General features: G+C 51.3%; 95 protein-coding genes and 4 tRNA genes (1 of these 99 only partly in view). 34 read left to right on the top strand and 65 right to left on the bottom strand.

From position 1 onward, the window contains the following. Nucleotides 1-233: 233 nt before the first annotated feature. The gene (locus KIS29_02740; protein ID MBX8639239.1) at nucleotides 234-1,307 is read left to right on the top strand and encodes a transposase; all 1,074 of its coding nucleotides are present in this window, start codon (nucleotides 234-236) and stop codon (nucleotides 1,305-1,307) included. 149 nt (nucleotides 1,308-1,456) lie between these two features. On the opposite strand, the gene KIS29_02735 is transcribed toward KIS29_02740, so the two are convergent. From KIS29_02735 to KIS29_02720, 4 genes are all read right to left on the bottom strand, one after another. Continuing rightward, entirely contained in the window at nucleotides 1,457-1,888 is a 432-nt protein-coding gene (locus KIS29_02735) for a hypothetical protein (GenBank protein MBX8639238.1), read from the bottom strand. Nucleotides 1,889-2,332: 444 nt separating this feature from the next. Then, entirely contained in the window at nucleotides 2,333-4,669 is a 2,337-nt protein-coding gene (locus tag KIS29_02730; GenBank protein MBX8639237.1) for a glycoside hydrolase family 31 protein, read from the bottom strand. Then, the gene (locus KIS29_02725) at nucleotides 4,642-4,854 is read right to left on the bottom strand and encodes a hypothetical protein (GenBank protein ID MBX8639236.1); all 213 of its coding nucleotides are present in this window, start codon (nucleotides 4,852-4,854) and stop codon (nucleotides 4,642-4,644) included. Before KIS29_02725 ends, KIS29_02730 begins: the two co-directional genes overlap by 28 nt. Nucleotides 4,855-4,972: 118 nt before the next feature. Next, nucleotides 4,973-5,116 carry a hypothetical protein gene (locus KIS29_02720; protein ID MBX8639235.1) on the bottom strand — a complete coding sequence of 48 codons (144 nt, stop codon included), beginning with the start codon at nucleotides 5,114-5,116 and terminating at the stop codon, nucleotides 4,973-4,975. Nucleotides 5,117-5,373: 257 nt separating this feature from the next. Here KIS29_02720 and KIS29_02715 point away from each other — a divergent pair. After that, nucleotides 5,374-5,446 (top strand) — tRNA-Gln (locus KIS29_02715). Nucleotides 5,447-5,743: 297 nt separating this feature from the next. Continuing rightward, complete coding sequence (locus KIS29_02710) at nucleotides 5,744-6,274, top strand: hypothetical protein (protein ID MBX8639234.1); 531 nt, start codon at nucleotides 5,744-5,746, stop codon at nucleotides 6,272-6,274. A 171-nt stretch (nucleotides 6,275-6,445) separates the two neighbouring features. On the opposite strand, the gene KIS29_02705 is transcribed toward KIS29_02710, so the two are convergent. Further along, nucleotides 6,446-6,835 (bottom strand): hypothetical protein, encoded by a 390-nt coding sequence (locus KIS29_02705; protein MBX8639233.1) that lies wholly within the window; start codon nucleotides 6,833-6,835, stop codon nucleotides 6,446-6,448. 330 nt (nucleotides 6,836-7,165) lie between these two features. On the opposite strand from KIS29_02705, the gene KIS29_02700 reads away from it, so the two are divergent. The 4 genes from KIS29_02700 (at nucleotide 7,166) to KIS29_02685 (ending at nucleotide 15,436) form a co-directional block, all read left to right on the top strand. Next, a complete protein-coding gene (locus KIS29_02700; GenBank protein MBX8639232.1) occupies nucleotides 7,166-8,824 on the top strand; it encodes an MFS transporter in 1,659 nt (552 codons plus the stop codon). A 51-nt stretch (nucleotides 8,825-8,875) separates the two neighbouring features. Next, nucleotides 8,876-10,033: a formate--phosphoribosylaminoimidazolecarboxamide ligase family protein gene (locus KIS29_02695; GenBank protein ID MBX8639231.1), complete on the top strand. Its 1,158-nt coding sequence runs from the start codon at nucleotides 8,876-8,878 to the stop codon at nucleotides 10,031-10,033. Between the two features lie 182 nt (nucleotides 10,034-10,215). Continuing rightward, entirely contained in the window at nucleotides 10,216-11,880 is a 1,665-nt protein-coding gene (locus tag KIS29_02690; GenBank protein MBX8639230.1) for a glycosyltransferase, read from the top strand. Between the two features lie 256 nt (nucleotides 11,881-12,136). Then, nucleotides 12,137-15,436: a PKD domain-containing protein gene (locus KIS29_02685; protein MBX8639229.1), complete on the top strand. Its 3,300-nt coding sequence runs from the start codon at nucleotides 12,137-12,139 to the stop codon at nucleotides 15,434-15,436. Between the two features lie 124 nt (nucleotides 15,437-15,560). Here KIS29_02685 and KIS29_02680 read toward each other — a convergent pair whose 3' ends face one another. After that, on the bottom strand, nucleotides 15,561-17,255 hold the full coding sequence (locus KIS29_02680; GenBank protein ID MBX8639228.1) for an arginine--tRNA ligase: 1,695 nt from the start codon (nucleotides 17,253-17,255) through the stop codon (nucleotides 15,561-15,563). After that, complete coding sequence (gene prf1 / locus KIS29_02675) at nucleotides 17,252-18,484, bottom strand: peptide chain release factor aRF-1 (GenBank protein ID MBX8639227.1); 1,233 nt, start codon at nucleotides 18,482-18,484, stop codon at nucleotides 17,252-17,254. The genes KIS29_02680 and prf1 overlap by 4 nt, the downstream gene beginning before the upstream one ends. Before the next feature lie 79 nt (nucleotides 18,485-18,563). On the opposite strand from prf1, the gene pyrH reads away from it, so the two are divergent. Further along, nucleotides 18,564-19,256 (top strand): UMP kinase, encoded by a 693-nt coding sequence (gene pyrH / locus KIS29_02670; protein MBX8639226.1) that lies wholly within the window; start codon nucleotides 18,564-18,566, stop codon nucleotides 19,254-19,256. Here the strand turns inward: pyrH and KIS29_02665 are convergent. The 8 genes from KIS29_02665 to KIS29_02630 form a co-directional block, all read right to left on the bottom strand. Further along, nucleotides 19,253-20,101: a hypothetical protein gene (locus tag KIS29_02665; GenBank protein MBX8639225.1), complete on the bottom strand. Its 849-nt coding sequence runs from the start codon at nucleotides 20,099-20,101 to the stop codon at nucleotides 19,253-19,255. The genes pyrH and KIS29_02665 overlap by 4 nt on opposite strands. Then, nucleotides 20,101-20,880 (bottom strand): ABC transporter permease, encoded by a 780-nt coding sequence (locus tag KIS29_02660; protein ID MBX8639224.1) that lies wholly within the window; start codon nucleotides 20,878-20,880, stop codon nucleotides 20,101-20,103. The genes KIS29_02665 and KIS29_02660 overlap by 1 nt, the downstream gene beginning before the upstream one ends. Beyond that, nucleotides 20,877-21,824, bottom strand: a complete 948-nt coding sequence (locus KIS29_02655) for an ABC transporter ATP-binding protein (GenBank protein ID MBX8639223.1) — start codon at nucleotides 21,822-21,824, stop codon at nucleotides 20,877-20,879. The genes KIS29_02660 and KIS29_02655 overlap by 4 nt, the downstream gene beginning before the upstream one ends. A gap of 17 nt (nucleotides 21,825-21,841) precedes the next feature. After that, nucleotides 21,842-22,585 carry a polymer-forming cytoskeletal protein gene (locus KIS29_02650; GenBank protein MBX8639222.1) on the bottom strand — a complete coding sequence of 248 codons (744 nt, stop codon included), beginning with the start codon at nucleotides 22,583-22,585 and terminating at the stop codon, nucleotides 21,842-21,844. 136 nt (nucleotides 22,586-22,721) lie between these two features. Beyond that, nucleotides 22,722-23,051 (bottom strand): hypothetical protein, encoded by a 330-nt coding sequence (locus KIS29_02645; GenBank protein ID MBX8639221.1) that lies wholly within the window; start codon nucleotides 23,049-23,051, stop codon nucleotides 22,722-22,724. Next, the gene (locus tag KIS29_02640) at nucleotides 23,052-23,357 is read right to left on the bottom strand and encodes a winged helix-turn-helix domain-containing protein (protein MBX8639220.1); all 306 of its coding nucleotides are present in this window, start codon (nucleotides 23,355-23,357) and stop codon (nucleotides 23,052-23,054) included. It abuts the gene before it with no gap. A gap of 195 nt (nucleotides 23,358-23,552) precedes the next feature. Continuing rightward, nucleotides 23,553-24,293, bottom strand: coding sequence for an ABC transporter ATP-binding protein (locus KIS29_02635; GenBank protein MBX8639219.1), 741 nt, complete (start codon nucleotides 24,291-24,293; stop codon nucleotides 23,553-23,555). A 97-nt stretch (nucleotides 24,294-24,390) separates the two neighbouring features. Further along, nucleotides 24,391-26,103: an ABC transporter permease subunit gene (locus KIS29_02630; protein MBX8639218.1), complete on the bottom strand. Its 1,713-nt coding sequence runs from the start codon at nucleotides 26,101-26,103 to the stop codon at nucleotides 24,391-24,393. Nucleotides 26,104-26,494: 391 nt separating this feature from the next. Here KIS29_02630 and cca point away from each other — a divergent pair, with 391 nt between their 5' ends. Beyond that, nucleotides 26,495-27,853, top strand: coding sequence for a CCA tRNA nucleotidyltransferase (gene cca / locus KIS29_02625; GenBank protein MBX8639217.1), 1,359 nt, complete (start codon nucleotides 26,495-26,497; stop codon nucleotides 27,851-27,853). On the opposite strand, the gene KIS29_02620 is transcribed toward cca, so the two are convergent. The 5 genes from KIS29_02620 to KIS29_02600 form a co-directional block, all read right to left on the bottom strand. Further along, nucleotides 27,848-28,525, bottom strand: a complete 678-nt coding sequence (locus KIS29_02620) for a hypothetical protein (GenBank protein MBX8639216.1) — start codon at nucleotides 28,523-28,525, stop codon at nucleotides 27,848-27,850. The genes cca and KIS29_02620 overlap by 6 nt on opposite strands. Nucleotides 28,526-28,966: 441 nt before the next feature. Next, nucleotides 28,967-29,950, bottom strand: coding sequence for a sugar kinase (locus tag KIS29_02615; GenBank protein ID MBX8639215.1), 984 nt, complete (start codon nucleotides 29,948-29,950; stop codon nucleotides 28,967-28,969). A gap of 139 nt (nucleotides 29,951-30,089) precedes the next feature. Beyond that, entirely contained in the window at nucleotides 30,090-30,677 is a 588-nt protein-coding gene (locus KIS29_02610; GenBank protein ID MBX8639214.1) for a molybdopterin-dependent oxidoreductase, read from the bottom strand. Between the two features lie 83 nt (nucleotides 30,678-30,760). Beyond that, nucleotides 30,761-31,459: a KaiC domain-containing protein gene (locus KIS29_02605; GenBank protein ID MBX8639213.1), complete on the bottom strand. Its 699-nt coding sequence runs from the start codon at nucleotides 31,457-31,459 to the stop codon at nucleotides 30,761-30,763. Continuing rightward, on the bottom strand, nucleotides 31,459-32,298 hold the full coding sequence (locus tag KIS29_02600) for a recombinase RecA (GenBank protein ID MBX8639212.1): 840 nt from the start codon (nucleotides 32,296-32,298) through the stop codon (nucleotides 31,459-31,461). The genes KIS29_02605 and KIS29_02600 overlap by 1 nt, the downstream gene beginning before the upstream one ends. Before the next feature lie 263 nt (nucleotides 32,299-32,561). Between KIS29_02600 and KIS29_02595 the strand changes: the two genes are divergently transcribed. Continuing rightward, nucleotides 32,562-36,962 (top strand): hypothetical protein, encoded by a 4,401-nt coding sequence (locus KIS29_02595; GenBank protein MBX8639211.1) that lies wholly within the window; start codon nucleotides 32,562-32,564, stop codon nucleotides 36,960-36,962. Between the two features lie 55 nt (nucleotides 36,963-37,017). On the opposite strand, the gene KIS29_02590 is transcribed toward KIS29_02595, so the two are convergent. The 6 genes from KIS29_02590 to KIS29_02565 form a co-directional block, all read right to left on the bottom strand. After that, nucleotides 37,018-37,575: a YdcF family protein gene (locus tag KIS29_02590; protein MBX8639210.1), complete on the bottom strand. Its 558-nt coding sequence runs from the start codon at nucleotides 37,573-37,575 to the stop codon at nucleotides 37,018-37,020. An 88-nt stretch (nucleotides 37,576-37,663) separates the two neighbouring features. Then, a complete protein-coding gene (locus tag KIS29_02585; GenBank protein MBX8639209.1) occupies nucleotides 37,664-38,260 on the bottom strand; it encodes a cyclodeaminase/cyclohydrolase family protein in 597 nt (198 codons plus the stop codon). 2 nt (nucleotides 38,261-38,262) lie between these two features. Beyond that, on the bottom strand, nucleotides 38,263-39,183 hold the full coding sequence (ftcD, locus tag KIS29_02580; protein MBX8639208.1) for a glutamate formimidoyltransferase: 921 nt from the start codon (nucleotides 39,181-39,183) through the stop codon (nucleotides 38,263-38,265). 48 nt (nucleotides 39,184-39,231) lie between these two features. After that, nucleotides 39,232-40,383, bottom strand: a complete 1,152-nt coding sequence (locus tag KIS29_02575; GenBank protein MBX8639207.1) for a P-loop NTPase — start codon at nucleotides 40,381-40,383, stop codon at nucleotides 39,232-39,234. A gap of 310 nt (nucleotides 40,384-40,693) precedes the next feature. Next, a complete protein-coding gene (locus KIS29_02570; GenBank protein MBX8639206.1) occupies nucleotides 40,694-41,200 on the bottom strand; it encodes a hypothetical protein in 507 nt (168 codons plus the stop codon). Beyond that, nucleotides 41,193-43,376: a DEAD/DEAH box helicase gene (locus tag KIS29_02565; GenBank protein MBX8639205.1), complete on the bottom strand. Its 2,184-nt coding sequence runs from the start codon at nucleotides 43,374-43,376 to the stop codon at nucleotides 41,193-41,195. The genes KIS29_02570 and KIS29_02565 overlap by 8 nt, the downstream gene beginning before the upstream one ends. A 275-nt stretch (nucleotides 43,377-43,651) precedes the next feature. Between KIS29_02565 and lonB the strand changes: the two genes are divergently transcribed. Genes lonB through KIS29_02545 form a run of 4 tightly spaced genes read left to right on the top strand, consistent with a single transcriptional unit; the run spans nucleotide 43,652 to nucleotide 47,338 of the window. Continuing rightward, on the top strand, nucleotides 43,652-45,631 hold the full coding sequence (gene lonB / locus KIS29_02560; protein MBX8639204.1) for an ATP-dependent protease LonB: 1,980 nt from the start codon (nucleotides 43,652-43,654) through the stop codon (nucleotides 45,629-45,631). 12 nt (nucleotides 45,632-45,643) lie between these two features. Then, the gene (locus tag KIS29_02555; GenBank protein MBX8639203.1) at nucleotides 45,644-46,174 is read left to right on the top strand and encodes a nicotinamide-nucleotide adenylyltransferase; all 531 of its coding nucleotides are present in this window, start codon (nucleotides 45,644-45,646) and stop codon (nucleotides 46,172-46,174) included. Beyond that, nucleotides 46,158-46,667: a CinA family protein gene (locus KIS29_02550; GenBank protein ID MBX8639202.1), complete on the top strand. Its 510-nt coding sequence runs from the start codon at nucleotides 46,158-46,160 to the stop codon at nucleotides 46,665-46,667. Before KIS29_02555 ends, KIS29_02550 begins: the two co-directional genes overlap by 17 nt. Before the next feature lie 32 nt (nucleotides 46,668-46,699). Beyond that, nucleotides 46,700-47,338 carry an alpha/beta hydrolase gene (locus KIS29_02545; protein MBX8639201.1) on the top strand — a complete coding sequence of 213 codons (639 nt, stop codon included), beginning with the start codon at nucleotides 46,700-46,702 and terminating at the stop codon, nucleotides 47,336-47,338. Between the two features lie 34 nt (nucleotides 47,339-47,372). Here the strand turns inward: KIS29_02545 and KIS29_02540 are convergent, their stop codons facing one another. Next, nucleotides 47,373-49,211, bottom strand: coding sequence for a chloride channel protein (locus KIS29_02540; GenBank protein MBX8639200.1), 1,839 nt, complete (start codon nucleotides 49,209-49,211; stop codon nucleotides 47,373-47,375). Nucleotides 49,212-49,376: 165 nt separating this feature from the next. Here KIS29_02540 and KIS29_02535 point away from each other — a divergent pair, with 165 nt between their 5' ends. Beyond that, nucleotides 49,377-50,351 (top strand): acetamidase/formamidase family protein, encoded by a 975-nt coding sequence (locus KIS29_02535; protein MBX8639199.1) that lies wholly within the window; start codon nucleotides 49,377-49,379, stop codon nucleotides 50,349-50,351. 83 nt (nucleotides 50,352-50,434) lie between these two features. Here KIS29_02535 and hutH read toward each other — a convergent pair whose 3' ends face one another. The 7 genes from hutH to msrA form a co-directional block, all read right to left on the bottom strand. Continuing rightward, nucleotides 50,435-51,931, bottom strand: a complete 1,497-nt coding sequence (hutH, locus tag KIS29_02530) for a histidine ammonia-lyase (protein MBX8639198.1) — start codon at nucleotides 51,929-51,931, stop codon at nucleotides 50,435-50,437. 103 nt (nucleotides 51,932-52,034) lie between these two features. Next, the gene (locus KIS29_02525; protein ID MBX8639197.1) at nucleotides 52,035-52,814 is read right to left on the bottom strand and encodes a methyltransferase domain-containing protein; all 780 of its coding nucleotides are present in this window, start codon (nucleotides 52,812-52,814) and stop codon (nucleotides 52,035-52,037) included. A gap of 231 nt (nucleotides 52,815-53,045) precedes the next feature. Then, complete coding sequence (locus tag KIS29_02520; protein ID MBX8639196.1) at nucleotides 53,046-53,447, bottom strand: Zn-ribbon domain-containing OB-fold protein; 402 nt, start codon at nucleotides 53,445-53,447, stop codon at nucleotides 53,046-53,048. Between the two features lie 2 nt (nucleotides 53,448-53,449). Next, nucleotides 53,450-54,616 carry a thiolase domain-containing protein gene (locus tag KIS29_02515; protein ID MBX8639195.1) on the bottom strand — a complete coding sequence of 389 codons (1,167 nt, stop codon included), beginning with the start codon at nucleotides 54,614-54,616 and terminating at the stop codon, nucleotides 53,450-53,452. A gap of 2 nt (nucleotides 54,617-54,618) precedes the next feature. Then, nucleotides 54,619-55,686, bottom strand: a complete 1,068-nt coding sequence (locus tag KIS29_02510; GenBank protein MBX8639194.1) for a hydroxymethylglutaryl-CoA synthase — start codon at nucleotides 55,684-55,686, stop codon at nucleotides 54,619-54,621. Then, nucleotides 55,670-56,380, bottom strand: a complete 711-nt coding sequence (locus KIS29_02505; GenBank protein MBX8639193.1) for a helix-turn-helix domain-containing protein — start codon at nucleotides 56,378-56,380, stop codon at nucleotides 55,670-55,672. Before KIS29_02505 ends, KIS29_02510 begins: the two co-directional genes overlap by 17 nt. Before the next feature lie 82 nt (nucleotides 56,381-56,462). After that, nucleotides 56,463-57,023, bottom strand: a complete 561-nt coding sequence (gene msrA / locus KIS29_02500; protein MBX8639192.1) for a peptide-methionine (S)-S-oxide reductase MsrA — start codon at nucleotides 57,021-57,023, stop codon at nucleotides 56,463-56,465. 176 nt (nucleotides 57,024-57,199) lie between these two features. Between msrA and KIS29_02495 the strand changes: the two genes are divergently transcribed. Continuing rightward, nucleotides 57,200-57,273, top strand: a tRNA-Pro gene (locus KIS29_02495). A 74-nt stretch (nucleotides 57,274-57,347) separates the two neighbouring features. Here KIS29_02495 and KIS29_02490 read toward each other — a convergent pair. The 13 genes from KIS29_02490 to KIS29_02430 all read right to left on the bottom strand — a co-directional run bounded on the left by KIS29_02490 (nucleotide 57,348) and on the right by KIS29_02430 (nucleotide 68,065). Then, nucleotides 57,348-57,420 (bottom strand) — tRNA-Ala (locus tag KIS29_02490). A 70-nt stretch (nucleotides 57,421-57,490) separates the two neighbouring features. Next, nucleotides 57,491-58,927, bottom strand: coding sequence for an amidophosphoribosyltransferase (gene purF / locus KIS29_02485; protein MBX8639191.1), 1,437 nt, complete (start codon nucleotides 58,925-58,927; stop codon nucleotides 57,491-57,493). A gap of 12 nt (nucleotides 58,928-58,939) precedes the next feature. Then, nucleotides 58,940-59,104, bottom strand: coding sequence for a 50S ribosomal protein L37e (locus KIS29_02480; protein ID MBX8639190.1), 165 nt, complete (start codon nucleotides 59,102-59,104; stop codon nucleotides 58,940-58,942). A 10-nt stretch (nucleotides 59,105-59,114) separates the two neighbouring features. Next, complete coding sequence (locus KIS29_02475) at nucleotides 59,115-59,339, bottom strand: small nuclear ribonucleoprotein (protein MBX8639189.1); 225 nt, start codon at nucleotides 59,337-59,339, stop codon at nucleotides 59,115-59,117. A gap of 117 nt (nucleotides 59,340-59,456) precedes the next feature. Then, the gene (locus KIS29_02470; GenBank protein ID MBX8639188.1) at nucleotides 59,457-60,338 is read right to left on the bottom strand and encodes an ABC transporter permease; all 882 of its coding nucleotides are present in this window, start codon (nucleotides 60,336-60,338) and stop codon (nucleotides 59,457-59,459) included. Continuing rightward, nucleotides 60,338-61,288, bottom strand: coding sequence for an ABC transporter ATP-binding protein (locus tag KIS29_02465; protein ID MBX8639187.1), 951 nt, complete (start codon nucleotides 61,286-61,288; stop codon nucleotides 60,338-60,340). Before KIS29_02465 ends, KIS29_02470 begins: the two co-directional genes overlap by 1 nt. Before the next feature lie 62 nt (nucleotides 61,289-61,350). After that, nucleotides 61,351-62,130: an ABC transporter permease gene (locus tag KIS29_02460; protein ID MBX8639186.1), complete on the bottom strand. Its 780-nt coding sequence runs from the start codon at nucleotides 62,128-62,130 to the stop codon at nucleotides 61,351-61,353. Beyond that, the gene (locus tag KIS29_02455) at nucleotides 62,127-63,140 is read right to left on the bottom strand and encodes an ATP-binding cassette domain-containing protein (protein MBX8639185.1); all 1,014 of its coding nucleotides are present in this window, start codon (nucleotides 63,138-63,140) and stop codon (nucleotides 62,127-62,129) included. The genes KIS29_02460 and KIS29_02455 overlap by 4 nt, the downstream gene beginning before the upstream one ends. After that, nucleotides 63,137-63,670 carry a PadR family transcriptional regulator gene (locus tag KIS29_02450; GenBank protein ID MBX8639184.1) on the bottom strand — a complete coding sequence of 178 codons (534 nt, stop codon included), beginning with the start codon at nucleotides 63,668-63,670 and terminating at the stop codon, nucleotides 63,137-63,139. The genes KIS29_02455 and KIS29_02450 overlap by 4 nt, the downstream gene beginning before the upstream one ends. A gap of 329 nt (nucleotides 63,671-63,999) precedes the next feature. Next, entirely contained in the window at nucleotides 64,000-65,151 is a 1,152-nt protein-coding gene (locus KIS29_02445; protein ID MBX8639183.1) for a YkgJ family cysteine cluster protein, read from the bottom strand. 4 nt (nucleotides 65,152-65,155) lie between these two features. Then, entirely contained in the window at nucleotides 65,156-66,427 is a 1,272-nt protein-coding gene (gene pyrC / locus KIS29_02440) for a dihydroorotase (protein ID MBX8639182.1), read from the bottom strand. A 76-nt stretch (nucleotides 66,428-66,503) separates the two neighbouring features. Continuing rightward, complete coding sequence (locus KIS29_02435) at nucleotides 66,504-67,109, bottom strand: TIGR00296 family protein (GenBank protein ID MBX8639181.1); 606 nt, start codon at nucleotides 67,107-67,109, stop codon at nucleotides 66,504-66,506. Nucleotides 67,110-67,114: 5 nt separating this feature from the next. Continuing rightward, nucleotides 67,115-68,065, bottom strand: a complete 951-nt coding sequence (locus KIS29_02430) for a cobalamin-binding protein (GenBank protein MBX8639180.1) — start codon at nucleotides 68,063-68,065, stop codon at nucleotides 67,115-67,117. A gap of 155 nt (nucleotides 68,066-68,220) precedes the next feature. On the opposite strand from KIS29_02430, the gene KIS29_02425 reads away from it, so the two are divergent. Beyond that, nucleotides 68,221-68,628 carry a hypothetical protein gene (locus tag KIS29_02425; GenBank protein ID MBX8639179.1) on the top strand — a complete coding sequence of 136 codons (408 nt, stop codon included), beginning with the start codon at nucleotides 68,221-68,223 and terminating at the stop codon, nucleotides 68,626-68,628. A gap of 4 nt (nucleotides 68,629-68,632) precedes the next feature. Beyond that, the gene (locus KIS29_02420) at nucleotides 68,633-68,983 is read left to right on the top strand and encodes a roadblock/LC7 domain-containing protein (GenBank protein ID MBX8639178.1); all 351 of its coding nucleotides are present in this window, start codon (nucleotides 68,633-68,635) and stop codon (nucleotides 68,981-68,983) included. Between the two features lie 13 nt (nucleotides 68,984-68,996). On the opposite strand, the gene KIS29_02415 is transcribed toward KIS29_02420, so the two are convergent. From KIS29_02415 to KIS29_02395, 5 genes are all read right to left on the bottom strand, one after another. Next, nucleotides 68,997-69,938 carry a hypothetical protein gene (locus KIS29_02415; GenBank protein MBX8639177.1) on the bottom strand — a complete coding sequence of 314 codons (942 nt, stop codon included), beginning with the start codon at nucleotides 69,936-69,938 and terminating at the stop codon, nucleotides 68,997-68,999. A 75-nt stretch (nucleotides 69,939-70,013) separates the two neighbouring features. Further along, nucleotides 70,014-71,228, bottom strand: a complete 1,215-nt coding sequence (locus tag KIS29_02410; GenBank protein MBX8639176.1) for a (Fe-S)-binding protein — start codon at nucleotides 71,226-71,228, stop codon at nucleotides 70,014-70,016. Beyond that, complete coding sequence (locus KIS29_02405) at nucleotides 71,225-72,616, bottom strand: FAD-binding protein (protein ID MBX8639175.1); 1,392 nt, start codon at nucleotides 72,614-72,616, stop codon at nucleotides 71,225-71,227. Before KIS29_02405 ends, KIS29_02410 begins: the two co-directional genes overlap by 4 nt. A gap of 195 nt (nucleotides 72,617-72,811) precedes the next feature. Then, nucleotides 72,812-72,909: transfer RNA gene (locus KIS29_02400), tRNA-Met, on the bottom strand. Nucleotides 72,910-72,945: 36 nt separating this feature from the next. Next, the gene (locus KIS29_02395; protein MBX8639174.1) at nucleotides 72,946-73,743 is read right to left on the bottom strand and encodes a 30S ribosomal protein S3ae; all 798 of its coding nucleotides are present in this window, start codon (nucleotides 73,741-73,743) and stop codon (nucleotides 72,946-72,948) included. Between the two features lie 242 nt (nucleotides 73,744-73,985). On the opposite strand from KIS29_02395, the gene lipA reads away from it, so the two are divergent. The 8 genes from lipA to KIS29_02355 are packed head-to-tail and all read left to right on the top strand — an operon-like array spanning nucleotide 73,986 to nucleotide 81,320. Continuing rightward, on the top strand, nucleotides 73,986-74,879 hold the full coding sequence (gene lipA / locus KIS29_02390) for a lipoyl synthase (protein MBX8639173.1): 894 nt from the start codon (nucleotides 73,986-73,988) through the stop codon (nucleotides 74,877-74,879). A gap of 54 nt (nucleotides 74,880-74,933) precedes the next feature. After that, complete coding sequence (gene pdhA / locus KIS29_02385) at nucleotides 74,934-76,052, top strand: pyruvate dehydrogenase (acetyl-transferring) E1 component subunit alpha (protein MBX8639172.1); 1,119 nt, start codon at nucleotides 74,934-74,936, stop codon at nucleotides 76,050-76,052. Nucleotides 76,053-76,054: 2 nt separating this feature from the next. Next, a complete protein-coding gene (locus KIS29_02380) occupies nucleotides 76,055-77,029 on the top strand; it encodes an alpha-ketoacid dehydrogenase subunit beta (GenBank protein ID MBX8639171.1) in 975 nt (324 codons plus the stop codon). A gap of 9 nt (nucleotides 77,030-77,038) precedes the next feature. Continuing rightward, the gene (locus tag KIS29_02375) at nucleotides 77,039-78,250 is read left to right on the top strand and encodes a 2-oxo acid dehydrogenase subunit E2 (GenBank protein ID MBX8639170.1); all 1,212 of its coding nucleotides are present in this window, start codon (nucleotides 77,039-77,041) and stop codon (nucleotides 78,248-78,250) included. Continuing rightward, nucleotides 78,250-79,641 carry a dihydrolipoyl dehydrogenase gene (gene lpdA, locus KIS29_02370; GenBank protein ID MBX8639169.1) on the top strand — a complete coding sequence of 464 codons (1,392 nt, stop codon included), beginning with the start codon at nucleotides 78,250-78,252 and terminating at the stop codon, nucleotides 79,639-79,641. Before KIS29_02375 ends, lpdA begins: the two co-directional genes overlap by 1 nt. Before the next feature lie 5 nt (nucleotides 79,642-79,646). Then, nucleotides 79,647-80,363: a lipoyl(octanoyl) transferase LipB gene (gene lipB / locus KIS29_02365; protein MBX8639168.1), complete on the top strand. Its 717-nt coding sequence runs from the start codon at nucleotides 79,647-79,649 to the stop codon at nucleotides 80,361-80,363. A 43-nt stretch (nucleotides 80,364-80,406) separates the two neighbouring features. Then, complete coding sequence (locus KIS29_02360; protein ID MBX8639167.1) at nucleotides 80,407-80,880, top strand: pyruvoyl-dependent arginine decarboxylase; 474 nt, start codon at nucleotides 80,407-80,409, stop codon at nucleotides 80,878-80,880. An 11-nt stretch (nucleotides 80,881-80,891) separates the two neighbouring features. Then, nucleotides 80,892-81,320 (top strand): hypothetical protein, encoded by a 429-nt coding sequence (locus tag KIS29_02355; GenBank protein MBX8639166.1) that lies wholly within the window; start codon nucleotides 80,892-80,894, stop codon nucleotides 81,318-81,320. 33 nt (nucleotides 81,321-81,353) lie between these two features. On the opposite strand, the gene KIS29_02350 is transcribed toward KIS29_02355, so the two are convergent. Both KIS29_02350 and dinB read right to left on the bottom strand, forming a co-directional pair. Next, nucleotides 81,354-82,058, bottom strand: coding sequence for a hypothetical protein (locus KIS29_02350; protein MBX8639165.1), 705 nt, complete (start codon nucleotides 82,056-82,058; stop codon nucleotides 81,354-81,356). Between the two features lie 6 nt (nucleotides 82,059-82,064). Further along, complete coding sequence (gene dinB / locus KIS29_02345; protein MBX8639164.1) at nucleotides 82,065-83,147, bottom strand: DNA polymerase IV; 1,083 nt, start codon at nucleotides 83,145-83,147, stop codon at nucleotides 82,065-82,067. A gap of 119 nt (nucleotides 83,148-83,266) precedes the next feature. Between dinB and KIS29_02340 the strand changes: the two genes are divergently transcribed. From KIS29_02340 to KIS29_02330, 3 genes are read left to right on the top strand one after another with little or no spacing between them, the layout of a single operon-like run. Then, nucleotides 83,267-83,656, top strand: coding sequence for a hypothetical protein (locus tag KIS29_02340; protein ID MBX8639163.1), 390 nt, complete (start codon nucleotides 83,267-83,269; stop codon nucleotides 83,654-83,656). Nucleotides 83,657-83,706: 50 nt separating this feature from the next. Continuing rightward, nucleotides 83,707-84,390, top strand: a complete 684-nt coding sequence (locus KIS29_02335; GenBank protein MBX8639162.1) for a site-2 protease family protein — start codon at nucleotides 83,707-83,709, stop codon at nucleotides 84,388-84,390. 53 nt (nucleotides 84,391-84,443) lie between these two features. Then, complete coding sequence (locus KIS29_02330; GenBank protein ID MBX8639161.1) at nucleotides 84,444-85,073, top strand: nucleoside monophosphate kinase; 630 nt, start codon at nucleotides 84,444-84,446, stop codon at nucleotides 85,071-85,073. A 162-nt stretch (nucleotides 85,074-85,235) separates the two neighbouring features. On the opposite strand, the gene KIS29_02325 is transcribed toward KIS29_02330, so the two are convergent. Next, entirely contained in the window at nucleotides 85,236-85,463 is a 228-nt protein-coding gene (locus KIS29_02325; GenBank protein MBX8639160.1) for a hypothetical protein, read from the bottom strand. A 331-nt stretch (nucleotides 85,464-85,794) separates the two neighbouring features. Here KIS29_02325 and KIS29_02320 point away from each other — a divergent pair, with 331 nt between their 5' ends. Both KIS29_02320 and KIS29_02315 read left to right on the top strand, forming a co-directional pair. Then, a complete protein-coding gene (locus tag KIS29_02320; GenBank protein ID MBX8639159.1) occupies nucleotides 85,795-86,976 on the top strand; it encodes a hypothetical protein in 1,182 nt (393 codons plus the stop codon). 425 nt (nucleotides 86,977-87,401) lie between these two features. Then, the gene (locus KIS29_02315) at nucleotides 87,402-88,463 is read left to right on the top strand and encodes a hypothetical protein (GenBank protein MBX8639158.1); all 1,062 of its coding nucleotides are present in this window, start codon (nucleotides 87,402-87,404) and stop codon (nucleotides 88,461-88,463) included. Nucleotides 88,464-88,471: 8 nt separating this feature from the next. On the opposite strand, the gene KIS29_02310 is transcribed toward KIS29_02315, so the two are convergent. From KIS29_02310 to KIS29_02285, 6 genes are all read right to left on the bottom strand, one after another. Then, the gene (locus KIS29_02310) at nucleotides 88,472-90,334 is read right to left on the bottom strand and encodes a hypothetical protein (protein ID MBX8639157.1); all 1,863 of its coding nucleotides are present in this window, start codon (nucleotides 90,332-90,334) and stop codon (nucleotides 88,472-88,474) included. Between the two features lie 110 nt (nucleotides 90,335-90,444). Continuing rightward, nucleotides 90,445-91,563, bottom strand: a complete 1,119-nt coding sequence (locus tag KIS29_02305; GenBank protein MBX8639156.1) for an ABC transporter ATP-binding protein — start codon at nucleotides 91,561-91,563, stop codon at nucleotides 90,445-90,447. Nucleotides 91,564-91,567: 4 nt separating this feature from the next. After that, nucleotides 91,568-92,404 (bottom strand): carbohydrate ABC transporter permease, encoded by an 837-nt coding sequence (locus KIS29_02300; protein ID MBX8639155.1) that lies wholly within the window; start codon nucleotides 92,402-92,404, stop codon nucleotides 91,568-91,570. A gap of 98 nt (nucleotides 92,405-92,502) precedes the next feature. Continuing rightward, the gene (locus KIS29_02295; GenBank protein ID MBX8639154.1) at nucleotides 92,503-93,366 is read right to left on the bottom strand and encodes a sugar ABC transporter permease; all 864 of its coding nucleotides are present in this window, start codon (nucleotides 93,364-93,366) and stop codon (nucleotides 92,503-92,505) included. Between the two features lie 123 nt (nucleotides 93,367-93,489). Further along, on the bottom strand, nucleotides 93,490-94,803 hold the full coding sequence (locus tag KIS29_02290) for an extracellular solute-binding protein (GenBank protein MBX8639153.1): 1,314 nt from the start codon (nucleotides 94,801-94,803) through the stop codon (nucleotides 93,490-93,492). A gap of 595 nt (nucleotides 94,804-95,398) precedes the next feature. Further along, nucleotides 95,399-95,866 carry a chromate resistance protein gene (locus KIS29_02285; GenBank protein MBX8639152.1) on the bottom strand — a complete coding sequence of 156 codons (468 nt, stop codon included), beginning with the start codon at nucleotides 95,864-95,866 and terminating at the stop codon, nucleotides 95,399-95,401. Nucleotides 95,867-96,443: 577 nt separating this feature from the next. Here KIS29_02285 and KIS29_02280 point away from each other — a divergent pair. Next, nucleotides 96,444-97,337 carry a dihydrodipicolinate synthase family protein gene (locus KIS29_02280; protein MBX8639151.1) on the top strand — a complete coding sequence of 298 codons (894 nt, stop codon included), beginning with the start codon at nucleotides 96,444-96,446 and terminating at the stop codon, nucleotides 97,335-97,337. Nucleotides 97,338-97,362: 25 nt separating this feature from the next. Here the strand turns inward: KIS29_02280 and KIS29_02275 are convergent, their stop codons facing one another. Further along, nucleotides 97,363-98,520 carry a methylated-DNA--[protein]-cysteine S-methyltransferase gene (locus tag KIS29_02275; GenBank protein MBX8639150.1) on the bottom strand — a complete coding sequence of 386 codons (1,158 nt, stop codon included), beginning with the start codon at nucleotides 98,518-98,520 and terminating at the stop codon, nucleotides 97,363-97,365. Between the two features lie 247 nt (nucleotides 98,521-98,767). Continuing rightward, complete coding sequence (locus tag KIS29_02270) at nucleotides 98,768-99,685, bottom strand: cation diffusion facilitator family transporter (protein ID MBX8639149.1); 918 nt, start codon at nucleotides 99,683-99,685, stop codon at nucleotides 98,768-98,770. A 155-nt stretch (nucleotides 99,686-99,840) separates the two neighbouring features. Here KIS29_02270 and KIS29_02265 point away from each other — a divergent pair, with 155 nt between their 5' ends. Further along, nucleotides 99,841-101,064: a CoA transferase gene (locus KIS29_02265; protein MBX8639148.1), complete on the top strand. Its 1,224-nt coding sequence runs from the start codon at nucleotides 99,841-99,843 to the stop codon at nucleotides 101,062-101,064. A gap of 119 nt (nucleotides 101,065-101,183) precedes the next feature. Continuing rightward, entirely contained in the window at nucleotides 101,184-102,845 is a 1,662-nt protein-coding gene (locus KIS29_02260) for an NAD(P)-binding protein (protein ID MBX8639147.1), read from the top strand. A 55-nt stretch (nucleotides 102,846-102,900) separates the two neighbouring features. On the opposite strand, the gene KIS29_02255 is transcribed toward KIS29_02260, so the two are convergent. Together KIS29_02255 and KIS29_02250 are read right to left on the bottom strand one after the other, a co-directional pair. Beyond that, the gene (locus tag KIS29_02255) at nucleotides 102,901-103,125 is read right to left on the bottom strand and encodes a hypothetical protein (protein MBX8639146.1); all 225 of its coding nucleotides are present in this window, start codon (nucleotides 103,123-103,125) and stop codon (nucleotides 102,901-102,903) included. Nucleotides 103,126-103,127: 2 nt separating this feature from the next. Further along, nucleotides 103,128-103,922 carry the 3' portion of a thiolase family protein gene (locus KIS29_02250; protein MBX8639145.1) on the bottom strand. It continues 336 nt past the right edge of the window, so the window shows 795 of its 1,131 coding nt (coding positions 337-1,131); its start codon lies beyond the right edge, outside the window; the stop codon is at nucleotides 103,128-103,130.

Here is a 103,922-nt window from a genome sequence, read left to right as displayed (position 1 = left end):
GTTGTTTGAAATGCGAAGCGGATGGCGTTTACTTCGTATCCTGCAAAAGTATCCAGTCAGACATGCCTATCGGCAACATAAAAAGGATCGGAGATACTGTTAGGCAGTATCTCCGAAGACGATCGTAAAGACTGTACGGAGATCGTATAGAATTAGCCGATTTTTGGCTAATTCGGGTGCACACGGACCATTTCATCGATCCTGTTATAACGTTCTTCGCCAGATCACGCTGCGTGCTGAACAGGGAGAGAGTGTACAGGACACTGACGACACTCGACGTATGCGTGGACAGGACGCTCTGTCTCGTCTCCAAGTCAGAGACACTTTCCGGCTTCCACTATAATCGGGACTTGCTGAAATCTGCCATGGCTAACACATATCTTGAAACTGTGGGCAGCAGGGCGGACAGCATACACATGGCGATAAAGAGTGTACCCATGCCGTATGTGTACACGGAGTACATCAGGTCCGTCGGCATATTCGGCCCGAGGACAGGATTCGCCGAACATGACGCCGTCCTCGCATTCGACCACACGGACGAGGACTTCTATGGCAAACTGGAAGGCACATGGATACACACGTGGACGGGGGACCATGCAGTCACAGGCAAATTCCGTTTCCTTACATGCTCGCTGGTGAGCAGCGACATTCCGCAGCGCGTGCCTCTGCTCTCGATACCGGTGCACATGGGTTACAACATAGCGAGGGATGTGTCATTCTGTCTCGAATTCGTCAGGCCGCATTTCAAATCTGTGAGACTCTGTCTGTTCGACAGAGGATTTTACAGCAACGAACTCATGATTGCACTGGATAGAATGACTGTGCCCTATCTCATATTCGTTCCTAAGAATGATGCGGTGAAGAAGGTGCTGGCGCCGATGCGGTCCGGCGACACGATGACCGTTGAACATGAGTTCAGGCTCAACAGGGACAGGACGGTGATACGCAGCAGCACAACATACGCACTGCTGAGACAGATATATGCAAAAAGACTGGAGATGTGTCTGGACTGGTGTTTCGCAACCAATCAGCAGGAAATAGACCTGGACGGCATAATTCAGGCATACCGCGGAAGATGGGACATCGAAACGGGTTTCAGAGTCCAGGACGAGGCGACAATCAAATCGAAGTCAAAGGACGTCAGGATACGCTTCTTTCTCTTCGCATACGAACAGATGCTGCAGCTCATATGGTCTGTCTTCTACAAAGAGGAGGTGACATTCAAAGGATTCCTGATAGAACTCAGCGATACATGCAGCGAGAGACTGAATCGGGCAGAGGAGAGGGCATCGAGGCACACGTCCTGAGCACATCGCACTTACAGGACGGAAACGCTCAGGCATACAGATTCTGAAGCGAGTGCCTGCTGCACCGCTCCTTAGTGCAAATGAGCGGTGTAAGGCATATCATCTACAGAAAATTGGCTTCGGAGATACTGTTAGGCGGCTGTGGGACACTATTGCCATGGTCTTCCCATATTGAACATATTAAGCCACACGCCAGTACAGAACAGCGCATTGTCTATCCTGTCACTTCTCTTCTGCGCTATGTTCCATCCGAGCATCTTATTGTCGGCAGAGAAGCCCGATTCCGAGTTGCTTCTCTGATGATACTCTCCGAGATACTCCATAGTGTTTTCGACAAAGTCCTTCATGGTGTGTTTCCACTTCAGCGAGCCGTTCAGTGTGGCGTTGCTCTTCGGTATGATGTACACCTTCACGCTGCCGAATCTGTCCACGTATGACGGTGAAGAATAGTACCTGTCGAGCCGGACGGAAGACATCCCGGTGCCCAGGGATGAAAGCTTGGTCATGGCCCTGTCGAACGCCTCCACCTCCGATTTCATGCTCGAGCCGAATGCAACGTACATTCTTGTTTTCAGATCCATCAGTGCAAAGGAGTATGCAAAGAGGCGCCTCTTGTGCTCCTTCGGCGCAGTAGCTGCGCCGTTCTCTGCATCCTTCTCAGGATTCTCCTTTGCATTCCGCCAAGTTCAAACACTCGTTCGCTTCGCTCACTCGCTCCAACTCTCCTTCTCGACCCACTCCCTGAGTCTACAGATCTCAAGTGTACGAATCTAATCGGGCGCGACTCATTCCTGTCTCATGTGTTTGAGCATAAGTGCATCGCGCTGTATGGGCTGCAGCGTGTCATGGACGCGCCTCCTCCCCTCGCAGTAAAATTCCATGAGCTCCTTCGCGTCGCCGAATATGTGGGCCAGGCATTATAAGGGAATATATTCCCATTCTGTAACAACATCCGACGTTTTCATATTCAAATTTTCATGACTGCTCAACTATGTGCAAAGCGCAAGTAAATACTATTTTAAAAGTCAGGAACGATCAAGCAAATCGCCGATGTTTATTCTGAAAGAAACAGCATCGCCAGTTCTGGTTGTATTTACTGTGTTGCCGAGAAAACGGACGGAGTTGACAGGTTTCATGGAGTGGACTCTGACTTCAATCTTTCCATTTCTGCTGAAACCGTCGCATATCACCTCTCCATCAACATCTATGTTGTCTTTCCTTCTGACGAAGCAAAGCTTCACTTCATAAGAAAGGCTTTCTGCCAGGCTCTCCCCATCATCGTCGTAAACTCTGATACAGGCTTGAGTCTCCAGAAATACCTCAACCCTGAGTTTCCATTCTTTCTGGGTATTGTCAACCGGCCCGGCCATAACTATTCCTGTGTCCTCTTTCAGGAAATATGGTATCCTATTCAGCGGCGCATCAACAAAATGCCAGCCTGGTCCTGCAACCTCGCCAGTCCACATATTGAGCCATTTGCAAAGTGGAAGGTAGACACCCCTAGCCCTTGCGCCGGGTGAAATTACGGGAGCAACAAGAATCTCAGAACCCAGCATGAACTGATCGTCAATATCATAAGCTTCACTATCGCCGGGAAACTCATAGAACATGGGCCTCATTACCGGTATTCCTTCCCTGTGCGACTTGACCAGCAGCCAGTAAATCTGGGGCAAAATCTTGTAGCGTAATTTAATTGCGTCAGAAATGATCTTTTCATATTTCTTGCCGAATGACCAAGGTTCCTGTCTCGCGGATCCCTTGACTGTGTGGTTCCTGAAAAAAGGATAAAATGCTCCAAGCTGTGTCCATCTGGCCAGAAGCTCAGGATCGGCATCATCTGAGAATCCGCCGACATCCGCACCAACGAAAGGTACTCCCGATAGCCCAAGGCTTAACAGCTGCGGTATACTGATAGCGAGATGTCCCCAGTCAGATTGATTGTCCCCGGTCCATACAGCTGCATACTGCTGAATTCCAGCATAACCAGAACGGGAAAGTATGAACCAGCGTTTTCCGGGATTATTTACTTTGAAACTTGCAGCTGTGGCCATTACTTCCATTGTAGAATAGGCATTGTGCAACTCAAGGTCTGAGTGCTTTTCACCATTGTCTCCAGTATGGAATGACCCAAGTGGCATATGGCCAATTCCCTTGAAGATGCTGTTTGGGCTGAGGGACGCTGCCTTGTCTCTGAGCGTCATTATGAAGTTGCTGTCGGCCAGTAAACTATCGTATCCTGCGAGTGACTCACTGCGGGTAATAAATTCAATCAATTCCCTGGCGGCATCGATCATAACAAAAATCGATGGCTCGTTCATATCCAACCATACACCATCGATACCTTGTTTTACCCACTCGCCAATACAATTGCCCCACAGTTCCCTGACATCAGTCCGCAGAAAATCAGGAAAGGCGCATATTCCCGGCCAGACACTTCCCAGGAAGTCCCTGTCCTCTCCATTTTTCAGAAAACCATCAGCCTTTTTCAGCGTTTCATATCCCGAATATCCCTTTTCGACCTTTATTCCGACATCCAGTATGGTGACAAGTTTGAAACCGATCGAATGAATCTTGTCGAGCATTGCCCTAGGATTGGGAAACTTCCTTTTGTCCCAGGTGAAGTTCATGTAATCTTCCATATAATCTATGTCAAGCCAGATGGCATCGCAAGGTATTTTCTTATGCCTGAATGTCGCTGCCATGTCAAGTACTTCACTCTCCGTTTTGTAGCTATAACGGCACTGATTATATCCGACGGCCCATTTTGGAGGCAGGAGCGGTTTCCCTGTAATTTCAGAGTACCTGCTGATGATCTCTGCTGGAGTTTCACCATGAATAACATACAGCGCCGCCTCCTTCGAATTAATTGTCACCGTTATGGCATCCTTTCTCTCTACACCGGTATCGAACTTCGAAAAACCTGCATATGAGAAAAATATGCCAGTGTAACTTCCCTTTGATGCGACGATGTAGAATGGAATCGAAACATATGCGGGATCCCCTGTCGGAAGATGGTTGAACTGATCGGTATTCCACATGTTGAATGTTTTGAACCTGCGATTCAACCTCGCATATTTTTCGCCAAGTCCGTAAACTCTGTCTTCATCACCTATTGTCTGGGCAAATATCAGAGAATCGCCGTTCCCTGTCACATTGAACTTGACAATTTTCCTGCTTTGGAAAGACAGGATGGTCCCCTGTTCCGTTTCTGAAAGGCGCCAGTTACCTTGTCTGTTTACGTTTGCCACCCGCTTTGGGAAGAGCAGTTCTTCGATCATTGTAGAAGGTCTGCCGAATTCCAGTTTAACAATGTTCTCTGACCACGGTAAAAGAGTTAACCGCGCTTTGTAATCATCAGCCATGGAGGAGACTGTTTTAATTTCTCCTTTAAATAATATCTGTTCCAGAAGCGAATAAGGCATAAGCCCCCTATCAGTGTCATATTGAAGATATTGAGCCGGTCTCCCTTGCCAATTGCTGCAGTCCTTATCCTGTCTTCCCTTCTCTGCTGTGTGCGCCATCCCGCTGTTCTCTTGCCCGCAGACATCTGTGACTCCTGGTTTACCTTCTGCAATACTCACGTGGGAAGTCCGGTGACACCTCGATGAGGCTGCATATGAATTTCTTCCATAACGTTGGCCTCACATCATTGTTGCTCCATGGCATTATGAACTTCTTCGTCTCTTCTGAGAAACCGTCGAGGGTGGACTGTGAACCGTAATGCTGTTGAGACGAACGCTTTCGACATCCGTCACTGTTATGAGGAGCACCCTGATTGTATCAGGTTTTGCCTTCTTCTCAGACTTCATGCTTACGCCGCAAGCAACATAGAGGTGCGTTTCAAGGTGCAGTATGGCTAACACATAAGCTAAGAACCCACGATCCTTCTAGAAGTGGCACCTAATAAGGTTCGGCAATTCGGCGAAAGTGCATGTCACCAAGAAGTACAAGGGCAAGTGAGCCTGTGTCACAGTTCACTAGAAGTAGCTCGAAGACGACTTGCATTCCGTTCTATAAACAACAGTTAGATTTATCCATTATCCCGGTAGTCATGGCGTTGCGTCTCAGCCCCGTAGTGTAGCGGTCAATCATGCGAGACTCTGGATCTTGCGACGGCAGTTCGAATCTGCCCGGGGCTATCTTTCAGCTATTGCATCTCCTTGAACTGCGAACCGGTTGCGGGAGGCCATGTGCTGAGAAGGCACCGTCTTATTCGAAGCAGAGGCTTGACAGCCGGTGTCATCTGTTGTACAGTCTTCCTTTGCGCGGCCGGATGCTGATCGGAACCGATTGAATGACTTCATGCACGCGGAAATGTGGGATCAATTGACCTCATGACGGCACTGCAAATATGGATCATACATTCATATCCATTTAATAAGTGCAGTACTCTAATTTTTCCCAGACAGTAATTCCTGAAACTGGAGGGGCACTGTGTGAGCAATGTAATGGGTTCTGCCGATCATCCGCTGAAAATGTGTGACCGCGGCCGCAAAAAGGAAACTCTCATTTCCGGTCATTACGGGTCGTGCACTGTATCGTCCTTTGCAGCGGGAATATTCGCCGGCGTCGCCGCTGGTGTGGCAGATATATTTTTTCCAGCCAGTCTTCATAACCTTGCATTCTATTCCGCAGTATATGCGTCAATTGCGCTGTTTTCAGCCTGTATTGCGTATCTGGTGAATGCGAAACTATGGGCGCTCAGAACACTCGGAATTGCATCCCTTTCAATGGGAGTCTGGTCGATATTGTGGACAGCCTACTATGCTGTTTTCAGGTATGCGGTATGGTACCGCATCTTCATTATCTCAAAGACGCTGGGCATAGGGCTGGGGTATTCGGTTTCCATCGAAACCTACATTGTCAGTACCGTAATCCAGACACTTGGCGGTGTGATCGTGATTCTGTTTTCTCGACCCGGGTTATCCCGGGTTTTAAACGGTCATCTCAGGAAACCTTCGGACTGAATATTTGCAGCAGGGCGGGAATGAACGAAACGTCGCTGCCTGAACAGGAAATATCGAACGGAGATGAAACTGCCATTCCGGACAGCCGTTCGCCGGATTAAATAATTTCCACCAGGAAAAGTCTGCATAACTGTTCGCCGCCTGCACATGCGGCATTCGAAGCTGTATGCACTACGGTGCCGGCGGCCCGGCAACGATCTGAGTACTGTTCCTTAGTGAATCCTTTATCTTGGTATAGGCAATGATTATGAGAATGCCGGGTATGACGCCGCCGAGGATGAGCTGTATTATTCCAAGCACGAGGCCAGGTGTTTCCACATCCGCGACACGCCTTTCGGTCAGCGGCTTGTATAACAGGAAATAGTCGAGTATGAGCCAGATAAATCCGACTAGCAGAAACACGCTCAGTATGCCGACCAGTGCGATAACCAGCTGCACGACCATTGCAATTATGATAAGTGTTTTTGCACTATCGGCGTCATGGTCAAGGGGCGACTGCCCAGGATTCTGCTGTGCAATGTTTGTCTGCGGAATCGTGTCCTGAGCCGGCGAAGATGACATGAAATTCGGAACCTTCTGCACTCTTATTAAACTTACGCAGTACATGCCATATTTCCTTACAGCCTTTTTCCATGTTTGCCGTTTTCGCGGTTTCTCGGATCGCGTCTAAAGCGTTCAAAGAGATTCATAGATCGCAGCTTCATAGATCGCAGTTCTATGAATCGTATTTCCGGTACGGATAATGATCACTGAAGCGGAATCTGGTCAGGAAACGGGAAAACATCATTTTTTATCTCCGGCCACAGATGTAATTTTCCTGTAGCTGAAAAAATTTACAAGGGTTCATATATCAATTTATTCTGGAAGATATTTGTTTCGGAGCAATAGGAAATGGAAAACACGAAGGGCAGAGGAAAACTGGACTACAAGTGGGTAGTCCTTTCCAACACAACAATCGCGATTCTGATGGCTTCAATTGACACGAGCATTGTGATTATTTCCCTGCCTTACATACTCAGGAGCGTGCTCAGGCACATACCAGGAGGAACACTTCCGGCAACCAGTGTCGGATATGCAATAGCCAGCGCCGACTCCTTTGTTTACGTGATATGGTCACTTATGGGCTATATGCTCATTACTGCAACACTTCTGATATTCTTCGGAAGGCTGGCTGATCTGAAGGGCAGGGTCAGGATATACAATGCAGGGTTCGCTGTATTCACTGCAGGCTCTCTGCTGTCAGGCCTTTCCGGCATTATTATTCCCAATGCAATGATTACCGAAGGACTGCAGCTCGTTATTTTCAGGTTTGTGCAGGCGATAGGCGCTGCAATGCTCTGGTCCAACTCAGCAGCGATTCTCACAGATGCTTTCCCCCCGAATCAGCGCGGTCTCGCTCTGGGCACAAACATGGTTTCCGGCGTGGGAGGCAGCATCCTGGGACTGGTCCTGGGCGGCGTAATCACATCGGTTGCAAGCTGGCGCTACATATTTTTCATCAATGTCCCCATAGGCATTTTTGCCACCGTCTGGGCTTATCTCAGGCTGCATGAACTGTCGACTCCAAACAGCAGGGAGACGCTGGATCTGCCTGGAGCGGTTCTGTTCTCAGGTTCGATATCCGCGCTGCTGCTCGGCTCAACATTCTACACGCTGGGTGGAATGACCGCAGGCTCAGCATCAAAGGTGAACCTGCTCTATGCCACCTTCCACCCGTATCTGGCAATGAGTTACATTGCTTTTGCGATCTTTCCTGTACTGATGATACTCTTTATAGTGAATGAAGTCCGGTTTGCAAAGCATCCACTCATGAAATTCTCGCTCTTCAGAAGCAGGAGTTTTTCAGCCGGTGTTCTCTCGTCGACACTCATAGCCATCGGAAGAGGCGGCATAATGTTCCTGCTTGTCTTTTACTTTGAGGGCGTCAAGGGGCTGAGCGCTTTTAATGCCGGGCTGCAGCTCATTCCTATGAGTCTGGGTTTCCTGCTGGTCGGCCCCCTGAGCGGCATACTCTCAGACCGGATTGGTTCTCGCGGACTGACAACAGCCGGTGTTGTTCTTTCGGCCATCACGCTTCTTATATTGAGTATTCTGCCACAAAATGCCCAGCCGCTGGAGGTCTCCGGCGTGCTTGCGCTGGCAGGCGTGGGAGGCGGCCTGTTCGGCTCACCAAATATTTCGTCAATCATGAGCTCCATGAAACCGAACGAAAGGGGTGTCGGCGCAGCTACAAACTCCACAATGCTCAATGTAGCCAGCATGATAGCTCTGACAATTGCGTTTGTCTTCATAGGCACGACAGTAAACGTATCAAATTTCATCACTCTCTTCATTGGCAGTGTGAATAATCTGCCCCCTTCGGTTGTGAACAGTCCCTCCTACCAGGTGCTCTGGCATCCGTTCATGCGCTCGTTCCACCAGGTGTTCGCGATCTTCAGTGTCGCTGTGATTATTGCTATAATCCCTTCTGCGCTGAGGCCCAGGCGGCCGGAGGCAGCCCGGCAGAAACAGGTCGTATACAGGGTCAAGAGCGAAACAAGCGAAACCTGATTGGCAGTGCAACTTTTTTATCCGGCCAGCCGTTATGAGTGAAAGAACAGCATGATTGACAGAATGAATATCCAGGAGACAGCCCGCACCTTCAGGGCCGAAAACCTGACTGTGGGTGTTATAGGCTCCCATTCGGCAATCGATGTTGCCGACGGCGCAATGCAGGAAGGGATGCGCTCCATCGTGGTCGTCCAGAAAGGCAGAGATGCGACTTATTCAAAATACCTGAGGACAGTCAGGGATGGCGAAGGAAAGGTTACGAGAGGTGTCGTCGACAGGACGCTCGTGCTCTCCAGGTTCAGCGACATAATGAGCAAGCGCAGCATTGACGAGCTGCTGAAAAATTCAGTAATATTTGTGCCAAACAGATCCTTCAGTTCTTACTGCGCCGTCGATGACATTGAGAACAGGTTTGCAGTGCCTCTGTTCGGCTCCAGGAATCTTCTGAGGACTGAAGAGCGGGAGGAAAAGGACAACTATTACACGCTCCTTGAGAAGGCTCATCTGCCCTATCCAGAAACGATAGAGAAGCCGGAGAACATCGACTCCCTTTCGATGATCAAGCTTCATCACGCCGAAAAAAAGCTGGAACGCGGTTTTTTTACGGCATCAAGTTTTGAGGAGTACAGGCGCAAATCAGAGGCGATGCTCCGGGCACATGTGATAGATGCAGAGTCCCTAAGGAGGGCACGAATAGAGCGCTACATCATAGGGCCGGTGTTCAATCTAGACTTCTTCTACTCGCCCCTGGAGGAAAGAGGGGAGAAGATCGAACTGCTTGGAATTGACTGGAGATTTGAGTCCTCGCTCGACGGCCATGTGAGGCTGCCTGCAGACCAGCAGCTCGCGCTTCCGGAATCGCAGAAAATACCGGAATACACGGTTGTGGGCCACAACAGCGCAACGATCAGGGAGTCTCTTCTTGACAGTGCGTTCGAACTGGCCGAGAGGTATGTCGGTGCAACACAGAAGCACTATCCGCCCGGTATAATAGGGCCGTTCACCCTCCAGACCTGCGTTGACAAGGACATGAACTTCTACATTTACGATGTCGCACCGAGAATTGGAGGAGGTACAAACGCTCACATCTGGTCCGGGCATCCATACGGGAACATGCTCTATGGGACAAACATGAGCACAGGGAGGCGAATTGCCATGGAGATAAAGAGGGCCGCAGCCGAAGACAGGATAGCGGATGTAGTGACCTGATCTTATGGCAGACCCTGTCTGCCTTCACGCATTCAGCTTTACGTTTCTCTGTCGCGATTGGAATCCGTCCGCACGCCACGCCGGCCAAAATGCAGCGACTTCCCGGCATCCGTTCGAAAACTATCAAATAAAGCATAAATACAATCCTGAGCGGAACAGCAATCGAGCGGCACGGCCATACCATGAAAGCGACTGTTCCCGATTCTGCAAGGCGCCATTCTTATGAGACAGGCATCAGGCGCGTATTTTATTCGCTTTACGCAACAATATTTCTTGCACTTGAAGCATCGCTGGCCCTGTTCATAATCAGATGGAATCATGCGGCGTCTGTTGCTCTCTTTGCAGTCCTGACGGTTCTCTTTTCCGGAAGCTCTTACGGAATAGCAAGGCAGCTTACGGCGCTCTTTACTCATTATGTCCAGCCGCCGAGGCTTTCATCGGCTCCTCCGGGGAAGAGGGTCGCAATACTGTATGCCACCATGAACGACGTGGTTCCTGAATGCCTTGCTGCCATAAGGCAGTCATATCCGTGCGATGTCCACATCATAGACGATTCAACAAATCCTGAGGCGCGGACAATCGTGGACGGTATTTCGGCTGAACATCACTACACCGTTGTGAGGCGAAACGAGAGAAGGGGATTCAAGGCAGGAGCGATTAATGACTGGCTGCGTCAGTATGCGTCCTACGATTACATCGTACTGCTCGACTCTGACTCATATATTCCGCCCGACTGGGTGGAAGAGGCGCTAAAATTTTCCGAACACCCTTCCAACAGCGGAGTGGCGATTTTTCAGGGCATGATCAACATATGGAATCTGGATACGGGCTTCGTCAAGGCTCTTGCGGCGATGACACGCATAGGACAGTTTGTCTGGGAGCGGCAGCTTGCCAATGTTCTGGATGCAGTTTTCTGCTACGGCCACAATGTACTCATCAGGGTGTCTGCACTGAAGGAAGTGGGAGGCTTTGTGGAAGGGTATGTTTCGGAGGATTTCGCAACAGCTGTTGCCCTTGCGGAGAAAAACTGGCATTCAAGGTTTGTGCCGCTGCACACCTATGAAGCAATGCCGGAGAATGTCCGTGGCTTCATCAAGAGGCAGAACAAGTGGACCAGAGGCTCCATGGAATTTTTCGGCTTTTCGCGGAAAAGGCTCTCAAAAAGCAGGAAACTGCATCTGCTGCAGATCCCGATAGGTCATATAACGAATCTGCTGCTGCCTCTGGGCATGTTCCTGACCGTTTACGGTTTCTCTTCGACTCCTTCATCAGCCGCCGGTTTCTTCCAGCATTTCCTGTCAAATCCTGTGGCAACATACTGGTCGGTGCCCATTCTCCGCTTCATGGCAATTCTGGGCGTGTTTGTTTCCGCAGTAAGCATTGCGATCCGGTCCGTCTGCGGCATCAGCTGGTCAGCCTACCTGAAACACAGGTGGCTAAGTTCGGCAATCGCCTCAATATCCATACCTTACGAGTTCAAGAGCATGATCGTATATTTTATCGGCGGATTGCGGACAATACCGGTTACCCCGAAGAACGAAATTCCGCTGTCGCCGGGGGAGGTGCTCAGGATATCCGCTTACGCCATGGTAATGGACGGGATACTCTGGTTTGGCATAGTCACTGTCAATCCGCTGGGTGCAGTATACAACTCCATATGGCTTGTCCCCATGATGCTGTCACCTTTAATCATTATGAGATTTGGCGGCAGGAAAAGCTACCTGACCGACCTCAGCACGACCGTAGACGCAAGGGTGAATCCCTCCTGTCTCTTTCCTGATCCGGCAATGGTCAATACCTTCCTCAAAGCACAGCATCCGCGTCCGGTTTCCGGCATCCAGGCGTGATCGGACTTTATCCTGTCGAACAAGAACATCTGTTTCTGCCGGAAGCAGTTTCCTGTCAGTCAAAAATGCCTAAATGTATCATTACGCGAATGGGTTCAGGCAGAGGCATCCGGGCAGCCCGATGTTCAAACAGCATGGCTGCAGCAGATGCTTCACATGGCGGCTGATGAGGGAAGCAGCCAGCGAAATAAAATGCATCATGAATCCTCTCCGGCGTGTGTTACGCGCATTCACGATCCTCAATAACCTTTATTAAGTGGTAGCATTTAGTCCCGAAAAAGTTGTCTTCGAACTCATAGTACCCGTTTACCTTTTAAGAGGGTTGAGCGGGGAAACAATGCATTCGGAGGAAATATTAATGGAAATCAGGGCATATAAGAAGGCATTATCCGTGCTTTTGATTGCTGCATTAATCGTGTCGTCTGCAGCACTGATAATGACCGAACCAGCAAAAAACACGGCCAGAATAACGAGCTCGGTCAACAAATCGCAGGCCCCGATGGGCACAACCGGCGGCAACATTCTGCAGGTCAACGTATACGGCACCCTGACGGGCGGCGCTCCATTAATTCCTCTCACGAACGCGGTCGTGATGCTTGAAAACACACACTATCCTTCGCTGACCTACACTATCACGTTTAACAGTACCACCGGGTATTCAATAACAGGCGCACCGACTGGTCCGCTTGAACCAGGATACTACTGGATCAACGCTTCGGCTCCGGGATACTTCACCGGCCACCTCCTTTCACCCGTCCGATTCAACGACACAGCAAGCGTTTCGGCCCAGATACGCCTGATGCAGATAGCTGAGAGCAGTTCCAGCAATGTGACGGCAACAGTTATTGTGAACAACACGCAGTTCGCAAAGACAGGGCTTAAGGGTGCCTTTGTACAGTTTATGGAAACAGGATCGGTCCTGGCGGCATACGGCGAGGGCAACCAGACAATTTATACCGGTTACACCAACTCCGCGGGGACGCTTTCCATCACTGTGAGCGACAAATACAATTACACAATTTTGGCGTCCGTTGACAACCTCAATTCGAGCTATGCGTCGGCACAGGAATATTTTGCACCAAATTACACGAGTGTCACCAACGTGCAGATTAGCACCTCTCCCACAATCAAGATGTCTCTTCCGCTTGCAGCAGACATGCAGGCAAGCGTTTCCTCCTCTTCCGGGGGCATACTGTCCGGCATCCGGGCCTACATGCTCTCGTATGCCAGCACGTCAATACCGCTGTCCGAGCGCCTGTTTGAGGGCAGCGTTTCCTCGAATCTCGTTTCTTTCTTCGTGCCGGTGGGCACCTATGTTGCTGCAATAAATGCGACAGGCTACGCTTCGTATATTTCCAATGTCACCGTGACTGCCGCCGATATACCGGGCTATCTGCTTCCTTCCGTCGTTCTGAGCAGCAAGTTCACTTCGGCTTCCCCGCTGTCTACAACAGCAATTTACTATTCGCAAACTGTCGCAAACTGGAAAAACTTTACTGTAAGTTTCAACCAGTCTCTTGACGCCGGCAGTCCGGTGTACGGTGTTCCTTTCAGCTTTGTGCCAAGCGCGAGGATGCAGTTTGCCCTGGCGTTCAACAACGGCTATCCATCGATTAACAGCACTTCAGTGATACAGTCGTTTATCGCAGGACTCGGGCCCGAGTATACCACGACATACAACCTCCTGGAGGTTAACTCGTCTCCCTATCTGAGCAACGAATCCGCCTTTTCCCTGACGCTGTCCGGAATTGCAACCGGCCCAATAACATCGGGTTCCGCCTTCAGCATTGTTTCTACCGACACATATACGACAATGCTCTCCACGCTCCCGCAAAATTCATCGTCCTATTCGGCAGTGTTCGTTGCAGCATACAACACCACCGCCATGCATTATTACAATACTGTTGTCCTGCCGCCGGGATTCGAGCTGTACTCGAACTCCACGACTTCGACCGGCGTTTCTGTCTCAGGTCACACCACGGTGGTAGTGTATACCACGATAACATCCACCGGCTATGCAACCGTCTCAATGGCATTCAAGGTCGGCCAGAAACCGGTTGTCAAGGCGGCTGCTGCCTCCAGCCGGTACTCGTACGCCTACACGGTCGGCGGTGTTGTGAAATACTACATCGTCCGCGCCGGAATGGCAATAAACTACACCGCACAAGGCTCCTATGATCCTTCGGGCGGTCCGCTTTATTATTCATGGCACTGGAACACAACCAACTACAGCTCCTCTTTCACAAACACTTCAAGCTCCGTTGCCCCGCACACCTATTACAACTACACCACGCCCGGTGTTTTCATCAACATAACGCTTACCGCTACAACCGTCACGGGCGACAGGGCGAACATGACAATATCCGTCAGGGTTGCAAACGACACAACGCTTACTTCCGTGATAAGCGTGAACAACACGGCAGTTTCCGGAAAGGTTTACGCGAACCAGGATGTGCCGTTTGTCGTCAACGGCCTGAAGTCAAAGGCATCAATCAGTCCGGGAGACAACCAGGGCATCATCATCTCATACAACTTTTCATGGGGAGATGGCATACGCAACTACACTGTAATAAGCAACACGCAGTCCAACCTTAACGCATCGCATTCATATGCGAAGGCAGGCAACTTCACCCTCAACCTGACAGTGACAGACGAAGTCGGATTTACAAACACCACGAGTATAACGGTTCAGGTCAATAAGACGCTCAAGCCCATTGTATCATTTGTTGTCTATAACAGCAAGTGGAAGGCAGCGGGCGGCTCCGTTCAGGAGAATACCACGGTCCACTTCAACGCATCCGCAACAACCGATCCAGACTGGAACAATTCGGTACTCCTTTTCCAGTGGAATTTCGGTGATGCGCATAACACGACGAACGCCACACAGAAGGGCAATGTAACATACAGCCGCTATCTGAACCTCACGGGCGCACAGGGTGGAATGAACGTCACACACATCTACACCGCAATAAGTTCAACACCTCTTACCGTCAACCTGACTGTCATTGCTCCCAACGGGGTTAAAGCCTCGTCCACATATTCTCTCGTGGTCACATCGGAACCGAGGCCGGATCTCCGCGTCGTCAACATAACATTCAAGCCGAAGACCTTCACGCAGGGAACCCCCGGAACAATCACCGTCAACATCATGAACATCGGCAACGCCAATGCCTCGTCAGCCAAGGTGACCCTCTATGCCATCGCTGCCCAGAGCGGCGCAAAGACTAAAATCGGAACAATCACTGTCTTCTACAACGGTACGAACAAGACAAGTGTCAGCGTAATCAAGCCTAACCAGACTGTCTACGGAACAATCAAATGGGCACCGGCGACGTTCGGTAATTTTACACTGAAGGCTGAAACATCGGCGGCACTGCAGCTGTCATCCGTGGATAACACGGGAACGCAGCCCATCGCCGTAACACAGTCGCAGATTGCGGTGTATGCGCTCTACGCCGGCATAGTGATAATCATAGTTGCTGTCATAGCGGTAATCGCGCTGCGCAGGAGAATGCCCGCAAGAGGGCGCGACAAGGGCAAGGGCAAAGGGAAGTAGGTTTCAGGTGTGCGAGGCACATCATAAATATCTTAACAATTTCTTCCTTTTCTTCTTTTACGATTTTTAAGCTTGCCCCGTAGCAGCGCCCGCTGCCGGCAGCCCAAAGCGTGGCGCAGGCTTCTCACATCGAACGTGGTGCCTCGATTCCAAGGCAATTCAGCGCAATCTCCAGCACAATCCTCGAAGCGTCGACAAGTGCAAGCCTGCTTTCCCTCTTCTCGCCAGGCGCCTTCAGGACTGTGACAAGCCTGTAAAACTGATTGAAGAGGGATGCAAGCTGCTGCGCATACACGGCCATCCTGTGCACCGCCATCGATCTGGATATATCCCTGAGAAGGGAGGGGAATATGGCGAGCTGTCTGCAGAGTGCAATTTCGGCGTCCTCATCATATGAGAGCGCACCTGTCTCCCATTTTCCGGCCTTCTCGAGTATGCTGCACGCCCTGGCGTGGGCATACTGAATGAACGGTGCGCTGTTGCCTTCGAAATTCAGCGCGTCCTCCCACCTGAAGACAACCTTCTTTTCCGGCTGGATCCTTGCAATATTGTATCGCAGCGCCCCTGTTCCCACTGCAACGGCAATCTTTTCGGCCTCACCGTCAGAGATATCGCTTCTCCTCCTGAGAACTTCCTGTTTCGCACGCTTCCTTCCCTCCTCCACCAGGTCATCGAGGAGTACGAAGTTGCCTCCTCTTGTGGACATCCTGCCGGAGGGCAGGCTGACGAACGAGTAGAAAAGAAATTCCGGTTTCATCCGGCTGTCGATGAGATTCAGCGCGTCCGAAAGGAACCTGACTCCGAGCTTCTGATCCTCCCCAAGGACGTCTATCACCCTGTCTGACCTCGAGAATTTGTCCATGTGGTAGGCAACATCCCTTGTCGTGTAGAGGCTGGTTCCGTCCTTCCTTGTGAAATAGAATCTGTCCTCCCCGTCCTTCGTGCCTACGGGGATGTACCATGCGCCGTCCTCCTCGACAGCTACCGGCAGTCTTTTCATCGTCTCGATAACCTCACGGACCCTTCCGCTGACTATCAGATCGCTCTCATACGAGTATCTGTCAATGCTGACATTGATCGATGCAAGTGTTTTCTTTATGCCTGAGAGAACTGCATCCGCAACCTGTCTTGCAGCACTTACCGTTTCCGTATCGCCCCTGTCCAGTCTGAGCTGCAGCTCCTGGATATCGCCTGCGCACGCAGGATCGGTCTTAGCCCTGTCGCTCGCCGCGATGTAATAGCGGACGAGTCTTCTGTCCTCTTTGCTCTCCGCGGTGTCTTCCAGTACCAGATGTTTCACACCCCAGAGGAGAACGACCACCTGTCTTCCCACGTCGTCGACATAATACTCGGAGGTTATGCTGTATCCGCACTGCCTCATGCATCTCACGAGCGTGTCGCCTATTATCGCATTCCTCGCCCTGCCGATATGCACGGGACCGTTTGGGTTGATTGATGTGTGCTCGACATTTATCCGTGCCTCCGTCATGGCTGTCCTGCCGTACTCTCTGCCTGCTTTGAGAATGGTGCTGACAGTCAGCGACGCAAGTTTCTCGCCGCTCACGTTTACATTGAGGTAGCCGTTCGTCGCACTGAACTCAAGATCAATTCCCCGGTAGTCCGCCGCCAGTTCGGAGGCTATCTGCGACGGATCCCTGCCTGCCTTCTTTGCCAGTGCGAAGCAGGGATAGGAAAAGTCGGCCCTCTCCCCGGGTATTTCAAGCGAGATTGTCATGTCGGTGCCGTATCTCCTTCTTATCGCCTCCACGATATGGTGCTCCGCCTCGTCTATGAATTGCCGGAGTGGATCCATATTCATCTGCCCGCCCTGTAACGGAGTATTGCGGCCACCCCGGAAAATGCAGTGAGCAGCATCTTGCCTTCTTCGGAGTCTGCCGAAATCAGTTCCACGTCCGTATCCATCTGTTCCGCCTTTTCAAACATGACGTCCACAAGATCCCTTTCCGAGGTAAGCGCCGTTTGCCCGCCGCACTTCCCGCACTTCGGCGCAGCGGTATCGTTGTCGGACTGTATCAGTGTTACAACGTTGCCGCAGGAGCCGCATGTGTATTCCCTGCTCATCTTCTTCAGCCCCTCGCTCACGAGCAGAAGGGAGACGGCCCCCATGTTCAGCGCATCCATGACCTCCATGATGCCATAGGCGGCGAGGCCGCCGTCCGGCTTCCTGATCTCCGCCAGGAGTCTTTCAATAAGTGCCTTCTGCTTCATTATGTCAAGGTCCTTGAGCCTGTCCCTTGCCTTTTCGACGAGCTCCCTCAATCCGTACTCGTCGGTATACCCGGTGTCGAAGGTGTCTATTATCTTCTTCTGCAGTTCGTAGTGCAGATACTGTTCCTTCACGAAGAAATCCTTGGTGCTCCCCGGCCCTCCGACAAGTATGCCGGCCAGATTCTTGACGTTCAGGAAGGCGTTTGTGCACAATTCGGCGACATCCTTGTAATATTCGTTCGCGGCGATCTCTATGAGTCTCTCGTACCTGAGGGCCGACTGTCCTCCCATCCTGTGCTTGCTGGGCACAAGGGAATGCATGTTCTTCACAACCTGTATGGTCTGCCCCTTGAGAAATCCGATTGTCGCCTCCTTTCTGTCAATTACTATCAGTCCGTAGACATCCTTTACCTCAAGCATGCCGAGCAGCGGTTCCAGGTAGAATGAGGAATCGCACCTGTAAAGGAATGTTGTCACCGGCTCCGGAGGCTCAATGACATGCTGCACCATCATTGTCTGGTCGCCGCTCTTAGGCACCGTTCCGACGAAGAAAACAATCCCATGCTCCGGAGCAACCATCTTGTAACCTTTCAGTCTGGAAAGTATGGATGAAATTGCACTCTGCACGTTCTTTCTTGTTGTCGACGACTTTATATTCGACGACTGGGACTGTTCGTCCCTCAGGTAGCTGGCAATGTCCGAAATAACTTTGCCGGCAGGCACATAAACGGAAATGAGTTCTGTTCCGCGTCCCTGATACGATGCTATCTTCTCTATCTCCCGCTTGAAATCGTATCTCTGTCTTTCGCTTATTTCCATATTTTCACGTCAGTGTTTTTTAATACTGAAATATTCTCTCCCATTAATCAGAAGGGCATTCAAAAAGGCAGGTTGTCAAATGGCACAGGAAAAAATTGCAATTTCAATAGGCGGCTCAATACTCGTCCCTGACAATGAGGATACATCATACATCAAACAGCTCGCCTCTGCTCTACTTGATATGCTGCCCTCTTATAAATTTCTTGTAGTCTGCGGAGGGGGAAAGATTGCACGCTATTACATAACCATCGGGCGCTCCCTCGGCGCCGACGAATCCTCCCTTGACGAGCTGGGGATCGAAGTCACCCGGCTGAATGCAAGACTGCTCATCACCGCGCTAGGGGAAAAGGCATACTATAAACCGGCCGAAAGCATCGACGAAGCCAGGCTGGCCTCCAACAACTACCCCATAGTGGTGATGGGAGGGACTCATCCAGGACAGACGACCGATGCAGTCGCCGCGCTTGCCGCTGAGAAGATCAGGGCCGCAAGAATAATCAATGCCACATCGGTGGACGGTGTTTACACAGACGATCCGAAGATCAATCCGTCTGCAAAGAGAATTGACAGGATGACATTCAGGGAACTGATGGACAAGGTTGTCTATTCTAAGATGGAGGCGGGTTCTAGCTTCATATTCGATCCGCTCGGGGCCAAGCTGATAAGCAGGAGCAAAATACCCACCGCAGTCCTTCACGGGAGGGATATACAGCAGTTCATCAGGGCGATAAAAGGCGAGCCGTTCGTCGGAACGATGATAACATCGGCCTAAATGCCTTTCCTCGGCTCCAGCCCCGACGGCTCAATGACCTCCAGCCCTCTGTCCCTGAATAGTTTTTCAGCGGAATGAAGTTCGTCTTCGAACTTCTTTGACGAATGTACGACAACGCATTCGGCTCCGTCGCTCTTCTCCACAATTTCATCCGCAAGCGTGTCGTCCACAAGACTCAGGCTGTGATTCGGGACGAAGTGCGAAAAATTGATCTTCCTCTTCACCGCTATTTCAGCAAACCTCGGACAGTAGTGCCCTCCGCCAATGCCTATGGCTGTCATCCCGTCCGAATCCCTTCCCTCGAGCAGTGCCCTCGCGAGCCTTTTGGCAGCCTCCGCATCCTGCCAGGCTGTTTCATCGCTTCCAATTTCGGCGAACAGGGACGGTACATCCACGTAGGGACCATGGTGCGTTGCCTCAAAAGTGGCTCCGTAGCGCGTGTCTGCAAATTCGTTTTTCATCTGTATCAGCCTTCCCGTCATGAATGCTGCGCGGGAGCGCACTATTTTCCTGCTGGCCCCTCCAAGCTCGGCCCTGCCGTAGTTCCCCACGGGATGAATGGTGGCCGCAGGCATGTTGCTCTCCGATCTGTGCGTCGAGAGGAAAACAATAAGCGACGGTCTGAATCCAAAGCTTTCCCCGATTGTCCTGTCCAGATGTTCCTGATGGATGTGGATGCCTCCGATTTCAACAAGCCGGAAGCAGCCGCTTGCGAAAAGACGCATCCCCGCTTCCTCTCTCTCCCGGGTCCATCTCCCCAGCTCCATTATGTTTCTGCCGATATTGACGCTTGCAGCATCCTGGCGTGACACTATGAATGTCACTCCTTCCTGAGTTCCTGCCATTATTTCACGCCTATCCTGACGTTCCTGTAGAATATCAGGGAAATGACGAACATGACCAGTGTTTCGGCAATCAGTATGGCCTCGTCCGTTACGAATCCCATGCCGAAGTTAGCCACATATCCGTATCTTATCGCGTCCGTCAGATACGTCAGCGGGTTGAAAACCGTTATGTAGCGCAGCAGGGCAGGCGTGTTCGCGGAAACGGGATAGAACACGGTGCTTGCGAAGCTTGCGAAGAACAGGATCAGTATCTGTATGCTGTTGTACATCTGGTTGGATCTGGATTTGGCGGCGAGAGCAAGCATGAATGATCCCCAGAAAAGGCTGCCGAAGATGAGGCTGGCAACAATTGCGATTATGGCTGTCAGTGCAAGGGAAACCGTTGCCCTGAGCAGAACGGAGAGAAGAAGCATTATCAGCGCTCCGAATATGGACAGCGCCATTGTGGTGAATATGATGCCCAGAAGGTATTCGGCGCGTGTGTACGGACAGGAAAGTATCTGCTCGAACATGCCGTATCGCCTGTCGGACCACAGCATGCTGCCCGCCACGGCTCCGGCGGTCAGCGCCTGAAATGAAATTATTCCCGGGGCAAGAAAGCTGATGTAGTTTATCGTATGGCCGCCGACGCTCAGACCGCTGATCAGTGAACCGTACATGTAGCCCATGAACACCAGGTATATCGTGGGCATCATTATCAGGAAAACAAGTGTGCCCGGATCAGTGTTTACTATCAGATTCCGCCTTGCAAGTCTGTATGCGCTGATTATATCCGTCACTGCACCACCCCTGAGACAGTGTTCAGGAAGACATCCTCCAGCGTAACCGGATGAATATTGAGGAAGCTGATATGCAGCCCGCCTTTCACGGATACCTCCACAATATTCCTGAGAGTCTCTTCCGTTTCAGAACTGACTATTCTGTACGGTTCGCCCTGAGTCTGCGGTATCTCTATGCGTGCATCGGTAATTCCCTGAAGCAGCGGAGTCACGACACGCTGTTCCTCCGTAAACGCGGCTTCGACAGTTTTCATTCCCGAATATTTTCTCTTCAGCATTGAAACTGTGTCGTTTGCCAGTATGTGGCCATGGTCTATTATTGCGACACGGTCGCAGACGTAGTCGGCCTCCTCCAGATTATGCGTCGTAAAAAAAACGGTGAGCCCCTCAGACGTTCTCTTCTTCACCATGTCAAGGATCTTCCTCCTGGTGACAGTATCGAGCCCGACTGTAGGCTCATCCAGAAAGAGAAGTTCCATATCGTGCATGAATTCCCGCGCAACCTGGACTCTTCTCCGCTGTCCGCCGGAAAGATCCCACAGCCTCTTTTTCCGTTCGTCCTCCAGTTCAAAAAAGGCCACGAGTTCGTCTATTCTCCTCCTTCTCAGATCTCTCCGTACACCCCACATTGCACCGTAAAGATCCAGCGCCTTCTCGACAGTCGTGAAATCGAATGAATCGTCCTGCAGGACAACACCCATCCTCCTGCGGAGTGCCTTTCCTCCCTTCCTGACGTCAGTGCCGAGCACCCGGGCACTGCCTGAAGTCGGTGCCATGAGTGTCGTCAGCACCTTAATCGTCGTTGTCTTGCCGGCTCCGTTCCTTCCCAGGAAACCGAAAATTTCGCCCCTGCTGACACCGAATGTAATGCCGTCGACGGCATAGCGTTCCCCGCCGTACCGGTATCTGAGATTCTCTACATCGATGACATTTTCCGTATTCACTGATTCACTTCTCCATATCACTGCAGTTTTATTGTTTCCTGTACGACAGCATCTTCTTCGACTACAAAAGTGTCGCTGTAAATCAGTTTGCGGATGACACTTCCGCCGGACAGAACCGCCCGGCGGGCGGTCAGTTCATTCACTGAGCAGTACCTTATGTACACCTCCTCCCGTGCATGCAGGCTGTTTATCCTCAGTTCGCCTCTGTATCCCATCCTTCCCAGCAACCTCTTCAGTCTTCCCTTCCTTCTTTCCCTGTTGATTTCAGCTGTTACGCACTCCACCTCGCCTAATTCACCGCCTCCGTTAACACGGAATCTGCCTGCAGAAACGGAGGAAGCGCCGATCCTTCCTGCAGCGTCCAGTATGTCGCATGTAATGGAGCCGCCGCAAGCCAGGCTGCCCGCAACCTCGATTGTCCCGGATGCAAGGAAAGAGCCTCCAATCCTGCAGCTGCCGCTGATAACGGCATTTTCGCAGTGGATGTTTTTGTCCGCTGCAAACGATCCGGATACGGTGGCTGTTTCTGCGCTGATGTTGCCGCCGGCTTTTACTGAGCCGCTGCACCGGAGTTCTTCGCAGTCGACATCCGATTTGACGGCGGCTGAGCCCGAGATGATGATCTTCCTGGCGTCGGCGCGTTCGAGTTCGGCGCTGCCCGACACATTTATATTTTCTGTCTGAAAATTCTGTTTGCCGCTGAATTTGTAGCCCCTTTCCAGGCCTCCGTAGTTTCTGTCGAACCGCTCTCCGGCCTTCATTTCAATCGCTCCCTGCTGCTGATTTCAGTTCATCCCTTATCCTTGAGAGAAGCGCTTTCATTTCCTCCAGCCTCTTCTTCAGCTCCCCGGCGATTTCGCTGTCGCTCATGTCAGAATAACTGTTTCCGGCAGGCAATCAGTCATCCTCCCTCGGCGAAAGTGTTTCCTCAATTTCCTTCAGCACGGAGATGACATCGTCAAATTCCTCCAGCATTGTCCGTTCGGCGGCCCTCAGTATCTTCAGCGATTCCCTTTCGTTTCCGTATCCATCGTACGAAAACGTGGATGAGACACCAATTCCCACGACTCCAAGAACGGTGGCTCCAATGATGCCGAAGATGATTATTATTGTCCCGGCAACAAGCTCCAGACCGTGTGCCATGTAGTAGAGCGTCAGCGCCGGAACAGCGGCCGCCATCACTATTGACGGCAATATCATGAGCAGAAGGACTCCCCTTCGCTCCATTCAGGACGCCTCCTCGACTTTCCTGATCATCTCGGGCGTCAGCACTATCCTGAAAGGACTTATGCGGTAGATCTTTCTCTCCCTCTCATCCTCGACCCCGGTCTCAGTCACGGCGGTCACAAGACCTGCTTTCTCAAGGGAATTGAGGTAGAGGTGCACGAGCGGATAGGAAAGTTTCAGTTCCTTTGCAAGTGCATATATGTGCTTCGGCTCTCTCTCAAGCGACGCTATTATCCTCAGTCTGACAGGGTTCGCCATTACTTTCATTATTCTGAGCAACTCCTGAGTACTCGTGACTCTTTCCACATCAGTTCAGATATGTAAAGAAAATATGATATATTTAATATTTTTTATCTATTTGCTGTTCATGCTGCTGCGACTGAAATTTCTCTGCACCCGGCTGCTGAAAAGATCGTCACTGCGGCCTGCATGGGGCAGCCGCACTGGATTCTGAGTCAACTCTGCATGAACCTGTTCCGGGATGCATGCCCGCACGCAGGTTCATACGATCTTGGAAAATACCTGGTCGACCCAGTCAAGAAATTCAGGGCTCTTCCTGTCCCTGGGCCTTGGCATATCAACCGATAGCTCGCTTATGATTCTTCCCGGTCTGGGTGATATCACGAGTATCCTGTCTGCCATGTATACCGCCTCCTCAAGATTGTGCGTGACCATCAGGACCGCGGAGGGCGGCAGTTCATTGTTCTGCCATAAGGTGAGAACTTCATCCCTAAGTCCCTGTGCAGTGAGAACGTCGAGCGCTGAAAACGGTTCATCCATGCAGAGGAGGTCCGGTTCCACCGCCAGGCTTCTGGCGATACCCACACGCTGCTTCATTCCGCCGGAAAGCTCCTTGGGATAGGCGTCCTCAAAACCGCTGAGACCGACGATGTCTATGTATTTCTTCGCAATGCCGGTCCTCTCCTTTTTCGGCATGTTCCTGGCTTCGAGGCCTATGGCAACATTCTCTACCACTGTCAGCCATGGAAGTAGCGCGAAAGACTGGAAGACCATGGAAACAACCAGGCTCCTCCCCTCGCTGGCAAATTTCACTTCTCCCGAAGTGGGCCGTTCAAGCCCGGATATGATTCTGAGGAGAGTGCTCTTGCCGGATCCTGACGGACCGACGATGCATATGAAATCCCTTTCCTTTATGTCGAACGATATGCTGTCGAGTATCACAAACGGGTTGCCCTTGACTACGAGTCTCTTCGAAACGTTGTCGACCTGAAGAAGAGTCATAGCCATTCCCTCTGTTTAGGCAGAAATCTTCGCTCAGAGATGCGTCCCTGATATAAAACAGACACTATCGAACAGTCCCGCACCGAAGCAGGAAAGGTCAGCTGATTCCCTCCATTTTGTACTTCTTTTCAGCGAGTCTCTGCATCCTTCTCCAGAAAAGCCTGTTTATTGCGATAACAACGCAAATCATTACTATCAGGGAGAAGACAAGAAGGCCGGTGTTTTCAGGAACAGTATAGGTCGCCTTGTCTATGAGATATCCTATTCCCAGCACATAGTAGGGGCTGGCGCCGGGCGTGATCGATGGCACGTATTCCGAAACAATCAGAGCATTCCATCCGCCCCCAAAAGCTGTAATGCTTCCCGTGACAAGCGAAGGAAAAATCGCCGGAAGCATGATTCTCCTGACGTACAGCCTGCCTCTGACACCGTAGTTCCTTGCGGCCTCTATTATCTCGGAAGGTATGCTCTTCAGGCCTGCAGAAACGTTGAAAAAAATGTACCATACCATGCCGGTGACAAGGAGGAGGATGGACGGTATATTGAGTCCGTGCGTAATGTCGATCAGAAGGAAAACAATGATCGGAAAAATCGCCGTTGCAGGTACAGACGCGACTATTTCGGCAGCCATCATCAGGTGTTTTCCCCTTCCCTTTCCGGTTGCTGCAACAGCCAGCGGTATGGCAATCGCAAGTGAAATGAAATATGCGGCCACCAGCCTCAGCAGTGAAAGCCCGAGCGCCTCCGGCATTATTGCCGCATACTCCTTTCCCGGTCCGGTGATCAGCGCATAGACGGTCTCAAGCGCCCCGAACGCGGCGAATATAAAAAGCGCGAAAAACACCGCCACGGCGGACAGCATTGCAAATTTCCAGTATTTAGCCGTTCTTCCAAAGAAGTGCGCAACCCTGTGTCCGGCATTATTGAACGCATCTGCGGCCCTTCCCACTGTTTTTGAGATCAGCCTGCTCGAACCGGGGACAAGGGGAAACCATGCGTAGTACTGCCTCATAGGGAATCTGGTGTACACTGTTCCCTCCCCGTCAGTCACCGTGTATTCGTACTTGTATTTCTCAGACCATGCGCTGAGCGGTCTCCATATGAGCAAATCCATCGCGACGATTATTATGACGAGGACTGCAAATGTTGCCGCCATCAGACCGACCTCCCCCTTCAGCGCGGACAGATAGAGAATGGAGCCCAGACCGGGCAGGACAGCTCCCCCGCCCGAAGCGGATATCGAGGTCGTTATGTACTCGGCCGGTATCAGGAAATACCAGCCACCTGCCCAGGATACCATGCTGTTGTAAACAAGCTTCGGAATCATCGACGGGAAGAACAGGGCACCAAATCTTCTCCATCCTGTCAGACCGTAGATTTTAGCTGCGTCGTTGAGTTCCCTCGGGATGCTTATCAGTGAATCGTACATGCCGAATGTGATGTTCCATACCATGCTTGTGAAAATGAGAAATATGGAGGCGAACTCCCATCCAATCTCGTTGCCGCTGACGATCTCAACAAAGAAGTAAAGCGCAACAGGAAAAAATCCGAGTATGGGCACGGACTGCAGGACGTCGAGGATCGGGTGCATGATCCTCTCGGCCCGCCTGCTCGCGTACATTGCGTATGCATATACAAGCGAGAATAGGATTGAGATTATGTACGCCGCGGTCATCCTGATAAGGCTGCGGAAAGCATCATAGGGGATGGCGTAGAATGATATGGCTTCCCCTCCGCTGCTCAACAGGGCTGAAGCGGCAAGCACCGCGACCGCGGCTGTCAGAATAACAAGCCTGGCTGCCGTTTTCATCCTGTCACCTTCTTCGGGCAACACCCACGACCTAATTGTAATTTTGCGCATTTTACTGCTTTTCCGGCAATCGCGCAATGCTCATTCCACGACTGTGCCGTTCCCCCTGCAGAGAAGCTGACATTGTCTTCTATTTTTAGTAATAGTTTTGCGTAATTTATGATGAACGGAATTCAGTGCATTGTCAACTCTTTAACAGAATAGGAATTTTCATATATGATGATATGATAAATTATGATCCGTGCCAGTTCCCGGAGACTGATGGCTCAACTTTCCTCCTAAGCAAATGTTTTATCCCCACCACATTGGTTTCTGGGGCTGGTACTACGCATGCTGCGCTTCCGCCTGTCTGGTGGAAGGATTATTGAACCAGCCACCTATTCCCTTCCATATGCATCCAGATCTGGAGGAGAACGTACTTTCAAGAATAAAGCCGGACGCAGCGGAGATCCGGCGCATCAGCGAAGCAGTCCGGAACGTAATTGCCAAGGCCGCCGACTATGCCTCAAGTAACTTCCCTCCTGGAATCAGGGTGGAACCGACGCTTGTCGGTTCTGTTTCAAAGAATACCTTCCTCAGGAATCCGGATGTGGACGTATTTGTGAAATTTCCCGATAATGTTACAAGAAAGGAACTGGAAAAATACGGCATAGCCATGGGGATGGCAATACTGGATGAGCCGTTTCTGAAATACGCAGAGCATCCATATGTCAGGGGCAAAAGCAACAACGTTGCCATCGACCTTGTCCCATGCTATTCAATCCGCGACAGCTCAGCCAGGATGTCAGCCGTCGACAGGACCCCCTTCCATACGGAGTTCATCAACAGGACCATGTCCGAAAGCCAGAGGGACCATGTGAGGCTGCTGAAACAGTTCTTCAAGGGAACCGGGGTTTACGGTGCGGAAGCAAAAACACATGGTTTTTCCGGATATCTCTGCGAACTTCTGGTGCTGGCGTATCGCGATTTCCGTTCGGTCGTCGAGGCTGCCTCTGCCTGGGATTACGGGACTGTCATAATCCCTCCTGGAGCATCACTGGGCGACAGACTCAGGGATGCCGATTCATGTCTCATCGTTCCGGATCCGGTGGACCGGGAGAGGAACGTTGCGGCCGCGCTGGAAAAAGATTCATTTGCCCTTTCAGTGCTTGCATCGAGAAGTTACCTGAATAAACCGGGCCTGAATTTCTTTTTCCCGCCTCAGGAGCATCTTGCACCCCTTTCGAAGATCAGGGATGAACTGGAACGCTCAGGACATGGTATACTGATGATCAAACTGCCCAGGCCGGATATCATGGAAGACAATCTGTATCCGCAGCTTAACAAGGCAGTTAAAAATGTCTCCGTGCTTCTCAACAGCCATGGGTTCGATGTCAACAGAACGCTCGGCTATGCCGGCGCCGATATCAAGCTGCTGTTCGAAACGGTTCACAGGCAACACCCCTCAAAATGGGTCAGAGCCGGTCCGTTCGGCTGGTCTCCCAATGCGCAAAATTTCATTGCGAAACACAAATCCGGAGGAGGGGACATATTCGTCGCCGAGGGACGCCTTCATTCCGAGACGGGGAAGGAATTCAGAACGCCTGAAATGCTGCTGAGACAGAAGGCAAAATCAGTCGGTTTCGGGGCTGATCTTGACAAACTCATCCAGCGGATGGAGATCTACGCAGGCGATGATGTGATCAGTCCGGAAAACAGGGAGGCGCTTTCGAGGCTGCTGTTTCACTCGTTTCCGTGGGAGCGGTCATGAGATTGTTATCGGATAACTCTGGCTTTCGGTGTATGTTCCATTGGGCAGTTCCGCCTTTATTATGAAACTGTAGCTTCCTGAACCGAAGTGCTCTATGTACTGATATTCAGAATGTGCCGATTCGCTCATAGCGTACTTCCGTGTGCCGTTGCCGGAGGTCAGATAAATCCAGACCGAAACCTGCCCCTGGTGAAGCACCCGCGCGGAAATGTTGATTGTTCCCGCGGGTATCACGCCTGAACTGTTGAGCGGGTAGCTGATCCACCCTGCAGAAGTCTGTTCAGACAGAGACACGTTTTTTATCGCAGGCGGGCTCATCACATAGAATGGCGGATTGACAAGCAGGATCCAGATGGCAAGCGCTGTGACGATGATGGTACCTCCCTTGTAAATGAAGTCGGTTCTCTTGAATTTATCCACCTCGACCTTCATGAGCGGATAGAGAAACCTGAAAACAACGACAAGAACGACAATTATCAGTATGAAACCGAGCAGCGCACTGTTCAGGAAGATGCTTGAAGCGGCCGCTGCAATGCCGGCCACGAGTCCGAACATCGTGGTGATGATGAGCAGTTTGCTGTCCCTGAGATCCTTTTCAATATATTCCCTTTCGTCAAATTCAGGAGGAACAAATTTGAACTCCTCCTCTTCCAGTTTTTTTTTCTTCGCCACGTTTCTCCATTAAATTGGGTATGATTAAAACATTTCCATTGAATGATCTAATCAGCTTCAGAAATGCAGTCCTTGTCCAGCAAACCGCAGTCCACCATCACTTCGGCAGGATTTGCGTTTCCTGTGTCTGCCCTGCGCCATGCAGGCATTCTGAAGCAGCGCATCAGCGGCATGCCAGCCTTGGCAGTGACAACCGTTTCTGCTCCGCTTTGCTGCAGCCGAGTGGGCGCTTTCGGCGACCTCCCCCCTGTGCCGTTTAAATACCGAGAGCAGGTAGAATGCCATGTTATGACCGATAAGATTTCCTTCGAACAGGCTGAAGAAGCCGAAGAGGGCGATGATTGCAGCTGGATATCTGTCTACAGGCTTTACGGCTGCGAACCGCTCTTTGTCTGAATATTAACCCATCCCATGCGGCCTGGTCTCCTCCGGGCCGCATTTTTACTTCGTTCTACTGCTGCGGGCATTTGCGCTTGCCTGCAGGCTGCCTTTCAGTATCCTTGAAACTGCAGCATACCGCGGAAGTCCCCTTGTTCCTCCTTTCCTGGTGCATTTCAATGCCGAATTTACAGCGCCCATTTTCATAGCTTCCCCGAAACTCCTGCCCATTATTATCGCAGCAAGGAAGCCGGCGTCAAATGCGTCACCCGCACCTGTTGTGTCCACGGGCTTCACCCTGTAAATTTTCTGGCGGACTCTCTTTCCGCTGAACCATCCGTATGAACCGTTTTTCCCTGCCTTGTAGACTATATTTTCCACTCCGAGATCTCTGTAATGCTCCAGCGCCTCATCGGCTCCGGCCTTTCCAAACAGCATTTCATGATCCTCGGAGCTGACAAATATGATATCCACGTACTCCTTTATTTGCGACAGACCATTTCTGGCTTCTTTGCTGCTCCACAGTTTCTGTCTGAAATTCAGATCATACGAAACGAGACATCCGGATCTGCCGGCAATTGCCACTGCCTTCAGCGTCTCCTCGTAAGACTGCCTGCTTATCGCCTGCGTGATGCCGCTGAAATGGAAGACCGATGAACTGCGTATGACCTCCTCCTGTTCAGGCAACAGCCTGATTTTTGATGCCGCACTTCCACGCCTGAAATAAGTGAACTCGTGCTCCCCCTCCTTTCCGACGTCAATGAAATATATGCCCGTAAAGCCGCCCGTTTCCACTGTAATGCCCCCGCAGAAGATCCCCTCTCCTGTGGCATTGGCCAGGAGCGCCTTTCCGAAGTGGTCATCTCCGACAGCGGATATCACTGCCGGCTTAAGGCCGAGTCTTGCAATGGAGGTGGTCAGATTGATGGAATCTCCGCTGAAACTCAGAGCGTATCTGCTGCCGCCGTAGAACGAGAATTCAGCCATTGGCTCGCCCATGGCCGCAACTGAATACTCCCTGTCCTCATTAAATGTCAGAGAATTCATGAGGCTTGTATTGCAGACCGGATAAAAAGATATAGTTTCGTTCCTGTATTCGCAGCCGCCTGCATCATGCAGCCTGAACCGTTCCGTCTGGATGTTGCCTGCCTGATTCAACACGGAGGAAAGGAGGAACAGAGTAAAATCAGGCTACCTTCTTGTGGATAAATCTGGCTGCAGGATCCTTGTAACGTTCCTCAAGCATGAAATCTCCTCTCTCATGGTATCCCCGCTCCTCCCAGTAACCGTCCCTGTAATCCTTCAGCAGTTCAATTGCATGGACCCATTTTGCGCTTTTCCATCCGTACAGCGACGGCACCACCAGCCTTACCGGCGCACCCTGTTTGGGCGAAATGTCCTCTCCGTTCAGTCCGATGGCAAGCAATGCGTCACGCATGTTTTCGACAGGTATGACAGTCGTATAGCCGTCAAGGCAGTAGGCATACGCGAAGTTTGCCTCCGAGCGGATACCTGCCCTGGAACTGAGTTCAGAAAAAGGAACGCCCTTCCATTCACAGTCCTTTATGCTCCATTTTGTAACGCAATGGAAGTCCCTGGTGATTTTTGTGTCCGAGACGGCTCTAATCTCGTCGAGGCCCATGGCAATGGGCCTGTCAACGCTTCCGAACAGTTCAAACCTGTAGTTCTGCAGATCGACCTGCGGAACGCCGTTTATCGTGTAGATTACAAATTTCCTTCCCCAGAACTGTCCGGGCGGGATTTTATTCTCCATCACGGGGAACTAATTATTTCACCGATATAGAGTTGACTGGTCACCGCGCTTTTCAGTGAAATGTCCGGTTGGAAACGCTTACTTCAGAATATCTCCGATCCGGAATGAACAACTATCCCTTCTCTCGTAATGCTGTAAGGCTTTATCCTCCTCGAATGGGCCACACCCCTCATTTTTACGACCCTGAGCGTAAGCTGTTGCTCAGAAGCGTCCTTCGACTCCGTGCTCTGGAGAAGTATTACGCCGTCCGCCGTATATTCCACCATTCCGTCTCTGGAGGAAGAGGGGTGGTTTTCATTTACTTCCGAAGTCAGAAGAGCGCCTGCACCGGACTGCCTTATCAGGTCGCACAGGTTGAAAAGGCCTGTTCTCTTCTCCGATTCGCTCTCGTAAAGCATGGTCAGCAGCGAGATCGAGTCTATTACGACCCTGCTTGCGCCGAATTCACGGATGAACCGGGGAAATTCGCTCTTCACTCGTTCAAGCGTTGTTTTGGCATCTGACGGCTCAAGCTTGATTATCGAGAGCATTCCGTTACCGGTGTAATCGCCGAGTCTCCATCCATAGGTCAGAGCGTTCTTTACAATTGATTTCTCGTCCTCCTCAAGAGAAATGTAAATGCATTTTTCGCCCGAACTCAGTCCCTTCAGAAGATACTGGATGCTCATTGTCGTCTTGCCCGTGCCGAATGACCCCAGTATGACAACAATGGCACCTCCAGGTATGCCCCCTCCCAGCATGTCATCCAGTCCCTCTATCCCTGTGGGCTGTACGGAGGCCATCATATCCTCTCCGTATCTATTACCACGAGGCCGCTCTGGGATGTCAGAGTTGTTGCAAATCTGGCCACTCTCTGCTCGTCGAGATGCGGCATCAGGCTCACAAACTTCGATATGTAGATGTATCGCTGCCTCTTGCTGCTGCTGGTATTCTTGCTCCATTCGAAGACAAACACGCCGTCAACGCTGTCTATTATCATCTGCTCCTTCCTCTTCTCAAGTATGCCCTCAGTCAGCAGGAGGTAGATGACGCCTTTCCATTTTTTTGACATGCGCTGTATCCCGCGGAGCATCGCGACAATATCCATCAGTTCTATGCTTTCGCTCAGGAGAAGATCTGTCAGTGAATCAATGATTATGAAGCTGCCCTGCGCCTGCCTGTCAAGAAAATCGACAATCGAGTTTATGAGCGAGGAAGAGCCTTTTCTCAGCAGGCCTCCCTGCCTGTCCACCCACGATGCAGGCACCACTGACTTCTCAAAATAATACTCAGAGAAGTCAGTGAATTTCACGTTCTTTTCAAATGCCCCGTGGAACTCCTCGTTGAATGAAAACAATATTTCCTGAAGTATTTCCTCCCTGGGTTTGAAGAAAGTGACGTAATGAATGTTTTCCGGCAGCCTGCCAGCGGCAGCTCTGTCACCCATAAGATAGCTCATCGATGCAGGTCTCTCCATTGCCAGCGAAATTTTGGCGGCGGATGTGTATGCAAATTCAACGAAACCGCTTCCTACGTCTCCAAGCAGAAGAACAACGGAACCGGCAGGAAGTCCGCCGTCTATTATGGAGTCAAAATCAGACACGCCCGTAGGCATCCTCAATCCAAGTGCATCCAATCCCATAGGCTCCGGTATCACGCTTCGGTTGAATAATCTTTTCCACATGTCAGCAGCCTCTGCGGCGACGGAACATGTCTCGCTCCAGGAAGCCTGGAAGCCATACGGGATCACGCAGTTTCGGCAGTCAGCCCAGCACCTGCGTCCCGAAAGGCAGTGCTGGCTGAAAATCAGGCGGCGTAACTACGTCATTATATTTATACGGAATGAACGGAAATCCGAGCTGTTGTGCTGACTCATTATGATATATATACGCCGGTGAAGCCCAGTTGACAGGAAACTATTTCGGCAACATGAAACTCGGCAAGCAGCTTGCCGACAAGGCGAAGGAAATAGCCCAGGAGAAGGAGGACGCCGAGGCCAAGATGAGGGAGCTGTCCTCACTTGCGCTGCTCTGCGAAAAAATCGGATTTTCCTCAAAGGACTTCCAGGAGAATTCAAAGAAGGCTGAAGTCAGTTTCAACGCAAGGGAGTACAGGGAATGCATCTCTGCCGCCTCCGTTGCGATAGACGGCCTCAACGAGGAACTTCAGAAGATATTCAGTTCAAGGATAGATTCAACTGCAAGAATCCTTGAATTCCTCCGCTCGAAGGGGGTAAACATCGGCATGGTCGGCGAGAACATTGAGCAGGTGCGCATGCTCCTTGCAAGAAAGGAGTACGAGAGTGCGGACGCAGCAATTACAGAGGTATGGTCGAGGGAGGAAAAGAATTTATCCGAACTGTATTCCAATGAATTTTCTAAAGTCCAGAGAACGATAGTGGAGGCAAAGTCGCACGGCCTTGCAATTGAAGGTGTCGATAGCCTGCTTTCCAGCGCCAGGAATGAAATGAGTTCCGGGAATTATGAAAATGCGTTCCGGCTGCTCGAGGAGGCAGGCGTTTCGATAGTCTCGCAGTTCAGGAAGAACGCAGATGCGCAGATCAAGGATATATCCGCCAGAATTGAGATATCGCGTCTGTTCGGTCTTGGCACATCATCGATGAAAGACCGTCTTGCATCAATCCAGGCACTCCCCCCGGAACAGAAATTTGGTGAGTTAGAGTCTCTACTTCTGTCCCTGCGGAGGGATGTGGACCAGAGGCTGAGGAAGGCTTTCGAGGCAAACATAAAAACCATCCGGAGCGAGCTTTCAAACAGCACGCTCAACGAGGCTGTTGCATCGTCGTCGTCTCTGAAGATCAAGGAAATCGAGCGACTCCTTTCAGAAGGCAATTTTGAAAAAGCCTATTCCTCGCTGAAGTCGTTCGAAGCAGAATTCGAGAAGGCGAAATATGACTACATTGCCAGGGTCTTATTCAACAGCAGGAAGTATATTGCAGAGGCGATGAAAAGAGGAGCCGATCTCACCGGCATAAACCAGAGGCTGAATGAGGTGAGGGAGCTCGTAAAGAAAAGAAGATTTGAGGAAGCGGTCAGGATGGCCGAACTTGCAAATGAGGAGTCCAAAGAGCTTTCGGAGCGCATGAACCGCGCCGATGAGCTTCTCTCAAAAATGGAAAATGAATATTCTGTTCTCATATCCCTTATAAGCAATTCGGTGGACATAGGCATCAAGTATGCCGACGCAAAGCGCAAGTTTGAGGAAAAGAAGTTTGAAGAATTTATCGAAGCGTCCACATCCCTCCTCAAGAGCATGCACCAGATGCTGGAGACATTTTCCACGAGCCAGATTGACGCACTCGACAGGAAGATTTCAGCACTCGAATATCTCGGCGCAGAAACGCTCGAACTGAACGAGCAGCTGGAAAACGCTGTTTCATTTGTCAGGAATTCAGAGTACAGCAAATGCATTGAGATTACCAACAGGATGGACACCGAGATTGAGGCAAGGCTGCTGCAGATGAACAACAGCTGGCTGGAAAGAGCAAAAAAGTGCACCGAGCAGGCGACCGGCAACATGAAGGAGAGACTCGGAAAACTGGTGGAGGAGGCCAAACAACTCCAGGCGGATCACAGCTACTACAGATCTGCCTGCACTGCGAAGGATATTGTGGACTGGTCAGGCAATGGTGATGTATTCAGGGTGCAGTCGCTTATACAGAGATCGAGGCGCCTGCTCTCCATCTTCCCGAATCTTGCAGTCAAATCGGCGACCACAATGCTGGAATCTGCGGAAAGACAGTTGGCGATTGATCTGGAGGGTGCCCTGAAAACTGCAGGCGAGGCGCACGACATAATTTACGGCCTTATCGCCGATTACTTTTCCAAAGTCATGTCGGATCTGATGGCAATGGTTTCGACTGCAAGGAGAAAGAAGATCGAAATAGGATACGGCTACAACCTGATAGGAAGGGCAAGAGCCGCGCTCAAATTCGAGGACTTCGAGACGGCCAACAGGATGGTTTCCCTTGCGAACGATGAGATACAGGGAAAACTTCGCCATGTTGATGAGATTGCCGAAAAGCTGGAGAAGGCCGAAAGGCAGTATCAGGAGTCGAAGAAGCTCAATTTATCAATCGAAGGGCTGGAAGATCGGCTTAACTCGGCAAGAAGCGCTCTTAAGCATTTCGATTATCTCTCAGCAAGCGCTGCAATATCGGAAGCTCTCGAGATGGAGGACAGGGGAATGTCATCCGTTCTCGCACCGAAGGAAATAATCAGACTCAAAGGGTTGATTCAGCTTGCGGGCTCCCTTTCCCTGGATGTGCAGGAATTCGAAGACACGAGGGTGAGCATCAGCAATCTCATGCGCGAAAGAAACTATTACGACGCACTTCTGGCCAGCAGAAAGGCAACCGCCGATATTGAATCGGTGATTCAGAATGCCATAGAAAGTGCTGTCAAATCGGTCTCGGCGGAGAGCGCAAGGGCCGAAATGGAGGGCGTAGACGTAAAGCTCGTGGAATCGAGACTCGACAGGGCAAGAGAACTTCTGGCCAGGGGGCAGTATGAACAGGCGTTCAGCAGTATCTCTCTTGCAGACAAGGAACTAAATTTCTCGCGTAATGCGGTGACCGAGACTGCAAACGCCATCAGTAAGGCGGAGAATTTTGTCGAGAAGCTCGACGAACTCGGAATAATAGACGGCAGTGCAATCGGAATGCTCAGGCAGTCCAAGACACTGCTGAGCAATGAACAGCATCTGCTCTCGCTGCAGACAGCCCAGAAATGCACCGAGATATGCATCATGTCGCTGAAAACCTCCGGTACCGGACTCCTGAAACGCTATTCCGCTTCCGTCACGTCGCTGATTTCTGAGGACAGGCTGACCGAGATAAGGAAGAAAATAGACGTAATTGCAGATGCAATCCAGCAGGGAAGCGAAAACGCAATCGATGGCCTTCTTGAAATCAAGGACCTGAACGACAGGCTGAAACTCCAGAAGGAAATGGCAGAACGCACCCTTGATATTTCAAATGAAAAAATAGAATCGGCGGCGAAACAAGGCGTAGAGATAAAGAGCCTGAAGGAGGAGACAGAATCCATAAGATCCCTTCTTTCGGCAAAGAAATACCGTGAAGTCATAGAGAAGGGGATCAGGATTGAGCAGATACTGGACGATATGCTGTCTGAAGTCAGGCTGCTCAGGGAAAGGGTTGACGAAACCGAGAAGAGGCTTCAGAGCTACAACGAGGCAGGCGTCTCAGAAAAGGGCTGGTTTGACGACCTGCAGAGAGCCAGGGAATTCCTGAGGGAAGGCAGAACATCAGACGCTTTCTCGCTGCTTTCCTCAATTGACGCAGCATCTTCGGAAAAGCTGCAGGCTGAAAGCGTATCAGCCCTCAACGGGCTTGAGAAGGCCACTGCCGCAGCTGAGGAGCTCGGAATCGAATTCAGGCCGGGTATGGTGGAGCAGGCCAGGAAGAATATGATGGAAGGTCACATGCTTGATGCCCTCTCGATAAGCGGTCCGGCGCTGAAGGATATCTCATTTGTCATGATAGAGACCCTTCAGGGGGCGCTGTCGAGGGCTGTGGACGGCATTGGCTATCCGGACGATCTCAGACTTGAGGCAGATCGGAAAATAGAAGAGCTAGTCTCAGAGCAGAGGTATGAAGAGGCAATATCATATCTCCGGAAGACCAGGGAGAATGCGGCCCGCAAGGCCGAGATTTTTAAGGCTCTGGCTCCATTGAAGGACGAAATCGCGCGCATTTCCAGGGAGCTGCGCAATGCAGGTGTGAATCTCAGAAATATTGATGGCAGGCTGAATGCAATTTATGCCGACCTGCCGGACAGTTCGGCAGCACAGGCAACACTGATACTTGAGGAGCTGAAAAGAACAAGGCAGTCGCTGATTCCGCGTCTCAAGATCCGGGCTGCGAATGAGGCGGGCGGTGCTTCGGTCAGGATTGTTAATGCAGGGAAGGCAGTTGCGCTCCAGGTCACCTCGACCGTCAGCGGCAGCACATTCAGGATGAACGAGACCATTGGAAATCTCAAACCCGGACAGGAAAGGAGAATAGGTATTTCGTCAGGGGCAACGGGCGAAGTAAATGTCGAGGTCAGGTCGAAAAACCTCCTGGACGAAGGCGAAAGTGTCACCGTCAAGCTGTTCAGAATGGATAAAGGGAGCATTCAGGCTGTACGTATCTGCCAGTACTGCAGGGGCAGGATACGGGAGGGGATGGAAGTTTACGAGTGCAGGTGCGGCAGGGAGTACCACGATGTCTGTTCGACAAGGACGGACAGATGCGAATGCGGACTGGCTATAGCGCACAAGTGAACAGACAATGTTTCGGCACCGTGCCTTCGCCTCCAGGTGCACTGCAGTTTATTCCCTATGCGCGGGCCTTCAGGCTGCCCGGCATATAGTATGGATGCATCCTGCGCATTCTTCCCCATACTGCATCAAGGTCGCCGCTTTTCACGCCGGCAAAGAGATGCTTTGCCATCTCAAGGGGCGCTTTCTCCTCCTTCGGAACGGTTCCGGGAACAGCGCCGAATGTGGAGCTTCCCACCCTCCTCCCGAGGATGAACGAGAATAGATACTTCGAGCGGGGAACGTGGAACGGGCTAGTCACGACGACAATCCTGCCGTACTCAAGTCTTTTCAGTATCCTGGCGCTGAAATACGCATTCCCGATGGTGTCAAGGCTCCTGTTCTCAAGTATGGATGGTATGGCTATATCCCTGTAGTTCAGTTCATAATCCCTGTGCATGATGGAAGCTTCGCTTTCTGTCCCGGATGTTTTTCCGCCTGAAAAGAGAAGCATGCTCTCCCCCCTTTTCGACGCACGCATGGCAGTCTCCACACCATGTTTCACCCTTCTGGTAAGCTCCGGGGTGGGCCTGTTCCCATCCGGTCTGCATCCCAGGACAACAACAACTGTCAGCATGGCACTGTTTCGATTGCCGATAGCATATATTATTCTATTTGCAGCGTGAAACCGGATGCTCCACAGAACAGGAAGGTGCAGAAACAGCCTACCGCACGTACTGAGGCGGCGATCGGAGCAGTTCCGCCACCTTCCTGTTCATTTCATCGACAAAGGCCGTGTCCTTGATCGATTCAAGATTGATCTCCAGGTTCTCGTAGGCCCCTTTCAGTGCCGCTTCGGCAAATATGCAGCCGACCATCGCATCGGATCTGCTGTTCCTGTTGCCCTTTTCGGCCATGTAGTTGGCCATCTTCTGGAGTTCTGAACAGAGCTGCATTATCTCAAGCGGTACTTCTGTGGCATGCTTGAGGGCGCTCTGGATCCGCTCATACCTCTTCAGCTTTCTCAGCTCCGTGTCCTTCGGCAGCCCTACCGCCTTCATTACGGCATCAAAACTTTTTGCATCACGGTCTGCAAGCTTCAGGAGCAGGCCGCAGAGCTTCTGGCTCCTGCGCCTGATTTCGGAGACATTATCCTGTATGGCCTCGTACTTCTCCTTTCCCAGTGTCAGATTGCAGTCCATGACAATCAGCGCCGCAGCTGCCGATGCGACTATCGCGGATGCGGAACCGCCTCCTGGTGTCGGCGAGGGTGATGAGAGTTCCTTTACGAATTCCGCTATCTTCTTTTCAGAGTATGACAATGCTATTCACCTTTTTCAAGTATCAGGTCAAGCAGCCTTGACTCGATTATCTGGCTTCTATTGAAGTCCATCAGCTTAAGTTTTTGCACTGCAACACCCGCAATCTCTGCGATCGGCAGCAGACCGACAATTTCGCTCCCTGCGACCTCCACCCCTTCCAGCACCGCCTCCTCGCTGACCTTCTCATATGCAGCGAGCGTGGATGTCTTTGTCAGGTCCGTGAGATTCATCGAGACCTGCGCCATATTCCTCTCGGATATGAAGAAGCCGAGAGCCTTCACGCCGGGAAGGCCGCCGTTCCTTTCCCTTACTTTGCCGGCTATCCTCTTCGCAACAGCAACGTCCGGTGTCTTGAGATAGACGTTGTATGCAACAAGAACCGGCCTGGCACCGACTACTGTGGCACCTGCCGTAGGGTGTAGCTCCGGGCCGCCGAAATCCGGTCTTCTGGACTCGTCAGTGAGAACTGCCTCCTTCAGGCCCTCGTATTCCCCCTTTCTTATGTCTGAAAGGTTCTTCCTGTTTGGCCTCCGGGCGGCACTTTCATACAGGTATGTGGGTATGCCGAGTTCTTCTGCTATTCTCATGGCCACCTTCTCCGAAAGTTCGATGCATTCTCCTATGCTGGAGTCCGAGACCGGTATGAATGGTATGACATCAGTGGCGCCGATTCTCGGATGCTCTCCCCTGTGCATGTTCATATCAATAAGTTCGGAGGCCTTCTTGCATGCCCTGAACGCAGCCTCCGCAACGCTGTCCGGCGGTCCAACAAATGTCAGGACACTCCTGTTGTGTGAGGCATCCATTTCCGAACCCATGAACATGATATTCGGTACTGTCCTGATTGCCTGTTCGATCAGTGAGACAACATCCTTCCTTCTCCCTTCGCTGAAATTGGGGACGCATTCGATAAGTTTCGTCATCTGTTCCGTTCTCCGGTAAGTGAATGTAATTCTGCTTCCATCCTGCTTTCAGGCAGCCCTGTCGGCAGCAGCTGTCTCCTTCCGCCATGCGATCGGCTCAGTGGAAACGGATGATATGTTCAGTATCTCCCTTCTGAGGTTTTCAACAAGCTTCCTGACATCCTCGGACTCGAATTTACCGAGTTGCCCTCTGTCGGCCAGAACCGCTACCTTGGGGTCAAACGGCATCCTGCCGAGCACTTTCAGCCCGGACAGCAGTTCTGAATCCCTGCCGTCGTCCCTCGGATACATTTCTATCGTCTCGCCGCAGTGGGGGCATTTCATAAAGCTCATGTTTTCCACCAGGCCCAGCACCGGTATCTTGGTGACCCTTGCCATATCCAGTGCCTTTTCAACAATCATGTGCGCTAGTGACTGGGGTGTGCTCACGACCACTATGCCGTCAAGCGGTATGGACTGAAATACAGTGAGCTGCGCATCGCTTGTCCCCGGCGGGAGATCCAGGAGAAGAAAGTGCAGGTTTCCCCAGTCAGTTTGCGAATAGAGCTGGTTAATTGCACGGGTGACAAGAGGTCCGCGCCATACTACCGCCTGTGTCTGCCTTTCGAGAACCAGGTTCATCGAGATGAGTTTTATGCCTTCCGCTGTTTCAGATGGAATCAGCATCTTTTCCGTTGCCCTTGCCCTTCCGCCGACACCCATTATTTTCGCCATGCTCGGTCCCGTTATGTCGGCATCCAGTATCCCCACCGAAAAACCTTCTCTCCAAAGCTCGGCTGCAATGAGCCCGGTAGTCAGTGATTTGCCCACTCCTCCCTTTCCGGATACTACTGCAATCACGTGCTGTATGCCCATTTTACCGTATCTGAATATTCCGGGAGCAACTTCGGTGGCGCCCTCGGGTTTGCTCTGCTTCCTTATTCTCCTCAAATCCTCGGAAAGCCTGAATTGCTCCTCCCGTGTCATTACGCCCAGCTTGATGTCCACACCATCGATGCCGGGCTGTTGCATAATTATTGATCTGACGTCTGATTCAATTGTCTTCTGCAGGGGGCAACCCTGGACAGTAAGCGCTATTTCTATCGTTACCCTTGTCCCCTGGAAGTGTATGCCTCTCACCATGTTCAGGTCCACGATGCTGATTCCTATCTCAGGATCCTTCACTGGCCTCAATGCTTCCATTATCTGTTTTTCATCCAAGCGGACTGACTCCTGTTTTTGTTAGACCGGACCTGTCGGGTAGTCTTAAGAATGCAATATTATTAATGCATTATTGTTGCCTGATGCCCCTTGACTTGAAAATCTGCAGCCTGCGCCAGTTCAGTCTGCAGAGTTCGTGGATCCGGGGGATGAGTCCAGTGGGATGGGTGACCCATGATATCGATGATACTTGTGATCATGCGCTTAATGTGCGCTCCATGCCACCCCGCTGCCGCATTACTTCCTGTCCAATGATCGGCTAGTGTGCCTGCCCGGCCTCTGAAGATGAAACACCGGTTGACAGGCATATTCAGTTCGAAAGGTCAAGCAAGGCTATTTTCTCGAGTATGGCATCCGTCAGCTGAGCGCCATCGGCCTCGCTTATACCGAATTCCTGCGCATTTTTCTTTTTAATGTCGTTCACATCCATAAGTGTGTCATCCCTGAAAAGATGCAGCTTCTCAAGTATTCTTACGAGTCTTTCATCATCCACGGCAGGCGTAATCATGATTGCTATCCTCTCACCGTCCGCCACTTTCATCCGCCGAATTGATTTCGAAATCTGTCTTTCACATGCAACGCAGGAAAGGAATTCTGTTCCGAAATCATCGGACAAGCCCCTGCCCCTCGAAAAACGCCTTGAAGCATGCAGATATGCGCTCATGAGATGGTCGACACCGAAGACCTTGTCTGCGTTGACGGGCTGCGCCATGAAGCCATTCCTCCTGAACTCTTCAATTATTGTCCGGGGATCCGTCTCCCTGCCCCGCAGGCATCCTATGAACGTTGCATCCATTGCAGCCGCAGCCTCATTCATTGAAAAACCAGTCCTGCGGGATCTCCTCTTTTTGCGGTATTTTCAGCACCTTTCTGGATCTCCTTGCGTTCTCAATTATCTTCCTTGCAATATTTCTTCCGAAACCCGGCAAAGCTGCGACCGCTTCCTCGTCCGCCGCAGCCACATCCTTCCTGCTCCTGAAATTGTGCCTGTACAGCGTGAGCGCCCTGTTTCTTCCCACCATTCTGATTGTCGCCAGATCAAGAAGGCGTTCGCTCAGACCCTTCTCCATCCTCAGGGCAAGGAGCTCCAGCTGCTGCGCGCTGCCCGAAGCCATTACGGACGAAAGCTCGGCTGCGCTGGAAACAAGCCAGGAAGCTGTTTCCGCCTTGTTCCTCAAGTCGCCGGGATAAATCCCGTACCTTCCAAGTATCTGATCTTCAGTTTCCTCGCTCATCCAGTCCTTCAGCAGAAGCGCAGTCTTGAGCTGCGACAGGTATAATCCGGTATCTTCCGCCTCTTCTATCTGCTGCAGCAGTTCGCCCTTTCTGTTTTCGGCGATATCGTTCAGATCATCCACTTCGGAATTCCTGCAGTAGAGGGGTATGATGTCCGGCGTCGAACAGATGGAATGCAGAAAACCGAGTTCCTTCCCCGGTTTGAACCGCAGTATGGCATCCCTCATTATTACCGCCGAAAGTGGATCGATATAGAGATCCGAGACCCTTTTTCCAAAGGTGGTTGCCCTGATCCTCTCGCCCTCCACCGCAATCATGCCGTTTTCCCAAAGATAGGATATTATTGAGTTCAGCGATTCGTCCAGGCTGCTCAGATCATTCTTAAACGAAAAGAAACTGAATGAAAAGAACTCCCTGAGTTCGTCGATTGAACCTGCCACCCTGGTGGCGAAAGCGCTCAGGACATGTGTTCTGAGCGACCTCTCATTTCCAATCTGTGAATTGACGCTTTCTGATTCACCGAGAAGATATTCATCAAGTATGAGGGATGCCTGTTCTGCGCTCTTTGCTATGATCACAGCTTCGCCGTAGTCGTCATACGACGGTCTTCCGGCCCTTCCGAGCATCTGTTTAATTTCCGCCACGGGAATCAGCGTGTTGCCTGTGTGTGCATCGTACCTGTAAATGTCCCTTATTATTACGGTCCTTGCGGGCAGGTTTATCCCTGCCGCGAGGGTCGGCGTGGCCACGAGGCACTTGATCTTTCCCTGCTTGAAGAGACGTTCTACAAGTGTCCTCTGTCTTCCTGTTAGACCGGCATGATGGAACGCTATGCCGTTCCTGATGGAATCAATGAGAATCTTCGACAGATGTGTATTGGACTCGTCCCCGTCATCGTCTTCCATGAGTTCAATTTCATCGTTCACCTGCTCCATCAGTTTCCTCATTCGCGACCCGTATCGCGAAGCAACGGTCTCCGTGCTCTTCCTCGTGTTAACGAAGACTAGAACCTGACCGCTGTCTTTTACGGCATCCTCAATAAGAGGCCACAGGTCATCGGGGTTGTTGTCTATCATCCTGCGTTCGTTGTTCGTGAAGAACAGCTCGCCTTCACAGTATGTACCTATTTTGAGGTCCACCGGCCTCCAATCGCTGTGGACGTGTTCCGCCTCAAGCCAGTCAGCTATTTCTGTCGAATTCTTTATCGTGGCACTCAGTCCTATGATCTGTATGTTGGGAACAAGTTTTCTGAGCCTTGCGATGACCATTTCAAGCGTTGGGCCCCTGTCAGCGTCGTTTATCATGTGAATTTCATCGACGACCAGGACGGACAGCTCTCTTATCCAGGGAGCGCTGTGTCTCAACAGCGAATCCGCCTTTTCGCTCGTCGCCACTATGATGCTGTTGTTCCCAAGACGTTCTCCTTTCGAGTCAAGGTCGCCCGTGCTGACCGCTACGCTTGCGCCCATTCTGCCGAATTTGCTGAGATCCTCATACTTTTCATTTGCCAGCGCCTTGAGAGGCACGATATACATGCCTTTCTGGCCTGACAGAGCCGCCCTCAGGAGCGCAATATAACCGATAAGCGACTTACCGCTAGCAGTGGGGACAGCCGCCACAACATTCCTGCCGTTAAGCACGTGAGGCAGGGCCACTTCCTGTGTCGGATAAAGATTCGTTATGCCTGTCTCCGCGAGTATCCGAGCAATTTCACTGCTGATGCCCAGTTCTTCCGGCCTCATTCTTTTCTGCTCCACAGTCTTCCGGTATCGGCTGCAGCCATTAAATCCATTGCAATTTGGGCAACGCGTACTGCTCCGCCGCCGGTGCTGAACCTGATTAGCATGGTTCCTTGATAATTAAGGGTACGCTGTTAAAAGTACGCAGCGTTCCGGCGTGTGTGTGACGGTCGCCGATACGGCCGGATCGCGCGAACCGTGTCAAAAACCTTATTTAGCAAGGAAGACTACAAATCAATAAGAGCTGAATCTAATTGGCTGAAGGCGAGGTGCAGGAGAAGGATGAGAGCGCAATTCAGGATGCTGACACCTGGATTGTCACACAGAATTTTTCTCATACCGGTGAGATAAGCATTCCTCCGCGGCAGTCCGATCAGGTCATTGGGCAGGACGAAGCTGTCAGGGTCGTCAGGAAAGCTGCTGAGCAGAAAAGGCACGTAATGCTGATCGGCGAGCCTGGTACAGGCAAATCAATGCTTGCAAGCTCCATGGTGGAGTTTCTTCCTAAAGGGGAACTGCAGGACGTAATAGCATACCATAACCCGGAAGATCCCAACGAGCCGAAAATACGCATTGTGCCTGCCGGAAAGGGCAAGGAGATAGTCAATGCTCAGCGCGCCGAAATGATGCAGAGGCGCCAGCAGAAGGCATCTGTTTACTGGATGCTCGTCCTGATGATAATAATAGCCTCAATAGCAATCTTCATATACAGCAAGCCGTCCGATCCGTCTATTCTGCTGTTCGGCATAATAGCCGCCATATTCATCTGGTTTTTCATGCGGTACACAGGGCAGAGGCAGGAGAGCATCATGGTTCCGAAGCTGCTCATATCGCATACTCCGGACGAAATGCCTCCGTTTGTTGATGCGACGGGTGCGCATGCGGGTGCGCTGCTCGGCGACGTCAAGCACGATCCCTTCCAGAGCGGCGGGCTGGAAACACCTGCTCATGAACGGCTGGAAGTGGGCGCCATACACAAGGCAAGCAAAGGCGTTCTTTTCATAGATGAAATCAACCTGCTGAGGATTGAGTCGCAGCAGAGTCTCCTGACAGCAATGCAGGAGGGAAAATTCTCGATACTCGGTCAGAGCGAAAGAAGTTCCGGAGCGATGGTGAAAAGCGAGCCTGTTCCATGTGATTTTATACTCGTTGCCGCCGGAAATCTCGATGCGCTGCAGGGCATGCACCCGGCGCTCCGTTCGAGAATAAGGGGATACGGATACGAAGTTTACATGAACACAACCATGCCTGACAGCGCGCTGAACAGGCAGAAGCTCATCCGGTTTGTTGCACAGGAGGTCGTCAAGGACAAGAAGATACCCCATTTCGACAAATTCGCGGTTGCGGAAATAATAAAGGAGGGGCAGCGGCGCGCAGGAAGAAAGGGCCGCCTTACTTTGAGGCTGAGGGAACTCGGTGGCCTTGTCAGAGTTTCGGGTGACATCGCAAGGGAGGAGGGTTCGGACCTCGTCCACAGGGAGCATGTCCTGAAAGCAAAGAAGATTGCCAGATCGCTTGAGCAGCAGGTTGCAGACAGGTATATTCAGCGCAGAAAGGAATACAACACAATCATTACGACTGGCGGCCTCATCGGCACCGTCAACGGCCTTGCTGCACTTGGAGCCGATTCGGGTATGTCCGAGTTTTCAGGGATTGTCCTGCCGATTGTTGCGGAAGTGACACCCGCCCATACCAGATCTGGAGGGAGGGTTATTGCCACAGGCAAGCTGGGAGATATAGCGAAGGAGGCGGTGGACAACGTCTCCGCCATAATCAAGAAGTATTCTGGCGAGGACATAAGCAATCATGACATACATATACAGTTCATCGGCACTTATGAGGGGGTGGAAGGTGACAGCGCATCGGTTTCAATCGCAACTGCTGTCATATCTGCATTTGAGAAGGTTCCTGTCAACCAGTCCATTGCGATGACGGGGAGCCTGAGCGTGAGGGGCCACGTCCTGCCCGTAGGCGGCGTTACGGCCAAGGCAGAAGCGGCCGCCGAAACGGGCCTGGCGGAGGTAATAATACCTGCTGACAACCTGGGAGATGTCCTTCTCGAACCCAGATATGAGGGAAAGATCAGGATATTTACTGTCAGAACGCTGCTGGACGTGCTGAAGGAGGCGCTTGTAGCGGGACCTGAAAAGGACAAGCTTATATCGAAAATCAGCGCCATATTTGTTCCCGACGCTACGGAAGGCGAGCAGCCCGTGGAATCGGTTCCTGTGCAGCCCGCAAAGATTAAAGGAGGAAGACCTCTTCCGCGGTAGACAAGTGCATCAATGAACGGTCTAGTGATAGGAAGATATCAGCCATTCCATCTCGGTCACCTTAAGGCTATTGAGGAGATACTGCAGAGCTGTGATGAAGTAATTGTCGGAATCGGGAGTGCGCAGTATTCGCATATGAGGGACAATCCGTTCACTGCAGGCGAGCGTTACCAGATGATATTCAGATCCCTGACGGAGAAGAAACTCCAGCAGCGCACGCATATAATACCCATCATTGACATAAACAGATATTCGCTCTGGGTCTCACATGTAAAGTCGCTTGTGCCCGAATTCAGCACTATATTCACAAACAATCCGCTTACCGAAAGGCTGTTCAGCGAGGCAGGATACGAAGTAAGACAGACAAAAATCTTCAGTAGAAACCTGTATTCCGGTACGCACATCAGGGAAATGATGATTAACGGCGGCAGGTGGAAAGAGCTCGTGCCGGCAAGCGCTGCGGATGTTATAGAATCTTTTCATGGGGTGGAACGTGTCAGGGAATTATTCAGACTTTCAGAGTCGAATGAAAAATCTGGTTGAACAGCTGTCGTCGCACCTTGCATCGGGCCGTAAGACAATTTCGCTTGCAGAATCCGTAACCGGCGGAATGGTGAGCGCCGCACTGACCTCAAGGCCGGGCGTCTCCTCTTTTTTCAGGGGAGCGGTAGTCGCATACAGCAGCAGCGCTAAACAGGAAATTCTCGGAGTGCCAGGAAAGACAATCGCGGCATTTGGGCCGGTTAGCGGTGAAGTCGCGGAAGAAATGGCTTCCGGCGTGTCGAAGATCATGAAGACGGACATGGCTGTTGCAACAACCGGCCTCGCCGGCCCGGGAGGCGATGGCACAGGGAATCCTGTCGGTCTCTGCTACATAGCTGTATTCGTGGACGGGAAAACCAGCATCAGGAGGAGCGTTTACTCCGGCGGGCGGGATGCCGTCCGGCAGAGTTGTGCTGCAGACGCACTCCTGTTCTGCAATGAGATGCTTGCTGACATCCTCAGGGGGAAGCGGAAACCAGGCGGCAATCCGTAAGAGATAAGCGCCTGGTATGCATATTATCGGATGTGTCATCTGAAAGCGGTCTTTCGGCGGACAACAGTTACTTCGAATCAAGGGATTTCGGCAGAGTCGGCTACCTTGACGAAGGCGAATCGGACAGCGTACTCCTTCTTCTCCATGGCTGGAATTCACATTCCGGAACCTGGAAGAAGGTTGTTCCCCGGCTGAAAAGGAAGTTCAGGGTGGTTGCCCCGTCGCTGCCTCCGCACTTCGGTGAATTCATGGACATGCCGGTACGTGGATATGCGTCGGCGGCCGACGAACTGCTCCGTCATCTCGGAATCGGGAAGGCGGCACTTCTCGGTAACTCGATGGGAGGATGGATTGCACTGCACTTTCTCTGCTCGTTCCCGCGGAGGGTCACAGCGCTGGTTCTTGAGGATACGGCAGGTATCGGATTCGACCTCGATTCCGACGGGATGCGCTCAGATCCTCTTGTCAGCTGTGTTGTCAGGAGCGGAGTAAGGACGCTTATAGTGTGGGGTGCCGGCGACAGCATTATACCGTCTGCAGTGGGAAGAGCTCTTCATGATGCGATCAGGAACAGCATCTATCTGGAATTCTCCGATTCGGGGCATGTGCCGCACTGGCAGCAGCCGGCGGAGTTTGTTTCAGCAGTGGAGAAATTTATGCTGGAGAGATAGATGCAGCGGGCGGTCTTCAGTCTTTTGTTCTCCCTCAGAATTCCTCTTCCCTGTTGGAGGCTTCAGCAATCTCCTTGATCTTCTCATTGTATTTTCTTGCAATATCCTGAAGACCGACAGCCCCGATGATTTCATTCCTCTTCTGGTCAAAGACCGCAAGGATCTCCATCTTTTTGCCCGTAAGCTCATTGAATGCGTCGTGTGCTGTAAGGTCAGAGTTTATCGTGCCTGCCCTGATCTTCACTATGTCTGAAACTTTCGGCCGGCCGCTGTTGAAACCTTCGTTTAACTCAATGAAAGTGATGTAGCCTTCAGCCTGATTGTTTCGTGTCACTACCACACCGGATGCTTTCAGCTCCACCGCAAGCCTGTATGCGTCCCCGATGTTCATATCGGCGTCCACCGTCACAATATTAGGATTCATTGCTTCCTTTACACCGATATAATCCATTATTGGCTTCTCATATTCTTCCGAATGTGCGGGCGAATGCATCCTGTCCATCACCTGTGCACGGTAGATTGAATATTTGCTGCCGGATACAAAGTAGGCTATTGTGGTCGCCAGCATCAGCGGCAGGAAGAGTGCATATCCGCCTGTCATCTCTGTCCCCATGATGATTATCGAGATGGGAGCCTTTGACACGCCTCCGAAGAAGGCAATCATTCCCACAATCGCGATTTCCGTTATGTTGAGGTACGGGAAAAGTGAGCCGAAATAATCGTGGAAGACAACAGCGATTACGGCGCCAACCAGCGTTCCTATCACAATTCCCGGTGCAAAAACGCCCCCGGAGCCGCCGGAGCCAATGCTGAGGGATGTAGCGAATATCTTTGCAAAGATGAGTGCAATGAGTATCCAGAGGGGCAGCAGGGCGAGATTGTTCAGCAGTATGAGCTGAACCCATCCGTAACCCAGGCCGAGGACCTCGGGAAAAGCAATTGCAATCAGCCCGACCAGGACACCGCCGACTGCGGGTCTGAAGTATTTCGGCAGTTTTACCCTTTTGGAAAAGAAATTCCTCACACCGTAAAAGGTGGCGACGTAGATTATACCGACAACACCGGTTATGGCTCCGATGAGGGCATAGAGAAGCAGCGACTGGGGATGCAGGAACAGGAGTATCGAAGATGAAGGCAGGGAAAACAGCGGCTGATAGTTGAAGAAGTAGCCGAAAATCGCATATCCCGTCACGGATGCTATGATCGAGGGTATGAGCGCTTCGACTTCAAAGTCCCTCCTGTAGAGAACTTCGGTGCTCAGCAGTGCTCCTCCGAGAGGGGCCATGAATATGCTTCCTATTCCCGCACCTATTCCTGCCGCAACAGCAATTCTTCTGTCCCGTTCGCTCAGCTTCATTATGTCGGCAATGAATGAACCGAATCCTGCAGCGATCTGCGCTACAGGTCCTTCCCTCCCTGCACTGCCGCCGGAGCCTATGGTCACGGCTGAGGCCACCAGTTTCACGAACGGAACCCTTCTCCTGATGATCCCCTTTCTGAAATGAAACGCCTCTATCGCAGCATCGGTACCGTGTCCTTCGGCCTCCGGTGCGAATCCATAGACTATCAGTCCCGCAATGAGACCTCCGAGTCCGGTCGATACGGGTATAAGATAGTACCTGTAGCTGCCGAAGTGATACACGGCGCTCCCTCCTTCGCTTATCGGTGAGGGAGGGACAAATCCGGTAATGCCTGTGAGAAAAACGTTTGTCGCAAGTGATATGGCATAATACAGCACCAGCGATCCTATTCCAGCGACCGTCCCTATGAAAATACCGATGAAAAACCATTTTCTGACATAGCCTGAGAGTATGCGGATCTTCAGCGATTCCATTATGCCGATGCTTTCACCTTCAGTGCTGTCTTTCGCCACCACTCAATCGTTAAAATAGTTTTTCGCTCCATTTCACTCATCGCAATTTTCAATTATATTATTTTCAAATTCAAATTCAAATCAACCGTCAGCTGCATTCTGCAAACAGGACCATGCTTCGGAGGTAGGCAACAATACTATAAGGGTGATTAAAAATCAAGTATTATGGGCAACGCATTTGTCGACGGCCACAAAATCGAAAACCTTATTCTGGCATGGTCCTCAAAAAACAAACCTGTCCTGGAAATTTCCTCCGGGGACAGAGTGACATTCAACGTTCCTGATTCGTCAACGAACCAGGTGAAACTCGGTTCCCCCGCCTCGGCTGTTTCAATGAAAGATGGCTCGCTCACTGACGCCGCCGTTGGTCCGGTGTATGTGCGTGGTGCAAAGAAGAAGGACATACTCCGTGTCGAAATACTGGACATCAAATGCGGAAACTGGGGATGGAGCATGCATTCCCCGGATTTCGGTCTCCTCCCCGAAATTTTTCCCGAGAGGAAAGTCTATTACTGGTCTATAGAGGACGGCTATGCCAGGCCCTACAGAAATGAGTTTCTGAAAGGGCTGTCGCTCAGGACCAGGCCATTCATGGGGGTAATGGGCGTGGCGCCGTCCGCCAAATCCGATTATCCTCTGATTCCCCCTCAGTATTTCGGCGGAAATATGGACAACAGGCGCCTCCGGCGCGGGAGCGTCGTCCTTTTCCCGGTCAATGTCGACGGAGCTCTCTTTGCCACTGCAGATACCCATGCGCTTCAGGGAGACGGTGAAGTCTGCGGCACCGCCATCGAAACAGAGTCCAGACTCAGCCTGAGAATTTCTGTTATTCCAGCAAAGGAGGCCACACATTCCCTGACCGCCCCTCTTGTCATTTCAAGGGAATACCGGGAAGAATCCGCTTTCATTTCGACTTCCGGCATTTCCAGTGATCCTTACAAAGCGGCCAAATCAGCCGTTTCACAGATGATTGACCTGATGAGCGAAGCCGGACTCGACAGGTCAGAGGCTTATGTCCTCTGTTCGCTCGCCGGGAATCTGAGTGTGGGCGAAGTCGTCGACATGCCCAACTGGAATATTATTTTTTCAATAGATGCAGCAACACTGGATAAGCTGGGGCTTGAGATTCAGAATTTCTGACTACGGGCTCACAGATTCGAGCGGTTCGGTTAAGAAATGAATGTTGCGGAAATAGGCACGTCCTCTCTTCCCTTTCATTCCTCTTATTCCGGCAGCAGAAGCGCACCATCCCTCAGCATGCCGGCAATAGTTTCGATATCCCCTGAATGAATTCTGTCTCCGCTGTATCCCTTGATCCTCTTTCTTACGGACACATGAATCCTGGCGATCTCCGGTGCTGACGGACCGCCGGCGATTTCGAGTGCCCTTGCGGCGCAGATTGCCTCTATTCCAATGACCGCAAAAGCATTTCTGACCATCTGTCTCAGTTTTATTGCGGAGTAGGCTCCCATGCTGACGAAATCCTCCTGGTTTGCAGATGTCGGAATGGAATCGGAGGATGACGGATGGCTGAGGACCTTGTTTTCGGAAACAAGCGCCGCCGCAGTGTACTGCAGCACCATGTAGCCTGATTCGAGGCCGGGCCTGTCTGCAAGGAACGGCGTGAGTCCGCTGAGTTTGGAATCCGTCAGTCTTGCAACGCGTCTCTCGGAAAAGGAAACCATCGCCTGAAGCGGTATACAGAGACTGTCCAGCACAGTTGCAACAGGCTGTCCGTGGAAGTTGCCGGCCGAAATAACCTTTTCGTCTTCGGTGAGGACGAGCGGGTTGTCGGTGGTCGAATTCATTTCAACTGTGAGCACCTGGCTGCAGTAGTTCAGCATCTCGTGCAGCGGACCGAGGACCTGCGGTGCGCACCTGAGTGTGTACGGATCCTGTGTCCTTTCGCCGTTCCCTATCAGCCTGCTTCCCCTGGCAATGTCGTTAAGCCTGGCGGCGACGTACTTCATGCCGCTGTGCGGTCTCACCCCCATTGCCTTCATCGAAAATTGATCAATTCTTCCCCTGAGCGCCTCGAGACTCATCGAAAAGACTGCCAGGCTCTGCTCCAGCAGTCTTCTTGTATCGTACACGGCTATTGCGCCGAGAGCAGTCATGAACTGTGTCCCGTTGATGAGTGCGAGCCCCTCCTTCTCCCTGAGCTCGATCGTTTCTAGTTTTGCAGCGCGGAGTGCTTCGCTCCCTTTCATAATCTTTCCTTCGAACTCCGCTTCCCCCTCGCCGATCATTACAGACGCCATGTGTGCGAGCGGAGCAAGATCGCCGCTTGCACCTACCGAACCGCGTGACGGTATGACAGGATGTACGCCGCGGTTCAGCATGTCCCTGAGCAGCGCCACAACCTCAGTCCTGACGCCTGAATAGCCGCGCATGAGCGTATTCAGCCTCAGCAGCATCAGTGCTCTTGTTTCCTCGGCGGAAACAGGATCACCGGTTCCTGCACATGTGCTCAGGACAAGATTCCTCTGCAGTTCCGCAGCCTCTCTGCTGTCTATTCTTGTGTTGCAGAGCTCGCCGAAACCTGTATTGACACCGTATACTGTTTCCCCACGCCTCAGCATTTTCTCAAGCAGTTTCCTCGATCTTTTCACCTTTTCGAGTGAATTTCTGTCGAGCAAAATTTTCCTGTTATGTCTTGCAACCTCAACCAGTGATTCAACAGTCAGGGCGTTGCCGCTGATCCTGAGTTCGCCTGTCATACGGATTCCACGCCTGAATGCCGTTTGTTATAGAAATATTAACACCATGCGGGCGGGGGCTACGGCACGCGCCTAACCGTTTCAGTCTCATGACGACAGTCGGTCAGTCTCCTCCATCCGCAGTTGCCACGATCACTATTCTCCTCTTAAGGAAGCTGTCTTCCGCAGCATCGTATGAAATGGATTTCTTGAAGTCGAAGGGGCTGCCGTCAAGGAAGCGCCTTGCTTTTTTGCCGCCTTCTTCGGATTCTGTCACAGGGAACAGCCATTTTTCAAAGGAAACCCTTTCCTCCTCGACTTTAAGGAATTGTATCATGAATCCGGCATCCTCGACAATCCGTTTCCAGTCGTTTTTATTTTCCGCAAGCCCATGGCTGCTGTCTCTGGCCCTCTCAAACCCGTTGTATTCCGCCTCCATACCGGCTGGAGCGATCATATCTGCAATTCCCAGTGAACCATGCGCCTTCAGCACCCTGCGGGCCTCCATCAGGAACTCCCCCTTCTCGCTGAAATGATGTGCCGCTCTTCTGCATGTCACGATATCGAACATGCCTGCTTTGAACGGAATGCGGGAAACATCCGCTGTGAAGAAATCGATGTTTGCCAGACCCTTATGCTTCGAGAGAATTATTGCCTGCCTGAGCATTTCTTCCGTCCTGTCAATGGCACAAACGGATTTCAGATGCTTTGCCATTTCAATCGCCGTAAAACCGGTTCCCGTTGCTATATCCAGTGCAGTACTGTTTCCGCTCAGTGGCAGATTCGAAACAAGCAGGTGCAGGTCGGAGCCGCCGGCATGAGAAGCACTCTTCGCATACCCCTCCGACTTCCGGCTGAAAAATCCTTCGACCCTTCTGTCGTGTTCCTCATTCTTTGGTTCCATACCGCGCGGATACAGTCAGCAGAATTGAAATATGTTTTGCAGGTTCAGGCCGCTTCTTTCTGCAACTTATGAAACCTGAATCCCTGCTGCGCCTGCATCAAGGAAGATGCGTAAAGCGCTATGCCTACAGCACTCAAGAAGCGGCGTGATGATTTGAGCTTCAGTGAGCCTGATGCCCGAGCACTTGCTCCCTGTTCTCATCGCCGGAGAAAGACAGTGTGATGCGCGTCGCTAAACCGCCGGTCTGAATTTGTATCCGTACCGTATTATTCCCGAGTTTCCTTCAGAACCGAGTTTCCTGAATATCGCCTCTACCTTCATTCCTATGCTGACGTCCTCCGGTTTGCAGTCGACTATCTGCGCCGTCACTCTCACTCCCTCGTCCATCTCGACCATTGCCATCACGTACGGCCTCATGAGGGAAAAGTCCGGCATCGGCTCATGCACGAGCGTATAAGAGTACACTTTTCCTTTTCCTGAAAGCCTGTACGGTTTTATCTTACCGAGGCTCTTCCTCCTGCATCTTGGACAGATGGCCCTGGGCGGAAAGAAGACGCCACTGCAGTTACCGCACTTCACACCGAGGAGTGTATATCTGCTTGGATTTTCTCTCCAGTACCTGGGATTTGCCATTTCTAAGCCCTCCTGAATATGTGAACAACCGATGTTGCACCTGTTCCACCCACATTGAGCGACAGGCCGTATTCCGCATCGCTGACCTGTCTCTTTTCCGCCTGGCCCCGCAGCTGTCTCACGACTTCTACCGCCTGCGCGATGCCGGTTGCTCCCATGGGATCTCCCCTGGATTTCAGTCCGCCTGAGGTGTTGACCGAGACAACGCCGTTTATTTCTGTCATTCCTTCCAGCGTGGCTGCACCGCCCTTCCCCTTTTCAAAAAATCCGAGATCCTCTATGTTCAGTATTTCCGAAATGGTAAAAGAATCGTGGACTTCTGCAATCTTAATGTCCTTTGGCCTGACGTTTGCCTTCCTGTATGCATTGTTTGAGGCAACACGGACGGAGTCGAATCTCGTTATGCTTTCGCGGTGGTGAAGGGCGAGTGTATCTGTTGCCGCCGAAGATGAGGCAATGACCACCGGCTCCTGGGCGTATTTTTTTGCTGCCTCGAGCGGTGCAAGTATGAGTGCCGCGGATCCGTCTGAAATCGGTGCGCAGTCGAACACTCCAAGGGGGTCAGAAACCATCGGTGCCTTCAGCACCGTGCTGATGTCTATAGCCTTCTGGTACTGTGCAGTCGAATTCATTGAGCCGTTCCTGTGGTTCTTCACCGAAACGCTGGCTATCTGCTCCCTCGTGGTGCCGTATTCATGCATGTGCCTCTTTGCTATCATGGCATGAAGACTGGCCATTGTTGCTCCCGTAAGCCCTTCCCACTGCTGATCGCCGCCTGCCATCTGTATTCGCGGTATTTCCTCGTCTGTCACGTCCGTCATTTTCTCAGCTCCGGCCACCATCACAATATCGTGCATGGCGGAGGCAACTGCCATATATCCCTCTCTCAGTGCCATTCCGCCGGATGCACCGGCCGCCTCGATACGCACTGCGGGCAGGTGGAGCGAGGCAAGGCCTGAATAATCCGCAACAAGCGCCCCGAGGTGTTCCTGGTCGATCAGGCTTCCGGCGGCCATGTTGCCGATATAGAGCGCCTCTATTTGCTCGCCTGTTATGCCGGCATCGCCGACTGCTGAAAGGCCGGCCTGCATGCCTATGTCCCTGAGAGAGTGTTCCCAGAGTTCTCCGAAACGCGTGTCGCCTATCCCGATAATCGCCACTTCTCTCATCATCATTCCTTCATGACTATTTTTCCCTTGAATTTGGCATATGTGCCGTAGTCGAGCGTTTCCGAATTTTCCACTAGCTGCTTTACAGTCGGTGCGTTCTCCCTGTGGAAACCGTTCATTGCGTCCGTGACGGTGATGTCGAATCCGTCGCTTCCTGCCCCCGAACCGAACGCAACACCGAATATGCGGTCCCCGGGCTTTGCAATGTCGAGGATCGCAGCAAGTCCGATCATCATGGATGCGGAATATGTGTTGCCGATGTACGGCGTCATCAGGCCCGTCTCAAACTGCTTTTTCTCGAAACCTAGCATCTGCGCCACCCTCGTGGGAAATTTACCGTTTGGCTGATGGAATACGGCGTAGTCGTAATCGTCTGCAGTCGTGCCCTGGAGTTTCATGAGTTCCTTTGCACAGGTGCTCACATGCCTGAAATAGGCAGGCTCCCCGGTAAACCTCCCCCCGTGGCTCGGATATGCCTGTCCCTCTCTCCTCCAGAAGTCTGGAGTGTCTGAAGTGAACGAGAAGGTCCTGTTTATGCTGGCAATAATGTTGTCTATTCCGATAATGTATGCCGCACCGCCGGCGGAAGCCGAATATTCGAGCGCGTCTCCCGGAGCACCCTGTGAAGTATCTGCACCTATTGCCAGAGAGTATTTCACCATCCTGGAAATCACGAGTCCCATGCTTGTCTGCATCGCGGCTGTCCCCGCCTTGCATGCGAACTCGTAGTCAGCCACTGTAATAAAATGCGAAGCGCCAATGGCCTCCGCAACTATGGTGCCTGAAGGCTTGACTGCATACGGATGCGATTCGCTTCCCACATAGACTGCCCCGATTTCTTCAGGGTCTACGGAACATCTCGCGAGGGCATTCCTGGCCGCCTCCACCGAAATTGTTATGACATCCTCGTCGGGGTACGGGACTGACTTGCTGTATATCATCAGTCCCTTTTTCACTGCGTCTCCGTTCTCTCCCCAGATCCTGGCAATCTCCTCCGGCAGTATCCTGAATCTGGGCACGTATGCCCCGTAACTCACTATGCCTGCACCATTTTCACTTTGTCCGAACATCACTGTTTTCATCTCCGAATTTTTCCAGTATTTCTATCATGTCTCTCTGTTCTATGTCGCTTCTGAGCAGCGGTATGTTTTCAAGTTTAGACAGCAGTATGGCCAGCTGGTCGATGTTTTCAGGCCTGTGATACACTACAGCAGCAGGCTTCATCGGATGGGCTCTTACCGCTATCATGGGAGACCTGCCGAATTTCACGCTAGTAAAAATCAGTGCTCTCTGGCTGCTCCATCCGAATATCTTCAGATAATCAGCGGAGCCAAGCGAGGTTATGGCCTTTATACTGTCCAGCAGGGTATAACCATGAAGGTATCGGTCAGTGCTCACTTCCTTTGAAAGGTTTTCTGCGTCTATTGCTGAAATGAGCTCATCAAGGTGAATGGATCTGGAAAATTCCCTCATGCTCAGAAGGTAATCGGGTGTCGCCTCGGTGTCAAAGCGCTTGATAAACCTTCCGCCGCTCCTGAGCTCCAGACTGATCATTGCCTCAACGTACCTCCTGACCATGGAGGCTCCGGGCGATTTTCTTCGCCCGGATTCATAGTCGCTGATCACTGAGGCGGATATTTTCAGCTCCCTCGACAGCTCAAGCTGGCTCAGGTGGAATTCTTCTCGCCACTTCTTCATCGTGCGCCCGGGATCCGCAGAGAGAACGATTTCTCCTGCAATCTTTTCCTTCAGCGCGCTATGCATATTGAGGTCGATTGCTGGTCGCCTTATTTAATATTGACGATATTCGAATCGTTTATTGACGAATTATTCCGCATCTCCGAAGTTAAGCCGTTTTCAGCAGATCCTGGTGCTTCTTCCTGAATTTTGAAACCTTCGGTCCTATGACTATCCTGCAGTACGGCTTGCCGGGATTCCTGCTGAAAAATTTCTGATGGTATTCCTCGGCAGGATAAAAATCATTGAGCGGAACAACTTCCGTGACAATGGGATCGTCGAATACCTTCTGCTCCGTCATTTCAGCGATAAGGTGCTCCGCAATTTGTTTCTCTTCCTGGGTCTGATATAGTATTATTGATCTGTACTGGGAGCCGTAATCGGGCCCCTGCCTGTCCACCGTCGTCGGGTCATGCGTTGCAAAGAAAATTTCGAGAATGCTTCTGTAATCAATCTTCAGCGGATCATATGCTATCCTGACAACTTCAGCGTGCCCTGTGTTTCCCGAACAGACAAGTTCGTAGGAAGGATTTTCCACGTTCCCGCCGGCATAGCCGCATTCAGTTCTTTCAACTCCGATCACTTCGGAAAAAACTGCATCGGTGCACCAGAAGCATCCGCCACCCAAAACGGCAGTTTTCAAATTCAGTTTACTGTCATGTGCATTCATCGTGTTACCAGGCTTCAAACGATAGCGCAGTGTATAGTGATATTTATTATATTTAAATGGTTTCGAATTTCAGAAAGGTATGCCTGCCCCTGGAGGAAAGAAACAACCGGTTAATGCGCACTTTGATTTTGGAGGAAACTTCTTAATCTGTGAATATTCTCTGCGTCAACCAGCCAGGGTCCGTGGGGTAACTTGGTTATCCTTGTAGGTTCGGGACCTATAGATTCCGGTTCAAATCCGGACGGACCCATATCAATATAAGTTCAAGTTCAGATTGAAATCGTTTAAAATCTCTTAAAAACTAGTTCTAAACTTATGTGAGTATGGACCGGGCGGGATTTGAACCCGTGGCCTCTACCATGCCAAGGTAGCGATCTTCCAACTGATCTACCGGCCCATGTCTGCTGGTGTACAGGTGTTGCATATTGTGATGTGTTATAATCATTTTGCAGGCCATTCCTTAAATTTCAGGCCTGTATTTTCTGAAAGCTTTCAAGACTTCTCTGGAATCTCATCCTTTCGCCGGGGACCTTCGTTGGATATTCCGCTGTGAGGCAGCCGAGGCAGAGGTCGGAACCCTTTATGCCAAGCGCCTCCACAAGACCCTGTATACTGAGATAGCCGAGGCTGTCAGCGGTTATTTCCCTTGCAATATCGTCCTCGCTCTTGCCCACGGCTATGAACTGGTCCCTTGTCTTCATATCAACACCGTAGTAGCAAGGGGCAACAATCATCGGGCAGCCGATTCTCACATGCACTTCAGTGGCGCCCGCCTTTCTCACCATCTGGACAATCTTTTTCATCGTTGTGCCGCGGACAATACTATCGTCTATTATCACAACTCTCTTTCCCCTGATTACCGGTCTGAGAGGATTCAGCTTCAGCGAGACGCTATTCTCCCTGGCACTCTGCTCCGGCATAATGAAAGTTCTTTCAATGAATCTGTTCTTCATCAACCCCTCAGAAAGAGGAATTCCAGACACTTCGCAGAATCCAATCGCATGGGTTCTGCCAGAATCCGGGACGGGTATGATGACATCCGCGTCGGCCGGTCTCTCCCTGGCAAGTACGCGGCCTATGTTGCGCCTCACTTCGAAAACCGACTTGCCGTCGATTACACTGTCAGGTCTCGCGAAGTAGACGTACTCGAACATGCAATTTGCCTTCTCTGCCTTCTCGGGCTGCAAAGGTGCCGGAAATGACAGGTAATCCCCGTCTGTCAGCTCGATTATCTCTCCGGGATAGAAATCGCGTATCAGCTCGCCGTCAAGCATGTCAAAGACTACGCTTTCGCTTGCTATTGCATAGCCGCCCGGGATCCTGCCGAGTGCGAGGGGCCGTATGCCTAAAGGATCCCTGATGCCGAATACCCTGCTGCCTATCATCAGTGTAAAAGCATAGCCTCCTTCAACACGCCTAAGGGCGTTCCTGATGGCCCTCGCCGGTTCGTACATGTCCTTCAGTTCGTTCACAATCAGGCGGAGGACCAGTTCGGTGTCCGTCGTCGAGAAAAAACCCCAGCCTTCATTCTCCAGACGCTCCCTCAGTACGTTCGAGTTGACAATATCGCCATTATGCCCCAAGGCAACATCGCCGACCGCAGAACTCAGGACAAGCGGCTGCACGTTCTCGATCATGTCGTCTCCCGTCGTGGGATAGCGCACATGCCCTATGCCGGAATGCGATGTCAACGACGAAATATTTTCGCCATTGAAAACCTCGTGGGCAAGGCCGAGACCCTTGACCGCCTTGATTGTTTCCTCGGATGAGCTGACCGCGATACCCGCACTGTTCTGCCCTCTGTGCTGCATTATCCTGAGGCTCGCATAAAGAGCGGGGGCAACATTATTGCTTGAGATCATGCCGACAACGCCACACTTGTGTCCGGCTTTGTCGGAATTCATTTTTTCACTTCGCTAATGGGCTTTAGCCCATGAATAGTTTCTGGCCTTAGCGCTCTTTCCGTAACCGCATGAGGAGCAGAAGCCCTTTATGTTGTATGAATGTCTTCCGCATCTTCTGCAGATTATGTGTGACTTGTTTCTGCTTCTCTTTCCCTGTGACGGTGTTCCCTTGCCCATAAATCATCCCTCAGGGTGATATGTATATAACGTTGTCGCCTCTGACTATGGCAACTTCCAGTTTTCGGACAACTTCGTTGTTTACTATCTCTTCCGCGTTCTTTAGCACTATGTTCATATGAGGATCGTAGCCGTCCAGTATGCCCCTGTATCCCCGGTTGCCTTTCAGCTCAACCATGACATGCGATTCCATCGCCTGTGCGAGGAACGCAAGCGGCTTGACAGCAGTTGCCATGGATGTCACATTTTGCTGTTGTTTATTAACCTTTTGGAAGAAATACGGCGTTCTGTTTTAATGACGCTCATGAAGGTTTGCGGATCATTGGCTATGCCGTGATACCGTCGAATCAATTCATCTGAATTCGCTTCTTTCAAAGAGCAGGAGTCCTAGCAGAACGGATATGATGAAGTATGCAACCATGATGAGCAGCCCTTCAACAATGGTCGGCGTATACGTGGTCACCGACGACAGGTGCAGCCCGAATCTGCTGACAGATTTGGAACTGTGTGTGGGATATGGAACTGTAAATACGGCTGAAATTATGCCTGCACCGTAGCTGATAAGAAACCACGGCTCGATGCCGACAAACAGGCTGAGGAATGTCTGCACTGTTGAGAATACAAACAGGAAGAGGATTGCTGTGAGTATGACTGAGGTGACCGAACTCCTGAAAAGGGAGCTGAAAAAAAATGTGAATCCCATGACCGACAGGAGATACACGAGCGAGAAAAGAAGCGATTCGATGAGCTGCGACGGGACAGATGCTCCGAAGTAGTAGATGCCATTCGCAAGCGCGATGAAGAAGTATAGGAAGACAACAACAAGGGCTGAGAGTAGCGCACCGATAAATTTGCCTGTGTAGACGGATGACCTTCTGATCGGATTGCCGATCAGGAAGTAGCCGGTCCTGTTCTGAAATTCACCGGAGATTGCGTCGCCGCCGAAGAATATGCAGGAGAGCACTACGAGGAAACCGATGATGCTTCCCCACCATGTGGAATAGAATGAAAGTGTGCTGGCCAGAACGGACGAGGGCCGGTAGTATCCGACGATGACTGTGAGCAGGCCGCCTATTATCAAATCGATGAGGAGGAGCACATAGAAGCGTCTCGATCTGATATAATTGAGCATCTCGTACTTTGCAATCTTGATCGCCTGAGTGATGCCTCCCGGAATACCCTGGATGCCGTCCCCCTGCATTTCCATTTTCACGAAGTTCTCTGCTGCAGTCATTACAGTGTCTCCTTTATCAGATTCATATACGTGTCCTCTAGTGCGGTGGAAGATGATTCCCTGAACGTTATCAGCCCCATTCCGGAACCTGCCAGCGCAGCAAGCAGCCGCGCCTGTTCCTCCAGCGTGCCGTTGAAATTTATCCTTACTTTACTGCTGCCTGGTTTTTCAATGGATACAATCCCGCTGATTTGTCCGAGTCTGTCGGCTATTGCCTCCGCAGTCCATTCATTCAGGAACTCCGCATCGAAGCTCCTGACGGATGGGCGGCCTGAAAACTTTGACGTCACCTCGGAGATTGTTCCATGGACAAGCAGTTTTCCGTGGTCTATAATTGCGACTTCGTCGCATACCTCCTGTACCTCTGCCAGGAGATGCGAACTCATGAAAATCAGTATGTTTCTCGCCTTAAGCGACTTTACAATATCCCTGACTTCTGCCATGCCCCTCGGATCGAGGCCGCTGGTAGGCTCGTCCAGTATTATTATTTCAGGGTCCGACAGCAGAGCAGCAGCAACATTGATTCTCTGCTTCATCCCCTTGGAGAACTTGCCCACTTTCTGATCCGTCCAGTCCTCCATTTTCACACTGCTAATGACTTCGTCAACTCTCTTCCTGTATTCGCTTCTGGGCAATCCTCTTATTTCTGCGAGCATCGACAGGGACTCCCTCGGCGTAAGAGACGGATATATCTCTGGTGTCTCCACCAGCGCACCGCACGATGCAAGCGCTTTTTTCTTTTCCTTCCTTACATCGTAACCATTTATCAGCGCTCTGCCGGATGTGGGCCTTATCATGTCTGTAAAAAGCTTCAGGGTGGTTGTTTTTCCAGCACCGTTCGGACCCAGAAATCCGACGCATTTTCCTCCTTTCAGTTCGATGTCAAGATTGTCCAGTGCTTTCAGCGTTCCATACTGTTTAGATAGATATTCGGCAACAAGCGATTGCATTTCCGTTTCTCCCTTTTATATTTCAGTGTATGTGGCATATTTAAAGTTGGAAAGTTTTTCTCTCATTCCACTTTGAGCCATCTGCTGGCTGCAAATGTTCCCAGCACAATCATGAGGAGGGCGAATATTCCAAGATAACCGAGGTAAATCCAGTTCGGGTCTGATGACCCTAGAACTATGCTCCTGCCGAGAGTGGCTGAAAATGTTACCGGATTAACGCTGGAAATGGCCTTCATCCATGAAGGGAAGCCCGCCTTAGGGAAGAGCGCCGTGCTCGCAAACATCAGTGGCAGTGTTATGAAATTTGACAATACGCCCGGGGTCTGCCAGTCGGTGCTTGAAACTGTCAGGCCAAGGAACATCGATGAGAAGCCCAGTCCGAGCAGGAAAAGTGCGAGGAACCATCCGATCCAGTCAAGCCCGACATCAAAATGGACGCCAAAAAGGACTGCTGCTACAATCATCACCGGTATCTGAATGAGCCCCCTGACAGTCGCGCCAAAGACCTTTGAGAGAAATACAACCGACTTGCTTGTGGGTGTTATCAGTATGCGCTTCATGTAGCCAAATCGCTTGTCCTGAATTGAACTCATCGAACCGAACATCCCGATGGTAAGCATGGATGTTGAGAGCACACCGGGCAGGAGGAATGCGATATAGTCTTTCGTGCCAAAGTAACTCAGCAGAAACGATTTCGGGGCATCGGCAAAACTGCTGCCGAAGAATGCCAGCCACAGGAATGGCTGTACAACAGTGATCAGAATGACAAGCGGATTCCTGTAAATCCTCTTTATTTCTCTTACAAAGAGGCCTTCGAACTGACTCACCGAATCGGCGGTCATTGTCTCGCCCTCCTTATGTTTGCATAGAATTTCCTGATATCCACCTGTGCCTCCTCGTCAATTCTCGTTCCGGTTATATCCAGAAACACAGTCTCGAGGCTCGGCTTCTCCACATTGATTTTTCGAATCGACAGCGTATTCATTTTGGAAAGTATGAGCGGCAGCGTTTCCTCTGACGAGTCCACCCTCACCGTAATCCTGTTTCCATCGGACTTAATGTCACGGACACCGGGAAGGGCGCCGAATACGGAAGCATCTGCGGGAGAGGCTGTCTCGATTTCTATCAGTTCGCCTTTGACACGTGATTTAAGCTCGGATGGCGTGCCTACGGCTGCGATTTTGCCCCTGTTGATTATTGCAAGGTGATCGCACAGTGCATCAGCCTCCTCGATGTAATGGGTGGTGAGCAGCACCGTTATGCCGTAGTTCCTGTTTATGCCCGTGATCAGATCCCAGAGCATTCTTCTTGTTCCAGGATCAAGACCTATTGTCGGCTCATCCATGAAAATCACGGACGGGCTGTGAAGCAGCGCAAGAGCAATTTCCAGCTTCTTGCGCATGCCTGTGGAGAATTCCTTCACTTTGCTTTCAGCTCTGTCGGACAGATCGAAGTAATCAAGCAGCCTTTTTGCAGTCTCCTTCCAATCCTTCATGTTCTGCAGTTTTGCCTGGAGCCAGAGGTTTTCCATTGCCGTGAGGTCGTCATCGAGTATGACCTCTGCCGCAACCCATCCGATTCTCTTCTTTACCTCGTTGGACTGCCTGAGTATGTCGTAGCCTGCAACCGTTGCTTCCCCCCCGTCCGGTTTTATGAGGGCTGTCAGTACCTTGATAAGTGTTGTCTTTCCCGCGCCGTTGGGACCGAGAAGACCGAATATCGTGCCCGACTGTATGTCGATGCTGACATTGTCAAGCGCCCTGACATGGCCGTAGTTCTTGACAAGATCTCTTGTCCGTATCTCGAAATTCGGATCCTGAGCGTCGGTCCCGTTCTGAATGATCGCCGTCATCTGGTGTGCCCCCTGGTTTTTTTCTCTTCGAGTTTCGCCTTGGTTCTCTCCATCTCCGACAGTGACATTGTGATAACATAATCCCTTTCGGAAGGAGTCAGGTCGTAGTCCGCACCGTCAATCAGTTCCTCCAGATTCCTGAGATCTCTCCTCAGTCTTCCGATAACAAAATCGGCGATATTTTCAGAGCCGATGAGATCGAACCACAGCCTTGAAACTTCCATGCTGTCAAAGGATCTGTTTATCACTCTCGATCTTATGCCCCTGAGCGCCTTCCTTCCCTCGGCTGTTATGCTGTAGATTTTCTTCCCAGAGACAGCTTTTTCCTCAGCAAGTCCCCTGCCGACAAGTGATTTGAGTGCCGGATAGATTGAGCCTGCACCCGGCTTCCAGGTGTGGTGTGTCTTTTCCGAAATAACAAGCGATATCTGATAACCGTAGACCGGTGCCTCCTCCATCATTTTCAGTGCGTAAAGCCCTATGAGACCGGTGTGCCACCTGTCACTGGTTAACTTTCCTGTCTTCTGCATTGTTTTTTACCATTCAGCAGCCTGTATATATAGACATCGATATAGATAACAATATTATCATCTATATTGACACAAATACTAATATCAATATGGCTGCGCAAAATCTCGGGGACAATAAAAGCGTTTCAAAAAAACTAAAAGGGGCAGGAGACAGTATGCTGCCAGCGACATTGGTCTGCCCGCCCTGGGGCTGAACAGCTGCCTGCGCGGCGGCTGCCGTTTCTGGGCACGGTGAATGTGCATCCACCATTTTCATCGAATCTTTCTGCGATTTATCATCCGGTCTGGGGAGTGGTCTGCAGTAAGGTTGACTGAATGGCCGGCAGGAATCAGATGACAGATCCTATCGTCGGTGCATCGTGCATATCCATATCGATGAAAACAACTCCGTCTGATATGTGCTCCGGTCCCAGGCTGGAACTGCTTGAAGGATTTGCAAGTGCTGATCTGAGGAGCAGGTCGAGCTGTGTCATGGCGAGATTCTCGAAATATATGTTTTCAACACTGTCGGCATAATCCGCGTCATCCACAATATAGTAGACGAAGCCCAGGAAAACATCCCGGCGGTTGGTGAGGACGGCGAAATCGGAGAGCCTTCCTGCGCCTGCCGGATTCGCAGATATGCCGCTGACGGAAAAATCAGCCGAACCGATCTTCGAAATACCGCCCTTTTCGCCCAGCCTGAATTTTGCCGGGCGTCCCCCGTCATGGCCGAAAACCAGCCAGTTCAGATCCCTGTCGACGAAGACAGGCCTGTCCGCAATGTCCTCTATTGAGAGCATCTCGTCCAGCAGTTCCTCCAGCGCCGCTGCAACTGAATCCTGCGCGCCGGTCCTTTCTGCAAGCCTGAGCGATGTCATGAAGTCCAGGCCGCTTCCTCGGCAGGCATCGGCCGCCGAAAGCACCAGCCCTATGCCAGAAAGTGATGAGAAGTATCCCTGTGCTATCAGAGCGGAAGCACGCTCCCTCATGCTGGCAGGCTCCATCCATACGTCGGCATCGATGCAGTTCTCCCTGAATTCGCCGTAGACCTCCCGTGCTTCGCCAAGTTCCCTCTCGAGCTTCTCGCTGGTGTAGCTGTGCAGTTCTTTCAGGCCGTATGCTTCGAGATCCTCATACACGCCAGTTTTCTCCTTCCAGTCCTCGCGCCAAACACCGCGGCACGAGAGGTCTACCGTGAGCTGTATGCGCCACATGAGATGTGTGTGGACGGGAAAAATTCTGCAGAAATGGGGTCTCCGCGGATAAGCCGTGCATTTTCTGTCGCTGAGAAGTCTGCACGGACCGCCATTGCCATACATTGCTATGGCCTTTCTGGACGGATCTATCGAACTTCTTGTCACGGAACTCTTCAATTTTTCTATGGAGAGAAACTGTGCGGTCTCGGAAGGAAGGAGCTCCGGCTGGCACAGGCAGCACAGGCCGCACCCTTCAAGGCACCTGAAAACCTTTCCCTTCAGCTCCTGAGTATCGATTTCCATCGTATCATTCAGCCGCGTTTCTTGCCTTAGGCCTGCCGGTAACTGCCGAACCACTGATTAATTCTTTTCCACGGAGATACACGCGTTCTGGAAAAATTGCACTGAAATCCTCAAAAGGCGTCCAGCCGCATCTGGAGTGAAGATTTTCTCCCTTGATGACACTCGTTCTGCGCAGATTCACTACAACAAGGTCTGCATCATATCCGACGGCAATCTTTCCCTTTCTGAGGTGAAGCAGTTTTGACGGATTCTCGCTTATTGCCCTGACCAGTGTTTCAAGTTTCATCTCCTCGTTCGCCACGAGGTTAAGCATCAGCGGCAGCATTGTTTCGACGCCGGGAATTCCCGAAGGAGCATAGTCGAAATCGTCACCCTTTTCCTCAGGAGTGTGCGGTGAATGGTCGGACCCTATTGTATCGACTAAACCGGAATTCAGGAGTCTGATGAGTGCAATCCGGTCATCACGCCTTCTGAGGGGAGGGTTAACCTTGCCGAAGGTGCCGAGGTGCATGTCATAGTCCAGAAGAAGATGATGAGGCGTTACCTCAAATGTAATGTTGTCCGGGTGGGCCATTTCCACGGATTCCCTGAGTGTGGCATGTGCCACATGAATTCTGGGGTGATAATCTCTGTTTGAAAAACCGATAAGCCTTTTGACTGCTTCAGTTTCGCACTCCGGCGGCCTTGAACGATAATGGTCACGGAGGTTTGATTCGGAAATCCTGTTCCTTCTGGATTCGTCCTCGGCATGCACGATGACCAATTTGCCAGATTCGGCAGCTGAACGGATAAGCTCCATCTGAAGCTCAGGGTCATCGCACACAAGGTCTCCGGTGGAACTTCCCATAAACAGCTTGAAGGCCGCCGCCCTCTTTGACAGTGAGGCAACCCTCACGCCCTTCATGAGGCCACCATAGACAACGAAGTCGACATATGACTTCTTTTTGAACAGTTCAATTTTCTTCTCGACTCTTTCCGGTGTGATGGCGGGTGGAACAGTGTTTGGCATTTCACCGACGCATGTTACGCCGCCGAAGGCTGCGGACAGGCTGCCGCTCTCTATATCCTCCTTCTGCGTGAGCCCCGGCTCCCTGAAGTGGACATGCAGGTCCACAGCACCGGGAAGAATGATGGAATTTTCAAACACAACTCTTTCGTCCGCTTCGGCACCCCTCCTTATGGATGATATTCTGCCGTTCCTGATTCCTACAGATGTCTTGACCAGAAGCCCGTCGATGTAGAAAGTCCCATCAATCGCAAGATCCGCCTTTTCCATCAGCGCCCCTCCCTTCGTGGATAATAATTCACAATTATATATATTGAAGGAGTCCCTGGCACGCAGAAACTGCTTTTCAGCCAGTCTTCCTTCTCCTGACAGCGCCGCCAGGTTCTACTTCACTGAATATGTCGGCCTCGAAGGTGTAGACAGTGACCTTGGGATCCTTCCATGAATCTTCAGGAAGCCCTGCCTTCCAGCAGGTCTGGGCAACAAATTCCTCGCTGTCCCATCCCTCCTCCGCCGCGACCTGCGGTAGGAGGAGCCCGCGAAATCTTCCCCTTTCGACCATGACACCATGCTTTCCGACGAGTATCTTTCCCGGTATTTCCCACTGGCTCTTCACCCTCACGGGTTCAGGTTTCGAAAGTATGCTCACTTCCACAATGATGGACTGGAGCTCCTCCTCGCCAACGGGATCGAACCTGGGATCGGAAATGGCCGATTCGACTGCAGCATTGAGGATGGCAAGTTTCAGCGGATACACCGGTTCGGTAAAGCCGATGCATCCGCGCAACGTATGGGCCGGGAATCCGAGTATAGTGACAAAGGCGCCCGATTTCGTTTCGAAAACATCCGGAAGCTGAACCCTGTTTGAATCGTAGCTGCCTGTCCTGACGGTGCTCTCAATCACTGAGCGTGCAAACCTGACGGCAAGCTCCCCGTCCTTCTCGTCCAGCATTACTCTCATCTTCCCTCAACAAGCAGTGCGTTCAGTTGTATTTTCGAATAGGCTGAGGATTCATGGCACTGAAACAAGTCGGGCCTGAGTATGTGCGCAAGCAGTTCTATTCCCTGAACTATCCTCGGTCCCGGTCTTGCAAAATATGAGCTCGCATCAACAGCATAAACCTCACTATTGCGGACTGCATCCAGGCTGTTCAGTTCGGGCAGCCTGGCAAGAATATTCGCTTCCCTGAGTATTTCGGGAACATGCCTTCCGCAGGACGCAACGATGAGCACCTCGGGATTGTAGGAAAGAACATCTTCCCACCGCATCCTCACGGAAGGTCTACCCTTGCAGGATAAACCGTCCACGCCGCCTGCAATCTCGATCATCTGCGGGACCCAGTGTCCTCCGCAGTAGACCGGATCAACCCACTCCATGAAAAATACGCGCTTTCTTGAGCTGTAATTCCTGGTGATCCTCTGAATTGCTGCGATTCTTGCCTGCAGCTTAAGGGTGAGTGCACGTGCGCTGCCTTCCTTTCCCGTCACTCTGCCGAGATCCATGATATTCCTCAGTATTCCGCCGATTGTCGTGGGACTCATATCCAGCAATTCCGGCCTGAAATCAAGTGATGAAATAATTTCGCTCATTTTCGAGGACGGAACCGCACAGACATCGCATAGCGCCTGTCCTATTATCAGATCGGGTGAAAGACTCCTGAGCAGGTCGTAGTCGATGCGGTAGAGATCGCGTCCTGACCGCAGTGAATCGCTCACCGTCCTGTCTATTTCGGCAGGCGACAGGGAGCTGAGATCCAATGCGCTCCTGACTGCAACTGGCTTGCTCCTCGCCTCTTCGGGAAAATCGCATTCATGGGTCACAGCGACGAGCCTGTCCTGCAGATTCAGTGCATAAATCATCTCGGTGGCGCTCGGGAGCAGTGACACAATGCGTTTCACTTCTTTCATTTGACAGACGATCCGGCTGTTCAGCTTGATCCCTGCTATGCAGCTGAAGGTTCAAATAGTTTAATGCGGCTGGAAATCGGCGAAGGACAGCATTCTGAATATTGAACTTTGGCGGAAAAGATTTATAAACTCAGCCAATTTGAATAGCATCAATCATGAAATTCGTAAAGATCTCTCAGACAGAAATAGGAAATATAAGGACTCTTTATGAAGGGGTTATGGCCAGTGCGTCCCATGGCCTGTTCTACAGAGAAGGCATACTCACGGGAAGCGAAATCGTCAAGATAGCAAAGGAGGAGCAGGGAGATCTTCTCGGCACAGCAACCAAACTGCTTGTTGCAAGGGGATGGGCGGAGGATGTGAAATTTGACGAAAACAGAGTTGTTGTCCATGGCTCCATAGAAGTTGGCGAAGCAAATCAGCCGACATGCCACAGGCTGAGAGGTGTTTTCAAGCGCCTCTATGAAGTGACGAAACATGAAAAAATTCTCTGCGAGGAATCAGAATGCGAGAGTCAGGGTTCACAGAACTGTGTTTTCACAGTTAAAAAGTTGGAGGAGTGATTTGTTGGCCGATGAACTTCGTGAAATGCTAAAGGGACTGAGGCAGGAAGGCGTCATATCCTCTGCAGTGATCAGCAGAGACGGTCTCGTGATAGCCTCGGATCTGGACGCCGGATCATACGTTGAAACCTTTGCCATAATGTGCGCCACGCTCATGGGCGCAGCCGTTACGGCCAACCTGGAGCTCAAACGCGGCACTCCCGAGAAAGTGACAGTCGAGAGCAGCGACGGAAAGATGCTGATACTGAATGCAGGAAGGAAGGCTGTCATTGTTTCCGTTCTTGAAGGCGGAAGCGACGAGGCGCTGGTATCAAGGCAGATGTCGAAGATTGCTGATTTTATAAGGCAGAGCTGAGGGCACAGGGCGCTCAGCCGTAGCCGCCGGGCCAGTCTATCGTCGCATATTGCGAACTGCATGGGCTGCCAGCTGTATATTCGACCTTCTCCTGCGCCATGTCCACAACAAGGGAATAAATTGTTTCGCCTTCCGGGCCATGGGCACACAGCCCGGCATCATGCGACGATAGAAAGCTCTTGATCTCATCTGCAGAACCAAGAGCGGATTCCGGATGTGATTGTCTTCTTCCCGAAACCAGGAGCGGAAACTTTTCACACCTGGTAATCTCCAGGGAGGAACCGTTCCACTCCGCAACATATGCCGAAGAAGCATCTGCAACAACAAAAATGGATCTGTGCATCGGTTTGATTGACCTCAGCTTCGCTACCGCTGAATCAATGTCTCTCGACGACTCTGTAATCATCCGCGGTATCATATAGGCGGCAGTACCCTGGACTGGCTCCGCGTTTCTTTCAACGATCTCGGCACCGGCATAGATGCCGTACACGCCGATGCTTTCGAAAGTGCCGCCGAAATAACCTCCCATCCTTCCCAGGGATGCATAGGCATCATTGGGGTCCAGGCGCAGCATGTTGCGCACATATGCCTCAGGGCGGGAACCGAAATTTCTTCCCACCAGTATCCTGTCGTCATGTCTTGAAAGGACTGTTGAGGAGGGGGCAGGAGCAGCAAACGTGTCGGATATCTCGCAGAGGATGGATTCGAACTCTATGGCTATCCCTTCAGAAATCCCCTGGAGTTCGTCCTTCAGCACGGGATGGACAGAAAATGTCGCCTCTGCAGACTTCAGTGCGTTATCAAGGAGAACGGCATCTGGTTTAGATGTCAGCCGTTCATGCAACTGCGGTGTAAACGCGTCAGTCATCTTTCTGCCGATGTCGTAATGGTTGCCACCTGCGTTTATCAGCCTGTAATATTCCTCGTTTTTTGAATTTGCGCTGGCCTCTGCCATCTCCGTATCTCCGTGCTTAAATTTTCTACACATAAATAAGCATGACTGTAGGCGCAGGCACAACAGCCGCTGTTTTCAAACACGGGTTGACTCTGCCAGAACGGATGCAATGTCCATGACCTTCCCGCTCCTTCGGAGAGTTATGTTGCACACGGGACACGCAGTCACTGTCACATCCGCCCCGGTCATTTCGAGCTGCTCACTCCTCCTGCGCGACACGCGGTCTGCAATGCCTGGGAAGAGAAGCTCATCAGGTCCGCCGCAGCAGTAGGTGCTCCTGCCGCTCTTGGCAGGCATCGACGTAACCGTGCACTTTGCAAGCATATCGGATGGGAGGGAAAAATCTGCAAACCTGCGCGAGAGATGGCATGGCTCGTGAAAAGTAACCCTGCGCCCGGTCATCTTCAGCTTCGAACTGTCAAGCAGCTCAAGGTAATGCGAAACATCAAAGTCGAATCCCGGCACCCTTCCCGGAATGACATTCCTGAAGAGGTCGTATGTGTGCGGATCCACCGTGATTATTTTCCTGACACCCTTTGACCTGAAAAAATCAGCCAGCCAGGCAGAGTATTCGTCGAAAGAATCAGTGAAACCTAGATCATTCAGGAGCGTCCCGGGATATGGTTCCTCATCGAACAGGTAGCAGAAATCGACTCCGGAATTCTTCAGCAGCAGCGCGATATCCCTCAGGCTTGAATTCATGGCGGCGGCCACTTCACGATCCCTGAAGAGCCTTGAGATGTGCGCCGCTGCCGGAAATCTCAGTGCAAGGGATGCGGTGAAGTTGGGACCGGGAAATTTCCTGTGAAGGAATCTGGAAAGTTTCGGTACGTATGCCATCAGCTGATACATCTGTCCAGTGTACAGCAGGGTGGACCCGCTGTTCCGTATGCCCATATCCCTTGCCCAGTCGCAGATTCTCCGCCCTGCGGGAATTATTGACCTGTACCGCATGATCATTCGTTCAATCATTCTTGCAAGCGGAGGAGCGCTGCTCCTGCCGATGATCTCCCTGGAATAATGGGAAATGAGTCCTGCATTAACGCCGGCAGGGCAGACCTGGTAGCACGCATAGCAGTCAAGACAGGAATAGAATGAATCGGCGAAGATGGACACATCCCGGTTTCCGGCATGGTTCTTCAGCAGTTCCTTTGAAAGAATAACCCTCCCTCTTGCCCCCCTGGAGGCGACGTAGCCGGACGCCGGCTCTGTCGGGCAGACAGATTCGCAGAATCCGCAGCCGATGCACCTGCCCGCCTCTTCGGAGAGCTTGTCAGCAGCATCGTTCAAAAGAATACCTTGCCTGGATTCATTATCCCCTTCGGGTCAATAACCGTTTTGATTCTCTTCATGACCTCAATTGTCATTTCCGAATGTCTCCTGGAATATTCAAGCTGCAGTAATTCCCTCTTTTCGATGCCGATGCCGTGCTCCGCCGACACGCTTCCCCCATGTGCTAGCGCAATCTCCGCGAGCTGTCTGTGGAACGAGTTGACTCTGTCCGCCTCCTCCCTGTTGTTCAGATCGACGAATATGTTGGCATGTATGTTCCCGTCTCCAATGTGGCCGAACAGCGCCACATAGATGTTCATCTTCCGCGCGGTCTCAGATATATCCTCCAGAACCTCAGAGAGGGTGGATGGAGGAACAACAATGTCACCAATAAGCACGCTGTCGCCGGGGCTTCTCCTGAGCTTGAGGAGCGAGGAATAGGCCCCCTTTCTGGCCATATAGAGCCTGCGCATCTCCTCCTCATCCTTTGTCTCTATTATGAGTATGGGCGACGACTTTGATAGCGTTCCACGCACTTCAGCCATGTACCTGTCCATTGCCTCAGGCGGTCCCTCGATATCGAGGAGAAGCATATACCTGGCTTCCGGTGGGAAATCGAAATTTATGCCGCGCGCTACAGCTTCGAGCGTCTTCCTGTCAAGGAACTCAGCAACCAGCGGCTGCACTGAACCGTTCCTGATGTCCGCTACCGCCTTCCCGAGAGAGGATATGCCCGTGTAGAAGGCAACAATCCGGGATACTGCTTCCGGTCTTGCGGCTATCTTAAGGTATGCGCCGGTGACGATTCCCAGTGTTCCTTCGCTGCCCACAACGAGCGATGTCAGATCATATCCTATTCGGGATTTTAGCGTCCTGTTGCCGAACTGGACAACCTCGCCGCCTGGCAGCACAACTTCCACACCGAGAATCCAGTCCTTTGTCGTACCGTATCTGAGACACCTGAGACCTCCTGCGTTCGTCGAAATGACGCCGCCTACGGTTGCCGCTATCGAACTGCCAGGATCAGGTGGAAAAAAGTGGTTGTGCCTGGAAAGTGTTTCATTGAGGTCGTCAAGCCGTACGCCGGGCTGACAGGCCGCATACTTGTCGACCGTGCTGACCTCGATTATCTTATCCATTCTCAGCATATCCACCACGACCCCCTTTCCCTTGAGAACGGAGGCGCCCGTAAGCGATGTGCCTCCTCCCCTGGCCACAACAGCTATTCCCCGGTTGTTGCAGTATGCAAGCAGCGATGAAACCTGTTTCGTCGTTGAAGGGAATACAACGGCAAGGGGAATGTCGCCCTCAAAGTGTGATGCGTCTGTAAGGTAGGGAATGAGCTGCTCATTTCCGGAGAGGACACCGTCTGGTAATATATCCCTTAGATCCGCAAGAATATCCATTTTAATCCGCACCGGTAAAGCAATGAGACCTAATAATTCATCGTTTGCCTTTCGACAGCTGTCCGGGTCGCGTGCTGAATGCGCAGGAACTTTTACTCTGATGGAGTGAGTATGCATTCAAGGCTCCGGTATTTCGGCGGTTGTGATTCCACGGATTATTTTTCCTGTGGCTATCGAATGTCGCAACGCCATGAATGCCGGGGACGGGATTTGAACCCGCGGCCTTCGGATATCCCAAGTGGAACATCAAACCCATATGAGTCCGACGCTCCTCCAGTCTGAGCTACCCCGGCTGACGGGAGAATAGCAGGCCGTCATTTAAAAAGACATCACCTGTTCTTTTGTTTCGTGTCCACGATTTCTTCCGGTGCAATCTCTTCCTCTGAAGGCGTCTCCTCCGGTGCTCTTTCTGCGGCAGTCTGTGCAACCTCTTTGCCTTCCGCCGGAATCGCTTCGGGCGTCCCGGCGGTTGTTTCGACTGCAGGTTCAGCCTTCGCAGCAGACTCAAGCGGAGGGGGGACGACGAAACCCTGAGCCGGAAAAGACAGTATTTCGCTTTTCCCGATCTCGACCTTCTTCATTGGAATTATTATCTTTGTGGAATTTGCGATTTCCTTGGACATATCGCCAGAAACAATCGATTTGACAACCTCGGACAGTGTCATCTCCGCAACTTTTCCCTTCACCAGAGCGGTCGTTATGTTGCGTATGGACGTTTCCTGCGATGACTGGATGCGCCTTTCGGTGACAACCATCGGCTTCAGCCTTATCGTAAAACCATCTCTTGTCACTGCGTCAATAACATGCTCCGTCTTTGTTCTCTTGCGCCTTGTAAGTCTCCTCACGTAATCGTTTGTCAGATTGTGCCCGATGAACTGTGTGTGTATTTCATTCCCCTTGACGGCATCTGCCCTGAACCTCAGTTTTATGTGCATCTTCGAAAAATCGCCTGTCAGGTCCTGAACTGTCGCTTCCGTGATTCTCTCCTTCAGTTCATCAGGTGAAATGGCAGGTGTTTCCCCCAGCTCAATGCTGTTGAACATTTCCGGCGCGTAAATTTTGAACCAGGACTTCTCCTTCCACTTGTCCCTGACCTTTCTTGAACTCGATTTCGGTTTATCAGCCATTTGGTTGCACTACCTGTTACTTGGCTCTCAGAAATGTAATCCGTATAAAATGTTTATGTGTTGATGTCTGCGGAGATTTGGCGCTATCCTCATATCCCCTACGACGGTAAAAAATTGATAAGGCAGATAAAATCGGCAGCCGGCTGGTGTTGCATGACAGGCGGGGCAGACCATGACATGCGGTAACCTGCTAGATCGTCGCTGAGATTAAATGTTTAAGCTATTATGTCAATAAGGTATAGATGCCGATGCAGATCGAGAGGAAACCTGACTGGCTGAAAGTCAAGCTCGCCTCCACGGGCAGCTACGCTTCAGTCAAGAAGCAGATTGGAGCACTTCAGCTCCATACGATTTGCCAGGAAGCGAAATGCCCGAATATATTTGAATGCTGGGGATCTGGCACCGCCACAATCCTGCTCATGGGCGACGTGTGCACGAGGGGGTGCAGGTTTTGTGCCGTAAAAAGCGGCAATCCCGGCGGTGTTGTTGATGCGGAAGAGCCCTCAAGAGTCGCTGTGTCCGTGGCGGAAAGCGGATTAAGTTATGTCGTCCTCACTTCCGTCGACAGGGACGATATTCCGGACGGCGGGGCGGCACATATCGCGAACACCGTCGTGGAGATCAAGCGCAGAAGGAGCAACATGCTGGTGGAAGTGCTGATGCCTGATTTCAGGGGCGACAGGCACTCCCTTGACACCGTGATAGAATCGGGTGCGGATGTGCTCGCCCACAACGTGGAAACTGTGAGGCGCCTTACGCCGTCGGTCAGGGACAGGAGGGCGACTTATGACCAGAGCCTGGAAGTGCTCGAATATCTGAAGAAAAAATCGGGAAGAGTGACAAAAACCTCGCTGATGCTCGGCCTCGGCGAAAAAGAGGGCGAGATAATCGAGACGATGCGCGACCTGAGAAATGCCGGAGTGGATGCCATCACCTTCGGACAGTACCTGCGGCCTTCGCCGTGGCACCTGCCCGTCTGCAGCTATGTCGAGCCCGGGCAGTTTGACAGTTATGCAGAAAAAGCGAAGGAAATGGGCTTCTCAATGGTTGCCTCGGGTCCGCTTGTGAGAAGTTCCTACAGGGCTTCAGAGCTATTCCTGAAGGGTCTAGTGGAACAGAGGATGCAGATGATTTGAGTCCATTGTTTAAACGGTTTTGTATGGAGTGCAAAATTGAAAAAGGTGTAACAAATGCAGGCTGCAAAAGTAAGAACCGGAACAGGGAAGGATATGTTCCAGATATTGGACGATGACGGGAATTACGACAGCGAGCTGGAGCCTAACATTTCCAGGGACAGGCTCCTGAAGATGTACAGGGTGATGAAAACCGTCAGGATGTTTGAAAATATATCCATGGGACTCCAGCGGCAGGGAAGAATAGGATTCTATATAGGCGCTGGCGGGCAGGAGGCATGCAGTGTCGGCTCCACAGCCGTGCTCAATGACGACGACTGGATATTCCCGGCATACCGGGAACCAGGCGCACTGCTTCTCAGGGGAGAGACAGTTCTTCAGCTATTCAACCAGCTCTTCGGAAATGCGAACGACTATAACAAAGGGAGGCAGATGCCCAATCACTTCAATTCGCGAATCAGGAACATCGCCACGCCCTCGAGTCCGATCGCGACGCAGATTCCCCATGCGGTCGGCATGGCCATAGCCGCAAGGATCAAGAAGAAAAATGCGATAGCGCTGACCTTTTTCGGAGACGGTGCCACCTCCGAAAACGATTTCCACAGCGGAATGAACTTTGCGGGCGTCTTCAACGCCCCGGTAGTTTTCTTCTGCCAGAACAACGGATATGCAATTTCTCTGCCTACGCGGCGGCAGACGAATGCGGAGACGCTGGCACAGAAGGGTACGGCATACGGTATAAGGAGTGAGCGCATAGACGGAAACGACATTCTGGCTGTCTATTCAGCGACCGGCAGGGCGGTTGAAAGGGCAAGGAACGGGGAGGGGCCAACCCTCATCGAAGCCATAACCTACAGAATAGGGCCGCATTCCTCATCCGACGATCCGACGAAATACAGGGAGAAGAAGGAGGTTGACGAATGGATGAAGAAGGATCCCATCAAGAGGATGAGGGGTTACCTCAAAATCAAGGGATACTGGGACGATGCAAAGGAGCAGCAACTGACTGAAGACATTGACAGCGAAATCAGGGAGGCTGTAAAGAAGGCAGAGAACACGCCCAAGCCGCCGGTCGAATCCGTGTTCGAGAACGTCTACGAAGAAATGCCCTGGCACATCAGGGAGGAAATGGAGGAAACAGTTCACAGGCAAAATGCTTCCGGGAAGGGGGTATGAAGATGACTTCCGAAACGCTGCTCCAGGCCGTCACTGACGCAATGAGGACAGAAATGGACAGGGATGAGGACGTTGTCGTACTCGGCGAGGATGTCGGCAGGGACGGCGGCGTGTTCAGGGCCACCGAGGGTCTGCTGAAGCAGTTTGGGCCCTCGAGGGTAATGGATACGCCTTTGAACGAGTCGGGTATTCTCGGTGTGGCTGCGGGCATGGCGATGTACGGCCTCAGGCCGGTGGCGGAGATACAGTTCATGGATTTCATCTATCCCGGATTTGACCAGATCGTAAGTGAAATCTCGAAGATAAGATACAGATCGGGAGGGACATTCTCGGTGCCGATGGTCATAAGGACACCATACGGGGGAGGAATAAAGGGCGGTCTTTACCACTCGCAGAGCACCGAGGCATTTTTCACCCATCTGCCCGGTCTGAAGGTTGTCACGCCTGCAACGCCATACGATGCAAAAGGACTGCTCATAGCGTCCATCAGGGACCCGGATCCCGTCCTTTTCCTTGAGCCGAAGAAGATATACAGATCGTTCAAGGAGGAGGTGCCTGAAGGCGATTACACCGTGGATATAGGAAAAGCGAAAATTTCCAGGAAGGGGAGTGATGTCACGATTGTATCTTACGGCGCGTCCCTGCACGCTTCGCTCCAGGCGGCGGCCCTAGCCGAGAAGGAGGGGATATCCGTCGAGGTCATAGATCTCAGGACGCTTGTCCCGGTAGATGTGCAGACTGTTGTTGAATCCGTCAGAAGAACAGGCAGACTCATAATAGTGAACGAGGCGACAAAGTTTTCAAGCTTTGCGGCGGAAATTTCCGCGCTCGTTGCGGAAAGGGCCATAGACTCGCTGAGCGCTCCGATTTTCCGTGTTTCAGGCTTCGATACGCCGTTTAACTATACATGGGAGAGCATTTATCTCCCTGATACGGAAAGGATACTCGAATATATCAGAAAGTCAGCAGGTTACTGAAGTGATCAGATGAAAAAGGAATTCAGGTTGCCGGATGTCGGGGAAGGCGTTGCAGAGGGAGAGATCAAAAAGTGGCTCGTGAAGGAAGGAGACAGCGTGAAGGAATTCCAGCCCCTTGCAGAAATTATAACAGACAAGGTCAACGTGGAAATGACATCGCCCTTTACAGGCAGGATCCTCACGCTGAGGGCAGACGAAGGGCAGACAGTCAAGGTCGGAGAGCCGATCCTTGACTTTGAAGTCGAGGGTGGGGCCGAACCTGCCGCTGTATCTCCGCCCGCTGCCGCACCTGCTGCCGGCGTGCTCTCCCACCCCCCTCCAGACAGGGCGGTTGCGCAAGCTCCGCAGGTGAAGGCAACACCCGCAGTCAGGAAGAGAGCGAGAGAACTCGGCGTTGACCTTCTGCGCATTCCTCCCGGCCCTGAGGGCAGAATAACTGCTGAGGATGTCGAGAAATTTGCGGCCGGCACTGCCGCCGCTACGGCTGTCGTGCAGTCTGTTCCGGTACATGCCCAGGAAGCCGGAAGAGAGGAAAGAGTGAAGGTGCATGGCATCAGAAAAAGGATATTCGAGCGGATGGCCGAATCGAAGAGGAACATACCTCATTTCAGCTATGTAGACGAGGCAGATATGACGAACGTTGTGAATGCACGCAACATACTTTCGAAGAGATACGGCGACAGGGTCAAGCTCACGTACCTTCCGTTCATTATCAAGGCAGCTGTGGAGGCGCTTAAAGAATTTCCGGCACTCAATTCATTCTTCGATCAGGATAACAACGAGATCGTGCTCAAGCATTACTACAACATAGGCATTGCAGTGGCAACCGACGAAGGGCTGATTGTGCCAAATATCAAGGATGCCGACAGGAAAAGCGTCGAGCAGCTCGCCAGGGAGGTGGAGGATTTGGCTTCAAGGGCGAGGACAGGGAAGCTTGCACTACCGGAAGTGCAGGGAGGGACATTCACGATAACGAATGTCGGACCCATAGGCGGCCTGTTTTCAGCCCCCGTGATAAACTTCCCCGAAAGCGCAATACTTGCGACACATAAAATACAGCAGAGGCCGGTCGCCAGGAACGGCCAGATAATTCTGAGGGACATGATGTATTTCACCGTAGCCTGCGACCACAGGATAGTGGACGGGGCGGTTGCCGCCATGTTTGGAAACCGCCTCATCGAATATCTTGAGAATCCACTGCTTCTGAAGCTGGAATTCTGATGCCGGAAGACCCAGTGGCCGTCATCGGTGCCGGACCGGCGGGGTACCCCTGCGCAATACGGCTTTCGCAGCTCGGAAAGAAGGTTGCGATTATTGAGAAGGACGAGGTCGGCGGGGAATGCCTGAATTTCGGATGCATTCCCTCGAAGACGATAATACAGGCTGCTGATCTCTGCTACAGGTACAACGCATTTACGGAGAAGGGAATTTTCCTGTCGGGTAAGGGAAGCGTCGACATGGAAAAACTGCAGGAGTTCAAGGAAGGTGTTGTAAGGAGACTGACAAAAGGGGTGCAATCGCTGCTCAATTCATACGGCGCCAGCACTATCAGGGGAAACTGCAGGTTTGTCTCCGGGAATGAGCTGGAAATTGACGGCTACGGCAGGCTGAAATTTTCCAGCGCTGTTATAGCCACCGGTTCGGTCTTTTCGCCGTTGCCCTCGGCACAGTTTGATCATGTGAATATACTCGATGCGCGGGATTTTCTGTCGATCAGGAAAATTCCGGCGTCGCTGCTGGTTGTGGGGGGCGGCTACATCGGAATGGAACTCGGCATTGCGGCCGCAAAGATGGGCTCAAGAGTGACTGTCGTGGAAGTGCTTGACAGTATAATGAGCGGCACAGATACTGAGATTCTAAGGGTCGTCGAGAAAAGGCTTGGTAAACTTGCGATCACGGTATACACCGGATCGGCTGTTCAGTCCGTCTCAAAGACAAAGGAGGGTGTGAGCGTCAGTGTAAGGGATGCCGGCGGAAAGGATCTTACGCTGAAGGCTGAAAAAGTGCTGGTCAGCATAGGAAAGAAATCCTCTGCCGGAAGCTTGGGGCTTGAGCATGCAGGTGTCAAAACAGACGGGAAAGGGTTTGTTCCTGTAGATGAGCAATGCAGAACAAATGCCGCAAACATATATGCAATTGGAGATGTGACGGGTCCGCCTTTCCTGGCTCACAGGGCGACGGCAATGGGCCGGATTGCTGCCGAGGTTATAGCCGGCCTGCCCTCGGCAATGGATCAGAAGGTAATGCCCACGGCCCTATTCACCGATCCTGAAATTTCCAGCACCGGAATGTCCCCCGCGGACGCGGAAAAGGCAGGCATCAGTGCGAGATCTGTCCGCTTCCCGTATGCCGCATCAGGCCGGGCACTCAGTCTTGGGGAAAGCGAAGGGTTCGTGAGGCTTGTGGTCGCAGGGGACGGGACGGTGCTCGGGTGCCAGATTGTCGGCATGGATGCATCTGAACTCATCAGCGAGGTTTCGCTCGCGATCGAGATGGGCGCAACTGCGGAGGATATAGCGATGACGGTGCATCCGCACCCCACACTGCCTGAGATGATAATGGAGGCATCCGAGCTTGCTGGAAAAAAGCCGACAAACATCTACCAGAAGTGAACAGTATGGAGACGGCGCAGTCCGGCACTGAAGATGCGGAGGCATCCTGCGAACGGCCGCTGCAGAGCTGCAACGTTCTGAGGCTGGGCCTGACCGATTACGGCAGATGCCTTGATTTCCAGCGGCTGCTCCTTTCGAGGAGACAGCAGTCGCTGATTTGCGACACGCTGATAGTCACTGAGCACAATCCGGTGATTACCTTCGGCAGAAATTTCAGCGGCCCGCTGCCTTCTCTGCCCGTTCCCGTCTTCTCCATAGAAAGGGGAGGGGAAGGAACCTACCATGCGCCTGGGCAGCTTGTCGCTTATCCTATCATCAACCTGAACGAAAACATGGTAGGTGCGAGAACGCTCGTTAAGAGGATTCAGCAGGCAGCAGTTTTGGCGCTCGAAGCCGCAGGCATAAGAGCCGAGGGGCGGCTGGATCCTGTCGGCGTGTGGGTGGGGGACAGGAAGATAGCCTCCATTGGCATAGCCGTCAAGCGGTGGGTTAGCTTCCACGGCATCGCAATAAATATAAACAACCCGCTTAGCGGTTTCGATCTCATAAGGCCCTGCGGCCTTGACTCGTCCGTCATGACATCGGCAGCCAGGCTGCTGGGCCACGAGGCCGATTTCGGTCTTGTTCGTGAAGCGTTTATACATGGTTTCCTGAAGGAGTTCAATTTTGTGGAACGGACAGCGGATGCGGAGCTGCTGGATGCAATGGGTGAGAAGCTGTAAATTATAAAAAGTGTTAAGAATGAGAAACAGTTCAACGGAGATTATGTTTCCGGTCCCATCGAAATTTTTCGTGACTTCTGGAAAGGCCATCAGCAAGGTTTCGGATCTCAACGCATTCGATCAGGCACTGATACTGGCTGGAATCGGGGAACAGAATCTTGTTTCTGTTTCGTCGGTCCTGCCGGTAGGCATCAGGAAGATACCCAAAAAAGACCTGCCGCGCGGAATGGTCACGCACTGCGTACTCGCGCAGATGAGAGGAGGGGAGGGGGAGACGATTTCAGCAGGTGTGGCGTATGGATTCCGCGCCGATGACCAGGGAGGGTACGTTGCCGAAGGACACATGCATGGAACAAAGAAAAATCTCACCCAGATACTTCAGTGGAAAATGGATGAAATGGCTAAGCTGAGGAGGATCAAGTTCAAGAAAATAACATACGTCACGGAGGAACTTGACATACCTCTGGATCACTATGGTGCGTGTCTTGCGGCAGTTGTTTTCACGCACGACGACTGAGTGTTGTTAAAGTGCTGACAGTTGTAAGCTGCAATGCCTGCCACTTCGCCAGAATATGCGACGCACGCGCTTCATCCACAACATGTTCCCACTGCGGCAGGAGAATAGATGTCCGCAGGGCGTTGAAGCACTACCAGGGGCAGGACAGGAAAAAGGCTTCCGAAACTGTGTTTTCGATAAATTCCGCAGCGTCCCGCAGGTCCGCATCGGGGAAGGAGGGAAAGGAAAGAGCGAAGCTTGAAGAAAAAATTCCTGCAGGTTCCAAGAACCGCGGGCTGAAGGTTGAGAATTTTCTTTCCGGGCACAAAACATTCACGTTCGCGCAACTGGTCCAGTTTCTGGGAATGGATGAGGAGGAGGGCGAAATATTCGTTGAGAAACTGGAACGATCTGGAAGGATACTACGCAAGGGGAAGGGCGCCTATGAATGCGTCTACTGACGCCCGGAGCGCATTGTGCCAGCAGAAACACGATCATATGTACCTCTTTCTTTTACCCGGCGCAGCGACAGACGGCTGCGGAAGGACTCTGCGAACCACATGGAAATAGAATAGCACGGATATGGCTATCCCTGCCGTCGCGAACATGACGGTCAGGAGCGAAGGAGAGAAGCTCAGAACAGGTATGTTAATGAACACGAACAGCGACTGGAAGGCAACTGCAATCAGTATGCCGTAGGGAAGCTTCTCCTGTTCCACTGCCCTGCCGATTACGCAGCCCGTCGAGCCTCCCATCAGTTCCAGGCCGATGCTGTAGACAGCGAGCACTGCCATGCCTGGAAGATCATATCCGCTGTGCGTGAAGAGTTCTGCGTACTCTCCCATGGCAAGCCCGGCAGCGATGGCAGTGCCCAGGGCGAAACCATAGAACCGGCCCGATCCCTTCCTTCTCATTCTCGGAAAATTCAGTATGGTTACGACAATCAGTTCCTCGACAACGGTGAAGAGTATTGCGTAAATAAAACCCAGGCTCGAGAAAATTAGTTCCACAAAGAAGATACCAGCTCCGACTATGATCCCTACGGCCACAAAACCGAATATCCACCTGTCGTCGAAATAGACTGTCTGTGATTTCGGCCAGGTGTATCCGGAAAGCGAATAGTAGAGAAGAAGGAGCGCAGGTGCAAAGGCAAGAACGGCAACCGTTGGAAACAGAAATTGAATCATGTGCCAGCCCATTCCTGCTCATGCAAAATCGGAAAGAGATTTCTGGCCTCTTCCTTCGGAAAGGTTGGAAATTTTCACGCCGAGCCTGCGCAGCTTTCCATCATGCTCGGAGAGGAAATCATCTACTAGTTCCGGAAGCAGTCTTGCACAGAGGTTGAAATCGTCTACGAAGTCCGGGAGGCTCCTGTTCTTTGTCCTTGTAGAGAGATCCTCCATTATTCCAATGAACGACACGGTTTTGAATTTCACTTTGTCTGCTCTCGCGGACTGAACAACGTTTTCCATTAACTTCATTGCATTATCGGCAATCACATTTCTGTCCCTTGTATCCTCTTTTAAAGTAATTATTCTCCCGTATTGTTCCCTCTTGCGCTCCTTTACAGGCTCATCGTCGATGCCCCTTGACGCGTTGAACAGGTAGCTGCCCATGCTTGTCCCGAACTCCTTCTTCAGCTCACCGATGTCCGCTTCCCTCAGTTCCGCCACCGTCCTGATTCCCATTTCATTGAGCTTGGCACCGGTAACCCTGCCTACGCCGAAGAGCTTTCCCACCTCCATGTTTCCGAGAAAATCCATTGCGGCGTCCGCGCTGATTGATGTCAGCCCGTCGGGTTTATTCACCCCAGCTGCAATCTTCGACAGGAGTTTGTTCGGACCGATGCCGACAGAGCAGGTGAGTCCTTCTGAGGACAGTATTCCTTTTTTGATTTCCCTTGCCTTCTCTTCCGCCTCGCCATTCCCTGATACAATGCCAGTGAAATCGAGATATGCCTCATCAACACTTGCCTGCTCCATTGCAGGCGAAAAAGACCTCAGAAATCCCATGATACGTTCAGACACGGTATCGTAATAATCCAGATCCGCGCTCAGAAACATCGCACCCTGCTGTGCTATCCTCTTCGCCTGTATTATCGGTATGCCGGATCTGATTCCGAGTTTTCTTGCGGCATAATTTGATGTGGAGACCGCTCCGCTGTCCTCGCTTCTTCCCGAATAAATGCACACAACAACCGGCTTCCCCCTGATATCGGGTCTGCGCACCTCTTCGCACTGCGCGTAAAAATAGTCCAGATCAATGTGCATTATGATTCTCTGCGGCACATTACAGCCATAGCTTACCACATAAATACTGTTTACATTATCCGCAGCCGTACGGGCCCGTGGCCCGCTGTTGCAGCATATGACTGTTTAAATATGGTCAGTGTTTATGCCCGGATCGCATGTCGCAGAAGGGTTTTATTGGTGTCACGGTATTCCTTTCCGTCCTGATTGTTATACTCCTTATAGTTGTTGTTTATCTCGTTTCAATCGTGGATATGAATCAATTCGATGTGCTCGCGTCGAACGAGAAAGTAAACGTCACATTCCTCAAGCCGGCATCGAGAACGCTCACAGTGGATTATGCAGGATACCTTTCGATAAGCTTCAGCTCGACCGCGCCGGTGCTTCTGAGAATCATGTATGAGTTCGGGGCGCACAATTATACCTTCACGTATGTGGGCTCGTCGGGCATTGAGCATCTGGCAGTACTCCCTTCAAAGGTTACACTCGATTTCAATACGGCATCAACAACTGCGACGGTAAAATACAGCGCGTTACTCCAGTACTGACGGTGCTTTAATGCTGCTCTACAGGAAAGGTGGCTCAGGAGACAGATCAAATGGATAGGCAGGACACATACAGCGGCACCTACAGCTACGATTACGGATACTCACCCTCGACATATCCGTATAATTATGTTCCCAGAGGAATGAGGTTCAGCAGCGAGGAGATCAAGAATATACTGCTCGCCATGGCCGTTCTTACAGTTGCATTTACGATCATATTACATGACTGGTTCAGTCCACTCCTTTTCCTTGACTTCGGTGTTGCCGTAGTCGCAGCACTGACCGGTTTTCTTTTCCATGAGCTGATGCACAAATATTATGCACAGAAGTTCGGTGCATGGGCGGAGTTCAGATCATCGAAATTCGGCCTACTAATGGCATTCATTACCTCCCTTTTCGGATTTCTACTCGCAGCGCCGGGGGCAGTCTACATCTCCGGCAACCTCGACAGTAAGGAAAACGGGATTGTCAGCATTGCGGGCCCGCTTACCAACAGCGCCTTTTCAATCCTGTTCCTGCTGCTCGCCTTCGTGTTCTCGTTCAACCTGGTTGCGTTCGAAACGCTCGCTTATATATCATTCCTTGACGCCTGGCTCGGACTCTTCAATATGATACCCGTCCCGCCCCTGGACGGCTACAAAGTCCTCAGATGGAACACTGTGAATTATGCCGCCGGCGTGTTGGTGCCGCTCGGTATCATCGTCTTCCTGACGTTCATGCATGTCGGCTTTGTTTGAGCACCCATGCTGCGTCGGACAAATTATTTAAACAGCTTGTAATTTTAGCAGTGATGAAAAACCGCCTTGTTTTTCTCGGTCCGCCGGGCGCGGGGAAGGGCACTCAGGCACTGATAATATCGAGAAGGTTTTCCATTCCCAGGATAGCGACCGGGGACCTTCTGAGGGATGAAATTGCAACAGGATCTGAACTCGGACTCAATGCAAGGCGTTACGTGGATGACGGCAAACTCGTTCCTGATGAGGTGGTGAATGAAATTCTTCGGAACAGACTTGCTGAGCTCAAATCGGGCTTCATTATTGATGGTTATCCAAGGACTATTGAACAGGCAAAATTCCTGGATGGTGTTACTGTCCTCGATCTTGTGCTTTATTTTGATGCACCTGAGGGAATACTCGTGGACAGGATCATTAACAGAAGGATATGCCCAGTCTGCAATTCAGTCTATAACACCACAGAATATCCGCCAAAGGTGGACAATCTCTGCGACAGGGACCGGACCCCTCTGATCCAGAGGAGTGATGACAACAGGGAGGTTGCAGAGGCACGAATAAGAACATTCTGGGAAAAAACTGCACCTCTGGTGCAGTTCTATTTTGAGAAAAATCTTCTGGCCAAGATTGATGCAAAGAGGAAATTCGACCAGGTAACCGGTGAAATACTAGTTGTAATGAATTCATAGGAATTCGTCGGATCCGAAAATGACTTGAATATGACCTGAAGAGTTCATTCTCCCTCTGCAACTCAATTATCCTGCTGCGGCCGCAGTTGCACGCATCGAGAAGTTTCTGTTTTGCAAGCATGCATCGCTGATGCGGATGCCGGTATTGCATCATTCACGCCGTCAGTCCCTCTTTTCCATCGCGCGTGAAATGTAATCGACGTAGATTGACAGCAGTATGAGAATGAGGAAAACAGATGAAAATTCAGATGTAATGATGCGCCACCTCATCAGGTATCCAGATATCAGCAATCCGGCCGAAATGATACCCGCGGCCTGCATATATCTGCGATGCTGCCACAGGTATCTGTTCAATGCGTGCTGCCGTGTTTCTTCAACCGGGATGATCATTGCTGACACTCTCCATCGCATGCCGCCAGTCCGTCATGCCATATCAAATCGACGGAACGGTTTTTTAAAAGCTTAACATCGCTGGACACATGGTTTTCTGTATATAATCGTGGACTTTCTCACTGCTCTGCAATTCAACCCATGCGTCGACATCACCGCTGCGATTCCTTTCCTCGGTTTAACTCATAAACAGAGAAACCGGATCACTTCTGAACTGCGAAATAATCCTGTGTTTTTTTATCATGAAAGGAATCGCAGTTACCACTCCGGATGCACAAAAAGAGAAAAAGTCGCGGAAACGTTAAATAGCAAATGCCCTGCATTGATGTCTATGGCAATCAGGAAGGGTTTACTCGCGGTTGCAATTGTCGCAATAGTCATCATTGCTGCCGTTGCGGTTTATGCATTTCAGGGTCATAACAGAAAGACTGTTCCAGCAACTATTCCGGGAACATACCTTGTCGCTCCAAAGGTGATCGCGAACACGCTGGGAGGATCATGGAGCGAGAATTTCTACCTTTCCGGAGGCTCAACGAATCCTGCAGGACTCGTGGGCAGCTATGCAGAGCTGTTCAATTACACTGCCAACGCGACGATTGCGCCCAACTATGCCTGTTTCCTCTCCGGCAGCTCCGAAATGTCGATCGCCGGCTACTCGCAGAATAAGTCGGATGCGCACCTGTTTTCGGCAATCGCTTTCCTGCCCAATGCCACCGCTGCCTTTCAGATTTACATCAACTTTACAGCCAAACTGGAAAGCAATTCATCGGTTGTATTTTCGACAGGTAAAATCAACGGCTGGCCTTATGTTGTCGCAAATGTCACGCACAATGGAAATGAAACGCAGCTCATCGTTGCAAATTATGCGAGATACGTCATACTGTTCGTTTACAGCGGCAAGACAGGCGTAAGCACCGGCAGCTTTGTCACACTGGTGAAGGACGAAATGGCGATACTGGGCAATGGCCTGGTGGTCACATATCCGTCCCGGCTGGTCACCACCGCTCAACTGAACAGCACAGTTGGGGTCGGATTCAACTCGGAAATTTATGCCGTTGCAAACATAACGGGTCTCAGATCCCTGATTGGCAGCCTGGAGAGCAACATCACAACTTCTGTTAATTCGTCATCCGTCAGCAGCGCGGAAACACAGTACCTTGAGAATATAACTTCGGCCAGTATTGCGCTCTTTGGGAACCAGGTGTCGAAGGAGATTGCCTTCTCCTCTTTCATTACCTTCAACGCAAGTTCATACCCTGCATTCATTTACCAGGCGCTTTACCTGGACCTCGGATCAAATGCCAACTACACACACAATAGCGGCACGATTGCGGGAAATCAGTATTTCTACATCTCCGGCAATCTGTCGGCAAACTCAGCAGCAAAAATTTCATTAATATTCAGTCTTGATGGAAAGTCCCTTCTCGTCGACGGGGTAATCGGTGCTGGCGCAATTTCATCCTCAGACATGGTAGCCCTTGTTACCGCACAGCTAACAGATATGTCATCCTGATCAGACGGTTAGTTCAAGATAAACCGGGCACCGGGGCGTAAACTCGAGCGGGCAGCCAACTGGCACAGTATTGGGAGGGATACACAGCTTTCCTTCGCTCAAGTCCGATTTTCTCCGGATACATTCTGACATAAATTTCGAATATAATGTCGTGCCGCTTAATTCGGAATTCCGCAGTGCCAGGTACTGTCGTTTTCACGCCGTTTCTCTCTTTAATCCGTCAGAACGAAATACTCAATCGTTCCTTCCTGCAAACGGTTTCCTCTGAAGTCAATGCTTCTGATGTATTCGGAATGGGATGTGCGAAAACAACGGTATGACTAAAACCTATATGTATTGCTTAGCGAATTCCAGTTGTTGAAAGTTTACTAATGAGCATTAGTAATTTCAAGTCAGATTTTAAATCGAACGCAGGAGTGGCAGAGTTGAGGAAGGAGGAGGACGGCGGCAATTACGTGCTTCGCCTTTTGGAAAGCATTGGCCTGTCAGAGAATGAATCGAAGGTTTACAAATACCTTGTTGAAAACGGAAGTGCTGTTTCCAGGGATCTGCTTACACAGCTCAATCTCAGACAGCCGCAGCTGTATGATATAATGGCTTCACTCGAGAGAAAGCAGTTCATAAATGTACAGAACAGCAGGCCCAAAGTCTATCTACCTGTCAATACCGAGGTTATACTGGAGAACAGAACAAGAGACACCGAGAAAATAAAAAAGGAGCTGATGAGCTGGGTATCCAATTCATCACGCTCGATGACCAGTCTGCCCGCAATGTGGCTGAGCAGAAACTGGAACAGCTTCGTAAGCAACACATCCGAAATAATCAGAAGCGCAAGACAGACATTGTTCCTCGAAACACCAGTAGATATCACAGACAATTTTTCCAAAGCGCTTGAATCCAAAATGGATGAGGGTATAAGATCCGGCCTCCTCATTTTCGGTACAGGCATGCAGGATTACAGGAGTAAATTTCTGAAGAGGGATTCACGGCTTTTCTCGGAAATCAGGATCGCGGGCATCGGACAATTTTTTTCGGCAATAAGTGACATGAACAGTTCTTCATTTATGCCACGGAGGGTGGCACTTTCTGGCGAGGACGAAAGGTACGGCTACATTCTGAGGGACGGAAACATGTCATGGTTCCTGCTTCATAATTTCTTTCAGGAATGGTTCACCGCCGAAACGGTGTTTTCCAGGCCGATAGAATTGCCGGCAGTTTACACTATACAGCGTATCGCTGTCAGTGATATGCTGAGACTTATGAAAGAGGGCCTGAAAAACCTTTATGTCAGGGTGACCGGCAAGGAAAGGAAGACGGGAGAGGATATCACAGTAGAGGGCAGGGTGACTGATATAGATATGGACCATGATATAGTGGATTTCAGGATCAGAAGCGGAACCCGTGATTTTACAGTCGGCGGATATGATTCGATCGCGGAAGATATCGAGGCAGAAACTATTGAATTACTGAGGGCATCAGGTGCATAGTGGCATCCTCAGTTGCCGGGGGAAATGTCGAATTCAACAGGACCGGCACGTTTGGCGAGTATGGTGCAGTCATAACGCCTGCGTCCTACGGATACGTTCTTTAACTTCACCTTTTCCGAGATTCTGCCGGCGAAATCAGGTTTCAGGGAGGGTACACCCCCCTTCACGCCGAGGCCTATGAAGCCACTGATGAGGGGATGAATGAGCATGGCCGAAGACCACGCCTGCATATAGCATCCGTTCTTCCTGTTTGTTATCTCCGGAATGCAGCACGGGGAATATTTTCCAAACGCAGAGATATTGTGTCTGAAAAATTTTAGTGCGTTGTTGGCGTCACCGTAAAACAGCGACGCCAGGCACATCATTCCGTTCTGGACGGGCATTGCCGCACCTCTCCTGTCCGCCGTTATTCCGTACCGCCCGCTTATCAGGGAGAGCCCTCCCTCACGCGCGCTTGCGAATCTTGCAAACCTGTCTCTGGCCGCAATATGGCAGTAGAAGGGCATTATCGATGTCCAGTGTCCCCTGAAGAGGGGGGAGCCGTCCACAATCCTGTTAGCATAAATATTCTGTTCCGGTATCCACATTTCATCTTCGATCGTCATGCGCGTCTCCGCCGCTGCCTCAGCAAGTTCATCCATTCTGTCGAAACGGGGATAGTCAGCATCTTCGCCGAGAATGGAACATATGCGCTCAAGTGATTCAACGCTTTCAGTGAAGAAGCACATTGTATCGATGTCCTTTCCCTCTCCGCGCTCCGGATCCTCCATCGCGCCGGGTCCGAGCATGTCTCTGTCAAGCACAAAGCAGAGTGCCCTGTATGCATCATGTGCATGCCCGGCAAGAAACTCCATGTCAAGCGTCCAGTCGTAATATTTGAGCAATGCGGTGGCGAACATGGCGCTTTCTTCCAGATCCCCTTCATTGTAAACATGTCCGCTGGTTATTATTTCGTGTGGTATCCTTCCATTGTTGCATCTCGCTCTTGCTGAAAGTATCTCAAGGGATCCCGCTGCGATATCGAACATTCCGCATTCAAGCAAGGCGTCGAATGTCAGGAAGGTATCGAATCCGAAGTACCATGGAAATTCGGGATGGCCCGCGGTTATGCCTGTGCCTATGCCGTCCTGGGCATGCGATAGCCAGGCAAGGACCATCTTGGACCAGTAATATGCATTGTCCACTGATGTGCTCTCTGTTATCAGTTCGGATCTGGACTGGATGCTGGAGTAAAAGGAGATGTTGTCCTGCTCCAGCCGGCCTAGGTTGGATACGCGTCCACTGCGTGACGTTCTTCGGCGGCTCTCTATCAGGATGAACGACTCTCCGATAGATTCAAGAGATATTTTTTCTTCCGTTATGCGGTACTTTCCCCTTCCGAAGGTTATTCCAAAACTCTTGTCGAAATTCGGGAAATGCAAGGTTGCCTTTCGATCATTGCTTCTGCTGGCAATCCTGTACTCAGGACTCCTGCTGTCGAGCCAAACAGGAATCGGTTTAAACTCCATGTCAACAGTCATTCGGACGGTGCCTTGCATCTTGATGAGCATGCCGGGGTTGTCTGTCATCATCAATTCGATCTTCGCATTTCCGAGATCGAAAATTCGTTTCCAGGGCAAAATTGAGAATGACTCGACTTTGAGCGGTTCGGAATTCCTGCTGACCGTGATATTCTTGAAGAGACGAAGTGGCGGAATCCAGAGGCCGTTCATCTCGTCCGGGATGTGGGACCCTATGCTGTCGGGCATCAAATCGGTAAATCCGATGAAATAGGAACGCATACCCGAAACGGTGAAGGGAAGATGCCCGGGTCTGCTAAGCACATGGATATTCACAGCGCCGTCAGATCCGTCAGGCATACCGTCACCCATGGGAGCCTTCAGCATTTTCCAGATATTTCAGCTCTATTGCGGGAACTGTCGTGTCCGGTGCATGGCGTTCTCTGCCGCTGTTTCCCGCGCCTTGAATCCGACAAGGTGACTCATATTGAAAACTCTTTTACTGCTGTTCTTATCCTGCGCTGCGTCTGCGCATCAAAAATAAAAAGTCTGTCAGGCGAGACATCGAGAGAAAAATGACTTCCCTTGCTGATTTCAAGAAGTTTCTCATTTTCGTCTCTCCGCTCTATTCTTGCAATGCATCTGTCAGGGCCAAGGTGGAAATGCACGTTCACGTCGGCTCCCAGCAGCTCCGCATAGTCAAAAACAGCCGACACGTTGCCTTTTTCCGAATACCTCAGGTCTGTAGGCCTGATGCCGATCACGGCTGACTGCGGAAGGCGTACCGATCCGTCCGTCGCAATGCGTGCGTTCCCGTTCAGGGCATCGTCAATCTTTAACCTGTATTCTGATGTGCCGCTGGGCAATAAGTCCACATTGATCATATTCATCGGCGGATTGCCGAGAAAATTCGCGACAAAAACATGATCAGGATCGTCGAAAAGCTTTTTCGGGGCATCTTCCTGTACTATTCTGCCCTTATTCATGACGACAATTCTGTCACCCAGCGTCATTGCCTCAACCTGGTCATGCGTCACGTAAATAATGGACTTGCCGGTGATATTCTGGAAGCGTTTCATTTCATCTCGCATCTCGTTTCTGAGCTTCGCATCAAGGTTGGAAAGCGGTTCATCCATCAGGTATGCTGTGGGCTCTCTGACCATTGCCCTCGCGAGACCAACTCTCTGGGCCTGCCCTCCTGACAGCTCCTTCGGTCTCTTCTTCAGCATCTGGTCAATCTGCAGTTTTGACGCCACGTTCCTGACTTTTGCATCGATTACATCCTTTGGCAGCCTCTTCATCCTCATGTTCAGTGCTATGTTGTCGTATACCGTCATGTGCGGATATAGCGCATAGTTCTGGAAGACCATCGCAATGTTTCTCTCCGAAGGATAGACGCCATTAACTATCTTTCCGTCAATGTATATCTCCCCTGAAGTTGGTTCAAGCAGGCCCGCAATGCACTTCAGTGCAGTCGTCTTACCGCATCCCGACGGACCGAGTATCACCAGGAATTCACCGTCGTCGGCTTCGAAATTCAGGCCATCGAGTGCCCTGACGCCCTTGAATTCGACCACAAGGTCTCTTACTTCTATCGACATCTGTTCATCCCTTCGTACCGGTGAGTGAAATGCCCTGAATGAAGAATCTCTCGAAAATGACGTATATGATGAATGTTGGAATGAGTGTAATGGTGGTCGCAAGCATCATCTGATTCCAGTAAATCTGTGTTCCATTGGCTCCCTTGAAAAAATTGAGTGCCAGAGGCAGCGTATACATGCCTGTCGACTGTATTTCAAATAGTGGCCAGATAAAATTATTCCATGATCCTATGAATGTAAAGATTGCGCTGGCCGCAAAGGCGGGCTTGGCAAGAGGCGCGGATATCCTGAAGAATATCTGGGCAGGACGCAAGCCGTCAATTTTTGCGGCATCCTCTATTTCGCCCGGTATTGTCAGGAAATACTGCCGCATCAGATATACGTTTACCGCCGAAGCAATCTGCGGCAGTATCAGTCCCTGATACGAATTTATCCAGCCGAGATTCACCATGAAAACATATTCGGATATGGTGATCACAGGGAAAGGAATCATCAGTGTCGCCAGAACAGCGTAAAATAACAAATTTCTTCCGGGAAAATCAAGACGTGCGAACGCGTAGCCGGCAAGCGATCCGATGAAGACACTTGAAGCAACAACAACGACGGCAACAAAAATGCTATTGAAATACCACATGGGAAAACTTCCGAAACTCCAGACGTAGTTGAAATTCGACACGAAATTTGCAATGCTTGTCCTGGAAACAGGATTCAGATCCACCGGGAATCCCGCAAATATGCTGGATCGGAATGACTTAAGGATCATCCAGTAGAATGGGACGAAATAGATTACCGCCAGTATTATCATCAGCGCCTGAAGCGTTGCACTTTTCGATTTGCTCATTCTGTAAACGGTCGGAACGTGCGCTTCCTCTCTTCCGAATCTGGAAGCGATAACATCCTTGAAGCGTGTCAACCGCTCAGTCACCGGATTCGAAGCTGTCATGCCCATGTCATCTCCTTGAAGAATCTTCGCTGTGTGAGCGTCAGGAGCATTATGACTGCAAAGAGAACGAAGGATGCGGCAGCGGACTGTCCCAGTTCATCGTAAAGGAATGCCCTGTTGTATATGAACATCAGGGGCACATAAGTTGCGTGCGCGGGACCGCCGTCGGTTATCACGAACACCTGATCGAATAGCTGTATGGATCCGATAAGGCCAAGAATTATGACAAATGTGGTAGTAAACCTGAGCATGGGGAAGTAGATGTACCTGAACTTGTGCCAGCTGCTCTTGACGCCGTCCAGGGCAGCGGCTTCCAGTATCTGCGTCGGAATTGCCTGCAGTCCTGCAATATATATTACCATGAAATATGGAGCAGTGGAGAAAATGTTCATCGCCATGATCGCTGGAAATGCGTATGTTGTGCTCAGCAGCCAGTTTTCGTTATGCGGAAGATTGAATATGTTCACATAGGGGAGGAAGGAATTAACAAGCCCCTGCGGGGAAAATACCCAGATGAATATTATCGAGAAAGCCACCGGTGATGATATTGCGGGGAGAAAGACGAGCGCTCTCGTCGTTCTTGAAGCCGGTAATTTGTTGTTGAAGAGAAGTGCGAGGAAAAACGCGAGAAACGTCTGAATGGTGACAACAACAACGGTGTAGTAAAGAACATTGAATATTGAGAAGATGAAGCTCGGATTTTCCAGCACATTGAAGTAATTGGTCAGTCCTATGAAGTAAATTTTATGAAAAAACGGATCGTAATGATAAAGGCTGATGTAAAGTGAAAACAATACAGGAAAGAAAACAAATGCAAACATCATGGCAAACAGAGGCGCAATAAAAATGTAAGCTGTCATGCTTACGACTCTCTTGCTTGAAGAACCCGAAAGCGATCTAAATGAGATGCCGGCTGCCAGAATCAACACACCTTCATATCAAGAGAATGGTAAAAGGTTTGAACGGTTAAAAATGTTGATGCACTACAATGTCGATGTACCTGCCAGCGAAGAGTTTGTATCGGCGAGTATCTGCTGGTAAGCCTGCATGGGCGTCAGTTTGCCGGCAAACATATCTGCAATGACATTGTGCGCCTCAGTGTGCGCCGCGGTGAAGTTCGTGGTGTTGTATGCCCATCCATATGTATACGGGAATTCGGTAGATCCGGCATATGCCAGTGCCGGCTGAATGCTCGAATATGCAGAACTTTCCAGGATTGACGTTCTCGCCGGCAGGGCAAGTCCCAGGCTAACCCACTGCTTCTCTCCAACCGGTCCGGTGAAGTACTCTATGAACTGAAGGGCAAGCCACTGTTTGGCTGCGGGCAAATGGCTGTTTATCGCCAGGCCGACGTCAAAACCCATTGTTCCGTTCTGTACATCTGATGGCATATGATAATAGCCAAGGGCGTTGAGATTGTTATGGAAGAACGAACCGTTTCCTGTTGCCACCGGATATGTCCATCCGCCGCTGACAACCATTCCGACCTTGCCTGTTGAAAAGTCGCCACCGTTCCAGCCAGCACTCATATTGGTATTCAATCCTGCCAGTCCCTTTTGGTATAGGCCGTACCAGAACTCTATCGCAGACAGGAGTCCTGCAGAGTTAGGTGCTGCACCGCTTCCGCTCTGGCTAATCCACTGTCCGCCAGCCTCATGCATGAATGCGAGGATCCTGGCAAACTGGGCTCCGACAACCATTGGATAGTAGCCGGACCCGCCTCCGGGCAGCATGGTCTCGTTGTTTTTGAGCTGCTGAAGTGTGGAAGTCATCGTTGTCCAGTTCCATACGGTAAGGTTGCCGGGGTAAGGAACTTTTTCCTGGTTGAATATGTACTTGTTGAAGTAGATGAACAATGGACTCCAGTCCTTGGGAGCGGCATAAATCCCTCCCTTGTATGTAAATGTGTTCAGGATCTGAGGAACAAATCCCTGAACATCGTAGCTCGAATTTGCATTCAGGAAAGGCGTCATGTTCAAAAGATAGCCTGCCTTGGCATAAGCGGGCAGTGCGTCATTTTCCATGTACATGACTGCTGGAGCCGTATTGGTCGTAAACTTCGTTGACAACACACCATAATAGTTTCCTGTTATCGGACTAAACACAACCGAATCGTTCGGATGCATCGCATTGAAGTTTTTTACCATCTGCTGGTCGAACGTGTATTCAGCTCCGCTGGATACCCATCCTGAAAAGACAATTGTCAGCTTGCTTTTCGGTTTGGTAAGAATGTACCCCGCGCTGGCAGCGGCCGCTATGACCACTACGATCACAACTATCACACCGACTGTTCTCATTCGCAAAATTATCCCCTCATTTATTTAATATACTAATCAACATTAGTATTGTATTCCCGTATTGGTCAAAAGCTATAAAAAAGTTATTACCGGAACCTGCTTTGCGGCAGCATGGCGATTTTAATAACATAGGTTCGAAACAGTCAGTTTCAGTTCGCAAACAAAGTCACCTGCTGTACATCATTGGATCAAAAAGATATCTCTTCTCTTTCCCTGACAGACAGAATGACAAGATCCAGGATATGTAACAAGATGTCAGGAACGGTTGTTGATGGATGAGAGATCAGGAAACAATCCGAGGGGGAGATGACCTATGCTGCCCCATGACTGCATTGCAAGATCTGATACACTCAAGGGGTCACCGTACCGGCAGGTCCGAAACGCTCACATTACTGTAAATGATGGATAAACTGTGCATGATGGATGGTGATGAGGCAGTCAGCCCTGCTTTCACAAAAGCGCAACGGCTGTTTACGCCAAAACGTGAACCTCCCTGACGCAAGTCCGGAAAAGAGAGCGGACCTCTCAGAATGGCGACACAATTAAAGTTTTCCGCAATTCCGTTTCGTCGTGTCCTGGGCCGCAAGGCAGTGTCTTAACTGTGCGCGTGTTCCAATTTCGATTTTCCTGCTATCTTTCCCTTGCAGTATGCATACAGCGCATCATAGAGCGGAAACTGGATTTTCATATTTTCATGGTCGTTTCCGGCTATTTCCCTGAATCCGAGCGCCGCCGCCTCCAGTCCCGCGGATTCAGCCGGCGCATCAGGAATACTTGCGTCCGCTCCCCTTACTATCCTCGCCAGTTCAAGAAGAGCAGCATCCGAGAGCCTGTACTTCCTTATTATGGAATCAAAACTCACATACTCCTTTCCATTCTCTTCAAAATGAAACAATTCTGCTCCCGGAGTGTCGAATGGAACAGCCTTTTCCTCCTTTGCAACCGTGAGTACCTTTTCCTTTGGAACAAACAGAAATTCCGCATTCCTGTCCACGAACCTTGATATCAGCCAGGGGCACGCAATTCTGTCCACTTTGGCTTTTTCTCTTGTTATCCATTTCATTAAGATCGGCACGTGTAGCGGATGTGCTCTATTAAGCACTTTTGAAATCCAGATGTTACCATTGATTCAAATTTCATCACACTGCTTACATGTGACTTCTTAGGTGAATATTTAAACGGAAAGCTTATCGATGTGATCCTTCACGCCCTGGTTCTGAGAAAGAGAGCAAATGTCATGCAAGTTGCCAGATGAGGATAAAGCTACCGTTTCTGCAGGATCACGAACGCCTGGAACAGGGGGAATGGGGAACACAACGGAGTGAATGCGTGTTTCGCACAACGTCGCAGTATCAGCACCGCTGCTCTGCTCACCGGCCCGGGTCAGGATAGCGGGCGTATATCCTGACGGCTGAACCGCCGGTCGTTAGTCATTTTCACTGCATCGTATCTCTTCTGCCATAGACGCAGCCTTCTTGTTGCGAACAGAATAAACAGGGAATACTCGCAGAAGGATTATCGCTGAAATATGAAAGGAGATGACGGATATCATGTCGCGGCGGGACGTGTCCGTTATTCAAAATGGCGCTGAGTTGCGCGCTAAAGCAACACTATATCATCGAGTGCCCGATCCTGATATTATGAACAGGGAATTGCATGGTATCTGGGCGCCGTTGCCGACGCCGCTTACAAGAAAAGGTGAGGTTGATGTCGAAAGTCTCCGGGCACTTGTCAATCATCTCATAACCGGAGGCATAGACGGCCTTTTCCCCCTGGGAACTGCCGGTGAGTTTGCGCTCCTGTCTCCGGATGAGAGGCGCCTGGTGACGGATACAGTTGTCGACGCGGCAAACGGCAGGGTCCCTGTCTTTGCAGGAGTATCAGATCCGAGTACCGAAAACATAATCGCCTTTGCAAAACAGGCAATAGACGTTGGGGTTGACGGCATAATTGCCACCCCTCCCTATTACTATACAACCTCGGAAGATGCTCTTTACAGGCATTTCTGCCTTCTCCACAGTAAACTTCCTGTCCCCATCGTAGTGTACAATATTCCTTCGTTTACACACATATTCATACCAGTAAGCGTCGTAAGCAGACTGGCGGATGAGGGCTGTATCGCCGGCATGAAGTATACCGAGTATAATCTTTACAATCTGATCACGTTCATATCCGAAACAAGGAAAAAGATTGCCATTTTCACCGGTTCGGATGCAATGGCATATTCGTGTCTTGATTTCGGAGGGAGCGGAGCAATCATAGGCGTTTCGAACGTCGCGCCGAAAATGGCGGCCGGCATCTATGATTATTTTGTTTCAGGAAGAAAGGACAGGGCACGCGAGATGCAGATCAAGCTGATGCCTGCAATAAGCGCAATCGGGATGGGCGAATTTCCTGCGGGGCTCAAGGAGGCTGTCAGTTATGCCGGCATGAACGTCGGAAAACCGAAGGAACCCATTCCGGACGTTACGCCTGAACAGAGAAGGGAAATACACGCCCTGCTTAACCGCGCCGGCATACGCAGGCACCGGTAAACCAATTCTGTGTGCGATTCGAGCATCAGCACTGTTGCGTTTTGCATGTCTCGTCAACCGTTCGGGGGCGGCTTTCCGGCCGTATCCTTTTCCCTCCGGCTGAATTGGATTTTTCCAGTTCCAGCAGCCTCCTCTTCCTGTCGAGACCCAGACCGTATCCTCCCAGGTCGCCTCCCTTTCTTATCACCCTGTGGCACGGTATGATGAGAGGAACATGATTCTTCGCACATGCATTGGCCACCGCCCTGACCGCACGCGGTTTCCTTATCCTTTCGGCAATTTCACTGTAGGTCGCAGTCGCTCCGTAAGGTATTTCTGTTATTGCGGCCCAGACGCTTTTTTCAAAATCCGTTCCGTTTATGTCCAGGGGGAAGGCAACCTCACTTCCCAGAAGGCAATCCTCAACGCCTCTGATATAAACGTCCATCTTATCCGACGCCTGCAGGGATGCGCGTGGAAATTCCTTCCTGAGCGCGTCAATCAGAGCAGCTTCACTGTCTGCTGCAGAAACGGAGCAAATTCCGTTCGCTGTGGCTGCCACCATGATATGGCCTATTCCTGTTGCCTTTATCCCATAATAGATTTCCACCCCCTCGCCTCCATTTTTGTAGGATGAAGGCTTCATCCCGAGCTTCAGTCTTGAATTTCCGTAAAGCCAGGTCATTGAGCCGTAACCGACGCCGAAGACTGCCGACTCCACTGAATCCCCGCGGCTGAGTCTTGTCTTGAGGTCAGCTATTCTGATCTCTTCGAGATATTTTCTGGGCGACACTCCCATCGTCTTTTTGAATAACTTCTGGAGTGTAAAGGGGCTTATTGAAAATGTGTAACTGAGAGATTTCAGTGTTATTTTCTGTGAGTGATGGGAACGAATGTAGTGGCACACATCCTCGATCAATTTCGTCCGAGCTGTCTGTCTTCCGGGTCCGGCGGTGGCGCAATGTCTGCAAAGCCTGTAGCCTGCACCCTCCGCTTCCTCCGCCGAGCGGAAGACTACAATCCTCTTTGAGGCTGGTTTCCCTGCAGTGCAGGAAGGGTAGCTGTATATCCTTGTCCTGGCATTTCCAAGTACAGACACTTTATCGCTGCGAGCATCACCGGATACTCCTGAACCATCCAATCTTATCGTATCCGTAGAAAGGCTGATCGATTTTTGGCTGGTCCCTGATTTCATGACTGCCATAGAAGCAGCAGCGCAATTGTCGAATATAAAGGGTATTGACATTTTCTTGCCCTCAAACCTGAGGAATGGCAGGGATGCCGGGCAATAATGTCGACGGAGATAGATGAGAAAATTCCAACTTTCGGATCGATGCTTCGCGTCAGCCATGAGTCTTTCTGCCCTCTCTGCGATTTATCGGCCTGAATGGTGGTGCATCCTGACAGGAATCAGGCTGAATTCATACCTGTCATACGCCATGAATCGTTGATCAGCTGTTGGGACCTTTACGGCGATTCAGCGTGTCATCGCCTATGCTGTCAGCACATTCAACCCCTTCAGGCTCAATGTGTATCAGGGCGCTGCAGTTTGGTATCCGCTCTCTCAGCCTGGTTTCAATTGCATCTACGACACTGTGAGCCTCGTAAACGGTGGTATTCGGCTTGAAAGTGAGATGCAAATCGATGAACCTGATATTTCCTGACTTTCTCGTCCTCAGTGAATGGAATCTGCAGATTTCTTTGTGTTCGGAGAGTATGCCGATGACGGTCTGTTCGTCCGCATCAGATATCTTCACGTCGACCAGAGGACCACCCGATTCCAGCAGCAGGGAAATGCCGGAATAAGACATTACTGCCGCTATTATGAATGCGACGATTATGTCGAAAAGCACGTTGCCTGTCAGATACACAGCAATCAGTGCAAGGACGACCCCGACGGATGCCAGGCCGTCTGTCGTAAGATGGGCGTTGTCAACTTTCAAGGCAATCGACTCCTCTCTCCTGGAAGCCCTGCGGACAGGAATGGATACGGCAAAGTCCACGGCAGCTGAAATTATCATGGTGATGATTGCTATGCCGAGGAAAACTATGTGCTCACCCGCAACCACCCTGTCGAACGCCTCTGCGACGATGATCACGCTGGTAGCAATCAGAAGGATCGATTCGAAAACGCCGGAGACATTTTCGAATTTTCCATGTCCGAATTTATGTATGGTGTCTGCAGGCATGGATGCCTTCTTCACGGAGACTGCTGTGGAAACAGACGCCGTTACATCAGTAAACGAATGTATTCCGTCACTGAGGACCGCCACGGAGCCGGTGATAAGGCCGATTATAATCTTGGCTGCCGAAAGTGCGCCGTTGCTGACTGCTGAAAGTCTTGAGGCGGAAAGTTTGTTCATCTCCAATCGGCGCATCATTATATGCAATTGCGATGAATTAACCTTTGTAATCGAATGACGGAGAAGTTTATTCTCCATCCTGCCGTTTCGCGCTTAATTCCTGGTCTTTCCCAATTACAGCTGAAAAAGGATTATGAACCAAGGACGGTATCGAACTGACGATGAAGAGCAATTCGGGCTCAGGCCAAAAAACTGAAGGCCCGCTCAGCGGCATCACAGTCCTGGATTTCAGCAGGGCCATGTCGGGGCCATTCTGCACCATGATCCTCGGGGATCTTGGTGCTGACGTGATCAAGGTCGAATCGGAAAAAGGCGACGAAACCAGGGCATGGCGTCCGCCTGAAGTCAAAGGTGTTTCTTCCTACTTTATCAGCGTGAACAGAAACAAGAGGAGCATTGCCATTGATCTCAGAAAAGCGGAGGCGCGGGACATTGTCGGAAGGCTCATCAGCGATTCGGACGTTATAGTGGAGAATTTCAGGCCCGGCGTGGCCGAGCGGCTGTCTATAGACTATGAATCCGCGAAGGCAATAAACGATGACATTGTGTATTGCAGCATCTCTGGATACGGCAGGACCGGGCCTTACAGCTCCAGGCCCGGATTTGATCTCACAATCCTTGCCTCCAGCGGACTCATGAGCCTGACAGGCGAACCTGAGGGGGCGCCGGTCAAGTTCGGCGTTCCCATAACCGATATAACATCAGGCCTCTTTGCTTCCACAGCCATTCTATCCGCCCTCTTCCACAGAGGGCGCACGGGGGAAGGGCAGTACATCGACATGTCTATGCTGGACTGCAACCTTCTTACGCTGACCCATCAGGCAGCTGCCTATTTCGCCACCGGCAGGAATCCGGAAAGACTCGGGTCGGCACATTCAAGCATTGCGCCCTATCAGGTTTTCAGTACTTCAGACGGCTATCTAGCAATCGCCGTGGGAAGCGAGAAGCTGTGGGCCTCATTCTGCAGCGCGATAGGATCGCCTGAACTGGCTGAAGATGCACTGCTGAAATCCAACTCCGAGCGCGTAAGAAACCGCCAGTACATGCTGAAGAGAATAGAGGCCGTCTTTTCATCCAGAACCACTGCCGAGCTGCTTTCCAGACTCGAATCCGCAGGCGTTCCGGCTGCAAGGATTAATTCGGTCAGCGAGGCGCTGGAAAATGAGCAGGTCGCCGAAAGGGGAATGATTGCCGAAATAACCCATTCCTCCTACGGGAGAATAAAGACGGTAGGCTCGCCGTTCAATATGAGCCGGACGCCCGGTACGGTCAGGAGCGCGCCGCCCCTTCTTGGGGAGCAGAGCGGCATCATTCTTTCACAGATGGGATACAGCCAGGCAGAAATACAGAGGCTGCAGGCCAAAGGCGTAATATTCCTGCCCTGATTTTGAACGGAAACTCCGTATGTCAGGCAATATTTTCGCAGCCTTCCTCTGCGCTGCGCCTGCATCATCGAGACTGCTTTTGACAAAGTTCAGATATTTCGTCAAGATTGACCCGCTCAATGACTAAAAACAGGCTTTCAGAAAAGGGAACAATCGGCAGCCTGGAACTCAGGAACAGGATTGTAATGGCACCGATGATTTCCAATCTGGCCAATCCCGACGGCTCGACAAACGAAAATCATATCGCGTACCTTGAGGCAAGAGCAAAGGGCGGCGTATCTCTCATAATAACCGAATATTCATACATAAACGGCAGGAACGCAAGGGGATCGAGAAACGAACTCGGTTTTCACAATTCGGATTTTATTCCCAAGCTGAGAAGGCTGACAGAGAGGGTGCATTCACATGAAGCATACATTTTCGCTCAGCTTGTTCACGCCGGCGGCAAAGCACAGCTGGAAACAAATCCCGAGCCACCCAGGGCGCCTTCCAGTGTCGATTATATGGGCCTTGTCCCGGGTTCAATGGATCAGGGGGAAATAGACGAGGTAATCGGCGATTTTGTCAGGGCCGCGTCTGTTGCAAAGAGCTCCAACTTCGACGGAATAGAGTTGCATGGAGCCCATGGATATCTCATACATTCCTTCCTGTCACCGTCTCTCAACCACCGGAACGACAGCTACGGCAGAAATTTTGAAGGGCGGCTGAAATTCGCGCAGTCCGTCATCGATGCAATCAGAAGCGAGGTGGACATCAACCTCGGGATAAGGCTGAGCCTCTATGAGGATGAAACGGACGGATACGGACCTGATTATGGGCTGAAGATAGCTGAAGCACTGCACTCCGCAGATTACGTTCACTTCTCTGCCGGAAGGTTTTCCCCTCCGGGTTCGTCCGCTTCCTTCTATGAGAAGAGAACGCATATTTCAGACAGGCTACCGCGTAAACCGGCGGTAACCTCCATTGTTGCTGGATCAGTGCTGGACGGCGACGACGCGCTCAGGGTCCTTGCGAAATCGGACTTTGTGGCAGTTGGCAGGGCGCTGCTCGCAGATCCCTTCTTCGCTATCAACATGATCCAGGGGAGGAACAACAGGCCGTGCATTAGGTGCAACCAGGCCTGCAGGGACATCACATTTGGCGAAGTGAGATGCACGGTGAATCCCGACACAGGTTTTGAGCTCTATGCCGCACTGCCCTGCGCTGAAGGCGTGAGGGCAATGAGCATTGCCGGCGGGGGCATAAAAGGAATGGAGGCCGCTCTGTTTGCATCACGCGCGGGAATAAAGGTTACGCTGTATGAGATGCGGGACAGACTGGGCGGGCAGCTTCTCGACATAACCGACAGAGAAAAGAAAGAGGCTTTCTCGGCCCTCGTCCGCTATTATGAAAGGGCACTTGCGGAAGCGAAGGTGGATGTCCGCCTGAACGAGAAATTCAACGGAGAGGGGCTGTACTGTCTCCCGAACAGGACATATGAAAACCTGCCCAGGAAGCGTAGCCTGATGATTGATTCCAGCATATACAAACATCAGGACGAAATTCTGGCAACCGCCGGAAGCGCTCAAGTCACTGTTACCGAAAGAAGCCTCAACAGTCTGGACAGGGTAAGAAATGCTGCCTACAGAAGGAAGGCCCGGTCGCTTGGAGTGGCGTTTGCCGAAAGCCTGCAAGGCCGGCCCGATTTATCGATCAGCGAGAGGAACCAGTATGATATCCGCTCCGCAATGATCGCGGGGCGGGAAGCCGTCCTCCTTTACATTGCCGCCCGCAGAAGCTGATGCGCCCATGATGCATGGTCATCCCCCTTCTGCGTGAGCAGCCTGAAGATCGGAATTAGTCGTGCCGGAGCAATGCTAAGGTGCCGCCGACCTTTGCTATTTCGATCGTATAGCTCTCCTCGAAGCCGGCGGGCGTTACAAACAGGACCGCTTCCACCAGCGGAATAACGTCCTCGTCGCTGCGGTTCAGCTCGCCGAATTTTTCGCCAAGGCATTTCGGGCAGACGGCCCTCTTCTCAAACGACTCATAGCCGCATCCTGTGCATACATTTACTTTCATGTCTACACCCCCAGAACCGTCACCGTGGCCGAATTGCCGAAGCCCGCCATGCTTAGTGTAAGGCCGCACATTGCACCGTCAACCTGCCTTTTGCCTGCCTCCCCCCTCAGCTGGAGAAAAGCCTCACCTACCTGTGCTATGCCGCTCGCGCCTATCGGATGCCCTTTCGCATTGAGGCCGCCGCTTGTGTTTATCGGGAAATCTCCGTCAATCCCGGTCAATCCTTCGGTAACCGCCTTCCATCCTTTACCTTTTTCGAAGAAGCCCAGAGCCTCCGACTGAACAATCTCCAGTATTGTCGCCATGTCGTGCAGTTCTGCAAAGTCGAATTCCCTCGTTCCGGCGGCCCTCATCGCAATTTCCCCGGCCCTCTCCACTGCCTTCAATTCGGTCAGTTCCTCTCTCTCTGTTATGTACGAGGAATCGGAGGCGATGCCCATGCCCCTGATGAACACCGGCCTGTCGGTATAGCTGTCCGCCTCGGCGTCGTCCACCATGAGCAGCGAGGACGAACCGTCGCTTATGGGGCTGATTTCATAGAGTTTCAGGGGGTCCACAATCGTCCTCGACGACAGGACCTCCTCGAGCGTCACCCTCTTCTGTATATGCGCATATGGATTTCTTGCCCCGTTTTCATGGTTTTTGACCGCGACCTTTGCGACCGATTCCCTGCTCGCACCGTATTTTTCCATATATCTCTTGGTCATCAGCCCCGCAAGAGAGGGAAGCGAAATGCCCGAGGACTTTTCCCTCTCGCCAAGAAGTGACGATATGATCGATGTGACCTCCCTCGTTGG

The organism is Candidatus Sysuiplasma jiujiangense, assembly GCA_019721075.1.
Lineage (GTDB): Archaea > Thermoplasmatota > Thermoplasmata > Sysuiplasmatales > Sysuiplasmataceae > Sysuiplasma > Sysuiplasma jiujiangense.
The sequence above is the reverse complement of the archived record's forward strand: the minus strand, read 5'-3'. Positions and strand labels throughout refer to the sequence as shown.

Bases quoted from the DNA above. Each gene is read 5' to 3' on its own strand.
- KIS29_02735 (MBX8639238.1), bottom strand. From the start codon at position 1,888: ATGGATCTGAAAACAAGAATGTACGTTGCATTCGGCTCGAGCATGAAA.
- KIS29_02730 (MBX8639237.1), bottom strand. From the start codon at position 4,669: ATGGCTGATGATTACAAAGCGCGGTTAACTCTTTTACCGTGGTCAGAG.
- KIS29_02725 (MBX8639236.1), bottom strand. From the start codon at position 4,854: ATGTCTGCGGGCAAGAGAACAGCGGGATGGCGCACACAGCAGAGAAGG.
- KIS29_02720 (MBX8639235.1), bottom strand. From the start codon at position 5,116: ATGAAGTCTGAGAAGAAGGCAAAACCTGATACAATCAGGGTGCTCCTC.
- KIS29_02705 (MBX8639233.1), bottom strand. From the start codon at position 6,835: ATGTCATCTTCGCCGGCTCAGGACACGATTCCGCAGACAAACATTGCA.
- KIS29_02700 (MBX8639232.1), top strand. From the start codon at position 7,166: ATGGAAAACACGAAGGGCAGAGGAAAACTGGACTACAAGTGGGTAGTC.
- KIS29_02695 (MBX8639231.1), top strand. From the start codon at position 8,876: ATGATTGACAGAATGAATATCCAGGAGACAGCCCGCACCTTCAGGGCC.
- KIS29_02690 (MBX8639230.1), top strand. From the start codon at position 10,216: ATGAAAGCGACTGTTCCCGATTCTGCAAGGCGCCATTCTTATGAGACA.
- KIS29_02680 (MBX8639228.1), bottom strand. From the start codon at position 17,255: ATGAATATGGATCCACTCCGGCAATTCATAGACGAGGCGGAGCACCAT.
- prf1 (MBX8639227.1), bottom strand. From the start codon at position 18,484: ATGGAAATAAGCGAAAGACAGAGATACGATTTCAAGCGGGAGATAGAG.
- pyrH (MBX8639226.1), top strand. From the start codon at position 18,564: ATGGCACAGGAAAAAATTGCAATTTCAATAGGCGGCTCAATACTCGTC.
- KIS29_02665 (MBX8639225.1), bottom strand. From the start codon at position 20,101: ATGGCAGGAACTCAGGAAGGAGTGACATTCATAGTGTCACGCCAGGAT.
- KIS29_02650 (MBX8639222.1), bottom strand. From the start codon at position 22,585: ATGAAGGCCGGAGAGCGGTTCGACAGAAACTACGGAGGCCTGGAAAGG.
- KIS29_02645 (MBX8639221.1), bottom strand. From the start codon at position 23,051: ATGGAGCGAAGGGGAGTCCTTCTGCTCATGATATTGCCGTCAATAGTG.
- KIS29_02635 (MBX8639219.1), bottom strand. From the start codon at position 24,293: ATGACTCTTCTTCAGGTCGACAACGTTTCGAAGAGACTCGTAGTCAAG.
- KIS29_02630 (MBX8639218.1), bottom strand. From the start codon at position 26,103: ATGAAAACGGCAGCCAGGCTTGTTATTCTGACAGCCGCGGTCGCGGTG.
- cca (MBX8639217.1), top strand. From the start codon at position 26,495: ATGCATCCAGATCTGGAGGAGAACGTACTTTCAAGAATAAAGCCGGAC.
- KIS29_02615 (MBX8639215.1), bottom strand. From the start codon at position 29,950: ATGAATTCTCTGACATTTAATGAGGACAGGGAGTATTCAGTTGCGGCC.
- KIS29_02610 (MBX8639214.1), bottom strand. From the start codon at position 30,677: ATGGAGAATAAAATCCCGCCCGGACAGTTCTGGGGAAGGAAATTTGTA.
- KIS29_02605 (MBX8639213.1), bottom strand. From the start codon at position 31,459: ATGGCCTCCGTACAGCCCACAGGGATAGAGGGACTGGATGACATGCTG.
- KIS29_02600 (MBX8639212.1), bottom strand. From the start codon at position 32,298: ATGGGATTGGATGCACTTGGATTGAGGATGCCTACGGGCGTGTCTGAT.
- KIS29_02590 (MBX8639210.1), bottom strand. From the start codon at position 37,575: ATGCTGACAGTTGTTGTTGTCCTGGGATGCAGACCGGATGGGAACAGG.
- ftcD (MBX8639208.1), bottom strand. From the start codon at position 39,183: ATGACGAAACTTATCGAATGCGTCCCCAATTTCAGCGAAGGGAGAAGG.
- KIS29_02570 (MBX8639206.1), bottom strand. From the start codon at position 41,200: ATGAATGAGGCTGCGGCTGCAATGGATGCAACGTTCATAGGATGCCTG.
- KIS29_02555 (MBX8639203.1), top strand. From the start codon at position 45,644: ATGAACGGTCTAGTGATAGGAAGATATCAGCCATTCCATCTCGGTCAC.
- KIS29_02550 (MBX8639202.1), top strand. From the start codon at position 46,158: ATGAAAAATCTGGTTGAACAGCTGTCGTCGCACCTTGCATCGGGCCGT.
- KIS29_02535 (MBX8639199.1), top strand. From the start codon at position 49,377: ATGGGCAACGCATTTGTCGACGGCCACAAAATCGAAAACCTTATTCTG.
- hutH (MBX8639198.1), bottom strand. From the start codon at position 51,931: ATGACAGGCGAACTCAGGATCAGCGGCAACGCCCTGACTGTTGAATCA.
- KIS29_02525 (MBX8639197.1), bottom strand. From the start codon at position 52,814: ATGGAACCAAAGAATGAGGAACACGACAGAAGGGTCGAAGGATTTTTC.
- KIS29_02520 (MBX8639196.1), bottom strand. From the start codon at position 53,447: ATGGCAAATCCCAGGTACTGGAGAGAAAATCCAAGCAGATATACACTC.
- KIS29_02515 (MBX8639195.1), bottom strand. From the start codon at position 54,616: ATGAGAGAAGTGGCGATTATCGGGATAGGCGACACGCGTTTCGGAGAA.
- KIS29_02510 (MBX8639194.1), bottom strand. From the start codon at position 55,686: ATGTTCGGACAAAGTGAAAATGGTGCAGGCATAGTGAGTTACGGGGCA.
- KIS29_02505 (MBX8639193.1), bottom strand. From the start codon at position 56,380: ATGCATAGCGCGCTGAAGGAAAAGATTGCAGGAGAAATCGTTCTCTCT.
- msrA (MBX8639192.1), bottom strand. From the start codon at position 57,023: ATGAATGCACATGACAGTAAACTGAATTTGAAAACTGCCGTTTTGGGT.
- purF (MBX8639191.1), bottom strand. From the start codon at position 58,927: ATGAATTCCGACAAAGCCGGACACAAGTGTGGCGTTGTCGGCATGATC.
- KIS29_02480 (MBX8639190.1), bottom strand. From the start codon at position 59,104: ATGGGCAAGGGAACACCGTCACAGGGAAAGAGAAGCAGAAACAAGTCA.
- KIS29_02475 (MBX8639189.1), bottom strand. From the start codon at position 59,339: ATGGCAACTGCTGTCAAGCCGCTTGCGTTCCTCGCACAGGCGATGGAA.
- KIS29_02470 (MBX8639188.1), bottom strand. From the start codon at position 60,338: ATGACTGCAGCAGAGAACTTCGTGAAAATGGAAATGCAGGGGGACGGC.
- KIS29_02465 (MBX8639187.1), bottom strand. From the start codon at position 61,288: ATGCAATCGCTTGTTGCCGAATATCTATCTAAACAGTATGGAACGCTG.
- KIS29_02460 (MBX8639186.1), bottom strand. From the start codon at position 62,130: ATGACCGCCGATTCGGTGAGTCAGTTCGAAGGCCTCTTTGTAAGAGAA.
- KIS29_02455 (MBX8639185.1), bottom strand. From the start codon at position 63,140: ATGACGGCGATCATTCAGAACGGGACCGACGCTCAGGATCCGAATTTC.
- KIS29_02450 (MBX8639184.1), bottom strand. From the start codon at position 63,670: ATGCAGAAGACAGGAAAGTTAACCAGTGACAGGTGGCACACCGGTCTC.
- KIS29_02445 (MBX8639183.1), bottom strand. From the start codon at position 65,151: ATGGAAATCGATACTCAGGAGCTGAAGGGAAAGGTTTTCAGGTGCCTT.
- pyrC (MBX8639182.1), bottom strand. From the start codon at position 66,427: ATGGAAAAGGCGGATCTTGCGATTGATGGGACTTTCTACATCGACGGG.
- KIS29_02435 (MBX8639181.1), bottom strand. From the start codon at position 67,109: ATGCTGGACGAGAAGGACGGGGAGCTTGCCGTCAGGTTTGCACGCTCA.
- KIS29_02430 (MBX8639180.1), bottom strand. From the start codon at position 68,065: ATGAAAGAAGTGAAACGCATTGTGTCACTGCTCCCGAGCGCCACCGAG.
- KIS29_02425 (MBX8639179.1), top strand. From the start codon at position 68,221: ATGAAATTCGTAAAGATCTCTCAGACAGAAATAGGAAATATAAGGACT.
- KIS29_02415 (MBX8639177.1), bottom strand. From the start codon at position 69,938: ATGGCAGAGGCCAGCGCAAATTCAAAAAACGAGGAATATTACAGGCTG.
- KIS29_02405 (MBX8639175.1), bottom strand. From the start codon at position 72,616: ATGGATATTCTTGCGGATCTAAGGGATATATTACCAGACGGTGTCCTC.
- KIS29_02395 (MBX8639174.1), bottom strand. From the start codon at position 73,743: ATGGCTGATAAACCGAAATCGAGTTCAAGAAAGGTCAGGGACAAGTGG.
- lipA (MBX8639173.1), top strand. From the start codon at position 73,986: ATGCCGATGCAGATCGAGAGGAAACCTGACTGGCTGAAAGTCAAGCTC.
- pdhA (MBX8639172.1), top strand. From the start codon at position 74,934: ATGCAGGCTGCAAAAGTAAGAACCGGAACAGGGAAGGATATGTTCCAG.
- KIS29_02380 (MBX8639171.1), top strand. From the start codon at position 76,055: ATGACTTCCGAAACGCTGCTCCAGGCCGTCACTGACGCAATGAGGACA.
- KIS29_02375 (MBX8639170.1), top strand. From the start codon at position 77,039: ATGAAAAAGGAATTCAGGTTGCCGGATGTCGGGGAAGGCGTTGCAGAG.
- lpdA (MBX8639169.1), top strand. From the start codon at position 78,250: ATGCCGGAAGACCCAGTGGCCGTCATCGGTGCCGGACCGGCGGGGTAC.
- lipB (MBX8639168.1), top strand. From the start codon at position 79,647: ATGGAGACGGCGCAGTCCGGCACTGAAGATGCGGAGGCATCCTGCGAA.
- KIS29_02360 (MBX8639167.1), top strand. From the start codon at position 80,407: ATGTTTCCGGTCCCATCGAAATTTTTCGTGACTTCTGGAAAGGCCATC.
- KIS29_02350 (MBX8639165.1), bottom strand. From the start codon at position 82,058: ATGGGCTGGCACATGATTCAATTTCTGTTTCCAACGGTTGCCGTTCTT.
- KIS29_02340 (MBX8639163.1), top strand. From the start codon at position 83,267: ATGTCGCAGAAGGGTTTTATTGGTGTCACGGTATTCCTTTCCGTCCTG.
- KIS29_02335 (MBX8639162.1), top strand. From the start codon at position 83,707: ATGGATAGGCAGGACACATACAGCGGCACCTACAGCTACGATTACGGA.
- KIS29_02330 (MBX8639161.1), top strand. From the start codon at position 84,444: ATGAAAAACCGCCTTGTTTTTCTCGGTCCGCCGGGCGCGGGGAAGGGC.
- KIS29_02325 (MBX8639160.1), bottom strand. From the start codon at position 85,463: ATGATCATCCCGGTTGAAGAAACACGGCAGCACGCATTGAACAGATAC.
- KIS29_02320 (MBX8639159.1), top strand. From the start codon at position 85,795: ATGGCAATCAGGAAGGGTTTACTCGCGGTTGCAATTGTCGCAATAGTC.
- KIS29_02310 (MBX8639157.1), bottom strand. From the start codon at position 90,334: ATGGGTGACGGTATGCCTGACGGATCTGACGGCGCTGTGAATATCCAT.
- KIS29_02305 (MBX8639156.1), bottom strand. From the start codon at position 91,563: ATGTCGATAGAAGTAAGAGACCTTGTGGTCGAATTCAAGGGCGTCAGG.
- KIS29_02300 (MBX8639155.1), bottom strand. From the start codon at position 92,404: ATGAGCAAATCGAAAAGTGCAACGCTTCAGGCGCTGATGATAATACTG.
- KIS29_02295 (MBX8639154.1), bottom strand. From the start codon at position 93,366: ATGACAGCTTACATTTTTATTGCGCCTCTGTTTGCCATGATGTTTGCA.
- KIS29_02290 (MBX8639153.1), bottom strand. From the start codon at position 94,803: ATGAGAACAGTCGGTGTGATAGTTGTGATCGTAGTGGTCATAGCGGCC.
- KIS29_02285 (MBX8639152.1), bottom strand. From the start codon at position 95,866: ATGAAATGGATAACAAGAGAAAAAGCCAAAGTGGACAGAATTGCGTGC.
- KIS29_02280 (MBX8639151.1), top strand. From the start codon at position 96,444: ATGAACAGGGAATTGCATGGTATCTGGGCGCCGTTGCCGACGCCGCTT.
- KIS29_02275 (MBX8639150.1), bottom strand. From the start codon at position 98,520: ATGGCAGTCATGAAATCAGGGACCAGCCAAAAATCGATCAGCCTTTCT.
- KIS29_02265 (MBX8639148.1), top strand. From the start codon at position 99,841: ATGAAGAGCAATTCGGGCTCAGGCCAAAAAACTGAAGGCCCGCTCAGC.
- KIS29_02260 (MBX8639147.1), top strand. From the start codon at position 101,184: ATGACTAAAAACAGGCTTTCAGAAAAGGGAACAATCGGCAGCCTGGAA.
- KIS29_02255 (MBX8639146.1), bottom strand. From the start codon at position 103,125: ATGAAAGTAAATGTATGCACAGGATGCGGCTATGAGTCGTTTGAGAAG.